Genomic DNA, 115,343 nt, shown 5'->3' on the forward strand with positions numbered 1-115,343 from the left:
AACGATACCGTCTGAACCGCAAAACTCATGGAGATCAGTAACGCTAATAAACACATCACCTTCTGCATACTACCCCCTTATAAAAGATGGTTGTTCGGTCTACAGTATCGAAATACGTATCGTCCCACGGTTTGGTCTACCGAAACCGTATACCGATGAATGAATCGCATTTCGCAACCGATAACCTTAACCATCACTTTTTCGAATATCTTGCTGCGTCGTGAACGAAATCGTATAAAAATACATTTTAAAAAGATCATTCGGGGCTAATATTAATCAAATTAGCTAATATTATTCTTAGCCCTGCAATACATTCTATCACATAATTCTATATATAGGGAAAGGGTTGTCAACCGACAAAGATGGGTAATGGGTAAATGGCTACGATGCCCGTTTCGTATAGTGGTAACTTCCTGCGGTATGAAACCGAGACCATGTTTCGACAACGTACCGCTTTTCGAAACCGAATGACGCAGACAAATAGAATATCAGAAGTTGAAAGGATATGAAGTTGAGAATTAACGACAGTAACGGGATTAGCGAAAATAACGAAACTAACGGAAATAGCGAGATTAGCGAAATTAGCGGTATTAACGCGAATAACGAAAATAACGTTTCTATTTGGTCTTTGGTTGTTAGGGTGGGGCCGGGCTGCTGTATTCTAGCATCCCAACCCCAACCCTTAGACGATTATTTGTTACTTGAGTAGCACGGTCTTCTGTACATCCTGGTAGTCATCGGTGTCGAGACGGACAAAATAAACACCAGCCGGCACCTTACGGCCCAGATCATCACAACCATCCCACTGCACCGTATAATAACCCGCCGCCTGCATACCATCGGCAAAAGTCCGCACTAAACGACCCGCCGCATCATACATCACCAGCTCAACCACCGCCTCACGCGCCAACTGATAACGAATACTCATCACCCGCAACACCGGATTCGGATAGACCGCAGCTAACGCCGTCCGTAAAGGCACACCCGCTAACTCCATACCTTCCTCAACACCCGGCATCACCGTAATCCCAAAAAAGTGCATGATCGAATCCAATAACACCGCCCGCGTCGACGGCACCGCACCATCCACTAACATCCCTAACTCAAACGACGTCCCAACCGTCCGATACGTACCCGCATCATTGGCCACCCCACAATTGTAGTTGTTGTTACCATCCCGGAAAACCAGAAAACCACTACCCGTCGGATTGATATGATCCATCCAGTTGTTCTCACCCGCATAATTGAAATTCATCCCGGCCGTAAAAGTACCCGCCTCACCAAGCACCGGCCCCATATCATCACTACCATCCGAAATCGCACTGATACCAAACAACGGACAGAAATTATAACCACCACCCAGCGGATCATAATACCAAACATCACCACCCTCAAGATACATCCGACCACCCTGAGTCTGGAGATAATTCACTAACGCGGCCGCCTCGGCACTGCCGCTGTTGATCACAAAATTGCTGGCATAAATACCAACACAAACAAAAACCGACTGGTATAAGATCAAATCCGGCGCCAACGACCCACCAATATCACCGGTATAACCCAAACCATCCAGGATCGAATACATGTTCTGACCCGGGGTCGGCGTCGGATCCGGATTCCAAATGTAGTAATGCTTCTTACCGATCACCAAACTGAACTCCAGGGTGTCAACATAAACCCCCGAAGTGATGACGACCTGAAAATCAGCCGCGGTCCCGATCGGCGTCAAACTGTCCGCCGTGATCGTATACGGATCCGCACTGTTGTTCGAAGTATCCCCCGGCGCAACATCGTCAAAGATACCGACATTGTCATTTATCGTGACAAAACCTGAGGTTGTCATTAGCAGAGAAGTAACGTTGCTGGCAGCTGCGCCACCTTCGTTCTCGATGGTCACGACAATGTCGACCGTTTCACCCGGATCCACTATCCCGTTGCCGCCATCGATGACCGTGGCACTCTGATAGGTCAAAACCGGCGCGTAGACCGTGACCGCCGGGTATGAAGTGAACATACTGTCATTGGTGTCACAGAAGTTTAGTGTGAAGTTGATCGTGTGGCCATTCGGGCAGCATGGAATAATACTGAAGTTGTAGTAAGGATTCGAGAGTATCGAATCATCCTGCGCAATATTGCCATACCAGCTCGAATCGGTTGTCAGAACAGCGCACGTATCGGAGACTTCGAGCATGCCGTAAACGCTCTGGGCAGTACCGATGCCTACATTCTTCGCCCAGATGCCTAAGTCAATCGTTTCTCCGGGATTGACAATACCGTCGCCATTTCCACCTGTCGCGTCGTCAACTATACTTCCGATATATGTCACATAAGGATAAGTACTTGATACGATCGGGACATCTGCAGCATAGCGATAATGGTTTGCCTTTGTTACCGTGACGATCATTGTATTTCCAGGATTCTGAGAAGGAATGGTGATCGCTTGTGGTGTGCCGGTTCCTTCCTCGACCGCGATGATCTCGCCGTTTACTGTCAGGGCGATTACTGAACTATCATCTGCCGTCACGGTGAAGGATGTGACACCTCCTGCCAGCGTAGGTGCATGAGCGACCGTCAGGTTTTGTGGTATTTCGGAGTAGAGGACGGAGAAGGCGTCGCCGTGGTGGTGGAAGAGATGGTAAGTGACGGTTTTAGAACTGGTGTTGTAGGGCCAGTTCGACTGCTGGAGGAAGTATTTACCCGAGGTCATGGCCATGCAAGGCAACAGGTCAGGCTGTCCGATCGGAATCTGCGGACCCATCACCGGATACGCCGGCATGAAATCAGGCCAGAGACAATCATACGAGCCCCAAACATAGGTATCATTGACAAATGAATACGAGATCTCACTCGCCGCGTTCAAACCCATCGCACCATACTGAATCCTGTGAAACTTCTCGGTGAAACACTCGCTCGACCAGATATATTTGCCGGTCAAACAGTTGCTCGAATTGACAAACGTGTACATCGTGTTGGTCAAACTGCTGAGATTGGAATTCGTATACGACGGCTCACCCCAACCGGTCTCCATACCATGATCACGATGCTGCAGCAGGAAACAACCCGAATTGATCGCATTGGTGATACCGGTCGCCGAACCATTATTCCACCAGGAAGCATCATAAGGATTGGTGTCCGGGATATAACCCAAACCAGCCGTGCCAAAATAGGCAACGATCATATAGGTGTTGGAATTCGATGACCAGGGACCACCAACCGTCGGCGTACCCAGATAGACCGCGTACTGCCGGGCCGGATCCTTGCCCTGCTCATTGATAAAATAACCACGAATGATCTCACCGCAAAGCTGGAACCAACGTTCGGTCTGCCAGCCAACCGCCATCAAGGGATTGTTGTAGAAGTTGGCCGCAGTGTAAGGTTGACGCTCGTAGCTCAAAAACTTGTTGATCATCGTGCTCAACTGCGACTCGGATTGCGCACAGATCCGGGCATGATGCATGTCCGGCATATGATCGCTGTTGACATCCGCATACATGTTGTCCGAAGCAACCCCGCTTCCGTACATTTGCGTGGTGATGCCATACAGGTCGCCGGACGAAGGATAATCAGATAAGAGCAGGAAAGCCGCCGGCGCCGGATCCCAGGTCGCATAAGCAGTGTTCAGAAAACTTTCGATCGCACTCGCCGAACTGCCACCGACCTCGGTCAAGGTAAACACCTCGCAACTGATCCCCTGCAACTTACGCCAGGCCTTGATCGTATCTGCCCAAGCCTCAAAGACCGGATCATCCGGGATAATGATCACATACTCCCAACCATCCCGGGCATTCACTCGCTCCGGCGCATAAAAATCAATCGGCGGCAATGACGCATAATTCAATAGATGACCCTGCAAGATCGGCTCCCAAAACCGACTGCGTAAACGATCCTCACCAAACCGACCATTACCACCAACAAAATCAAGGCGAAAACGCAAATCCTTGTATACCACTAACTCCTTAGTCACCGGATTGTACTGAAACGGCGTCACATTCATGATCACCACATCAACGCCACGGATCTGCATCGGCTCACTGACCAAGACCGGCGAGGCCGGGAAATAAGCATCCCGACCGTAAACCGCTAAATCCTTCTCATAACGCAACGGCTTATCATCGGTCTCCAAAGGAATATTCGGCGCCGGCAAGACCTCAACTCCATGGTAAACCTCGGTCCGATAATCCAATAACACAACCTCAGCCCGCGCACCCTGCGGGATCGCGACATAACGCGTCGCACCACCCAAACTGGGCGCCCCCGCCTGAGGAATATAAACCGAAGCCAAACCATAACTCTGCATCGGCACCCCATCAAGCTCCATATCCTCGATCAACATCTCATGAAGACTGAAAACAATCTCCAACCCAGCCCGCGTCTCAGACACCACGTTGAACTGAGGATACTCACCCCAACTACCCTCAAACGATACCGTCTGAACCGCCATAGCCATGGAGATCAATAAAACTAATGAACACATCACCTTCTGCATCTTACCTCCTTGGAAAAGATGGTAATTGGGTTGGGGTTTGGACGCTAGAAACGATATGGAGTCCAGCATCCTAACCCTGACCCTCAGACCATTAGTTGTTATTTCAAAAGAACTGTCTTCTGCACGCTCTGATAATTTTCGGCAGAGAATTTAATAAAATACACACCGGCCGGCACCTTGCGACCACGGTCATCAAAACCATGCCAGTTGACCGTGTAATAACCAGGCTCTCTGGATCCGTCGGCCAGCGTTGAAATCAAACGGCCTGCAGCATCATAAACGCGTAAACTTATATTACCCTGCGAAGCGACCTGGTAGGAAATCGACATGCTTCTCATGAACGGGTTTGGATGAAGCGTCATCATCTGTGTGCGGGTAGGTAAAATCCCTGATTTGCCGTATTCTTCGACTCCGGGTGTCGGTGCTATCGTCGTGTACAGTATCGCGAATGCGTCGGTGATCTCTACGGCCAGACTATCATAGTTGTTGTTGTAATTGTACTGAATACCTACTGTCTGCGGTTCATTTTCGATGCCTATGGTGACACTCGTAGATAGTTGCAGAGCGGTCAGGTACTGCACCAGTATTTCACCGTCTCCAGTCGGCGTCGGATTATACACAGGATCGTACAGGATTATCTCGAAGGTCTCGTGGTGGCCGAGTGTTGGGTAATGCTCGATCATGTAGAATTCGACGATGAATCTGTGGTTTGCCGCGTCGTAGTAATAATAGATGTCGCCCGGCTGTCCTGTCGTGCCCGGTTCCAGATAATCCCAGATGCCCGCGATCATTGACGGCGGACCATCGATGTTGGGAATACTGGTGTTTGAGAAATCATAGGAATCTGTCGAATCCATGGAGATCCATCCGTTTGAGCATATCGATATCCGGTTGTAGTCATTTCCGTAGAAACGGAAAGTGAAAGGAAGATCAACGACAGCAGTCTGATTGCGGATCAGATCAAGTGAGACACCGGCGTTCGCAGTCTGTGTTGAGTCGATCGCAAACCAGCTGTAGGCAGGTGATTGGGCATGCGGACCGCCTGAATAGAACGCGTAGTAATAGTTCGTGTCGGTTGGCACAGAGCGACCGACGCGTATAGAAAAATCAAAGGTATCTGCGCATACACCAGCCTGAACGGCAACCGTGAAATTAACCAGTGTACCAAACGGAATACTGCTGGCGGCATAGACCGTGAACGGATCCGAACTGTTGGATCCGGTATTGCCGATGCCAATCGTGCCAAAACTGCCGCTATTGTCGGTAATACTGATACCTGACGAACTACTGCTTAGTGTCGCAGTCACATTTTCCGCATCCGCGCCACCTTCATTCAGTACCGTCACTACAAGGTCAGCGGTTTCGCTCGGGTCGAGAATGCCGTTGTTCCATGCACCACCTACCACACTCACGGATTGGTAAGTCAACATCGGGGCGTAAACCGTGAATGAGGGGTTGTACGTCCATGTGCTGTCATTAGTATCATGTATTTCAAGGGCGCACTCTATTGTGTAGCCATTCGCGCAGTTATTCGCTATCGTGAATGAATAGTCCGGCGTTGAGCGGGCAGAATCGAATTCGGCAATCGTGCCATACCAGCTTGAATCGGCCGTTATGTTGATATACGGGTCAGAGCTGTTCAGTAAACCCTGGACTGACTGAAGGGTCTGGGGTCCCATATTCTTTAGATAAACGCCGTAGCCGATCGTCTCGCCTGGGTTTATCTGGCCATTACTTCCGGCACCAGTAAGTAGTGTGGAAGCAACAGTGGGAAATCCGTAACTTGTCGGTACAACCGGGAGGTCAGCTTCATAACGATAGTAGTTGAATTTTGTTATGGTAACCTTTACCACAGAACCCGCAGGCTGAGACGCGATGGAAATGTTGACTGGCGCGCCAGTTCCTTCGGCCACGCCAATGATCTCGCCATCCACGGTCAACGCGATTATCGCACTGTCATCAGCCGTCACCTGAAAACTCGTCGCGGATGTGAGTATTCTTGGTGCATGGCTGACCGCAAGTGAAGTTGGGATCTCGGAATAAATCACATTAAAGGCGTCTCCATTATGATGGAACAGGTGGTAAGTGATCGTCTTCACCGATGGGCTCGAGGGCCAGTTTGACTGCTGCAAGAAGTATTTGCCCGAGGTCATTGCCATGCAAGGCCTCAGATTACTATAGCCCAGCACCTCGGTTCCGTACAACGGATAAGCCGGCATGAATTGAGGCCACATTGCATCGTACGAACCCCACACATAAGTGTCATTGACAAAAGAATAGCTCACTTCGGTAGCCGCATTGAGCCCAAGCGCGCCATGCTCCATGCGATGGAATGCTTCAGCAAAGCACGGGTTCGGTATCGTATAATTACCAGTGCAGCAATTGCTCGAATTAACGAATACATACATGTCATTGGTCAGTCCGCTAAGGTGACTAACGCCGTAATCCGGTTCACCCCAACCATACTCATAGCCATGGTCGCGGTGCTGCAGCAGGAATGCACCTGAATTGATCGCTGCGTTTATGCCGGGTGCCGAGCCGCCGCTCCACCAGTTGGCATCATATGGGTTGTACGTAGCAGGCAGCCAGCCGAGGTTATAGAAATAGCTTACCACGGTTCCCGTATTGGCGGCGGTTGACCAGGGTCCACCGACAACGGGCGTACCTGAATAAATTGCATACTCGCGCACCGGGTTTTTGCCCAGTCCATTGATCATAAATCCGCGCACTACCTCGCTGCATAGTTGGAACCACCGTTCGGTTTGCCAACCACACGCCATTAAGGGCTCGTCATAGAAATTCGCCGCGGTGTAGGGGTTACGTTCGTAACTCAGGAATTTATTGATCATCGTGCTCAGATGCGTTTCGTTCTGTGCGGTGATACGTGCGTGATGCATATCTGGCAAGTGATTACCGTCGACGTCAGCATAAATGTTGTCAGAAGCGCAGGGACCGGGGTAGCCAGTATACATAGGCGCCAGTATGCCGTACGTTTCACCCGAACTGGGATAGTCAGATAGCAGTAAGAAAGCGACCGGTGCCGGGTTCCAAGTAGCGTACGCTGTGTTCAAGAAACTCTCGATCGCTGTAGTAGAACTGCCGCCTACTTCAGTAAGAGTGAATACTTCGCATGAAATGCCCTGCTGCTTGCGGAACAACTTGATAGTATCTGCCCATGCCTCAAATACCGGATCGTCCGGTACGATTATTATATATTCCCAGCCGTCGCGCGCATTGACTCGTTCTGGCGCGTAGAAATCGATCTTGGGCAGGGAACCGTAATTTATCAAGTGCCCCTGGAGGAGAGGTTCCCAGAAGCGACTGCGCAAGCGGTCATCGCCAAAGTGTCCGTTACCTCCGATGAAATCAACCTTCACTCTGATGTCTTTGTAGACTATCAATTCTTTTGTTACGGGATTATACTGGAACGGCGTAATCCCTAACGATACTACATCCACACCTCTGATCTTTTCCGGCGGCGAGAGAATCACCGGTGATTCAGGATACAGAGCATTACGGTTGTAGATCGTCGTATTCTTCTCATATCGAAGCGGTGAATCATCGTTTTCACTCGGGATGTTTGGCGCCGGTACAACATCGACATTGTGATAAACTTCGGTACGAGAGTTGATGATGGTGAATTGCGCCCTGGCACCCTGGGGAATAGCGATATAGCGTGCCGTGCCCGACAGGTTCGGGGCGCCTTCATCATTGAAAAGGAAGATGCCGGGAACACCGAAGTTTTTCATCATCACACCGTCGACCTCGATGTCTTCGATCACCAATTCACGAATACTAAATACTATTTCCATGCCAGATGGATTCTCTGAGACAACGTTGAAAAGGGGGTACTGTCCCCAGTTGTCCTCAAATGCTACTACTTCAGCCGCAGTGGCTATGCTGACCATTGCAACCATTAAGATCATAAAGCCTTTCATCAAACCTCCTTCAAACAATATAGTTATTGGGTTAAGGTTGGGATGCTGGAGAAAAATCCACATCCCAAATCCTCAGCCCATCTCTCTTTTAATAAAATACCGTATTCTGATTACATTCTGGCTGTGCAGCCCTCGCTAGAACATACCTCTTAAGTCTATTTAATCTATTATTCTACTTCCTCATTCTGATTTGTCAACACGTAAAAATATGGTTAGCGGGTTGGGGTTGAGAGGCTAGACGCTAACAACGGATATTTTGTATATAGTCCCAGCATCCCAACCCTTAGAACCATTTATTATTATCTCAAAAGCACGGCCTTCTTGACCTGGCGGGAATCAGCGGTCTCCAACCGGACAAAGTAGACACCGGCCGGCACCCGACGACCCTGCGCATCCAGACCACGCCAAACCACCGACGCGGGCTGCCCAACCACCGACAACTCGTCCGATAAATCACAAACCAACCGACCCGATATATCATAAACACTCAACCGACCACCAACCATACCCGCCGCTAACACATAATCAATCCGCAATAGACCAGTAAATGGATTCGGCACCACCTGCGCTAAGGACGTCCGCCAGACAACACCCGCCGACTTACCGTACTCCTCAACCCCTAAATAATCCGGCGGATAGGTCGTATACCGCACCGCAAACGAATCGGTCACCGCCCAAGCCCAGGCATGATACACCCCATCATAATAATACTCCAAACCAACCGTCTCAGCCGCATTCTCTAAACCAAAAGTCGCCCCAGGCTGCGCTAAACCAGTCAAATAATACACCATTACCTCACCATCACCAGTCGGCGTCGGATAATACAAAGGATCCAATAAAACCATCTGAAAGGTCTCCCGATCCCCAGTCGCCCCATAATGCGCCACATCATAAAACTCAACCATCCAACGATGATTCACATCATCATAATACTGATAAATATCACCCGCTAACGACGGATCCAAATCATCCCAAAACCCAGCCACCATCGCCCGCGGACCACCACTCGCCGGAATCCCCGTATTCGCACCAAACCGATAGGTCGAACTGCCTAACTCCAAAAACCCGTTCGAACATATCCCCACCGAACCGTAATCCGTCCCATAATACCGGAAGGTAAACGGCAATGTCACCGTCACCGTATCCGCATCCTCATTCGTAATCTCCGAAACGATCACCCCAGGCCCCGGCGGCGCTAAACCTAACCACGCAAACTCCGGCGCATACTCCTGCAAACCACCCGAATAATACGCATAATAATAACCCGTATCCGACGGCACCGGCTCACCAATCGCTAACTCAAACGGCAACGTATCCACATACAAACCCGCCACCACCACTAAATCACAATCCACCAACATCCCATACGGCGCACTCACACCCGCCGTCACCGTAAACGGATCCGAACTGTTGGCTATCGTATCACCGATTGTGATCTGACCGAAATTGCCTGAGTTATCAACTATCGTGATGTGCGAGGAATTGCTCATCAGGGTTGTACTGACATTCTGTGCAGGCGCGGCACCTCCATTGGTGAGTGTGATGACGAGATCCGCTGTTTCACCGGGTTCGAGTATACCGTTGCCATTGATGATCGTATATTCGCAAAAAGTGATACTGGGCAGAGGGTTAATGAAGACCTGAAGCGAGTAATCCCAATTGCCAGTGTTACATGCTACACTAAGATCAAAGTCCGTTTCGTATCCATTGGGTACCGAGCCCGCTGCTGACATCTTGAATGACATCTCGACGGTCTCTTGCGAAAGAACGTTTCCTATATAACAGCTGTCTTCCTGTAGAGTCACATAAGGACTGGTGTTGTTGATAAGCCCATAGGTATTCTTGGCCGTATCAACACCCATGTTGTAGATCTGAATGACCAGATCGACTTCCTCACCGCTCTCCCACAGCCCGTTTCCATTACCGCCCGGTGCAGTATCGACGATCCAGTAGTCAGGCATCGTCAAGTATGCCGTTGCCAGGGGACGGGCCATCAGTGAAAGAGCTGCCACCTGAGCTTTTACTACTTCCGTACAGAAAGCGTTGTTGTTGTAACCAGCGCCGATCGTATCACCGGGTTCGTGATAATAAGGATTTGCCAGCGGGCTGTCTTCGATGTTACATACCGCAAGATATCCGTTCTGCCAGAATGGATGGTGGTCAGAGTTTGCGGCAGAAGTGACCATTCTTTTCCTGGTGAGCAGGGTAGTATAAGAATCGGCCGCCGCAATGATGAAATCTGCAAATGGCTCGCACGGCGGGTTGGAGATTTTCGCAATAACTTCTAAACTCTCAGGTTGAGCATTAACATAGGCGATCATGTCGGCATTTAGAACGCCTAGAATACTGTCACCCTGAGAACGGGCGAGTGAAGCGTAGTAATAGCTTCCATATAAGCCAAATTCTTCACCGGAGAAAGCTATGTACCTTATGGAATATTCGAACTGATAATCGCGCATGACACGCATTGCTTCAATAACGCTGGCCGTGCCGCTCGCGTTGTCATCGGCACCTGGCGCAATGTTCGGCGAAAGGTAGGATGTCGCATCGAAATGTCCGCATATTACAGGGTAAATGCTGTCCGGGTACAATGTTCCGGTTTTTACACCGACCACGTTCGGCGCGTGTCCGGTTGTGTGGTACTGAAAGTAAACAGAATCACATCCGTAGTCGCTGAATTTGCTGGCAATGTAATCGGCAGCGGCATCGCATGAGTCATGGGTCGAGTATCTGGTGACAAAATCCTGTAAACGTTGGACGACACTGAGAACACTATCGGGATCGACCTGGTCGACGATCGTCTGCACAAGTGGGTTGTAGTAGAAACTCGTTGCCCGCTGGCCGCTCCTGACGATCGGCGTGAACATCAACCGGCTGATTTCCACTTTTTCCCTTATTAGTGCTTCCAGCATATCCGGCTTCATTTTGAGCAGATGCACCGAACCGTCGGTCATCAGAATTTCTCCATAGTCTGTTAGATCAAGGCGCTCGTCGGTTTTGTGTACAAGGTAATATCTTCCTTCCTCGGGGTCCTTTTCGATTATGGAGAATGAATATTGACGAAGTATATCGAGTTCATTATCGTCCACGATCAAGATAGCGGTATTGTCGAGTTCGGCGATCGGTCTCAGGCTATTTTCAAAAAGCGGGTCCAGTCTCTGCGCGTCCAGGTCGACCTTGACGAGATAGTCGGCTGCAAATGCTGCCGTCATGAATAGAAACCATACAATAAACAATTTTCTAATTAACATAAAAACCTCCTATGAAAGGTAGTTATTCGTTGTACGGTATCGACATGCGAAACGGAAAACGGTATCGTTCATCGAAACCGTCCTTCGACAACGAATCGCCCTTCGCAACCGACCACCGTCAACCAATATTTCATTAGTTATTGGGTTGAGATGCTGGAATCTTCAGACGAATCATGGTTAGCTTCCCTGCTTGAACCCAGAAAGTAACTTTCATTATCTCAGCAAAACAATTTTCTCATATTGTTCATGGACACCAGCGCTCAGTTTCGCGAAATAGACACCGGCCGGTAGTTCCTGACCACTGTTGTCGTATCCGTTCCAGTTGACTTCATGGATGCCAGCCTCATTGACGTCGGGCATAAGATTGCGAACAAGACGGCCGGCAGCATCGTAGATCTCAATATTGGCAATGGTTACGCCTGTGCCGTTCAGCTCTCCGGTTATCTGGAATCCGATCTTTGTCAACTGCCGGAATGGATTCGGCAGTACGTGGAAGCTTATGAATGAATGTGGTATTTCAACCAGTCGGTCGTCCGATATCCCTGTTGGATGCCCGGCATGAATTGCATCCAGGTCAAAACCTGCGTATTGTCCTCCTGTTATGTTCCCATCGTCGACGATTCGCAGATACCGCGCTTCAAACATACCTGCACTGGCGAGATCAAAACTCGCCGTGCCTGTATCTGAACCGCACGATAACCATGAACCGTTCCAATCATTACTTGCGTAAACTTGATAGCCTTCATCGGTTCCGTCATCTCCTTCGAATACGGTGAAATCGTCACCCGGTCCGTCGGTGATCAATGAATTCGGTGCCATGTCAAGAACGATATATCCCGATTGCCCCAGGGAAAACCACATGCTATCTGCGGGCCCGAGTGTATGTCGTGGTTGTGTTTTATTTCCCTGTTCGTCATGATTAGCGTAACGGTTCACGATGACTTTGAATGCATGGTGGTAAGTGGAATCGGGCAGGAGTAGGATGTCATCTATTGAAACGGTACTCTGAGGAGTCACGTTAACATCGCTAATTGTTTTCGGCGCGTAGCCGTTTGCCGAGACCCTTAATTTATATGATCCCGGCTCGACCATCTTGTGAAAATCGCCAAGCATTGGATCCGCATAAATATCGATGCGGTCTGGATCGGTGAATTCAATTCTCGCACACAGTAAAGAATCGGTGAGCGAATCTTTGACGGTGCCGGTGATTCCCCATCCAGCACACTCGCAGACCTCCATCAAAGCTTCACGGTTGGCAAAGCATATCTGGTCGATCGCCGTCGAAGACGAGGGTTCAAAGGTCTCTATGGTCCAGGCAAGGGCACCATTCGTTCCGATAGTGTAGTCCTGTAACGAGCCTGGTGTCTGATACCAGTCGTAACCGTTGATCGCCACGAGGTTTGCCGAAGTGGCGTATGTTTCGGACAACGTAATGATATGCTGGCTGTCTGCTGGGTCAGCCGGATGGTAATCCCAGGGGTAGTTGACGTACTGTGCGGACGAATGATAGTTATACTCAAGGGAAATGTTGTTCTCTTCGAGGTGCTGCATCATGACCTGGCTTTCGACCTGTGATGATGGCCCAGGGCTGCCGCCCCAGCCGTCCCAGAAATAACCGTAGTCCCGGTTCAGGTCGACGTAGTTTGCGTTACGGCGCGTATTTGCCACCTTGCCGTCCGGGTTGAGAGTCGGCAGGATCCAGATCTCGTTACTGTCGACCAAAGCGTGCACTTCGGGAAGAACTGAGTAGTTTGTGAGCAAATGCCTCAGGAAATATAGCGTTATCTCGGTTCCGATGTGCTCATCGCCGTGGATATTGCCGCCGAGTCTGATTTCTGGTTCATTCTCTTCGATCTGAGGATTGTCTGTAACCCGCATTGCCCAGATGGCCCGCCCTTGAACACTGAAACCGGCCGTGTCGAGGCGGCAGATATTTGAATATTCGCTGACGAATGAATCGAGCACCGCGTAAAGCTGTTCATATGTATGGTAAAAACCCCGCTGGAAAATGTCGTCTTTGTATGCCTGGTAATCATCGATCAGGACAACTACATCATAACCCGCGCGCCTGAGTAAGGCTATCTCACTGTCGTTTACGAGCGCCCTGGCAAAGTCATCACCGGCATCAACAATGGTCAGGCGATAATCACTCAGCGTGTAGATCATGTCGTGGGTTTGCAGCCCTATTTCAGCGAGTCTTATCGTTTCATTTCGTTCGGCGGATCCAATACTCAATAAAATCAAAGAAAATACTACTGACACGCGTAGTATGGACACAGATTTTCCTCCAACATATGGCTCTTGAATCTTGCTATTTTTATCGACATCGATACCGCTTAATGCAGTAGGATCGCCTTGCTCACTGTTTGTGCTGTAGCCCAATCCAGTTTGACAAAGTAGATACCACTTGGAACTGTTCTGCCTGAAGCATCCCGACCGTTCCAAGCAAGCGATGATGGATTTCCAGTTGCAGATAACTGGGCGGATAGGTCTCTGATCAGACGTCCTGCCGCGTCATAAATGCGCAAATGCGCAGCCTGAAGTTCTGCTTCACTGAGTGTGTAGTTGATTTGAAGCCGGTCAGTGAAGAGACTGTTCCCTAAGAATAGAGATGGAACGATTTTCTCTGGCTTTATTACTTCGTTTTGCTCGATGCCGGTCATGACTTCGGCGTAGACTAGACAGGAATAATCACCCCAGCCCCAGGTGGAGTTATAGCCGCGTACCAAGTAGTAGTATTCGCCGCTCGGGTGACCTACAAAATCATAAAGGGTGTCGGCGATATCTGACATGACAGTATCTACATCGTTGAATAGACAAGTTGGATAAATATCGTCGACATAGAAGCCAGTATTGAGCACTGCGCCATCGGTCATGGCACGGAACCTGATGTACACTGAACGTCCCACCCAGTTCTCAAGCGGGTAAGCTTTATGGATCCACCCGCCTGAATTTCCGTTAAACCTTGTGGTATCAAGATTAAACCACTCCTTTGTATTCTCGGAAACTTCTACCACGGCAACGTCATAATTCGTTTCGAGGTTATACCAGCACCAGAAGGTGACAGAATCGTCGTTGCTCACAAGAAGGGGATGGATACTCTGTACCGCATTGTTCATGTCGTTCACGCTGCCGGAAAAATAACTGTGCGTGCCTGAGTGCGCCTGGGTTGTCGACAGGGTGAATCCCTGAAGCAGCCACCGGTCTGTACCGGTCTCGAGGTCGTCTTCGATTATTGAAGGATCCGATAGTTCGAGCAACTCCCAGTACAGAGGGTTGTTGTGCTCGACGTTCCTGGGGTGCCAGGTAACTGAAAAGTCACTGGTCGTTTGACCGATCGGACAGATAGCGGGTGGCGGGACGACGCCTTCGGTCGCGATCATCAATGAGTCGGCAAATCCGGCCAGGTACTTTGCCGCTTTGAAGACCTGGCGCGAGATGAAATCAAGCTGGGTTTCATTCTGGTAGAAAGTTGTGCCGATCTCTGAACCGTAGAACAATGCTGAAAGCCCGGCCACGTAGTGATTGTAGCCATATACCCAGTCGCGCGTGTTACCGGCACTCGGATAGGGGTTATAATAGGACTGGCCGGGATCGTATGTTCCGCCATAGAGACCCTGCATCATACTCGCCATGTGATACCCTTTTTCATCGTAGAGTGTAGCATCCGGTGTGCCTTGCGGTTTGTATCCCCATGGATACATTACCTGCTCGCCATAGCTGTGTAATGAGAATCCAGTGGCGATCTTGTGTTCGCGTATGAAAGTGGTGTAAGCCCATATCTCGTCGCCGCTATAGGCAAACGCGCCGCAGAAGGTAGCATACGAGGGGTTATGCGTGAGTTGATCTTCGTCCGCCGCGCCCCAGTAACCGGCTATTTCACCGTCACACGCGCCGCCATAATTCCGGTTGGGGTCAGCGCCGATCGAACCGCCGAAAGGCTCGCGGTTCTTGCGCCATGAGAGTTGGGATGGGTAATCGTAGACATAACCGTCGACATTGATCAACGGGAAGCAGTAGATCTGTGTTCCGTTTATTATGTCAGTGATCTCGGCAACCTGTCCGTAGGAACGGATCATCGAATCGGCAAAGAAGAGCACGGCTTGAGGGGTCGCCCACTCTCGTGAATGATGGCACCCATCCAGCGTGAAACCAGGCTCGTCTTCTTCAAGTTGTGGGTTGTCCGATATTTTCACACCGTATATCCAGCGGCCTTCATAAGTCGTAAAAGGCAGTGAATCTAACATGCAAATGGATGGGTGGTCGAGGGCCATCTGCCTGAGTGAATCATTGATCTCAGCATAAGATAGGTAAGAACCTCGCACCTGGTCCTTTTCGTATTCGAGGCTGAGTACGGTGACTTCATAAGGCAGACCAGACGCAACGATTTTACTGAGCAGTGCGTGGTCGGCCACCAAATCGTACCATTCGCCATATCTACCGGCGGCGATATCCAAAGATTTTTTATCGATTCTTCCCAAATCATGCCATGAATTTGCATAGACCCGGACGATCATATCCTGGGCCATGGTAAGTGTCGACATCAAGAACATAATGGCAATGAGCCGTTTCATCAATAACCCCCTGTTTGCTTGATGTGATTGCGAACGGTATCAAGTGATGGGTCTGAATATCGGGGAATAGTCCTGGGTATTCAACTCAACTTGCATTCCGTTCCTTTATTATAATAACCAATTAAGCATTGTCAACTATTGATTTGGCCCATATTCTGCCTATAATTGTGGCGATGGAGCATCGCAATCCAGTCCCCACTGTAGATATTATCATCGAAATCACGCGTAGAATCGTTCTCATAGCGCGTAAGAATCCGCCGTACGGTTGGGCTCTGCCTGGTGGTTTCATTGATTATGGGGAATCGGCAGAGGATGCGGCGCGTCGTGAAGCCAAAGAAGAGACAGGGCTAGAACTCACGGGATTAAGACAATTTCACTGCTATTCAAACCCGAAACGTGACCCGCGGCATCATACAATATCAGTGGTCTTCGTGGCACAGGCAACCGGGCAGCCAATGGCGGGTGATGATGCGGCTCATTTGGGTTTATTCGACCAGAATACCTTGCCCGAAGAAATCGCCTTTGATCACCGCCGGATCCTGGAAGATTATTTCGAGAAGAAGTACTAGCATCATGAGATTACTACATACGGCTGACCTGCACTTGAAGAAAGGTGAGGATGAACGCTTCGACGTACTTGCGTGGTTAATTGGAAAAGCAGGCGAGATAGGGGTGGATTATTTCGTAATTGCGGGAGATCTCTTTGACTCTGACACCGATGCTACAGTGATGAGACAGAGATTGAGAGGGGTATTCGATTCGGCAAAATGCAAGTTCATTGTTATACCAGGCAACCACGATGAGCATTCATTCGGTGCGGACTTTGAATACGGCAAGAATGTTATTCAGCTGACCGACAAACCTTATCAGATCGTCGAGGCGGGTGACGTCAAGATTTGCGGCATACCCTATCAGCACAAAAGATTCAGTGAATGCATCAAAGACCTTCCGTCTGGGATTGATATCCTGATTGCACACGGTACCCTGTATGATCCATTATACATTTTCTCGTTGCTCGACGACCCCGAGACCGAATACATGCCGATGTTCCCGTCTGATCTTCGGAATATCGCACGATATGCTGCAATGGGCCACTTGCACGCAAGTTTTATCGAACTGACGTACGGGGGCACGCGTGTCATATATCCAGGTTCTCCGATCGCATTGGGTAAGAAATGCGAGGGCGAGCGTAGCTACTGTCTGGTAGAGATCGACGGCGACCGGGTCGAAATCAAAAAGTGTAGCGTGGAAAATGCACCCTACTGGGTCACCGGGGAATTCTTCGTATATCCGGAGGCAGAACAACGTATTCTGAGTGACATCGAGAAATTTCTTAATGGTATAGATGATCCAATGGTCATGCCGAATGTTGTAGCAACAGGCTATATTGCAGAGAAAGAGAAGGAATTTTTGGATGCTCTTGAATCCATACGCAAAAAGTACGAGAAGAAATTCAGGAAATTGGATTTAGCTTCACATATTCAATCGTGGGAAAAAGTGATCTCCAATCCGATCGTTCGGCGTTTTGTGGTCAAGACCGCTGACCTTGAAGATAGTATCCGTATGAAGGTGTTTGATATTTGTCTGCCGATTTTTGATAGAGTTTTGAAATGAAGATCAGGAGCATTCGCATCAGAAAATATGGGCCCATTCGGGAATTTACGATTGACCCGGGTTCTTTTGAGGTCATCTTTGGGCTAAACGAGGCGGGGAAGACGGCGCTGGTGGAGGTTCTGGCTCAGATTCTTTTCAAGAAAACAGCCGCAAATCTCAGATATGAAAAACCCGAACACACGGCTATCGAAGTAGAAGATGATGGTCATGCGTATAGTCTGCCGCAGAAGAAGGTCAATACGGAACTGCCTGCTGGTGATGTAGCGAATCTCATGTACGTGCAAGCTTCGGAATCAACTGTGTTCGGTTCGCGTGGCGAGACACAGCTCTGGGATGGAATAAAAACGATGCTCAGCAAAGTAGGCGCCGGTGTTACATTCACAAAACTTGACGAGTATATATTCGATGCCGTTGACCTTCAACCGGTAAAGGGGGAATGGAAACGTTCAAAACAGATCGCCATTGAAAACGAACTGCAGCGCAAGGAGGCGCTGGCCCTTTATATGAGAAAAATCGGTGAGGTTGGAAAGAAAGAATCCGAGTTGGCAAAATTGACCGCCAATAGTAATGTTATCAAAAGGCGAATTGAAGAGATCGATCAGTACAGGAAATATATGAGCTACTCCGAGCTGGTCAAATTGCATAATGCTTACAGGGAAACGAAGACCGTTGCTCAGGATTACGAACGCTATAAGTACGACTATCTCACAGAGTGGCAGAAACTTGATTTAGAGAGAAATGCCCGTTTAGGTGAGGGCAGAAAGGTGCAGGAGATCGAGGACGAGGTAAAACAACTCGAGCGGGATATTGTAGTTCTCCAGGGTGTCGACGAATACATCACCAAGGAAGGCCTGAAGAACTGTACCGGAAGGCGCGAGGCGCAGAGGAGTCAGCCTTCCATTGCCGTACCTTCGATCATCATGCTGCTTGCGATAGGCCTTGCGGCGCTCGGTATATTTAATCTCGTGCCGCTCGGGCCCACCTTGATCTTTCTTGCTGGAGCGGTTTCTCTATTCGCTTACGTACTTTATCGACGTCATGCAGTGCGGAGGGTCCTGGCGGACAGCCGGGAGTATTTGAAAAAAGCACAAAGCGTATTTCCTGAAATGCGTACCATAGATGAATTGCCCGATAGAATAGAAAAAAATCAGGAAGAGTTGATAACGAAGAGAACCCTGGTCGAAGAAAAAAGAAGAATAATCGAGCGCATGGCAATCGCGCGACCGGTTGATTTGATCGAAAAAGAAATATCTCTTTTGTGCACCAAGACAGGACTTGCAGAGCTGGGCGACCTCGAAGTTAAATTGACCGAGAAAAGAAAAATTGATGACGAATTGACTAGATTAGGAACGCGGCTCGCCGGGCTCCTGCAGGAAAATGATCCGAAGAAATGGGAAAGGATGATTAGTGAGCGGAAAGTCAAGCAACCCGCAGAAGAGCCCGACCTTTCAGCATATGGGGATCTCGTAGAAGAGCAGCAAATGACACAACGTCAAATTGACGGTCTGACCCGCGAAATAAGACTCTTCCGTGACGTGGAACAGGCGAGGGTCGATATAAGTGATGATCATGCTGCATTCGTTGAATTTGAGGAACTGGAGAGGAAATTAAGCGACTACGAACTGGAAAAAAAGGCGGCTTTTGCGGCACGGGAAATTCTCAGGGGTATGAGCGGAGAGCTCGATGAGTTCATACAAGACATCCTGCACGGGAAGGACAGTTTGAGTGAATACTTCCGTGCAGTGACCGACCGCTATGTGCGGGTGGTTGTCGAGAGCGAGAATTTTAAGGTAGAAGATAGATCAGGCAAAACTTATACTCTTGAGAGTCTCAGCAGTGGCACGCAGGACCAGTTGCTTATGTGTTTTCGCATGGCGGCATTGACAAAGGTATATTCAAAAGGTGCTTTTATGATTCTCGACGACGCATTCATCTTTGCAGATTGGCAGCGGAGAGAAAGGCTTGCCCGGCTGCTTAAGGATTTTGTCGAGAAGGGGAATCAAGTGATCTACCTGACCTCTGATGACCATACCCGAGACCTCTTGGCTGGATACGGGGCACGGGTAACTGTATTGAAATAAACACACAGCATAATCGCATGACATTACCTTCTAATATTTGCGAAAAGTTGCTCGTCTGGGCCGGTATCGAAGGATTGACCTATGCCACAGAGTCTCATCACAGAAAGAGATTGCGTGTAATTAGAGATCAAATGAGACGACTGTCTTCTGATTTCGCGGAAGGTAAACCTTCTGAATCGAGGTATTCTAATGCATATTTTCTGTATAACTTTCCGTTGAACATCATGAAGATGATGCATGTTATTGGAGAAATTTCTTCGCGCTACTCACACTTCTTATTGAATAGGCCAAGGTACAGCATTCTTGATATTGGCTGCGGTGAAGGCGCGGGTATGTATGGAGCATACTATGCTCTAAAAAATCTTGATGACTCGTTGAAGATTCGAATCACCGGGATCGATCGCTCTGGCATTATGCTCGAGCATGCTCGGCAGATGGCTGCGCATCTCCGAAAACACGGTGAAGGAATCATAACAACATTCTTCAACCGTGATGCGGCAGATATTCGTAGTTCTTTGCCGCGGAAGAAGTATGATGTTATCATCTGCAATAACTCCCTTGCCGAAATATTCCGGGAAGATGTGATTCCAAAGAAATACATCGGTGTACTGTTCGGTCATCTTGCCAACGAAGGTTTGCTGGTGATAATTGAACCCGCACTGAAAAAGTTTGCGCGCCGCTTGATGCAATTGCGTGATGATCTGACTGGACATAAAGCTGCACAGGTAATTCTACCCTGCCTGCACGAAGGACATTGTTCGTTATTGCAGATCGATAATCGTGATGAGTGGTGTCACCAGTCTGTAGCATGGAAGCCACCTGCTTTTCTTCGAATCATTAATGAAGGACTCAACCGTGAGATCGATATGTTGAAGTTTGCGTATGTGGTGATAGCTAAAACGAAGGCGCGAGGGGTATGGCCGGGAGGTTACCGGGTTATCAGCAAATTGCTCAAAGAAAAGGGAAAGGTGAGGTGTTTCCTTTGCACGGAACACGGGAGGGTGGAGCTGGTGCGTTTGAATAGATCAAAGAGCACCAGTAACACGATGTTTGATAAAATAAAGAAAGGTGATGTGATAAAGTTGACAGATGTGGTCGAGCGCAAACCGGATTATTGGGAGGTCAGTGCACAAACGGTTATTGAACCCAGGTAGCAAAAAGGCCCCCGGTCATTGACCAGGGGCCATGCTTTATTATTTCATTTTCGATCAAAGACCCGGGCCGCAACCCCAGCATCCTCTGAATTTGGGACGGTAGGTGAAACCGATTGAGAATTTGAATCCTTGGTGGGGTCCTTCAATACCCGGCACGCTGGCAAAGTTTACTCGGTAGCGGGCGTCGAGCATTAACCTGATGTCGTATGTCCTGAAGAAGACAATACCGCCGCCGGCATTGAGAGTTAGTCCGTACCTAGATTCCTCAGGCAAGTTTGGGTCCTCGTAGTCAACTATGATCCAACCAAAGCCTAAACCACCGCCAAAATAGGGTGAAATGTCTTTCTTGCTCACCATGTAGAGGAGTGAGACTTCGGGGAAAGAAGCTTCTCCTACGTTTCCCTCCGTATCGCCGAGATCGCCAGGAAATGCGAAATGGCCGGCAATCTCTGCAACCAGATGTGGTGTTTCATACCAGTATAGACCGCCAAAATGATACATCAAGCCAGACTCACCATAGCCGGCAAGCGGCGTAAACATACCACTGGTGAAACCTACGGTATGGAACACACGGCGCCGTAGCGGTTCCTTCTCTTCTTCCTCGGTCACTAATTCTACCTCGACGGTCTCTTCTACTTTCTTCCTTTCGGAGATTGATTTTGCCAGTCTCTTTACTACTGTATCGAGGTCCTCAGCCGACTTGGCAGCAAGACTACCGGCCCAGATGATCTGACCGGTCGCCACGTTCACAACTGAAAGTTGAACAATGTGTTTTTCTCCCAGTGTAGAAACTGAGCCGTATATCACCTGTTCAACGTTCGCTTGCATTCCTGCTTCAACCGCGCATGTGGTCTGGTAACACTCAAGTACTTCGCCAGCCGCGGCATCCATGGCATCGGGATTGAGCACGGTATGCCCGAGATTGGTGAGGTCACTGGTCAGCAGACTCGCCACGGTCTCGGTCGTTGCATAAGAAACGCCAACCGGTTTAAGATGCAGGACTCCATATTTTGCCGCGTGTGCAGCAAATGGCAGGATCAAGATCATCGTCAGTGCAAACCATTTGATTCCATTGTTCCTCATTATTCCTCCTTAGGATTTCATTATTGCTGCCGGCGGCCCGGGTTGAAAATCCTCAAAACCGCCGGCGTTTCGACAAAAGAAACTTGGTAAAAGTCTTTTTAAGACATTATTACTTACTTATATAGCAAAACATGTGCCAGCACAAATGTTTGAAATTACGTGGTTTATTCAAGGATAGCGCACTGATATAGTGCTGAGTGCACAATAATTGTGCAACGGATAACCGATTGATATCAATACGGCATGTGTCTCGTCTTCTGTACTGACTTCCAATTAACGTATCAATATGCGAATGAGCTCCCGCCGATAAATTCGCGCAGGATTGAATTGAAAGGCACATCCCGTTCTGACAGGTCATAGAACAAATTCAGAAAATCGCTCAACCTGTTCGCTTCTTCGTACTCAGCGGTGCCCTTTTTGACTCGCGTGATAATAGGCAGGCAGAATCTCTTTAACACGCATGGCTCGTATATCAATGCTGAATTGAACATCTCGTCAGCTTCTTCCTGAAGAGGATATATATTTTGTTCTTCACCCCTTCTTACACGGCTCCAGAGCTGGAGTACATTCTGAACGCGGTAGCCGCGGAAATGCGTGTCGCGCACTATTCTTCTTATCATCCGTGTGTCGGTCGTGGAGATGCGGTTATGGTCATCTATGTTGAGCTGGGTCAGGGCACTAACATAGATCTTGAACTTCAACTTGCTGGCGATCTTGTGGGTCAATGCATCATTGAGACAGTGTATGCCTTCCAGCAAGACTAGATCGTAATCTGCCCCGCGGATGACCCGTCCCTTGATACGCCTCCCCGTTACGAAATTGAACCTGGGTGTTGAGACCCCTTTGTCGCATGTTAGTTTCAGTAATTGGTCATTCAGTAGCGGGACATCTACCGCACCTATCGTTTCGAAGTCAAGTCCGCCCCATTTGTCTTTTGGGGTCTTGCTGTGAGGGTGAAAATAGTCATCCGTCGAAATCGTCAACGGCTTGACACCGTTGACGATGAGTTGTATGGCCAGACGTTTTGTGAAAGTCGTTTTTCCGGCACTGCTTGGGCCGGCGATCAGAACTACTCTGCTATTCTCTTTGACGATTCGATCGGCGATATGTGCGATCTTCTTTTCGTGCAGTGCTTCTACTACCTTGATTATTTCCGGTCCGTTACCTCTTCTTATCGTAGCATTCAAAGGTCCGAGATCTTCTATGCCGAGTATCCGCGCCCATTCCACGTACTCATTGAATATACGGGCGAGTTTCGGCTGGGGTATAAAATCAGGGAGAACGGACATGTCATACCAAGCAGGGAAGACCATGATAAATCCGGGCTTGAAATACTTCAGGTAAAAGAGGGATGCCCGGTCCGTTGAATCGAGCGGTGGGATCGCATACATGTCATAATAGTCGAGCAAAGAGAATAGGGTCACGTTCCGCTTCCGAATATTTCTGAGCAGTCTGACCTTGTCCGGCTGATTGAGATTGTTGAAGAGATAGGCCGCTTTCTTCACCGGAAAATCTGCCTGCTGTATCGGCAGGTCTTCTTTGACAAGCTGCCTCATCTGCCGTTCGATCTTTTTCACACTTTCTGCTTTGATCTTCCGGTTCAGCGTGCAGTAGAACCCTCCGCTCATCGAGTGCTCGATGCGTAATCTTGCTCTGGGAAATACACGCCTGACCGCGACGCACAGGATCAACGATAGCGATGATTGATATCTCCGCCAGAGATTCAGGCTGTGCAGGTCGTCCGAATGGGTGTTCTTCTTGGGGGCCACGCTAATTTCTAGGACCGAATATTGCAGTACCGACTCGGATCATGGTTGATCCTTCGGCGATGGCAACCTCATAATCTGCGGTCATACCCATCGAGAGGACCGGAAATGGCTGGTCAAATTCCTGGGACATTTCATCTCGCAGATCGCGCAGCATACGGAAACAGAGTCTCGATGCTTCAGGGTTTTCAATTGCCCAGCCGGGGCCAATGGTCATCAAACCCCGTACATCGATCTTCTTGCATTTCTTTACACTCTCATAGAAATCGAAGGCCTCATTTGGAGAAATCCCGAATTTCGTAGGTTCTTTGGAGGTATTAATTTCGATCAAACATTCGATCTTACTGGTCGTGCGTTTTTCGATCTCCTGGGCAAGCCGCAGGGAATCGAGGCTCTGTATCATTTTGAAGATTTTCAATGCCTCCTTCACCTTGTTCGTTTGAAGATGGCCGACCATGTGCCAATCAACCTTCTCGCCAATGACCGAATGCTTCTGACTTGCTTCCTGGACACGATTTTCCCCGAATATTTTGATGCCGCATGCGAGTGCTTCTTCGATTATCTCGGCCGGGAATGACTTGGAGACGGCAACGATGGTGATCTCGTCCGGATTCCGGCCGGAGCGGGCCGCGGCGCGATCGATCTGCATCATAAGCCTTTCAACGTTGTCTTTGATTGACATGGGCAATTATACGAAATTTGTCCGTAGTGTCAATCGTCGTTCATGCTATCACCAGTTGACTTTGTCTTTCTTTTTTGTATAATTGAACGAAAGGAGCTATATGGCAAGGAGATGCGCAATCTGCGAGAGAGGTGCACGTGTTGGTTCGAAAGTCAGCCACGCGGACAATGTGTCAAAGAGGAAGTTCCGTATCAATCTACAAAGAGTTAAAGTAAAAATGGACGGAGAGATCAAAAGGATTCTTGTTTGCACCAGATGTCTGTCTGCCGGCAAAGTAAAGAAGATCAAGTAACCAAGTGCCAAGATTTAACCCATTTGATTATTTTTTCATTTTAAGACCCCTCATTCTTATCCCGGCCTGGAATTTTCTCCTGATCGGTGCGTATTTGGCCAACCGTCAGGCCGCCTTCACGATCGATATCGTCATAGGTTTGCTCGCCTACACTTTTGTTGCGGGTGGAGGCTATATTCTGAACCAAATAATGGATATAGAAACGGATCGCATGAACAAGAAACTCTTTCTTCTCACCAGCGGCTTCGTGACCCGGCGGGCAGCCTACGCCGAGATAATCATCCTGTGGTTTTTGGCGCTCATCATGTCCTTCCGTTTCGGTTGGCTGTTTGTGGTTTTCATCATAGTCTCGATGTTGATGGGTGTTCTGTATTCGGTGCCTCCGATGAAATTGAAGGGCAAGCCGATCTTCGATACGCTGGCCAATGGTATCGGCTATGGTATGGTTAATTTTTCTATTGGCTGGTTGCTGGTGAGCACCTTTGCTCCGTTGATGTTCATTCGTTTCTTGCCATATTGTCTCAGCATCAGTGCGGTTTTTATCAATACGACCATCGTCGATGTTGAGGGTGACCGCAAGGCAGGAGAATTGACGACGGGCGTGTTCCTGGGGTCCAAGCTTTCCAGCATTTCATCGACGCTCATCATGGGCGCGGCGATCGTTCTTGCCTATGTGCAACGGGAATATATTTGCCTGATTCCGGCCGCCGTTTCCTGGCCCTTATTCGCATACGCAGCGGGCTATACGCTGCTCAGGGATGGAGTAAACAGGAAGGTGACCATCGCATCGTTCAGATTACCAGGTCTGATTTTTACGGTGATCACGGCGTTATTGTATCCCATATATTTCGTGGTTTTATTTGTAATACTTGTTTCGATGCGCATCTACTATAAAAAGCGCTTCGGCATGACGTATCCGACACTTGCCCGGGGTTGATCAAGATTGGCACATAGGTTTCATTCCATACGGGTACTTGGGTAACAAAAAAGGGATGGTTTTGCCATCCCTTTTTTGACATTTGTTCTGCTATTTAACTGCATTTTTGAGGTCGCGCCCTGCCTTGAATTTCGGCGCCCTCTTTGCTGGTACTTCGATGGTCTCGCCAGTACGAGGATTACGGGCAGTTCTTGCCTTCCTCTTCGAAACGGAGAACGTTCCAAAACCCACCAATGCTACTTTGTCACCACTTCTTAAGGCGTTGGTAGTTGCTTCGACAAAAGTATTCAAAGCAATACCGGCAGCACGTTTGGAAATCTTCGCTCTTTGTGCCATCCTCTCGATCAATTCGGCTTTCGTCATAATTGTTCACCTCCTTCCGTTCATCATTATGTATATTTTACACGTAATTCTAAGTTTGTCAAGTCCCAATTGACGTATTTCCAATGCTTGGCGAGACACTGCAACTTGCATTAAAAAGTTGACACGATGGCATTAATTATTATAATATTTTCAATGACTACGAAAATCGGTGTTCTTACCAGCGGCGGTGATGCACCCGGAATGAATGCTGGAATACGCGCTGTAGTACGAACCGCGTTACATAACGGGTTCCATGTGGTCGGTATCAGGGATGGCTATAATGGTCTGGTGAGGAATGAAATTGAAAAGTTCCATCGCGGTTCGGTAGCAAACATAATACAGCGAGGCGGAACGATATTGGGCACGGCGCGCTCCAAAGACTTTGAGACCGAAGAAGGTATGGGACAGGCAAAGAAAGTGCTGGATGAACACGGTATTAATGCACTCGTCGTGATCGGCGGAGACGGTACGATGCGCGGCGCCAAGGAATTTTCCGAGAGACATGGTGTGAACATGCTCGGGCTGCCAGGCACGATAGACAACGACCTTTACGGCACTGACTACACAATCGGTTTCGACACCGCGATCAATAACGCGCTCGAGGCAATCGACCGCATAAGGGATACCGCTGCCTCGCTTGAAAGGCTTTTCTTTGTCGAGGTGATGGGACGCCTGTCAGGGTTCATAGGACTTGCAGTCGGGTTGGCCGGAGGGGCTGAAGACGTGATGATCCCGGAGACGCCGACCGACATCAATGCTCTTGCCAACAAGATAAATGAAAGCATCAAGCGGGGCAAGAAATCAAATATAGTGATAGTTTCCGAGGGTGATGAAGCGGGCAATGCATTTGAGATCGCGGAGAAGATAAAGTGCCTGGTGCACGAGGATTACCGCGTCGCCGTGTTAGGTTACATACAGCGTGGCGGGACACCGACGGCAAATGACCGCATACTTGCCTCCAGACTCGGATTTGCTGCCGTGGAAGCAGTAAAGAAGGGAATATTCGGCTGCATGGTGGGTGAGATTAATCAGAAGATTGTCTACACGCCGTTTGCTGAGACCTACGAGAAGAGAAAGAAGATCGATCCTACCTACATAAAGATAATCGAGGTCCTGGCGACCTGATTTCCGAATATTTCCGCGCGAAGTCAATTCAAATTAAATGATGCTGGGAAAATGAATAATATCCTTCCTCGGATATTATTACGTGGTCAACAACGTTTACGCCAACGATCTCGCCGGCTCTGCATATCCTTTCCGTGATCTTCAGATCATCCTCTGATGGCTTTAATATGCCGCTCGGATGATTGTGTACCAGGAAGATCGCGCTCGCACTTTCGTTTATCGCGAATTGGAATACTTCGCGCGGATGAACGAGGCTTGCGTCAAGAATTCCCTTTGAGATCGTGTGGTCATTTGTGAATGTGTTTCGTCCATCCACCGAGGCGACCTTGAATACTTCATATTTCAATCCACCAATGAGCGGGTAATAGTACTTGTAGATATCTTCGGGATTCTTGAACCTGATCTTTGTGCTATTCTTGCTGGATAGCGAGCGCCTTCCCATCTCGAGCGCAGCCAGTATCGCAATTGCCTTTGCTCGTCCTATCCCGGGGATGTTTAGTTTCTCGATCTCACCAACTGATCTCTGGCTGAGTTTTTTCAGGCTGCCGAATCTGTTGATTATTTTCTTGGCCAGGTCTACAGCAGTAGTGTTTCTCGTTCCTTTACCGATGACAATGGCGAGCAGCTCGGTATCAGTCAGACCGTAGCATCCTCTTTCGAAAAACTTCTCTCGGGGACGGTCGCTTGCCGGCCAGTCCTTGATCTTCACCTATTTGAAGATGGCAAAACGGAGAATGAAACCCGCGAATACAATGGAAACGGTAGACATCAGCTTAATGAGTATGTTGAGGGACGGGCCGGCAGTATCTTTGAAAGGGTCGCCCACCGTGTCGCCGACAACCGAAGCCTTATGCTCTGGAGAACCTTTACCTCCCAATTCACCCTTTTCAATATATTTCTTTGCATTATCCCACGCACCGCCTGAATTTGCCATCATTAGGGCGACTGCAAAACCGGTGATGAGCGCACCAACGAGCAGTCCGATCACGCCGTTGGGACCCAGAAAGATGCCTATCACGATTGGAACCGTGACGACTAGTAATGACGGAACGATCATTTCCTTCTGAGCGGCTACTGTACATAGATGGACGGCCTGGGCATAATCCGGCCGCGCTTTCCCTTCAAGTAAGCCCTTTATCTCTTTGAACTGGCGGCGCACTTCAATTACGATCTTACTGGCCGTTTCGCCGACCGCCTTTATCGTCCGCGAGCAGAACAGAAAAGGCATCATGCCGCCGATGAAAAGGCCTATTATTACCTGAGGATTTGCCACGCGCAGGTCAAGGGCGGGGAAGATGCGTGCGATCTGGCTGCGGTATGCGGCCACGAGCGCGAGTACAGTCAGGGCGGCGGAACCAATGGCAAAACCTTTTCCGGTCGCAGCAGTCGTATTACCGATGGCATCAAGAGCATCGGTTCGTGAACGCACTTCTTCTGGCAATTCGGCCATCTGAGCATTGCCACCGGCATTATCTGCGACCGGGCCATAGGCGTCGGTGGCAAGGGTGATACCCAGGGTCGACAGCATTCCGACCGCGGCGATTGCTATGCCGAACAGGCCGTGCTCCGGATTGGTCGCACCGCCCGGCAAATAGAATGCAGCGGCTATGGCAATGGCCACCACGATGATTGGTGGTACGATCGACAGCATTCCCACACTAAGCCCTTCGAGTATTACCGTAGCCGGACCCGTCGTGGCTGCGGACGCGATGCCTCTCGTTGGTTTATAATTATCAGAAGTGAAAAACTCCGTCGAATATCCGATGAGAACTCCGCATGCAAGTCCAACGAGCACCGGCCAGTAGAAATTGAAATTTCCAGGCAGGAAATAGTATATGACGAATGCCGATATTATTGCCATCAGTATACCGGCTGCCCACACACCCTTTCTGATGGCAAAGAGCAGGGCCCGCTGGCTGGCTTCTTCTCTGGTACGGACGAGGAAAGTCCCGATCACCGAAGATAGCACTCCGGCCGCGGCAAGCACCAGTGGTATGACCACGCCACGCAGTCCCAGCCCGGCAGCAAAAGCCAGTGCCATGGCGGCGACGATAGAACCAACGTAGGATTCGTACAAATCAGCTCCCATACCCGCGACGTCTCCGACATTATCTCCGACGTTGTCGGCAATGGTCGCCGGGTTACGCGGGTCGTCTTCAGGAATATTCGCCTCGACCTTGCCAACTAAATCCGCACCGACATCGGCCGCTTTGGTGAAAATCCCGCCGCCGACACGCGCGAAAAGTGCCTGGAATGAAGCGCCCATTCCATACGCGACGATTGTCTGGGTAACCACGAGCAAACGGTTATCAAGAGGAAGTCCCCGGTATATCCAGTTCAGGAGTATAAACCAGAAACTAAGGTCAAGCAGGCTCAATCCAACGACCACAAAACCCATTACACCACCTGATGCGAAAGCAACGCGCAGCGCGCTGTTCAGGCTCGTCCGCGCCGCGTTGGCGGTTCTGGCAGATGAATTTGTCGCCTGAGTCATACCGATGAAGCCGGAAAGCGCCGAGTAGAATCCACCGGTAAGAAACATAAAGGGGACGAATGTTGGAAGCAACCTACTTAACGACAGCACGAGAAGAATTACGAACACGATCGCAAATATGATGGCAACGACTCGGTATTGTCTCTTCAGGTAGGCACGCGCACCTTCGCGCACGGCCTGTGCGATCTGCCGCATCATATCAGTGCCCTCGTCATGACGTTTCGTTGTTTTTGACAAATACAGCGCAAACAGCAGGGAAAGGAGCGACCCCATCGGCGCAAACATGACTATTGGTGACATCCTACCTCCTCAAATGGAAGATTTTTGGCTTTTCTTTTTTGTGTGCCGTTTTTGTTATGACTTCATGTAATTTACTGGCGGTCTCATCATCGATTTTACCGCCTTCGATCTTTCTGAGTGCGTTATCCATTTCTTCATAGGTAAAACCGATCTCTTTTTCATCGGTCTGTCCAGACCAGAGACCAGCGCTCGGGATTTTTTTTATGATCGATTCGGGGATATTCAATTCCCTGGCTAGTTCTCTGACTTCGCCTTTATATAGATCACCGATGGGCAGAATATCACATGCGCCGTCGCCGTATTTGGTGAAATAACCGAGCGAAATTTCGGTTTTGTTTCCGGTTCCGCAGACAAGGTAATTGTGTAGGTTCGCATGGTAATAAAGAACGATCATACGCAACCGGGCTTTCAAATTGCCGAGGGCAAGGCGGTCGCCGTCGGGCATTAACTTCAAGAGATTGCTGTAAACAGTTGTCAGATCGATATATTGGGTCTTTGTATTCAGAACATCAGCTACATCGGCGGCATCATCAAGGTCTTTGACGTCAGATTCGATCGGGAGGATAAGCCCCAGACAATTGTTCGTCGTTTTTCTGACCAGCGCGGCGCAGACCGACGAATCCAGCCCGCCGCTCAGACCAAGCACAAAGCCTTGCGTACCCGATTCCTCCAGTTGGCCTTTTAGCCAGTCAACGATTTGTTGAACAATATCCTTCCACATTTTGTCATGATTATAATAATAATACTGCAAAAATCAAGATTAATGACTCCAACCATGCTGCTCTCCATGTTGCCCATTTCGGTATTTAGCTAATTGGCTAAATACCGAAATACACCAGCCTTTCATAATATATACAAGTTTGGGTGTCTGTTTAACAACTCCGTTCTGTATCGAGAACTGATATCTGAGATTTTTTAACAGAGAGGAAATTCGATTAAATGAGAATAAGGTCATTGCGAATGCTGCAGAGTGGGGTGCGGCAATCTCTTGTGTGTGCTCTGTTGCGTCTGATGGTGGTGATTATTCCAGTTTAATAATCTTTTGGATATTATTTACTGAATCTGCCTCGAAACAGCACCAGTAAACACCGGCGGGTAACACCCTGCCCGGATTGTCTCTACCGTTCCAAAATAAACGGTGGGATCCTGCGGCATACGGCTGATCGCATAGAGTACGCACAGCCCGGCCCAGAGCGTTATAGACTACACACTTCACGTGCTGATCACGAGCGAGTTCATAGGATAATGTCGTTGTGTGGACAAATGGGTTTGGATACGGGACATTGAATACGTTACTGATCAATGGTACTACGACCGGCTTTTCCGCGCATCCTACGAAACCAATCCACGGGTCATAATCAACGTGGTCGCTCACCCTGTCACCGAGGCCGTTCGGATTATAGAGGGTATCGATATCTGATGTATCACGTGGACCGGTCGAATCGCCCCACCAATTATTTTCAGCGTAAATCCAGTAGTCGTTGTCTTCGTTGTAAATACCCCATTCAGTGTTTCCGTAAATTTCATTGAATTCCAATTGAGGATTGCCGCCAAAATAGCACCAGATTCCTCGCTCGTTGTTGGATATAATACTATTCTTAATAATGACGGTGCCAGTGCGCGAGAGTGTCTTTTCGCCATTCCCTGCGATTGATTTCTGATAGAGGTATTCTTCGGCACTGCGTGGTGATGTGACGAGAATGCCGAACCATCCGTTGCTGTCGATGTGGCAGTGTTCAATGATGCCCGACGTGTTAACGAAAGTGATTCCACGATTGGAATTTCTTATCGTGCTATGTCTGATTATCGTTGAATCGTTATAGCAATCAATGCCCCAACTCGAGTATTCGACAATGCAATGTTCCATGATGCCAGTACGTGATCCAGACATGAAGCGTATTGCGCCCCAGCTACCTGGTGCGGGGTTTGCTAGGGGCGATGTGTAGGTGATTTTCGATTGTTCGGTGCCGCAGGCGATAAGTTGTCCATGCACCAACATCGAAAAAAATATTTTGAACGTATTACCTGGATTGATTGTAAAAATGCCTGTACTATCAATGATAATATCCCCAAAGATCTCGCAGTCGACACCGCCCACTGCCGGATTCCAAACATATTCATCTTGGACAAGAACGTTGCCCTCGATATAGATGTCATGCGTGTTGTTTGCGAATTGGTTTGGCGTATGGAATATGGGCAATTTGGTCGGGTAACCGCCCATGTGTATGCCATAATCGTTATCAGTTATTGTGTTGGCGCCGAAATAAGCTTCTGATTCTAGCATATACGAATTGCCATAGCTTATACCAGCGACATTATCTGATATCTGGCAGCTGTCTACTGTAATGTTCCCGTTACAAAAGATACCGTCAATTTGATTATATCTCACAATCGAGTGCGAAATTCGCATCGGTGTCGCAGACGATGTTGTGACACCTCGACCATATTCGATGATGCAGTGATCTATCTTGGACGAATCGGTGGCCGAGCTGGAAAACCATATACCGTCCCAATCTCCCGGATTGGGGATAGGTTGGGACGAGGTGAACGTGATCATGCTATCCGCAGTACCGCAGGCGATAAGTTGTCCGTTGACGGCAATCAAAGGTCCGTGCATCTTGAAGGTGTTGCCAGCTGTGATCGTCAATTTCCCGGATGCTGCTATTGTGAGGCCTGAGTGGAGCACGCAATCTACTCCGCCCACCGCCGGATTCCAAGTCATATCCTCGGTGATGTCAAACAACGATCCCCAGATCTCTATGCCAATGCCGTTTTCACTGAAGTGATTCGATACTATGTAACATGGCATTGGACCATAATCGACATACACTCCACATGGATTGTTGCTGATGGCATTATTGCCTATCACAGGCAGAACGTTATCTACCATACCAATAGTGATTCCCGCTGCGGTATTATTCGTTATTTCGTTACTGTCTATCAACCCGCCTTTGATCTGCGATAGACCTTCGTTACAGTATCTGAGCAGCGAATTCTCAATGGCGAATACCTGTCCGCGGTCTATACCATATTGGGCATACTCGATGATACAATACTCCAGGTGACTTGAATCAACGCCCGGTGTAAAAAACCATATTCCGTACCAATCGCCAGTGCTCGGTGTCTGCTGATTTGATGTGAAAAGAATACTATCCTGTAGTGTGCCGCACGCAATAATGCGTCCGTAAATCTGAATACAGTGCCAATTCGATGCTTGTACTCTTACACCCGGCTGTATTGTCAGAGTGACTGTGTCGAGTACGAAGATGTCGTCGATCAAGTTATAAATCGTATCCGGTGGGTTACCAGTAGGCCCCCAGACTGTATTGGTGGCGATGACGCCGCCTACATTGGTGACGGCAAATACTTGTGCCGTTATGATTACATACGTACATACTATTAGCTTCACAGTTCCTTCCCTTGAGAAATATAACCAACGCGCAGTTCTTGTCAATTGAAATAAACCGGGACTTTAGCTCTGCCTCAGGGAGAACAATAGAATTGTCGTTCTGCGTTTCAGAAGCCAAGCCTTCCGCGCCCCCTTGATTTTGGACATGAATTACGGATAATCTTACAGTGAAGAATAAAGAATTGGCGCGTGTTTTTGACCGCATTGCAGATGCATTGGAATTTAGGGGTGAGATGGTTTTTCGAGTTCTTGCCTACCGCAAGGCAGCACGGGTGCTGGATGAACTCGTTGAAGATGTTGAGGTCTTGCACCGCGAAGGTAGACTCGATGAGCTTCCAGGTATCGGTGCTGGGATCGCGAAGAAAATTGTTGAGTATCTCGAGACCGGTAAAATGAAGAAATATGCCGAGGTCACCAAAGGCATTCCTGATTCTTTGCTGAACATGCTCGACATTCAAAATCTCGGGCCCAAAACCCTTGCCCTGGCGAATAAGATGCTGAAAGTGAAGACGATCGCCGACCTGAAAAAAGTGATTGCCAGCGGCAAACTCGCAGAACTTCCGCAGATGGGTGAGAAGAAGGTTGAGAATATAAGAAAGGGTATTGAACAGTATGAGAAGGGGCATGAGCGGCTCTCGATCGCAGTGGCAGAAAGAGTGGCATCCGAGGTCATCGCCTATCTGAAAGAAAATGCTACGATAAAGGATATCTCGCCGGCTGGTTCGCTGCGGCGCTGGAAAGAGACGATCGGTGATGTCGACGTGCTGGTGACCGGCAAGAATGGTGCAAAAATTGTCCGCGTGTTCACTGAATATCCAGCTACCGAGCGCGTGCTGGCAGCAGGTGATACTAAAGGTTCGATCATGGTCGAGGGCGGTGTACAGGTTGATCTCAGGATAGTCGAACCAAAGTCGTACGGTGCAGCTCTTCAATATTTCACCGGCTCCAAAGCACACAATGTCCGATGCCGCAACATCGCAAGAACCAAGGGAATGAAGTTGAGCGAATACGGATTATTCAAAGGTGAGAAAATAGTCGCGGGCAAAACCGAAGAAGAAGTTTATGAAAAACTCGGTCTTGGGTATATCCCGCCGGAATTACGCGAAGACCGGGGCGAGATCGAGGCCGCCCTTAAGAAAAAATTGCCCAGGCTAGTGGAATTGACTGATATCAAAGGCGACCTGCAGATGCACTCAGTATATTCCGACTCTTCCGCAACCATCGCTCAGCTCGCCGAGACAGCTGAACAATTGGGTTATCAATATATTCTAGTCACGGATCACTCGCGGTCGGCAAAATACGCCCATGGTCTTGAGGTCGAGCGCTTGAAGAAACAGTGGAAAGAGATCGATAGGATTAACAGGAAATCAAAAAAGGTGCACGTGCTCAAGGGTGTCGAAGTCGATATCCTGAAAGACGGAAGGCTCGATTACCCGGATAGTGTTCTCAAACATTTGGACCTCGTCGTTGCGTCGATACATCAGGGGTTCAAAAAAAACGTGACCGAAAGAATGTGCTCGGCAATGGAAAACCCGTATGTCGATATTATCGGCCATCCGACCGGAAGGCTCATTTCATCCCGCGAAGGTTATGTCGTGGATATACAGAAAGTCATTGAAAAAGCGGTCGAGACCAGCACCTGGCTGGAGTTGAATGCTTTTTGGGACCGCCTCGACTTGAGCGATGCTAATCTTAGAGTGGCCAGGGATATGGGCGTCATGATATCGATTGGTACTGACGCGCATGATACGCAGGGATTGTTGTGGATGAAGTTCGGAGTCGCGAATGCGCGCCGTGGTTGGCTTGAACCCCGGAATGTAGTCAATACCTTTACCTTGAAGAAGTTGCTAGCTTCGAGAAAACTGCACGGAAAATAACCGGCGTATTAATATTTGTAGATCTTCTTGTCTGATGTTAATTCGTAGAGATTTACCTTTGCGTAAGCAGAGTAAATGGTGTTGGGATAGTCTGAGATTATCTCGCCGAATGTTTGAATCGCCATATCCCGATAGTCCACGGTATCGGTGATCTCATAAAGCACCCGGCTCAAATATCCAATTTCTGACAGACCGAGCACGCGTTCATCCGGCGCCTGATACGCTGTACAGAAATCCTCCCACATACTCAGTTCTTGCTGGATTATTTGGACTGAATCCCGCCAGGGAAGGTGCTCGATACGGAAAATGTTGATGAGCCGGTACTGCGCCTTTGATGCGAATGGGTCATCGGGGAAATCCCTGACGATCATCCGGTAAATATCGCCATTGTAGTACTTCTGTTTGAGGCTCTCATTTTGCGCTATGCCTGGTATTGAATCATTATCATTCTTCTCAATTAGGGCTTCGAATGATTGCGCCAGACAATAAAGAGCTTCGGCCAGATAATTCGAGCCGTCAAAATAGCGGGCGAAAATATCCAAGAGGCGCGCAGCTTTTTCATATTCGCCTTCATCGAAATAGCCTCTGGCAAAAACAAATAACTCGTGTTCTCCTATCTCGCTATTCATGTCTACAAGCACATTCTTGTCTATTTCGCTGGATGTCGTGTCATACCTGACCGTATACCTTTCGTCGAGGTCGTCGAGGATGTCTACCATATCACCCGTATTCAGAATGCGCATTTTGTGGTCATTGCCATAAAACCAGACGTTATCGATGATTACAACGCCCGGATTGATCGAGATCACGAGGAAGACTAATGCTGGTATCATTATTTAAGTATACGGAATCGACTCGAATAGTCAATGGATTGTAATTCCGGTCAGCGCGAAATGAGATGGTAAGTAGTATGTAATATTAACTGCAGGATGCAGCAAAATCGACCCGGACGATGTATCATTGAATCAATTGACTTCATCATATTTTTGTGGTATCATAAAATGAGGAGGACCGAATGGCTTTCAACATCCTTGCGATCAATCCGGGCGCAGGCTCTACACGCGTGGCGCTATTCGCCGACGAAAGAGCGATCTTCGAGGAAAACCTAAGACATGACCCGGGCGAATTGCTGAGATTTCCCAAGATAATAGACCAGTACGAGTTCCGTAAGGATAAGATATTGCAGCTGCTGGAATCTGAAGAGGCGGATCTGAAATCGCTGCATGCCGTCGTTGGTCGTGGAGGTCCTTTCAAACCTTTGACCAGCGGCACGTACGTTGTGAATGAGAAACTGATCCAGGATATAAAATCGGGCAATTATCAATCCGAACATCCGTCATTACTGGGGGCGGTGATCGCAAAGGAGATAGCGGATGCGCTCAAGATCAAGGCATACTTCGTCGACCCCGTGTCGGTGGACGAATTCTGGGAACTGTCGAGATTCTCCGGTTTGAAGGAAATAAGGCGTAAGGCACTGAGTCATGCATTGAATGTTCGCATGGTAGCAAAAAAAACCGCCGTTGCGTTGAAGAAACCATACAGAGAATGTAGTTTTATTATTATCCATTTGGGAACTGGCATCACCGTGGCCGCTCACCTCAGGGGACAGCAGGTTGACTCGTCCAATGCGAACGAAGACGGACCCTTTTCACCGCAGCGAACCGGTGCTTTGCCGACAATACCTTTGGTGAAATTATGCTTGAGTTCAGGATGCCAGTACGATGATCTGAAGAAGAGGTTGAACCGTGAGGGAGGATTGTTATCTTATCTGGGCACGGATGATATACAGGAAATCGAGCAGCGGATCACTAAGGGTGATAAGGAAGCCGAATCCGTATACAATGCCATGGTCTATCAGGTAGCCAAGGAAGTTGGTGCATACGCCGTCGTGCTGAAAGGGGAAATTGATGCCATCATCATTACCGGCGGGATCGCGAACTCGGAGAAATTCGTATCGCAACTGAAGGATTGGATATCATTTCTGTGCCCGAAATTCTTCGTGTATCCGGGTGAAGGGGAGATGGAGGCATTGGCCCTCGGGGTATTAAGGGTCTTGCGAAAAGAAGAACAAGCTAACGATTACACCTGATGGGGACAGGCATACACTTTTTACATTTTTTGTATTGCAGGAAAATGCATTGCTTAATAGATACCTATTATCGTGTTCTTATCAATATAATCGGGGTGTGAAGCACAAAAAGTGTAAAAAGTGTATGCCTGTCCCCGGGTTTGTTGACATTGTTAATTCTTTATGTATAATACTGGCACATCATGAAATCACTACTGTCGGGTAATGAGGCAGTTGCCCGGGGAGCATGGGAATCAGGATGCAGAGTAGCCACCGCATATCCGGGAACACCTTCGACCGAAATAATTGAGAATATCACTAAATATAAAGAGATAAACGCCGAGTGGTCGATCAACGAAAAAGTCGCCCTTGAAATTGCGGCTGGAGCAAGTTTTGCGGGAGCGCGGGCGCTGGTGGCAATGAAACACGTGGGCCTGAATGTTGCGGCTGATCCTTTCTTCACAATGGGGTATTCAGGCGTGACCGGCGGAATCGTAGTGGTGTCGGCCGACGATCCGGGTATGTGGTCGTCACAGAATGAACAGGATAACCGTCACTACGGCCGTCATGCCAAAGTGCCTATTCTGGAGCCCTCGGATTCCAACGAAGCGAAGATTTTTACGAAACTTGGTTTTGAGATCTCCGAAAAATTCGATACTCCAGTATTGTTGCGTCTCACGACAAGAATATGCCACTCATCATGCCTGGTAGACCTCGAAAAGAGAAAGGAATCAGAAATAAAAGGGTATGTGAAAGATATCAAGAAGCGACTTGTTTTGCCGGCGCATGCGCGTGCTCTGCATTTAATGGTCGAGGAAAGGCTAAAGAAACTTGCCGCGTACAGCGAGATTTTTCCGTTCAACAAAATCGAGTGGGGAAAAATGACGCTCGGTATCATTACGTCGGGCGTCGCGTATCAGTATGCAAAAGAGGTTTTTCCTGAAGCGAGTATCTTGAAGCTGTCCTTGACCCATCCGATCCCCAAAAAGTTGATTGAAAAATTCGCGCGAAAGGTTAGAAAGGTCGTCGTTGTTGAGGAAGGTGATCCTATTCTTGAGACCGAAATCAAAGCGATGGGAAGAAAGGTTACTGGCAAGGATAAGATCCCGTTGTGCGGCGAGCTCACGCCACAGATTCTGAGAACCAGTTTTTCGAAAAAGCGAAGGAGCAGTATCAAGCGAGCGGAAATTCCTGCACGACCGCCTGTTTTATGCCCGGGCTGCCCGCATCGTGGTGTTTTCTACATTTTCAACAAGCTTAAACTTGTGGCAACAGGTGACATCGGATGCTACACGCTCGGTGCTTTGCCGCCACTGAGTGCCATGGATACTTGTGTTTGTATGGGTGCATCGGTCACCAACGCGCAGGGTATGGAGAAGGCATTAGGTGGTGAATTCAGCCGGAAGTTGGTGGCGGTGCTGGGTGATTCGACGTTCTTTCATTCCGGCATCACCGGTCTTGTGAACGCGGTATATAACAAAGGATGTCTGAATCTTGTGATACTCGATAATTTTACCACGGCGATGACTGGACATCAACCCCATCCGGGTACGGGTAGACTGGCCGGGGGCGAGCAGGGAAAACGCGTCGCGCCTGAGGATATTGCCAGGGGATGCGGCGTGGAGATGGTCAGGGTCGTAAATCCCAATGACCTGAGAGCAGCTGAATCAGCGTTGCGCGAGGCGCTCGATTACAAAGGTGTTGCCGTTCTGATCTTCAGAAGGCCCTGTGCTTTACTGGTGAAGCCAAGACTGCCCTACCGGATTGACACGGAACAATGCAATGGGTGCCGGCTCTGTCTGCGTATTGGATGTCCGGCGGTCAGTTTGACCTTTCCTGCGAAGCGTGAGAAACCTCTTGCAGTAATAGATGAGTCACTATGCGTTGGATGCGGCCTGTGCGTGCAACTTTGCCAGCGTAGTGCAATCCTCGTGACGAAAGAATCAGATGCATAGAAAAAAAATCAACGGAACCAGGAATATCGTTATATGCGGGGTAGGTGGTCAGGGTATCATTCTGGCTTCGGATGTATTATGTCACGCGGCTTTCCTGTCCGGGTATGATGTTAAGAAAAGTGAGGTACATGGTATGGCACAGCGTGGCGGGAGCGTCATTACCCATGTCCGCTTCGGTAAAGATGTGCACTCACCGCTCATTGAGCAGGGCACTTGCCATTATATGCTGGCTTTTGAGAAGCTGGAAGCGCTGCGTTATACTGACTACCTTGGCAGAGACGGTCATATCATTGTAGATGATCGGGAGATAGCGCCGATGAGCGTTCTGGTTGGCGATGCTAAATACCCGGCTGACATCGAACAAAAATTGCAGAAATTTGGCGCAGTGCATCTTATTGATGCCACGAACATTGCCATTGACTTGGGTAATCTTCGTGTTGTCAACATAATACTACTGGGCGTGCTTTCAAATTTCCTGGATCTCGAAGATAGATACTGGCAGGATGCTATAAAGCAGAATGTCAAGGAACGATTCGCAGAATTGAACGTCAATGCTTTTAACCGCGGCCGAGAGCTCACCGGTTGAACCCCAGTCCACATTTACGATACGGAGTTGAATTCCAAGAAAAATAGATGATAGTAAAGAGAATGAGCGTTGGCGACGAAGCGATTGCCAAACTTGCCATCCAGAAGTTGAAGAATGAAGCACCGATGCACTTACGGGTGCGTCTCGATACTGAATACCTGCGCGAATTCTTGTCATGCGAGAGGAATTACTTCCTGGTGACGTTGATTGGTGAACAGCCTGTGGGTTTCATTCTGGTATACCGCTTGATGAGGGTGGATAGGGACCAGGATGTGATGTTGTTCTATGAGATCGTTGTCGATGTAAAAAATAGAAATCATGGAGTTGGCAAACTTCTGATCAAAGAATTGAAGAATATCTGCCGTGAGGAAAAGATAATGAAGATGTGGGTGCTGACGAACAGATCAAATCTGGCGGCTGTGGGATTGTATAAGGAAACCGGTGGCATTGAGGATGAAAGTGGCGACGAGGTATCCTTCACCTATTTGCCTGATTACGAGTAGAAGAAATGCAGCACACTGAGATTGAATTCCTTTTACTGGATAAAAATAACGCGAGCGCGGTCAAAGAATGCGCCAAATTGATGTCTACATCCGAGCCGTGGATCACTCTAAGGCGTACCTTCGGTGATGTAATCAAAATTATCGAGGATGATACAAGCGAAGTGCATTTGATGAAGCTTCAAAACAAGATGATCGGTTTTGCGATCATAAAAATGCGCGGTGCGTTCGTCGGCTATATCCAGAGCGTTGTCATAGAACCCCGATACAGGGGAAAGGGAATAGGAGAATGGTTCATAGGGTATCTCGAGAGGCGGATTCTGTCCGAACAGCCGAACATATTCATTTGTGTATCATCATTCAATCGCGATGCAAAGAGGCTGTATGAGAGATTAGGATATGAGACGATCGGTGAACTCAAAGACTATATTGTACGTGGTTACTCTGAGATATTAATGAGAAAAACGGTTTCGCCGTTCAGTGAATTTCATCCCGGACGTAAGTGATCTCGATAGGTACTACATTCAACTACGCCATTCCCTTAAGAGACCAGTTGCCGCTGATAAAAAAGGCGGGGTTCACCCATATCTCACTGGGTGCAAAACTAGAGCATTCTAACTACCTGGAAAGCGAGGGGAAGAAAATCATCAGGACGATGGTCGAGAGCCACGGCCTTGCGGTTTGTTCGATCCATACGCCTTTTGGCAAAGACCTAGATATATCTTCACCGGATAAAGGTATTTCGGACCGTACTGTCGAGATATACCGAAGGTGTATCGAGTCCGCCCAATTCCTCTCGGCAGGCATTGTCATATTCCATCCGACGGCTTATTTGAGTTCTGATCGTATCGATAAGCGTAAAGACGTTTTGGTGGCAAACGTAGGAAAATTGCTCGATCATACCGGACAAGGATCCGTGAAATTGGCGGTCGAAAACGATAGCTACGAGCCGACGAACGATGTGTTGAGCCATTCATTGAACGAGATCGCGGATTCCAGGTATGGATTTTGTTATGATGCATCGCACGACAATCTTGTGGAACGGCCCCTGGCACTCTTGAAACACTACGGCCACCGGCTTGTGACCACACATATTTCGGATAATCGCGGAAGAAAGGATGACCACATGCTGCCCTTTGAAGGGTTCTATGACTGGGATGGATTCTGCAAGGTTTTCACGCGGGTCTGTTTTGACGGAGTCTTCTTGCTTGAGGTGGAAATGAGGGAGTCAGCCTTCGAATCGCCGGTGGAATTTATCATTGAAGCATTCAGACGGGGAGAGAAACTAAGAAAGGCTTGCGGGAAGTGAAAAAACAAGACACAAGACGCCGACAGGGTATTGCTTACACGGCTATGGCATTCTTTATATGGGGCGTGCTGCCGTTTTACTGGAAGGCGCTTGGAGAAGTTCCTGCACTTGAAATACTTGCTCACAGGATACTGTGGTCTTTTATCTTCATCGCACTTATTCTGGCATTTCAGAAGAAGATCTTTGTCAGAAAGCTCTTAAGCGATAAGAATACGCGAAGGGCACTTCTTCTCACGAGTGGTCTGATCGGTCTCAACTGGTTTACGTATGTCTACGCCGTGAATAGCGAACGTATCGTCGAAGCAAGCATGGGTTACTACATAAATCCCATTTTGAGCGTTTTTTTAGGGATCATCATTCTCAAGGAACGGTTGAATTTGCTCCAGCTCGTGGCTTTCCTATTCGCTTGCGCAGGAGTCGTCTATTTAACCTTAGACTACGGAAGATTCCCATGGATATCCGTACTACTTGCCTGTGCTTTTGCGCTTTATGGTTTGTTCAAGAAAACAACCGATGTTGATTCGATGTCCAGTTTGATGATCGAGACTATGTTGCTCGCGCCTATTGCGCTTTTTATCGTCATATACCAGACACTCACCGGCAGGGGTGCGTTGTTCAGTCTTTCCCTGTGTAGTGATCTCCTGCTCATTGGAGCAGGAGTAGTGACGACAATGCCGCTTTATTGGTTTGCTCAGGGTACGAAGCGGATTCGCCTATCGAGTGTTGGATTTCTACAGTACATTGCGCCGTCTCTCATGCTCCTGATCGGTGTTTTCGTGTATAACGAAACCTTTACCTCCGCCCACTTAATAAGCTTCGGTCTCGTCTGGTGCGGCCTCATTCTTTACACGATTTCGCTGATGCGTGGGTCCGGAGCTTGAAGCGGGTCCGTTCGAAATATGATTTCTACAAACGATTCCTGCGCGTTCACTGAAGATAATTCATTGACATCTAATGGCAATAGCAATATAATTATTCAATATTAATGGCTAATATCATCAAGTGCCGAGGTTTTGTACTCCGTACAGCGCCATTCAAGGAATCCAGCCTGATAGCGTCTGTGTTAACCAACAAATCAGGGAAGGTTAAGCTGCTGGCAAAAGGCATCCGGCGCCCTAAGAGCAAGATTTGCGGGGCGATGGAACCTTTCAGTTTTGATGAGGTTATCTTCTATAAAAGAGAATTCAAAGACATCTATACATTGAGCGATGCCGTAGTCATCGACAGTTTCCCGGAGATAAGAAGTGATCCCTTTAAAGTAAGCGGCGCAATGGTACTGTGCGAGTTCTATGATAAAACTCTTCCAATGGAGGAGACCGATACCATGGTTTTCACAGAGTTTCTTAGATTCCTCAACGGGTTGCGCAAAGCCGGTTCGCAGGCAGTGCGCGCGCTGGTCATTGCCCATCTCATTAAGGCTTTCTCCAGTTCCGGTGTGATGCCGCATCTGGATGATTGTGTTCGGTGCCACAAGCCAATTGGAAGCAGCAACGGCAAAATAGATTTCAGTGTTTCTGCGGGTGGGACCGTTTGTAGTAAACACCATGATGATACTGTGGTGCTGCTGAGTCGGCAGACCGTTGATGCACTCAAGAATACTTATCAGCGGGCGCACGTTCAAATCGATAGTAGTGCGTTGACCGAAATAGAGAATTTTGTAGCCGATTATATGTATGTCCATTTGAATAATCTGCGCCTGCATTCATTGAAGCACTTCAAGTAATGGCTGCACTTATAGCAGGTATTTTGGGGTTCAGTTTTCGAGATGATTTAGATTCTCGTACGAGGTGAAAACATGACGAATATTGTGCTCACCGGTCCACCCCGGATCGGCAAGACAACAATAGTAAAGGCGGTTATATCAGAACTAACAGATAGATGTGCGGGGTTTTATACCGAAGAAATCAAGGAGCAGGAAGAAAGAGTTGGATTCCAGCTCATGACCCTGAGTAAGAATAGTTGTACTTTGGCGCACAGAGAAATAAGAAGTCATTCGCATGTCGGGAAATATGGTGTCGACCTCGATTGCGTTGAAGATGTGGGTGTTGTGGCCATTAAAAAGGGAATAAAGACCGGTAAGATCGTAATCATAGATGAGATCGGCAAAATGGAGGTATTGTCGCGGTCTTTCAGGCTTTCAGTTCTCGATGCCTTAGATTCAAAGAGTCCGGTCTTGGCTACGATGTTGTTCAAACGGCACCCTTTTTGTGACAAAATCAGAGCGCGCAAGGATGTAGAGGTGCTCGAGGTAACCGAGGGGAACAGGGACAAGTTAGTAAAGATCATTCTGGACAAATTGTTGCAGTAAGCAGGTTGCGAAGAGACTTCCTGCTGATTTTATAAGTTATTACTCTTTTTGGGAAGGCAATTCCAGAGGACAAACTTTAAGCTTCATTAGACTGCCGCCGCGCAGTACGGTTACCACATATTCAACGCCCGGAGGATTCTCATCAAGAAAACGGTGTAGATCGTCCACGTTAGTAATCTTCTCATGCACAATATTCAGGATAATGTCATTAGGCAGTATCTTGGCGTGATCTGCCGGGCTTTCTGGTGCAACATCTACTACACGGACACCACTTTCCTGTTGCAGTCTTAGCGCTCTTATTGTCCGTCGTGTAAGTGGTGACGGTTGTGCAACGACACCAAGGTAACCACGGCTGACTTTGCCATTTGATATGAGCATTTGTACCACGCGCTTGATTATATTTATGGGTATCGCGAAACAAAGACCTTGTGCCGGGTAGATAATTGCCGTGTTCATACCGATTACTTCGCCGCGTGAGTTGACGAGTGGGCCGCCCGAGCTGCCCGGGTTTAGTGAAGCATCCGTCTGAACGATATTTTCGATTAGACGGCCGGTGGTCGAGCGTAGTGTGCGGCCAAGCGCGCTTATGACGCCGGCAGTGACCGTGCACTGAAAGCCAAAAGGATTGCCGATAGCAACGACGAGTTGACCCACTTTGAGAGTTTGGGAATTCCCCAATGACGCACAAGGAAGGCTCGAGCCTGGTATTCTCAAAACAGCAGTGTCAGTTGCCGGGTCAGTTCCTACGATCCTGGCCTGGAATTTGCTGCCATCATTCAATCTTACATCAATTACGCTTGCTTTGTGAACGACATGCTCGTTGGTCAGCACATATCCATCCGGCGTGATTATCAGTCCGGAGCCAGCACCGCTCGGCTGATTTCTTGCGTTGAACACGCTTATGTTAACTACTGCCGGGCTTATCGTTTCCGCAACACCTACCACCGTACGTGAGTAGGCGTCGAGGAGAGCGCTATCATCCTTTTTTTCATTCTTTGCGCAAGGCAGATTTTTCTCGGTCAAAGTTGACATTTTGAAGTCCGCTATTTAGATTGTGTTGATTGTCCTGATGTTTATTGCATCGAATTCTACATGATATCCTGCAACGATTGCTGGTCAGGATCGAATTGCAGGTATTTTCTGAATGATATACTGAAGAACATCGGAAGGTAACACAACAGAACTACGATAAAACTGGCTGAGATCAACAGCCTGATCGAGATGAATTCGGCCAGCACGCCACCCACGGAATAGGCGACCGGCATCAATCCGCCGGCAATGCTGCCGAGGAGCCCAAATACCTTGCCGCGTTTGTCCTGGGGTGTGGTCAATTGCAGAACCGTGCTGATGAAAGTGTTCAGGATAGCGTTGACAAAACCGGTTATAAAGACGAGCGCACCCATTACAGGAAAATACAAGGTTACGGGCAGCAAGATCATCCCCACACTCATTAGCAGGTAGCATATAGAGAATACCTTGAACCTCTGTTCGGGTTTGAAATTGACGAGTGAGGTGAATAGGAAACCTAAGAATAATCCACCCGTGAAAAATCCCATGATGATACCGTAGAACACCGGACCGAGATGCTTTTCCTGATGAAAAAGCGGCAGGATGAGCATGATACCCATGACTGCGAAGAAGTTGATGATGCCGGCGATAGCCATTAGCGTTCTCAAACCACGGAAATGCCAGACAAATTTGAGGCCGTCTTTCATGTCGGCGAAGAAATGAAGTTTTGCTTTTTCGTGGATGATCTTCGGTACCTTGATGAAGACCTCGGTTACGGCTGAGAACAGGTATGACAGCCCATTGAAGAGGAACATGAATGAAGCGCCGAGTATCTTGAAGAGAATTCCGCCGGCCGAACTGCCGATAATACCCGAAGCGGTCTGTATGATATTGAATACGGAATTCGCCTGCACCAGTTTGCTTTTATACACGATGTCAGGAATTATGCTGCCGACCGCCGGGTTGAAGAACGCACCGCAGGCGCCGATCGTCATTCCGGCTGTGAATACCATCCAGATCTCGATGAACCCGAGATACGAAGCGATGCCGATGAATACTACACAGATACCTCTTATCGCATCCATGATTACGAGCAGCCATTTGCGGTCACTGCGATCGACGACAACGCCGGCAAAAGGTGAAATAAGAACCCGCGGCAGGGAAGAGGCAGCCATTAGAGTGCCCATTAGCGCGGTGGAACCGGTGACATTGAGTATCCAGAAACCGAGGGCGATCGAATATGCTACATCACCTAAAGCAGAAACGAACTGCCCTTGCCAGAGCAGGAAAAAATTCATGTTCCAGAGTTTGGGTTTGCTTTCCTCTGGTTTAGCGGTTTCTTTTTCCTCCAATGGTTCTCCTTGTTCAGTTTGCTGAGATAAATTCAATAGGTGCAGTATAGTGAATTACCGTAGTTAGTCAATGGAATTGTCTGAAAGGAATGATTTGTTGACGGTCGTGCTGAGGCGGCAAAAGTGAACAGAATATAGCCCTTTTCCCTTTTGCGGTCTTCGGCAGGATCTACGACAGGTTGGGTTTGTTTACAATTTCACGCTTTTTTCACACTGATTTTATACTAATATGGGTGTAAAGGGTAAAAGTAAGCATAATATAGCCCTTGGCAGGGTCTCTGACACGTTGGTTGTGTTTACGATAGTCTGTTGAGATTGCTTCACCTCGACTCTGTCGAGGTTCGCAATGACCGGGGTAGCTGTCACTGCGAGCGCATGCGAAGCAGTCTCAGGTAATGCGGACAATGTCATATTGGGTCTATTTGTTTTGTTATCTTGACAAATCAATGCGCGACATTACAATATCAACAGCAGGAGGTTTTATGAAAGCCTTACTTGTATTGTGTATATGTTATGCATTCATCTTTGCTGATACCTCGGTTAATATCGATGATGCTGTTAATGATGGCGCGTCCATTTTAGGACGGCCAACAGAGATGTTCTCAGACCGGGTAATGATCGATTCTGTCGGCAATATCCGCGCGATTCTTGGCAGCCAGGGTAAGAGCATTGCAGTGTCTGGCGGCGGTGAGGCAATCGCGGTTATCTACGGTGAACCGAGCGGTGATCCGAACAACACTATGCTTGTCAAGGTCGCCTATTCATTGAACGGCGGTGTCTCATGGACTACGTATGGGCCGTTTTCGGGCGGAGGCCGAAGAATCTATAATGATGTTGCCTACACACCCAATTTTCATACTAATCCTGGCGAACTCTGGTTTGCCTTCCAATTTTGCACGCAAGGTTACATTGATGTCATGATAGAGGTCATGAAGGAGGAAAATCTCCCTGCGGCACCGTCGTTCTCGGTGCCAATAATTCCACCCAATGCGCAGGCACCGGCTACCTATCCGTGGGAGCCGAGCATCGTGGTAATGCAGGATGACCCCACGCATCTTGTGCTCACGGCCTGGAGTTACCTCGCCAACGGCAATGGCTGGGCATACTGTTGGATAAGTAATGATGGTGGTTATGGATGGAGTGATACTATACCCATGGTGCAGATCAGCGCCGATGGTTCAGCAGGCGCCCTGGCTGCAGGTACAGACGAGTACTTGTTCTACACGTACCTCGACTACTACACTTTCAGCGGAACCGATTCGACGCCCTATCCGCACTATACCGAATCGACGGACGGCGGCTATACATGGAGTGACGGAGCACCGATTACTATTTTCCCGGCCAATACCTCGTCTCAGTACTGGTGGCACGAATTCGATTGCATCGTGGTCGATAGCGAACCGTGGGTAGTTCATAATGATATAGGTGTCGGCGGCACGGGTGGACCGCATATCGCAAAAGCGACCGGTTCGCCAGGCAACTGGACATGGGATATATGGCATCAGGATACGGTCGGTTTCGACTCAACCTGGATTGGGGATACCCTTTACTATTGCGCCCCTAGTCAGTATCCTTCTTTGTCCTACGATCCGGTATTCGGCAGGGTACTGGCAAGCTGTAAATCATACATCTACGTTGGTAATACGGTCAACTGGGCGATGTACGACGGGGCGCATATTCAGGGCGTATATACCGATGATGGTGGCAGTTCCTGGCATATTACCGATGCACTGTCTACAGCGAACACGGGGGAAATCATTTGGGACGACTGGAATGCGACTGAGACTGCCGATTGGCTGGGGTACTCGGGCCCTTATCTCAAAAACTACTCCATATGGGTGCTTGAAGACCCGAATACGGAGGCTGGTGAACTTTATTTTGAGAGCTGGTCAATGCCCGCTATTGAGGAGACCGGTGATTTATCCGTCAGCATCCTTGATTTTGAGATATTCCCTTCTGTCGTCACGAACGCCGGCGTAGTAAGATTCACGATGCAAATTGCTGGGTATGTCTCAGTACGAGTATATGACGTGAGCGGTCGCACAGTCGAGGGTATTTTCGACGGGTATCTCGATAGGGGTACTCACAAAGTAGATCTGCGCACGGATTATCTGTGCAGTGGCACATACTTTACCGTGCTGCAAACCGAGTTTGGTCAGCAGGTGGAGAAGTTTGTTGTAGTAAGATAAGTTATTGCTTTAATCGAGCGCCTGTTCGATTATCCCGCCGCCGATAACCAGGTCATCCCGATAAAACACGATCGACTGCCCGGGTGTGATCGCCCACTGCGGTTTCTTGAAAATGACCCTAACGCTGTTCTTGTCCATTGGCTCGACACACGCTTCACTGAGCGGCGAGAAATAGCGAATTTTTGCAGTGACATGGAGGTCGCACTCCAGGGTGTCGAATGGTATGAAATTGAGGTCAGTCGCGATCAACTCGCATTTGAACACTTCTTTTCTATCACCGACTTGGATTGTGTTGTTCTCTGCGTCGATCCTTGTCACATAATACGGGTATTTATGGCTAATACCGAGACCGTGTCGCTGGCCTATTGTATAATGAACAATTCCTTTATGCTGACCTACTACCTTGCCTTCTTCATTGATGACCGGACCTGGTTCTTGAGGCAGCAATTTTCTCAAGAATGATGCATAATCACCTTCAGGAATAAAACATGCATCCTGACTCTTCTTACGTTTCGCTGTTGGCAGACCGTGCTTGCGCGCCATTTTGCGTACTTCTTCCTTGGTGAATTCACCGAGCGGGAGTATTGTTTTGGATAACTGTTCCTGTGAAAGCCGGTATAGAAAATAGGATTGTTCGTTCTTATCCTTACCTCTCTTCAAGAGATATCGCCCATCTTTTTTCTCGATGCGCGCATAATGACCAGTGGCGATCTTCTCGATGCTCGTTATATTTGTTTTCTTCAGCAGCAAGTCAAATTTCAGTAGTTGATTGCAGAGCACACATGGATTTGGAGTTCTCCCTCGTCCATACTCGGTGGCAAAATTATCGACGATCAGTTTATTGAATTCCTTCTCAAGATCGACACGATGGAAGGGGATTTCGAGATTCTGGGCGACGCGGGTGGCAAGGTCGATATTTTCTTGTTTGACTCCTTTAAACACCATGGTCGCTCCTTCGACATCGTATCCGGCATCCTTGAGCAGAGCAGCCGCGGTCGAAGAGTCGACCCCGCCGCTAAGTGCGACGAGTATGCGGGTTTTCCTGTTTACGGTGGTATCTATCTTCACTTGAGTTCCATATTAGCGTAAAAGACAAATGCCGTCAAGTGCATGCGTGGTTGACTTCTCCTTATTTTTCATATAATATACTCGATGAGGTTTCCCTCAGGCCGCCCGATAATCGAGAATACGAGGCTCGAATTCATCAATCTCAACAATGTCCTAACGGCATCGAAAAGAGAGAGAGCACACCGTATCATAGGATATATAGCGATATTCTACCACGATATTTCGGAATTGATCTTCTTGAATCAGGGTGAGCCATTCAATGCAGCAAGGATCGGGCCGGACACAAGGGAGATCGTGCCCATTGGCGAAATAGTGGAAAAGGCTAAGAAGGCAACTTCGGGGACCTTGAGCGAGTATGCAACCGATGAAATACTGCTCAAGTTGATCATTTCTTCGATAATGTTGAAGCCGCTTAAGAGTTCTATAGATTTGACGAGGATCCAGCCGAGGATTTTTCTCGATAAGTTGAAGAACACTAAGTTCAATGGTTTCATCTGGATGAGAGTGGGGTTGGAGGAATCATTCGCTTACTTTGAAAACGGTGTTATACCGGGTTGTTATATTGCTGGACATCAGGAGATTGCCCCGGAAGAGGAAATATATCCGATCCTCTTGAAACCCGAGACAAAGGTCGCGGTTTTCGACCGGGTCGAAAAAGCCGTTGCCGAGCAAGCCACGCCCGCACAGGTCGACATGTTCTGCAAAATCTTCACGGCGTTGTTAAAAGCCTATGCCCACCCTCTTGGTCAATCCCTCGTTCTGCGCAGCGCCCTGGCTTCGAAAAGCACTGCCCAGAAGGAATTTCCCTTCATCGAGAAATTCGATGTTGAGTCCGACCTGACTTTCCGTGGCGAGGTGGTCGTCGAACCTAAATCCTTTGCCCAGGGCATGGCTCGCATGTTCGATCTTATCTGTGAATCATTCTCAACCTTCCTTGGTAAGGAAAGTGAATTAATAGCACGGAAGATATTGACTGATTACCGATTTGCACTGAAGACCATGAGATTTTTTGATTACACAAAACTCAAGATTTGATGCCTCTTTTCATAATTACTACACCGATCGGAAACATGAAGGACATGACAGAAAGAGCGGTAGAAACACTGCGAGAGGTGGATTTGGTTGCTTGTGAGGATACCAGGCGGGCCGGTGTATTGTTGAAGAAATATTGTATCAAAAAGAAATTGATATCTTACTACGAACAGAATGAAAGAAGGAGGGTTCCCCAACTCATTGCTTTGCTCAAACGGGGTGAGAAAATAGGTTTGATCACCAATGCCGGAACGCCGCTCTTATCCGATCCAGGGTTTTTGTTGGTCAGGGAAGCTATCCGGCAGGGGATTCAAATTCATTCTATACCGGGGCCGTCGGCTATAACCGCTGCCCTTGCAGTTTCAGGACTGCCGGTAGATAGATTTATCTTTGAGGGGTTCTTATCGAAAAAAAGCGGACAGCGCAGGCGGGTTTTAGAACAGCTGAAAATGGAAAAGCGCACGATAGTTATTTTTGAGTCACCGCAGCGGCTGGACAGATTACTGAGAGAAATCCTTGAGGTTATCGGTGACCGCAGGGTTGTGCTGTGCCGTGAATTGACCAAGTATCATGAGGAAACAGTGTACGGACATGTCAGCACGGTATTCGAAAAGCTGAATTCAAGGAAAGGCGAGTTTACGATCGTCCTGGAAGGCAGCGATGACTGAGATCAAGGAAATCGGCAGAAGGTTTTTCGTCCGGCCGATAGTAGCTTTGCTAATGGCGCTCAGGATTCATCCCAACGTGATCACGATGGCCAGTTTAGTATTGGCAATAATTGCATTCTTTTTCTACAAAGGCGGAATTTTTTGGGCGGGAGCGATATTTCTCTTCTGGTGCGGAGTGTTCGACAGCTTTGACGGCGAGATTGCACGTCGAAGAAATCTGACCTCAAAGCTCGGAAGTTTTCTCGACTCCACGGTCGACCGCGTCAACGAATTCATAATCTATTTTGGCCTCTATTTATACTACCATGATAAGGCGAGTTACATACAGTTCTGGATCCTGATCGCCATTTTCGGTTCGATGATGGTCAGTTATACGCGCGCCCGTGCAGAGGGTTTGGGTATTTCGCCCCAGGTCGGTCTTTTCGAACGGTTTACGAGAATCGTTCTGCTAATTACAGGTTCGGTGCTCGGTCCGCGGTTCATGCCTTATGTCATAATCATCCTGGCGATCGGAACGATTCAAACGACAGTGCGCCGTATCTACTTTGTTAAACAAAAATCAAGCCCGGAGTGAGACAAGAGAGGATTCTGGATAGCGGCCAGGACGGCAGGGAAAGGGTTCTGCTGGTTTCGGTGGTGGACTCCAGGACCAGGCGCTGGCGTGTTGTGCAATCATTGGAGGAATTAGCCAGCCTGACGAACACGGCCGGAGGCGTGGTCATCGAAAGTCTGATGCAAGCAAGGCGCCGGTTCGATCCGGCTACCTTGCTGGGGGTCGGTAAAGCGAGAGAGCTGGCCGAAATCAGTGAAGAGCTCGCCATTGACCTGCTCATATTTGATACCGAACTCTCTGCGGCGCAGATACGGAACATCGAAGACATCGTGAATGTGCGGGTGATCGACCGTACTACGCTGATACTTGATATTTTTTCAAAACACGCGAGGACCAAGGAAGCGAAACTGCAGGTCGAACTCGCCCAATTGGAATATCGCCTGCCGAGATTGGTTGGTATGGGTGTTGAATTTTCAAGGCTCGGTGGTGGTATTGGTACGAGAGGTCCAGGCGAGAGGAAATTGGAGGTGGACCGGAGACGTATCAAGGAGCGGATCTCCACTCTGAAGAGGATGTTGAAGAAGATCGAACACTCGAAAGAAGTTCAGAGAAAACGCAGGGCCGATATTCCCAAAATTGCCGTCGTCGGCTACACCAATGCCGGCAAATCTTCGCTCGTCAACGCACTGACTCGTTCCAAACTCGTGACCTCGGAGCAATTGTTTTCCACCCTCGATTCAAATACCAAGGTGCTTTTTGTGCCGCCGAAATACAAGATGTTAATAAGTGATACGGTTGGTTTCCTGAAAGACCTGCCGCATAATCTGATTGCCTCTTTTCATGCGACTCTTGCCGAAGTGCTTGAGGCTGATATCTTAGTGCATATTGTCGATGCTACTTCCGAGGACCTTGAAGAGAAGATAGTGACCGTGTGCAATGTGCTTGAAGAGATCAATGCTGACAAGAAACCGAGAGTGCTGGTTTTTAATAAGATCGACAGGATTTTCGACGAGGAAAAGGAACGGTTCCAAAGTAGATTTCCAGAGGCGATGTTTGTTTCGGCCTTGAAGAATTCAGGTCTCGATCCGCTAAGAGAGAGATTGCGTGCGCATTTCTTCCCTCATGATTCTGTGTAGTATCTTGACCGCATGCACTATTGCGTTATAATAACAGGTGACTGACTACCTCGACGATGTTGTCGGACAGGAAACAGCAAAGACGTTCATCCGCACTGCAATAAAGAAAGATAATCTCTACAATCTCCTTTTTGTCGGCCCACGCGGTGTTGGCAAGCGGACCATGGGTTTTGCCCTGGCGAAAACCCTGAACTGTCCACCGCATTCTCAAAATTTCAATCTAATCGCTCCTATACCTTCCAGAATAAAAGAAAAGAGCGATAAGATACATGAGTATTCGCAAAAGTATCTGCCCGATAACCCTGTTGTTGCGACGGAAGACCGTGTGTCGATACTCATTGAGCAGATCAGAAATCTGGATCGACGTTTGATGCACATGCCCAGTCTGAATACAAAACGTATTGTGCTGATCCTCGAAGCCGATCAGATGACGGATGAGGCAGCAAATTGTTTCCTGAAGACGCTCGAAGAACCGCCGGTCGACACGATCTTCGTGCTCACCAGTTCGCGGCCTGAGTATGTATTGCCGACGATACGTTCCCGCTGCCGCATCGTTCCCTTCACTTACCTAGCGGTGGACCAGATAAAGAAAATCGTTTTTGACGGTGCCGATGATTTCATGCTGGGTAGTGCCGGTGAAGTACTTTCCTTCCGCGAAAGCAGCATTGTTGATGAGGCCATCGATGTTTTTAAAAAGACCCCGCTGACATTAAGGGCTGCAGCAGATCTCGCGTACAGTTATCATAGAAAAAGGGTCGTGGAACTCTACTATCCATTGCTGCTTTTATACCGTCTGGTTCTCTATAAGAAATTGAATATCGTCGGCAGCACCCGGTACGACCGCGATGTGAATGTCAAGGCGAAAAGGGTGGCGACCGACAAGGTGATACAAGCCATCAGATTATTGAACGACAACATTATCTTGATAGAGAGTAATGCGAACAAATTGCTGCAATTGTTCAATGTTTTATTGAGATTACCCTAGTTTTCGCCATGGCGAAAAAATTCATCTGTAACGGCATGCTGGGCAAATTATCAAGATTACTGAGAATAATAGGAGTCGATTCCACGTACACAAACGAAGGGATGGCGATTCTCTTGCTTGCTCGCAAGGAAAGCCGTGTCATAATCACCCGTAACACCAGATTGCGCGGCAGGAACGGTGTTTTTTTTCTGGATAAAACGGTCCCAGAAGAGCAGCTCTCTGCGGTGGTGGATGCTTACAACCTCTGGAGTGAGATCAGGCCCTTTTCGCGCTGTGTCATCTGCAATGACGAATTGATACCGATAGAAAAAGATGCGGTAAAAGGAAGGGTTCCGTTTTTCACCTATAAGCACTTCGATGAATATGCAAAATGCCCCCGATGTGAGCGGATCTACTGGAAAGGTAGCCACTATAAGAACATGTTGAAAGAGGTGGACACCGTCTTGATGAGGGATTGAGATGAAGAGGGCATGGCTCTTAAATACATTGCTGATTTTGGTTGCGTTCCTGAATTGCATGCCGTATGTTGGTAAAGACCGTGCAGGAAAGCTGGTGAGGGTAGCGGTCGAATGCGGTGTGGATGAGGTGCATGTGAGCGGTGTTTACAAAAAAAGATACTACAGTAATCATAGGATCACGCAGGCCGGGGATTTACCCATCCTTTTCGGGCCTAAGGACGGGAAGGTGTCCGTCAATGACCGCGATTACCGTGGAAGCGTGGAAGTGCGAAAGATCGACGGCAATCTGTGGGTGATAAATGTTCTTGATTTTGAGTCTTACTTGAAAGGCGTGGTGCCTTGTGAGATCGGAGGGATCTCGGAGAGGCAGCTTGAGGCCGCAAAGGCTCAGGCAGTGGCGGCGAGGACGTATGCACGGGCGCACATCGGCCAGTACTCGGAATTGGGATTTGACCTGTATGCGACAGTACAGGATCAGGTTTACAAAGGAATCTCCTGTGAAAGGGTATTGACCAGCAAAGCAGTAGAAGGTACGGCTGGAGAGGTGCTCTTTTATGGTAATCAGCCGATCGAAGCCAAATACCACTCCACATGCGGCGGCAGGACTGCGGATTTTAGCGATGCTTGGTCAGGCGCTTCACCGCCGTATTTACGTAGTGTCGTGTGTCGTTATTGCACAAAAAGCCCGCATTACGAATGGAAGAAGGTGATGGCAAAAGCAGATTTCTTCGCCCACATAAGAAATCGCTTGAGCCGGATAAACATCACTCTTGAACGGAGCGAGTTGATACATTCGTTCAGGATCACGAGAAGCAGACGTAGCCACAGGATCAAAGAGCTCTTTCTGACAACGAACAAGAATGAATACAAGATTCCGAACTATCGAATAAGGACGCTGTTCGGAGAACCTGGTGATCCTGGGGGGCTGTTGAAATCAAACTACGTCTACGTGAGAACAGAAGGTGATCGGGTGATAATCGAGGGCAGAGGTTTTGGACATGGCGTTGGTATGTGTCAATTCGGTGCTATAGAAATGGCGAACCAGGGTAAGAATTACCGGCAGATACTGTATCATTACTATCATGGTACAAGGATAAGGAAGGTTCGGTGATCGTCCGTTCGGCTGTCCAACAAAAGGTTCCTTTAATCGGATGCATAAGAGGGGTTGACAAAATAGGTTATTTCAATATAATATGACAGACTTAAGTCTAAGATATGATGTTGACTTGAAATACATGGGGGGTATAGTGAGAAGGAGCGCGCAATGATATCGCCACGCAAGGAATATGCTATAGGTCAGATACTCAAAAATGCCAATGATCTTGAGATCAAAGGTAAGGTACCTGATGCCATCAAGGAAGTAAAAAAGGCAGTTGATTTGAATCCCGAGGACGGCAACCTTTACAACCGTTTGGGCGATCTGTACATGAAATTGGATGAGAAAGAAGAATCAATTTCGAATTTCCGGAAGGGTGTCGAGGCCTTTCGAAGGGATAATTTCCTGCGAAATGCACTCGCTTTGAGTAAGAAGATATTGCGATATGAACCGGATGGCTTTGACATGTATTATACGATTGCCGATCTCCATACCGAACTCGATGAGAAGCAGGATGCTGCTCAATACATTTTCGAATACATTGACAAACAGGCTGATCAGCAGAAGAAGAAAGAGATACTTAATGCGATTGACTATCTCAAGAGCCTGGAATTAAGGGACGAGAGACTTCTTAAACGGATCACCGAATGCCAGAATTTGGTGCAAAAAGGCGAATTGGAAAAAATTCATTCGAGCGAAATCGTTGCCGAGACGGCTGTTGCGGAAAAACCCAAGCGCGTTGAATCTCCGGCTGCGGTAAAGGTCGAAGCACAGCCTCAAAAGCGGGCAGTGAATGATGAACGCATTGCAGAATTCATCAAAGAATCTAACGGGGTACAGGTACTGAGAAAAGACATTGGCCAACTCGATGCATCTGTCAGGGAGGTCGAGCAGGCAGTGGTTTCGCTCAAGGAAGCGATCCGTTTGGACGAAATTGCCGCCACGCTCAAGAATTCCCTTGGTGCTTTGTCAGGCGACCAAAAAAAGGCTCTTTCGGTTATGCAGCAGTCAATCACTGATAATCTGGATAAGATTGAGAAGTCTGTGAAAGCATTGTATCAGAGTTCGGATAAGAGCATGCAGGACCTTCATGCTAATCTGGACAGCTTGAGTAAAGCGTTGGCCAGTCTTAGTAAGAATCAGGCGAACATCGCGCAGCAACTCAACACCAATCTAGCAAATTTGAACGTCAACTTCAAGACATTGACCGATAATTCACTCGATGTGATGAAGTCGGTGCAGGAAAGTTACAAACAGGCGACCGACGATATGTGTTGCCGTTTGGATGACACAAAAGACGCCAGTGGTAAATTGGTCAAATCAACCAACGATATGAAACAGGAACTCAGTGAGACGTCGAATTCCTTGTCAAAATACATGATTGCTCAGGAGTCAAAGGAGAAAAAACGGGACCGGTACATGACCATCATTCTCGTCATCAGCGCAATAATTTGTGGGTTGTTTGTAGTCTCCCTGATTTTCAAGTAATCTCCGGTAGAGATACTGGCTAGACCTTTGCCCGCATGCTGAGATAGGCGTGTATAAAACCATCGATTTCACCATCCATGACCTTATCCGCCTGCGAAGTTTCGTAATCTGTACGATGGTCCTTGACGAGTTTGTACGGGTGGAATACGTATGAGCGTATTTGATGGCCCCAGGCGATTTTTGTTTTCTGTTTGTTCAATTTTTCGATCTTTTCATCTTCTTGCCTCTGATAATAGTCGTAAAGCCGGGACCGTAATATCTTCATGGCATTAGTTTTATTCTGAAATTGCGACCGTTCGTTTTGACATTGAACTGCAATTCCCGTTGGAATGTGGGTGATCCTGACTGCCGAAGAGACTTTATTCACATTCTGCCCGCCGTGTCCGCCGGCCCGGTATGTGTCGATCCGCAAATCGTCATCGTTGACCTCAACACTGATATCTTCTACTTCAGGGTATACGAATACTGAAGCAAAGGAAGTGTGACGCCGCGCGTTCGAGTCGAATGGCGATATGCGCACCAGCCGGTGGATGCCAACTTCTGCCTTGAGCAAACCATAGGCGTATTTACCAACTACTTCGATGGTGGCCTCTTTTATCCCGGCCACATCACCCGGCAGGAAATCAAGCATCCGGTGTGTGAAGTTCTTCATCTCAAACCAACGCGTGTACATACGGAGCAACATTTCAGCCCAGTCACATGACTCGGTCCCGCCGGCACCAGGGTGGATCGTGAGAATACAGTTTTTCGCGTCATCCTCTTTGCCCAGTAGCAGCTTCAATTCAATGTCCCTGAGTTTGCCTTCTATTTTTCTCGCCTCGGCGGTCGCTTCGGCCAGCATTTTTTCATCGATTTCCTCTAGCTCTATCAAACCAGATAGAAGTTCGATGTCCGCCCCAATTTCTGTGACTGCCTGGAGCCAGAACTGTTTATCGTTTATTTCCGACATGATTTTCTGAGCTTCGGTTTGATTTGCCCAGAATTCCGGGTTTGAGGTTTTGGTCTGTAGTTTCTTTAGTTCTTGCTCGAGTTTCTGAAGGTCAAAGATGCTCCTTCAGACCATCAAATCTCGTCTTGAGTTTTTTTATTTCATCGACGGTTACGACATTCGAATCAGACGGCTTGTTCACCAGCTACTCCTTCGATTTACTCGCTTTTGCCGGCGCTGTTTTTTTTGCAGCATATCGTCTCTTGAATTTTTCCACCCTGCCCGCAGAATCGACGATTTTCTGTCGTCCGGTGAAAAATGGGTGGCACTTTGAACAAAGATCAACGCTGATTTTTTCAACCGTCGATCTCGTTTCGACCCGATTACCACAAGCGCAGGTTACTACACAGGACATGTATTTTGGGTGAATTTTCTTTTTCATATTAAATTCTCCTTATTATTCATTACTCATGGATTCGAGGAATTCTTTGTTCGTTTTGGTCCGGGACATCTTTTCCGCAAGGAATTCCATCTGTTCTATTGTGTTCATCTCAGAAAGTAGTTTACGCATGATCCACAATCGATTGATCTCAAAGTCCGCCAGCAGCAACTCCTCTTTCCTGGTTCCTGATTTGTATAGATCGAGGGATGGAAAGATCCTTCGATCAGAAAGTCTCCGGTCGAGTATCAATTCAAGATTACCAGTGCCTTTGAATTCTTCAAAGATCACCTCATCCATTCTGGATCCAGTATCGATCAGTGCTGTTGAGACTATTGTCAGACTACCACCTTCTTCGATGTTCCTTGCCGCTCCGAAGAATTTCTTTGGTTTTTGCAGTGCGGTGGAGTCGAGACCGCCGGACAAGGTCTTACCGGAGTGAGGAACAACGGAATTGTGAGCACGGGCGAGTCGGGTCAGACTGTCGAGAAGTATGACGACGTCCTTTTTAGTCTCGACCATGCGTTTCGCCCGCTCGAGAATGATCTCGCCGACTTCGGTGTGGCGCTCCGGTGTTTCGTCAAACGTTGAGGAGACGACTTCGGCATCAACCGAGCGTTCGAAATCAGTTACCTCCTCCGGTCTTTCATCAATAAGCAGTACAATGAGATATATCTCGGGGTGGTTCGTCGTGATTGAGTTCGCGATTTTTTGCAGTAACACCGTCTTGCCAGCCCGAGGTGGTGATACTATTAATCCGCGCTGACCTTTGCCAATAGGCGTGAACAGATCAACGATACGCATCGAGCGGTCATTCTTACCCTCGATCTCCAGGTGAATGCGTTCGTTGGGGTACAGGGGAGTCAGATTGTCAAACAGTACGCGCTCGCGGAATTCGGAAAGCGGTATATTGTTTATGTGTTCAATTTTGATCATCGCGAAATAGCGTTCGCCTTCGCGCGGCGGACGGGCAAGACCCCTGATGTGATCGCCGACCTTGAGGTTGAATTTTCGTATCTGCGAGATTGACAAATATATGTCATCCTGGCTCTGCAAATAGTTGTAATTGGGCGATCGCAGGAACCCATAACCTTCGGGATGGATTTGCAGCACTCCTTCAACCGGTACGAGCTCGGACCGCTTCGTCTCCGCTTCGATAATTGCATGTATCAGATCAGGTTTTTTGAGATCTGTGAAACTGGCTAGACCCAAATCCTTTGCAATATCATGCAGTTCTGTTACCTTTCTCTTCTTTAAATCATCTATTTCCATTAATCACCTTCCATTTGTGGTCAGTTTAAGTATTGATAATTTTTGCTAAATGCAGTTTTATTTTGTTCAATGCTGACCTATGGGCAACTTAAATTGGTAGCCTACTATATGGATTCAGTACCGTTCAACTATGAGATTATACTTGTATTTTGCGTTTTGTCAATACCCTATTTTATCTTGAGCATTCGCTCGATTGAACTCAGTGCTTGCCTTCGCGTCTGCTCGTCGATCTCGATCTTGTGTTCATCACGTTCAAGTGACCACATGATCTTCTCAACCGTGGTCAGTTTCATGTTTGGACATATCGCGTTCGGACTACCCGGTATGAACTCCTTGGCAGGATTCTCCTTCTTGAGCCTATGTAACATGCCCAGTTCAGTACAGATTATGAACTGTTCTGCATCATTTTCCTGGGCATACGTGATCATCTGGGACGTTGAGCAGATAGTATCAGCTACTTCCTGTACGTCGAGGCGACATTCTGGATGGGCGACGATTCTTGCATCGGGGTATTTATCTTTCAACTTCATCAATTCTTCTCTTGAAAAGACCATGTGGGTCGGGCAATATCCTGGCCAGAGAATGAATTTCTTATTCGGTGACCTTTTCGCAATATACGAACCCAGGTACTGGTCTGGAATGAAAAGTACCTTGTTTTCACTCAGTGATTGTGCGACTTTCATTCCATTGGCTGAGGTGCAGCATATGTCACTCAATGCTTTGACATCGGCGTTTGAGTTCACATAGCACATCACCGCGGCGTTTGGATTATTTTTCTTCTCGTCCGATAACTGCCCTGGTGTTATCATATTCGCCATCGGACACCCAGCGTGCTGATCGGGCATGAGGACCGTTTTATTGGGATTGAGTATCTTGGTAATCTCAGCCATGAAATAGACCCCACAGAGGAGAATGGTATCCTGGGTAATACCTTGTGATATTCTGGCAAGCTCCAGCGAGTCGCCGACATAATCGGCAATATCCTGGATCTCAGGCAATTGGTAATTGTGCGCAAGAATGATGGCATTTTTCTCTTGCTTGAGTCTGGCGATCTGTTCGGTGATGTTACGTGTCAATTCTAATCTACTATCGCTTCTGCGGATAGAATGTAGTTGATGGGGTTTACAGCACTGTGGGACAGGCGAACTTCATAATGGAGATGAGGTCCGGTCGATCTGCCCGTGTTTCCTACATATCCAATGACGTCACCGCGTCTTACCTGCATGCCGGAATTGACTCTGACACGTTGACAATGGGCGTACATTGTCATGAATCCGTACCCGTGGTCGATTTCGACACACAAACCATAATCTTTTTTGTTACCTGCGTATCGAACGATACCGCTGGCAGGAGATACAATGGGGGTGCCAGTAGGTGCGGCAATATCCAATCCCTCGTGCATTTTCACCAGGCCGGTAAATGGATCGACCTGATAGCCGTAGCCGCGGATCATCCATCCCTGCACCGGCATGATCGATGGCGTGTGATCCCTGAGAAATGCCTTCTCACGAAGAAAGTTAACCAGCTCCACGTAGCTCGTTCTTTGGAGACGGGCTCGACCGACAAGATTATCCAGCGTTTCCGAGATGTAGGTGAGGTTTTTCTTAACATTCGCGGACAGATCTTCCTGCGCGAATTCAGGCGTAAACCCTCCCACTCCCATATCGCGCAGTTCTTCATCGATCGGCTTGAGCGGTGCATAGGTACGGAGCTTGTTGTCATAGATCTTAATGCTGTCGATCACCGTCTGCAGACCAGAGAGTTCATTCTCAATTCGTTCAATCTCTTCCTGCACGACACGATTTTCGTTCAGAACCTGTGACAACCGGTTACGGTCGACTTCCTTCTTTGCATAACTGGTCAGGCTGTAGAAGAAAGATGTGATTATCAGCACACACACGACCGTGATGACTATCAAATACCCCGTTTTGATGCGGAGATTCGTAGTTTTGCTTCCCTTTCCAGGTATTAAAATAATGTCCAAATCTTTGCTCCGGCTAATTATACCGAGTCACCATAGAAAGTCAAGCATACCGGTATCATTCCCTGTCCATCGGTATTTTGACTTTTTTATCGTGAGCGAAGCGGATTGCCGCTTCATAGCCAGCATCGAAGTGGCGCGCGATACCGATACCCGGGTCATTTGTCAGTACTCGGTTGATACGCTCGTCCATGTCAGCGGTGCCGTCGCAAACCAGCACCTGTCCTGCGTGGATCGAGTAACCGATGCCGACTCCGCCGCCGTGGTGTACCGAAACCCATGAGGCACCTGAAGCGGTATTCAGCAGACCGTTCAGAATTGGCCAGTCAGCTATAGCATCTGAACCGTCGAGCATTCCTTCGGTCTCGCGATAAGGTGACGCTACCGAACCGGTGTCCAGGTGGTCCCTGCCTATTACTATCGGGGCAGCGATCTTGCCGGTTCTTACGAGGCGGTTTATCTCCATGCCGAACCGGTCACGCTCACCATATCCGAGCCACATGATACGAGCCGGCAAACCCTGGAAAGGGATTTTCTTCTGCGCCAGTTCGATCCATCTGCGTATCGACGGGTCGCCACCGAACATCTTGAGGACGACTCCGTCCAGATTGTGTATATCGCGCTTATCGCCAGACAATGCCGCCCATCGGAAAGGACCGCGTCCATGACAGAACAGAGGTCTGATGTATTCGGGCACGAAACCCGGTATTGCGAAGGGATTTTCGACGCCGGCTTTCTTTGCCTGCCCGCGTATGTTGTTACCATAGTCGAAAGCAACCGCTCCTTTCTTCTGTATCTCGAGCATTGCCTCCATCTGTCTGGCGATCGATTCGAGCGCGCGTTTCTTGTATTCTTCAGGATCTCTTGCACGCAACGAGTTGGCGTCGTCGAGGCTCATGCCACCCGGAACATATCCGTTCAATTCATCATGTGCCGATGTCTGGTCGGTCAGGATGTCGGGTATGATATTTCTCTTCAGGAGTTCGGGTTCGATTTCAGATGTGTTACCGACCAGACCGACCGAACGCGGTTGTTTTCTCTTCACCGCTTCAAAGACAAGATCGAGGGCCTCGTCAAGATCGTCAACCATGAAATCGCAAAAACCCTGGTCAACGCGCTTCCGAATGCGTGCTGGATCAACTTCGATAGCGAGGATCACGCCCTCATTCATAGTGGCAGCCAGGGGTTGGGCGCCGCTCATTCCACCCATGCCTCCGGTTAGAATCCACTTGCCTTTCAAACTTCCACCAAAGTGTTGCCGCGCGCATGCGGCAAAGGTCTCATAAGTTCCTTGAATAATGCCTTGAGTGCCGATGTAGATCCATGAACCCGCAGTCATCTGTCCGTACATAATCAGACCGAGCGCTTCGAGTTTACGGAAATAATCCCAATTTGCCCAGTTGGGCACTAGCAGCGAGTTTGCGATCAGTACCCGGGGCGCATGTTTGAACGTACGGAAAACGCCGACTGGCTTGCCCGACTGGACCAGTAGTGTTTCATCGTTCTCGAGTTTCCTGAGTGTGTCAACGATCGCGTTGTAGCATTTCCAGTTCCGGGCGGCTCTACCGCTTCCTCCATAGACGACCAGTTCTTCTGGTTTTTCTGCGACCTCAGGATCGAGGTTGTTCTGCAGCATCCGGAGCGCAGCCTCTTGTTGCCAGCTCTTGCACGTTATTTTGGTTCCATGTGGTGCGGATACAGGTTTGTACGCGTAATCTTTGATGGTACTGGTTTTCTTCATGAGACCTCCTGGTTCATTCTATGTGAAAAAGAATGATTTGTCAAGTTGACCGCCCTCGGTGTACTTGTCTCAGCTGTTGTTGACTCACCGTGCAAAATATGTATAATAGCCAGGATGAAAAAAATTGTATTGTTGGTGTTCATGTTATTGCTGACTTGCGTTTCGAATGAATCGAAGGCAAAAAGGATACTCGACCAGGGGTTGAGCGATGCATCGCCCTTTGTACGGGTCAGTGCGGCAAAAGCGTTGATGATGCTTGGCGATGTTCGGGGTAACAGACTGCTGATGGAAATGGCCGCGCAGGATGAAACAGAGCTGCAGGTGAACGCACTGAATGCTCTATACGAGGCAGGCTATGGAGAGCTCGAGCCGGTGGTGATCGGCCTGTGCAGTAACCCAAGCGCGGCTATTCGCGAGGCGGCATACCGGATCGTGGCTTCGAGCGATGAGCAGGAGGCGCGAACGATTCTCTTGCAGGGTATATATGATGAATTTTCCCGCGTGAGAGAGGTTGCTTATTCTGGTCTGGGTAAGTTCCAGGAGATGGACGCGTTGCTCCAGGGGTTACGTGATCCCGATCCACTTGTCCGCATTAGTGTTGCCAGAACACTGGGCGAGTTAGGATCCGACGGTATGTCTGATTTCATACGAGAGGAATTGAGAAAATTCCGGCCCGATGTGTGGGGCAAAGGCGTGATTGCCATTGCTGAAGTACGTGACACGACGAACATTCAATTTTTCAAGAGGTTACTGGAGGAGGGCACGGAGGAACTAAGGATACACGCGGCCGAGGCTCTCCTTATTCTCAATGATGATGCAGGCGTCCAGACGTTGTTGCGCTCCCTGCAGTCGAAAGACCCGTTCGTTCGCATAGGTGCGGTTGAAGTACTATCACGATATGATGTGCCGGATGCTTATGATGAACTGAGGACCGCAGTCCGGGATGAATACATCAATGTTGCTGTCCGGGCTGTCGAGGCATTGGCTAAACATGACGCGGCGAATCAGAAAGAACTCTTTGCCGAGCTGATGGATGCCTCGAACGTCTTGCTCAGGGTCAGTGCAGCATTCGCATATTTGAGGAGCTAAGATGGGTTTGCGTTTGTATAATACAATGAGCGGAAAATTGGAGGAATTCAAGCCGTTGGGCGATACAGTGAAGATTTACACGTGCGGCTTGACTGTTCAGAGTGAACCTCATGTCGGGCACATACGCGCCGCGATGGTTCGTGATACATTGATGCGATGGCTCGGGTATCTTGGATATAATGTAGTGGCGCTTGAGAATTTCACTGATGTGGACGACAAGATAATCGAAAAACAGAAAGAGTTTAACAAAGACTGGCGCATGATCGCCCAGGACAATATCGATACATATCTGTGGGCATGCGACCGATTAAATATCGAGAGGGCGACCTTTTATCCAAGGGCGTCACAGCACATGGAAGAAATAATCGATCTCGTTGCTCGGTTGATTGAGAAAGGATTTGCGTACGAAAAGAAGGGTGACGTATATTTCCGTGTCCGCAAATTCCCCGACTACGGTAAATTGTCAAAAAAGAGCATTGATGATCTAGTGGCCGGGGCGCGCATTGCGCCGACCGAATCGAAGGATGACCCGTTGGATTTCGCACTGTGGAAGGCGGCAAAACCTGACGAACCCTACTGGCTCAGTCCATGGGGCAAAGGAAGGCCCGGCTGGCATATCGAATGCTCGGCGATGTCGATGCGGTATCTTGGAGAGACGTTTGACATCCACACGGGCGGCGAGGACTTGATATTTCCCCATCATGAGAATGAACTCGCTCAGTCACTGGCGGCAACGGGCAAGCCGTTTGCCCGTTTCTGGCTTCACAATGGGTGGGTTACGTTGACCGGGGAAAAAATGTCAAAATCCACCGGGCACTATTCGCCGATAAAAGAAGTGCTGAAAAAATACTCGGCTAATGTGATACGCATGTTCATGCTCAAGACCCATTATCGCAAGCAACTCGCATACGATGATGAGAGGCTCGATGAAGCCCGGGCTGCCCTGACGACGATAAAGACTTATTTGGACAACGCCGCGAACAAATACGGGGAGATCAAGACGATATCAGAGCCAATGATGCTCGATACATTTGCTGAGGCGATGAACGACGATTTGAATACTTCGAGGGCGTTGAGTGTGATATACGAATTGATAAAGAAGGGTTATGAAGCCGATGATGTCAGAATCGCAGCCAGTGTCGAATACTATTTGGCTCTACTGGGTTTCATGAAAGAGTCTTCGGTCGCAGCCGAACCGTGCGCGGATGTAATGGTGATCTTGAGCGAGGTCAAGAAACGTCTGCAGAATGAAGAAAGGGACGAGCTGCTGAACGAGATCGCAGGTGATTGCCTTGGTTTGTTGGAGAGCAAGGGTGCTGGTGGTGTACGTCCAATCGTAATAGATCTGCTCCTGGACATCAGGAACAAACTGAGAAAAGAAAAGAACTATGAGCTCGCCGATTACATAAGAGAAAGGCTGCAGGAGAATAACATCATCGTCGACGATCAGGGTGATGGCAGTACCTTCCGCTCGGGGACCGTATGATCCAGGCAACTCAGGTCAGGCGAGGGATGCTTGTTAAGATCGGCGATGACCCGCATGTCGTTTTGAGCGTTACTCACATAACTCCGGGTAACAAACGGGGTATGATAATATGCAACTTGAGAAATCTTCAAACCGGTCTATCCACCGAGACAAGGTTCAGGTCGAGCGACCGGGTCGAAGAAGCCGAGATAGAGCAGGTTGAAATGGAATATATTTATTTCTCCGACGATAAATATTTCTTCATGAATTTGGAGACCTATGAGCAACTCGCGCTTGGTGCCGAACTTCTGGGTGATGGGGTAAAATTCCTCAAACCCAACGTTCGCGTCGGTGTTGAATTCTACGAGGGAAAACCTTTTGGTGTCATTTTGCCAAAGTACGTGAACCTGAAGGTGCTGGAAACTCAAGCTAACATAAAGGACGCGACTGCCCAGGCGCAATCGAAGCCGGCGAAACTCGAAGGCGGGCACGTCTGCCAGGTTCCGTCGTTTGTTGTAGTTGGTGATCTTATTAAAGTGAACACCGAAACCGGTCAATATGTGGAACGTGTGTAGCATATGGACTATGGGATCGGCGCAATGCTTTCCACCAAGGAGGATTAGTGGCTGATGAACTGCTGGACGAAATAAAGAGAATCGCGGAGAAGATTCCCGGTTGCCGCTACACGAGTATTGTTGGGTATGATGGTATCTCCGTTGCCCAGCATGTCATACAGGCGAATTTCGACGTGAACTCATACGATGCCGAGATCTCCTCAATTATGCTCGTGGCGAAAGAGGTGAGGGAGAATCTTTCGCTCGGTGATACGCGTGAACTCATCTGGCTCACCGATGATCTATTTTTTATTATTCATCCGGTTGGTGCCGATTACTTCATCTATGCATGTCTGAAAGCCACGGGGTCCAATCCGGGTGCGGCACGTATTGCACTCAACAAAGCAAGGCAGAAGATCCATAGTCTCATCTATCAGGAAGAATAATTACCCGAGTATAACCTTCGGCACATAACAACTCATACACTGTTCCGATAAAGAAATCTTAACTGGCTTTGGATGATACGGCCGAGCCGTATCTTTTCGTTCGCCAGGATATTTTGCTATAAAAATATGGGCTTGTCATAGAGCCGGGGAGGAATAAATAAGGAATTTAGCTGTCGGTCTATTGTTGTCGGTTGTACTCGGCATTATTATTCAGGCATTGTTCGCTCTTCCGGTATTGTATTACGTCCCTTTGATGGTGATCGCTTTTGTCATGTCTGTCTGGAAATACCATTTTCTTTGCGTGGCGGTGTTTGCCCTGGCGGCCTTGAACCTGGAGTACAACCGCTCCGTGGATATAGCACTGACAGAAAGGGATATGGAATATTCTGGTGTCGTGCTCGCTGAGGAAAGTTATGAACATTATACAAGGCTCTTCATCCGCGTGGACAGGGTACTCTTTTCTTCTGATACCGTATTTTGCGCTTTTCCAGTGGAATACTACGCTCATGAACATGGTCAGTTCCTCGGCAAGCGAGTCACGGTCAAAGGTAAGGTCAGGGGAGCAAAACGCATTTACAGACCTGCTGTTTTAACCGGTGAGATCATTGAGTCAATTGGCCGTGAACATATTTTTGGAGTCGTTTTCAGCCCAATCAGGAAATATATCGACCGGCTGCTCAGTGGTTTCTTTGATCTTGAACGGTACAGCATAGCCAGTGGTTTGACATTGGGTGGTAGCGGGCGATTGAGCAGGGAATTGAAGGATGTTTTCAGCAGGGCGGGAACATTGCATATCCTTGCGGTGTCCGGTTTACATGTCGGTTTTGTGGGAGCTTTTTTTGGTGCCGTGTTGCTTTTCATACCATTAGATTACCGGGCGAAATTCATCATCGTGATATGCGCACTGTTCATGTATGCAGGTGTGACAGGATTTCGTCCCAGCGTGTGCCGAGCGACGCTCATGGCATTCCTGTTTGGCCTGGCTTTGGTGTCGCAGAGAAATGTCGACAGCATGCATATCGTCAACATAACGGCAACTGTATTCCTGCTGGTCAACCCAGTGCTGCTATTCGATGTAGGCGCTCAGCTCTCATTTGCTGCGGTCTATGGCATATTGTATTTGTATCCAATACTTGAGGATAATTTTATCAAGAAAACACACACGCGATTTCTAAAGGGTGTGCTCAGGATGATGGCAGTGTCGTTCTCCGCACAGCTTTTTGTCGGGCCTTTGCTCATCTACTATTTCAACAGGTTACCAGTCTACGCTGTCGTCGCGAATCTGCTTATCGTCCCGCTCGCATCAGCAATAATCTTCATGCTATTTCTTTGCTTCACGATCGGCTGGATATCCTTTACCTTTGCGAGGATAATCGCATTACCAGCAGGCATTCTCATTGATGTTCTGACTATACTTTCAAATTTCTTTGCAGGCCTTCGTTTCTCTGCACTGAAACTCAACATTACGCCGCTGGTGATCTTTCCACTCTACCTGCTGGCGTGGAAGAGGATCAGAAAACTTATGCTGTGGTCTGTAATGGTTCTTGTCCTTCTCCTTTCAGTTGCGTGGTCAGTTGATTGTCTGATCGTTTGTGCATCGCCGCGTGGGATTTTTATCGCGATGCCCGATGACACAAGAATCTACATTACCGACAGGGTGTCTGCTGCACAGCGTGCATTTCTGCAGAAGCATGGTGTCGATGCCGTGGATTATCTCGTTGCCGGGTCAAGGAGTCATCCAGTGAAAAGAGATTTCGTCGAGTGGCCAGAAGATCTGCATTTTCTCGGATTCGAATGCGGTGATCTGGAGATCGCCATCTACGAGCGATTGCAGATAAAATACCGTGGGTGTAAGATGGAATATTCACGGTCTTTCTTTGATGAACAACCCGATGATGGAAAAATCAGGTATATTTTGTCCAATGGGAAGGTCTGCCATGTTGTTGAGGGTTCATTGTATAATACGATCTTCGAGCAAATGATCGTTGATTTGCGTACAGCTGTCGCCCGGATCAGATTACTTTTTTGTATTTAGACACGCGGAATCGAACAGGTCAGTCGTATTGAAGAATCAGATCATCCAAGACTGCCCACTGCTTTTTCAACCGCTTCGAGTATTTCGCACGATTTGACGAGTCCTTTCATCTTGTTGTGATCGTCATACAAAGGACGGTCTTCTTCAAGGTGCTCGACGTGCTTGCGTATCGTTTTCTTTGCAGTTACGACACCTTTACCGGGTATGAAATCACGGAAATCGAGCGCCTGCGCTGCTGCCATGAATTCAATACCCAGTATCCCGTACGCATTGTCAATGATCTGAGCATTCTTGAGCGCCGTGTTCATGCCCATCGAAACGAAATCCTCCTGATCTGCTGCTGCGGGTATCGACATCGTTGCTGCCGGGGCCGAAAGTATGCGTTGTTCGACAATGAGCGTATCCGCGGTGTATTGACTCAGCATCAATCCCGAGAACATGCCGGCTCCTTTGGTCAGGAACGCGGGCAAGCCGACGCTCAGGTTCGGGTTGGTCATCCGATTCAATCGTCTCTCCGAGAGCACACACACCATGGTCACCGCCGTACCTACCATCTCCATTGGAAGTGATACCGGGGTGCCCTGAAAATTGGCGCCGGTGATCGTCAGTTTATATTCAGGAAAAAATACCGGATTATCACCGACCCCGTTGAGTTCGATCTCGACCTGTTTCTTCGCGTGAGCGACCGCATCGTGTGCCGCACCGATGACTTGAGGTGAGGATCGCATCGAATAGGCATCCTGGACCTTCATCTTGTGCTTGCCGGTAAGGAGGTCACTGCCTTCTATGCATTTCATGATTGCCCGGGCTGATCTGACAGCACCGGCAAAGCCGCGCGCTTCGTGCAACCTGCTATCATAAGGTTTCAGATTCGCAAGCAGTGCCTCGAGCGTCATGGCACAGGCGATCTCCGCTTGCTTTAACCATCGATTGATATCGAAGATCTGCAGCGCGCTGATCGCGGTGAGAAGGTTGGAACCATTTATGCAAGACAAACCATCGCGCGCCTGCAATCCAGGGATTTCTATGCCCGCTTTCTCCATTGCGACCTTTCCGGGCAGACGTTCACCCCTGTAAAACGCCTCGCCTTCTCCCATCAGAAGCAATGCGATCTGTGACATTGGGGCGAGATCACCGCATGCGCCGACCGAACCTTTCTGGCACACCACCGGCGTTACCCCTTTGTTCAGCATTTCTGCATACGTAAGGGGTATTTCAGGCCGGCATCCGGATTTACCTTTGCTCATGACGTTTATTCGACTGGCCATGGCGCCTCTGACGTGCTCGATTGGAGCCGGGTCACCGATGCCTGCAGCGTGATTGTATATCAAATACCTCTGGAATTGTTTGACCTGTTCATCGCTGAGCACAACCTCGGACAGTTCACCTATGCCAGTATTGATGCCGTACATGATCTCCTTTGCTTTGATCTTTTCTTCGATCAGGACGCGGCATTCTTTGACCTTATCGAGTGACCCGGGTGCGATTTGGACCTTTTCATTGTTCCGGGCAATATCAACAAGTTTTTCGATCGTTAAATGCTCACCATCCAACACGATTGCCATAAATTCTCCTTTTTATCTAAATAACACAGCCGGTAGAATGAATTTGATTAATTTCACAGGATGATAGATACTAACCAGAATCTACTAAAAGTCAACCGTCGCGAGATGATGCCCGGCTGCGGTTCCGGGTAATCGTTGTTTCTTTGTTCGGTGCGTGTCGCGGTGGTCTTGTGGTGCATGCTTGACGTGGATTTCTCTGACCACTATACTTTACGGTGCATTGCAGGTTATGCAAAAACGAGCGAAAAATATCCAGAACGATGCCTTATTGTTCGTGTTGTATACGCGATAGGTTTGAAGAAATAGAATTGAGTATTCTAAGAATACATGGTAACACAAGAAAACCTTATGCACTACCACGTGCGGTCCCTGATTGTGACACCGGTATCAGATGTCAGTTATGCGTTAATGAGTGTAGTATTGCAGAAGGTGAATTCGGATATTGCGGTGTGCGGCAGAACGTAGCCGGTAGGATCGTCGGTCCGGACAAGAACTGGGCGTATGCTGATTGGTATCACGATCCCCTGCCGACCAATTGCGTTGCTGATTGGGTATGTAAAGGAAGCAGAGACCATGGTTATACCAACCTGGCAGTCTTCTATGAATCGTGCACTTTCAATTGTCTTTTCTGCCAGAACTGGCATTACCGTGACCGTAAGACAAGGACCACGACCGAAGATCTGTTGCGGGCAGCTGATGCTACGACCAGCTGCGTGTGTTTTTTTGGCGGAGACCCGACGCCCTTTGCCATGCATAGTCTGGAGGCAGCAAAACAGCTTAAAGAAAGAACGAGAAAACTCCGGATTTGCTGGGAGACCAATGGTTCGATTTCTCCTGATTTGATGGAGAAATGGGTGGATTGTGCGCTCGCTACTGATGGCTGTATTAAGATCGATTTCAAGACGTTCAACGAGAATCTGAATATCGCGCTGTGCGGAGTATCGAATAAGAATACAAGGAAGAATATCGAACTGGTCGCTCGCTATATTGGGGCGAGAGAAAAACTTCCAATTCTCATTGTAAGCACACTGCTGATACCGGGCCATATCGATGAGGCCGAACTCAGTTCCATGGCGAAGTTCATCGCTTCAGTCAATAAGGACATACCATGGTCTTTTCTCGGATTCTACCCGCATTTTCGGTTTAATGATCTGCCTTGCACCTCACACAAACAGGCTGAGATGGCGCTGTCTATTGCCAGAGACTACGGGATCAATAATACGCATCTGGGCAATGTTCATCTTTTGCAGTGACATTGTGGACAAGTGATCTAGTGGTCTACATGACCATCACTGTAATCTTATGTCCGCATCACTGTCCCGCTGCGCGGGGATCCTCGAATTACTTTGAGTTAAATACAGAACGCGAAAATTCGGGATAATCGATATACGAAGTGTAAGCCTGTTCCCATTGATTGTTACGGTATTTAGAGTATACTGAATCCATAAACAAATGAAGAAGATATCAAGGAATTTTCTGGCGGTGTTCTTCAGTGATGGCATAACGCGCATCATCGGGTTTGCGGCGACTGTTTACATAGCGCGGCTGCTCGCAGTTGAAGGATTTGGTCTGATAAATTTCGGACTGGCGTTTATCAGTTACGCACTTCTATTTGCCAACCCAGGGTTGACAGTGATCGGCGCTCGCGAGGTCGCAAAGGATGCAAGTGACCGCCGTTACATCGAGGAGATTCTGGGTTTGCGTCTGTTCCTGGCTGCTGTCATTTTCATAATTTTCTTCGCAGGTACGTTTCTCATTTCTGATGAAAGCATGACCAAGCAGGTCATTCTTCTCTATTCAGTGACATTGTTCCCTTTTGCCGTGCTGTTGGAGTTCGTATTTCAAGGTAGGGAAGAGATGGCATATATTGGCGTCAGCCGTATTCTCCAGTATGCCGTATATCTGATAGGGCTCCTTATCTTTGTGAAAAGCACTCGTGATATTCTGTTCGTCCCGTTCTCATTCGTCCTCGGTTATGCAGCATCTGCATTATTTTTGTTTGTCATTTATGTCAGAAAATACCGGTCATTCAGGTTCCGTTTTTCTTTTTCGCAATGGCGCGTGATCCTGACGGCGTCAATCCCGGTTGGCCTGGCGATTATCTTTAATCAGGTAACGATAAGCCTGCCGCCGATCGTCCTCGGTCTGTTCAAGACGAATTATGATGTCGGTATTTTCAGTGCGGCATACAAAGTAGTCTTTACATTGTTGATAATTGAAAGAGTATTCTACTATGTTTTCTTCCCGGTACTTTCGAGACAGTACGCCGAGAACCCGGAAAAACTGAAGAGTAATTTCTCTTTTCTAACCAGGTTCCTCTTCGCGCTCACCATTCCACTCTCGCTGGGAGGATTAATGCTTGCGCCAGGTATTATCCATATCATCTTTGGTCAGGCATTTCATGATGCCTCGAATGTTCTGCGCGTTCTGCTCTTGTATTTCATGATCGTGCCAATTAATACGATCTACGGTTACGGGTTGATAGCAATAGATAGAGAGAAACAATTTTTCAGGATTATCACAATAACGGCCGTCATCAGCGCGGTACTAATATTTCTGCTGGGATTGAAATTCGGATTCTATGGCGCGGCACTTGCGTTGTTGATCAGCGAGTCTCTTAGCATCTTTCTAATGCACCGGGCGTTGAAGAGGGTCGTCCCGTTTGAAAGTATAAGGTACGCTCTGAAACCTCTGGGTGCATCAATAGTGATGGTCGTTGTTTTGTATCTGGTCCAACCGTGGCATTTATTTACAGCGATCATAGCCGGTATCTGTGCTTACCTTGCAGTTTTCTATCTGATCCGGGGATTCTCGGTGCAGGATTTGAAAAACATCAGGCACATGTTCCGCATCGGGTGAGCACGGTTGTTTACAGCATTTGAATGCAAGAGGGCTGCCATAGGCAGCCCTCTTGCTGAAGATCTTTGCTACCAATTCTACTGAATTGTACTGCTGACCAATTCCTTGGTGAATTCAGTTGTTACTGCTGTTGTCGGTATGCTCATGATATGTCTGACAATACCGACACCATCGGCAAACCAGTTATCCTGGGTCTGCCCGAGTGACGTGTATCTGATATCCCAACAGTCTGCATATGTGCCGGCCGGGACAGTAACGTCGTCCTGCCCGATCACTTCGGCAGTGAGCGTATCGGTCGTATCCGCATACACGGTCCACGTGTTACCGTCTACGATGGGTAAGACCAGGCTCGTATCCGGCTCAGTATCTGCGACGTCATTATATATCAGCACATGATCTCCGGTCGATTGAATATAAGTGGTATCAACAGAGTTCGTCATGGTAGTATCATCCCACAGCATGGTCGTAACCTGCTCCAGTACGTCGATGTTGCTGTTCAGGGTCGTTTCGCGCGTGATCTCGGTCGTTGATGTGCCGGTATATTGAATCGTATCACTGGTCATGATCAACCTGTATACAACGTCATAATTCCACACGTTCCCGACCGCAAGCGGGAAGTAGTGTTCGCCATTATTATCACTCTCGCCGTTGCAGCTGAATATTAATGTCACTAATGGCAGTAACCAGATCAGTTTTTTCACATTGTCTCCTTTCGTTGTAGTATGTGAATGCTAAATATACAAAGAAATATGAGATAGTCAAGAGGTATTACTCTGTGCAGAGCATTCGCATACGTGTATGAAATACAGAATATAGCATTGTCTGTGCACTTCGTTGTGCTCTTGTGTTGCCCGTTATCTTCGGTTGAAATATGTCAGTTCTTTCAAAAATTCGCTTGTTGAACTGACCGATTGATGTTCAATAAGACCGACGTCAATTGCAAACCAGCTGTGGCCCGTAGCATTCAGTCCTGTATATTCGACGTGCCAGCATTCGGTGAACGTGCCGGCGGGAAGGGTGACATCCTCTAAACCAACTGCCTCGCCGGTCATATCTCCCCACGGTTCGGTACGCACGGTCCAGGTATTTCCGAGAACCAGCGGTAATACCAGCAGTGTGTCGGGCTCTGAATCATTCAGGTCACTGTAGAACAGAACATTGCCATCCTTTTCTTGAAGATATGAGGTATCAAGCCAGGCAGTCGTCGACGTGTCATCCCAGGTGGTTGATGTGACTTGTTCATACAGCAGACCATGGGGTGAAGAGACTTCAGCAGTGATCGTGGAGGTTTGTACGCCGGTGTTTATGATCGTATCGGTCTGGGTTACAGCATATTCCCACTGAAGCCCGACCGCCAGTGGATGATAGTCATCGATATCTTCCTCGGCACCACAGCTAATGATCAAGATCGCGGCCGGTATCAACAACAGATTTTTCTTCATAATGATTCCTCCCGTTCTTTCAGAAGACCAGTATAAAACTATGTCACAAGTTGTCAACCGTGTTGACTTTGCCAAATAAATATATATAATAAAATACTGGGGTGTTTTACGGCCCTTTTTTTGAACAATTTCAGATTGTTTGACCACAAACAAATACAAGAAACAGGAGGATTTGTGAAGAAGTATCAAAATCTAGTTAACGGCAAATTGATGGATTCCAAATCAGGCCGCACATTTGAAAACCGCAATCCTGCGAACTGGGATGAAGTAGTTGGAGTATTTCCAAAATCAAATGTCGAGGACCTGAATCTGGCTATTGCCGCAGCAAAGAAGGCGTATAAGAAATGGCGCGCAGTACCATGGCCAAAACGGTCAGAGATCATGCGTCGGGCTGCCGATATCATGGTCGAAAAAAAAGAACACGTTTCACAGATCATGACGCGCGAGATGGGGAAGGTAATAAAGGAGACCAGGGGTGATATGCAGGAAGGCATCGACACGGCATTGTATGCCGGGATTGAAGGCAGGAAATACTTTGGTTATACATTACCATCGGAGTTACCTGACAAATCCTGCATGACCAGACGCGACCCAATGGGTGTTTGGGGTCTGATCACGCCCTGGAATTTTCCAATTGCCATACCGTCCTGGAAGATATTTCCCTGTTTATTGAGCGGCAACACGGCTGTCATAAAACCCGCCACCTATACTCCTGCCAGCGTCGGTGAGCTGGCGCAGATCCTGCAGGAAGCAGGGTTGCCAGATGGTGTTCTTAATGTAATATACGGCGGCGGCGGCGAGATCGGGGAGGGTTTATTGAACCACCCGGACATTGCGGGCATTTCATTCACAGGGTCATCAGATATCGGAAGCAGGATCGGTGAGGTTTGCGGCAAGACACTGAAGCGCTGTTCCCTTGAACTGGGCGGCAAGAACGGCCAGGTTGTGCTCAAGGACGCGAATCTCGAGCTCGCCCTTGATGGTGTACTCTGGGGGGCATTTGGCACCACCGGTCAGCGCTGTACCGCAACTTCAAGGCTGATAGTTGAAGAACCCGTGTACGACAAATTCGTTGAGATGCTGAAAGCCCACACCGAGAAGCTCAAGCTCGGGAACGGTTTGAACGAAGACGTCGATGTTGGACCGACCGTTAGCGAATCGCAAAGAGAATCGGTTCACGCGTACGTGGAGATCGGTAAGAAAGAGGGCGCCAAAATGATCACGGGCGGCACGTCATACACTGAAGGAGAATGCGCCAAGGGATGGTTCTACAAACCAACGATATTCATCGATGTCCTGCCAAACATGAGAATCGCGCAGGAAGAGATTTTTGGACCGGTACTTTCGGTAATCAAAGCCAGGAACTTTGAGGATGCAATCGATATACTCAACGGAACTATATACGGTCTTTCATCGAGCATCTACACCAGCGACCTGAACCTTGCACACAAAGCGATCGAACTTGCCGAAACAGGGATCGTTTACATCAATGCGCCGACGATCGGTGCAGAGTGTCATCTTCCGTTTGGTGGCATGAAGAACACGGGAAATGGTCACCGCGAGGGCGGCTGGACCGCTTACGAAATATTTACTGAAATAAAAACCGTGTATATCGACTACTCAAACAGGTTGCAGAAGGCGCAGATCGACACATGGGATTGATAAGAGCAAAGGCAAATATGGTCATGATCAATTCGAAGAAAGACGTTCGCAAGAACAGACGAATGAACGCTGCGAAAAGGAATAACACGAAAAAACCAACTATCTTAACAACTCTGCCCGGTCCAAAGGCGAAGGTGATATTGAACAAAGACCACAAGTTCGTATCGCCGTCCTACACGCGTTCTTACCCTGCGGTGGTGGAGCGCGGCAAGGGTGTATGGGTGACCGATGTCGATGGCAACGTGTTTCTGGATTTTTCTGCCGGCATTGGTGTTGTTTCAACGGGTCATTGTCATCCTGCGGTCGTCAAGGTGATAAGGGACCAGGCAGGAAAACTCCTCCACATGTCCGGAACCGATTTCTACTATCCGAATCAGGCGAACCTGGCTGAGAAACTGGCCGAGATCGTACCCGGGGCGAAGAATAAAAAAGTATTCTTCGGCAATTCGGGGGCCGAGGCAGTGGAGTGTGCCATGAAGCTCGCACGGTATCACAAGAGAAGGGCGAGATACATCGCGTTCACCGGCGCATTTCACGGCCGCACTTTTGGAGCATTGTCATTGACCGCTTCTAAGGCAACACAGCGCAGGTACTTTGCTCCGCTTCTCTCAGGTGTAAGCCACGTCTCCTATGCCTATTGCTATCGCTGTCCCTTTAATCTCCAGTACCCTTCATGTGATGTGGCTTGTGTTAAGCACATCGAGGACGTATTGTTGAAGAAGGTCGTGCCCGCCGAAGAAGTCGCCGCAGTATTTGTGGAGCCGATCCAGGGCGAAGGTGGTTACATAGTGCCGCCGCCAGGGTTCATGCCGGCGCTGCGGGCATTATGCGACAAGTATGAGATTCTGCTCGTTGACGATGAGGTACAGTCGGGAATGGGCAGGACCGGTAAGATGTTTGCGATCGAGCATTTCAATACCAAGGCGGATATTTACTGCATAGCCAAGGGTGTTGCGTCAGGTTTGCCGCTCGGTGCATGTGTTGCGCGATCAGGGATTATGGACTGGGCACCCGGTTCTCATGCTTCGACTTTTGCCGGTAACCCGGTGAGTTGCGCGGCCGCTCTCAAGACGATAGAACTGCTGGAAAATGGTTTGATCGAGAATGCAGCACGGCTCGGTGAGATCGCACTTGCGCGTCTGACCGCGCTAAAAGAACACTATGATTTCATCGGCGATGTGCGCGGCAAGGGTCTGATGATCGGTGTTGAACTGGTGGGTGATGCGATTACCAAGGAGCCGGTAAAGGATCGGCGCAATGCCGTCGTGTATGAAGCTTTCAAGAACGGGCTGTTATTGCTTGGAGCCGGTGAATCGACCGTGCGGTTCATTCCACCGCTTGTTATAAATGAAAATGAGCTGCACATGGGCCTCGAGATATTTGAGCGAGCCCTGAAAAAAGTTTTTGGATTGAGATAAAAAAAAGGGGCCGCTTTGAGCGGCCCTATTTTTTCAATTCTTTTGTTCTTTATTCCGACACCTATGGCACCATCCAGATCCCGAACCAGACTTCCGCAGTATCGGTGTTCTCGAAATACTCATCGACGGCGACGAAGCGCAGCAAGGCCCTGGCTGATTCGTTGGGACCTAGGTAATCACGCGCTGGGCCGAGTGGTACCCATATGTTTTCGAGAATGAATGTGTCGACGACAGAAGGTGAGACAATGCCTTCGATCTTACCGTAGACTGAAATGGGTGGAGTCGAATAAAACACTAAAGTGTCGTCGGCATAGTAATCGATCGTGAATTCCTTTAGATAGCTGTCTATTGAATTTTCGGCTATGAAGTAGATTTCGGCAATTGGTGCGGCAAAAAGTGAGTCACCTTGCCAGGTATACCATGCGACCGGGTTTATCCAGGTGATTTCAATGTCAGGTTTTAACTCCAGCGAATCCTTGGCGTAATCACATGCCATGAAAATCATCGCCAGCAGAATAAGTATCATCAACTTCTTCATTATTCCTCCTTTTCGATTCTGTAAATTTTATACAATATTTCAAATTTGTCAAGTATTAATTTGTTTTGATTGCTCTCGCCCAGCTGGTATTGCCACTGTTATTTTCTGCCGCGCGGATTACGCCTTGATTTTTCTATATCGGGATGGTATTTCTGCACAAAAACATCCTCAAAATCATATACATCTTTGAAATCATCGATGCTGTCCTCGGGTGTCTTGCTGAGGATGTGTTCATTAACCATGTTAATAACTATATTGCCGAAGTCGAGCGTATTTGTCACTCCCCAGTGTTCAAAAACCATCTTTGTCATGGCCCCATAGCGCTTCAGGGCAAGATTCCTGATGCCTTCGAGCAATTGCCGTCCGGTGACATGCCCGCTCAACCCGAGCTCATGGCGTGTGTGATCCAATGCCTCCAGCGCGAATAAATATGCATCGACACTATATCTTGGATCGTTCTTAGCGATTTCTTTGATGTTCTTTTCGCTGCCGTTCATATCCTATAGACGCCTATGAGTCAAACTTGGAAGATGCGCACGAATACTATGGCGCACCGGTCAGAGATCTTCTTGCCGCTTACTAATTCTGCTTGAGGCAGTCCTTGCCGTATGCGTAACCCTTCTCAAAACCCTTGAGATTCAAGGCGAGTGCCCGATCAGGTACTGAACCCGGGATCGCTTTTTTCATTGCTTCATAACTCACGACATCGGTGACTGCCGTGAAGAAACCCAGCATGACGAGGTTGGCAATGATCCTGTTGCCCAGTTCTTCGGCGAAGCGCGTGGCGGGTATTTTGAAGATCTTTATTTTTCCTCGAGGTCTTGGTGTAACGAGGTCTTCGTCAATTATCAGGGTTCCGTCTTCTTTGAGTTCTGACTCGTATTTCTCATATGCCTCACGGGACATGGAGACGAGGATATGGGGTTTTGTGATGTATGGATAGAGTATTCTATCTTCGCTGACAACGAGCTGGGAACTGCAAGCACTACCTCGTGCTTCTGGACCAAAACTCTGGGTCATTGTTGCATTCTTGTTGTCGAAGATCGAGCTTGCCCTTCCGACGATGAAACCGGAACGGATGATGCCCTGTCCGCCTAAACCAGAAAATCTAATCTCATACATTACCCGCCTCCTTGGACTCTGGTTTGGCAGTTATGCCGTACGGTACATAACGGCTGCCGAACACGGAACCGAAACGCTGGTTCATTGCGTCGATGAATGTGGGGCGCTTGCGATCGATGAATTTACCGACGACGATCGGTTTTTGGAAGTCGATGTTAAGTTCTTTTGTATCCGCATTATGTTTGGTTATGCTCTGTTCGTGGTAATATTTCATTATGTCGAGCCCGGAACCCAGCCGGTTCCAGCGTGCATACAGGGTAGAACAAGGAGCGATAACTTCAATGAAGGAGAATCCCGGTTTGTTAAAAGCATCGACAATGGAATTCGTTAGTCGCCTGATGTGCAGAGCGGTCCAGCGTGCTACATATGAAGCACCACAGGAATCCATCAGGAAAGGAAGGTTGAACGGGGGCTCGAAATTACCGTAAGGGCTTGTTGAACAGCGGGCGGTTTCAGGCGTCGTGGCCGCAACCTGGCCGCCGGTCATGCCGTAGATAAAATTGTTCACGCAGATCACGATTAAGTCCATATTGCGCCGAGCCGCATGAATCAGGTGATTACCACCGATGGCAACAAGATCACCGTCACCGGAAAAAACAACGACCTTCAGTTCCGGATTCGCAATTTTCAACCCGGTGGCAAATGGTATTGCACGGCCATGAGTCGTATGGAACGAGTCGAGTTTCACGTAACCGGCCACGCGACCGGTGCAGCCGATTCCCGATACGATCGAGATCTTGTCGAGGTCGAGTTGCGACTTCTCGAGTGCGTTGATGAATGCAGTCACTGCCGTACCGATGCCGCATGCCGGACACCAGATATGCGGGATCCGGTCCATGCGGAGCAGCTGTTCCATCGGGTGGTATTCTGTGGTCTGTTTTTTGGTATCAGATATGTCAACTGCGCTCATTGTAGCGCCTCCTTGATTTTTGCCAGTATGTCCTGGGGATCATGAACCCAACCACCACCATGTGGCGCGAGAATAGTTTTGCACTTTCCGTGCGCACAGCGCTCAACCTCGAGTGCAACCTGGCCGTAGTTCATTTCGACCGTGACCAGTGCCTTGGTTTTCGCGGCGAGCTCTTCAATTCTCTTTTCAGGAAATGGCCAAACAACGATCAATCGCATGAAGCCGACCTTGATCCCCTGCTTTCGAGCAAGAGCGATTGCGCGGTAGGCGACCCGCGAGCTTATTCCGTATGAGATAATGACGACATCGGCGCCATCCGTATTTTCCTCTTCGTAGCGGTAGATCTGGTCGGCATTCTTCTGTATCTTTTCGATGAGCCTTCTGACCAGGACTTCCTGACACTGCCAGTTCATTACCGGATACCCGCGTTCATCGTGCGTCAATCCAGTCACGTGAAAGCGATAGCCGTCACCGGCTTTAACCATGGGTGGAATCATATCGTTATCGGGTTTGAAAGGCAGGTACTTGCTTTTATCCCCCTGATAATATTTTCGTTCCACCAGTTCTATTTGCTCGGCCTTCGGGATGACGACCCTCTCGGTCATGTGGCCGACGCACTCGTCGGCCATGAGAAATGTCGGTACGCGGTATTTCTCGGCCAGGTTGAAACAATCGATCGTGAAATCAAAACACTCCTGCGGCGAATTCGGCGCAAGGGCGATTATTTCATAATCGCCATGCGAACCCCAGCGTACCTGCATCATATCTGCCTGACCGGGCAGGGTGGGCAGACCGGTTGATGGTCCGCCGCGCTGTACATTCACAAGGACACACGGTGTTTCGAGCATTGCCGCGAGGCCGATGTGCTCTTGCATCAACGAGAAACCCGGCCCCGAGGTAACGGTCATAGATTTCTTACCTGCCCAGGCCGCACCGATGATGGCAATGGAAGAAGCCAATTCGTCTTCCATCTGTATGAAAGCACCGCCGCATTCGGGAAAGCGCGCCGCGATTCTTTCGGCAACTTCGGTGGAGGGCGTGATCGGGTATCCGGCAAAGAAACGACAACCAGCGGCGATGGCCCCCTCGGCGCATGCATGATCACCATCGAGATAGTGAGCACCGGTCAAGACGCCTTTTGGATCTGCTTTCATCTTTCTCCTTCCATCATCAGGCTAGAATACATCGATCATTCTTGCCAGTGCTGCCTTACCACGGTAATCGGGTAGTAGAATGGGTGCTCTTCGCGTGGGTTTTATACCTGCTTCCTTCAGCATCTGCACGTATGATTGTAGATGACCGAGCGTCAGTTTTGCCGAGTTCTTGCGGTTCTTTACATACTCTGCGGCATTGATTCCGGCACGGCGCCCGAATACGAGGCAATCAAGCGTGGAATTGCCCATTAATCGGTTCTTGCCGTGCACGCCGCCAGAGACTTCACCGGCTACCCAGAGTCCTTCGACACTCGTCCTTCCCCAGTCATCGGTTTCTACGCCGCCATTTTGATAGTGAAGGGTCGGGAAGACAAGTACAGGATCCTTGCGCATGTCGATGTCGTAGCGCGTGAACATTCTCATCATGCCCGGGAATGCCTTTTCGGTAAAACCGGTTCCGTTCTTTAGCTCAATGAGTGGTGTATCGAGCCAGACGCCCCTGAGCCCGGTGGGTGTTGTTATTCCCTTATCACGCACATAGCATTCTCTGATGAACGAAGCCGCCTCGACGTCCCTTGGTTCCAAGGCGTAGACAAAGGCTTCGCCATCGATGTTTACTGGTTGGGCGCCGCTGCCCCGTAGCTTTTCGGTTAACAGGTGACCAACGATCTGGATGGGATATGCCGCGCCCGTGGGATGGTATTGAACGGCGTCTATGTCGCGCAACTTAGCGCCTGCACGGTAGGCCAGGACAACACCGTCGAAAGTAGCACCGTAGTGATTCGTGGTCGGAAAACCCCTGATATGCAAACGTCCGAAACCGCCGGTGGCGATGATCGTCGACTGTGCCTTTACGATCTTGTATTCTCCCGTTTCCATATTCCAGAGCACGGCACCGGTGACGCGGTTTCCGTCGGTCAGTAACTCAATAACAGGATAATGCTCGAGACAAGGTATTTCCCGGCTTCTGAATTCATCTCGTAGGACACGCAATTCTTCGAGGCCCGTATAATCGCGGCAGGAATGCATACGCTTCCTGGAGATCCCGCCGGCAAGTTTCTCTTCGAGATCGCCGTCTTCCTTGCGGTCGAATATCGCGCCTAGTTCGCAAAGCCATTTCATCACAAGCGGTGCATCCTCAACGAGTGCGCGAACGACGTCGGGTTTATTGGCAAAATGGCCCCCGCCGATCGTGTCCAGGTAGTGTTTATCCGGTGCATCATTTGCGCGGTCGGCAGCTTGTGTACCGCCTTCGGCCATTATCGAATTCGCATCACCGTGCCTGAGTTTGTTGGTGAGAAGAATGTCTCCTATCGGCAATCCCGAGTCGTTTGCCAAGAGAGCAGCTGACGTTCCGGCGAGTCCGCCTCCGACGATCAGAATCTTCGTATCATAATCAGCACGCGATAGGTCAACATCATTTTGTTCGATTAGGGGATAAGCCTCGAGCAGGTCGACAACCTCATTGGAACCACGTTCGCCTTTGTTAGGGCCAACCTTGATTTCTCTTTTGCCGCCGGTAGCGAAATCAGGATGCACCTGCAGTACCTCGTCCCTTTCCTTCATGGTCATTGCTGGCGGTGTGTAGTTGACACGTTTTTCTCTCGTCTTGCTGACCTTCTCGATCAACTTTCTCATGTATTCCGGATAACCGCCGATATATTTAATTTCTGCCATTTTTACCCCTTATTATTCTGGTTCTATATCTCGCTCAGTGTATTTCTTTCTGAGTTCATCATTAGAACATGAGATCATCGTATCGAGTGCCCTTTTGAATTGTCCTTTTCCGATTTCTTCGACCCGCTTACGCAGGTGTTCTGGTACGCCCAGTTCATTACGCCCGTACATCCTCCTGCCCAATTGGCCGACGTGATACTGTACGATCTCAGCTGGACAGCGCATCGCGCAGAGTCCACACTGTATACAGTCGAATGAATCCCTCGCCAGTGCCGGGAAGTCACCGCGCAGGGCTGCCTGTATATAGTCCATAACTTCAAGATCCTGCGGACACGCCTTGGTGCACGTGTTACAGGAAACACAGCGCGCGACTTCAGGGTAATGCTTGATAAGGACTGCGGGTCCGTATGTTTCCTTGTTGAGATCGTAGTTCGCTTTCTCGGCCGGAGTAAAAGGTATCTGGACGAGATACATGCCATCGTCGGCCCTGGTCTGACATGCCATGTCGGTCTGTAGTTTGTAATCACCCTTTTTCCTGAATACAGTAGCGCAGGCGCCACAGAAACCCTGCCGACACCCGACGCTGCGGACGAATTTGTATCCGGCATATTCCATGGCCGCGAGGATTGTGAGATCAGCCGGGACCTTATAACCACGTCCCATTATGTAAATAGTTATCCAATCTTTGATATCTTTAGCGTCAATGCCCGTTGTCGCCGATTTGTTCGCCTCGGCGATCCTGTCCATGATCGGGCTTTTTGTCTCTTCCATGATTTGTTCTCCTGTTTATTTCTTCAACAGATTCTTCTTTTTCAGCAGAGTTACTGGATCAACAAAATTTTGATCAAATCCATAGAACTTCGCATCCAGATCAAAAGCGAGTGCCATAAGTTGAGTTACATAGAAAACCGGCATCTTTTCAAAATCAGGATATTTTTCGATCACTTCCTTCTGCCGATTGTCGAGATTAAAGGCGCACAGGGGACAGGTTGTAGCGATCGCTTCGGCTCCTGCTTTCCTCGCGTGACTAAGTATATCGTGAGCCAGTTCGGCAACCATATACTTATCCTGAACGGTTTGATAACTGCCGCAACACACCTTGTTGTAGGGTGTGCGTACGATTTGAACACCTAATGCCGCGATCAAGTCATCAAGTATGGTTGGCGATTCAGGGTCGTCGATGCTTACCTCTTTTGGCCGCAGGATCATGCATCCGTAGTATGGCGCGATCTTCAATTCGCCCAGATTTTTCTTGACCGCGCGTTTTACCTTTCCGAACCCGATATCGCGCACCAATTCAAGGAAATGCAGCACTTCCACGTGTCCCTGATAATCCTCTTCACGGTACATCAGGTCATTGATTTTCTTCATGTCCTCGGGGTTCTCATGAACCCTCAGATTTGCGCGCTTCAGCGTGTTGAAGCACATCGAGCACAGGGTCACAAGACGGCGTTCATTGGTAACGATACCTTGCTTGTTCATTTCCTGGACGCGGATCAGGTTCCTGACCGAGGCAACATGATGGATCAGATCATCGGCGGAGAGTGAGAATACGGTGCCGCAGCAATTCCAGCGCGGTAATTCGACGAGTTCGATGCCAAGCGCGCGTGCCGAGGCAATGGCTGAATTCTCAAAGTTGCGTGCGGTCGTTTTGAGTGTACAACCTGGAAAGTATGGTATCTTAGATCCGTCGAGCAATAAATCCAAGTTTTTTTCAGCGTTCATCTGGCCTCCCTAACCCGTGAATTTTCTACAGGCACTCACCATTGCGATCTGAGGTAGCTGCTCCAATTCTTCCTTGGGTATGGCTTTGATGTCGATGTGATCTATAGCCTTTCTCAGAATGATCTGACGTAAAGCCTCGGCAACTTTCGAAACATCGAGACCGCGCGGACATCGCACAGTGCACGTATAACATGACGCGCATACCCATATCGTTTTCGAGTCCAATACATCCTTCATGCCCAGCTGAGAGAATTTCATCAGTTGAGAAGGCGTGACATCCATTTCGCCTACCATGGGGCAGCCACCTGAGCACGTGCCACACTGTTCGCACATCGTGACGATTTCACCGCTCAACTCGCTGATCTTGCGCATGAATTCTTCATTTTCAGAAGAGATGATCATTTTCTTAGACATCGTGTCCTCCTAAGAACTGTTATGCCCCGATTTTCAGCGGGCCAAGTGCGGCCATCTCATCAATGAATTGATTGACTACCTTCTGGAATTTGCCGCCTTCATTAGCCGATATCCACTCGAGGCGTACTCTCTTTGATTCAATGCCCAGTTCGTCCAATAGATTCTTGAGCAATGCTACTCGTCTCTGGGTTTTGTAGTTGCCATTCACGTAGTGACAGTCTCCAGGATGACATCCCGCAACGAGCACACCCCAGGCACCTTTCTTGAAAGACTCCAAGATCAGTTCGGGGTCGATTCGACTCGAGCACATCGTTCTGATGACTCTGAAATTTGGTTTGATCTGGAGTCGTGCAGTTCCGGCAGCATCGGCGCCTGCATAAGAACACCAGTTACAGCAGAATGCAATTATCTTCGGACCCGAATTGTCTTTCATGATTCCTCCTCGCCAAGTGCTGCGTTGATCATTGCTCTCAATTGCACGGTTCTGAACCAGTGCTGTTGTGAAGCTCCGGAAGGACAGGCGGCCGAACACGAGCCGCAGCCCTGACATAGTATCTCGTTGACCTTAGCGACTCGTTTATCGGCCCTCATTTCGGTTTTGATCGCATCATACGGACATACACTCACGCAGGTACCGCATCCGCAGCAGAGGTCCTCATCAACGATTGCCGTGATCGGTTCGACTTCGTACTCGCCTTTGTTCATCAAACGAATTGCTCGCGCCGCCGCGGCACTTGCCTGTGCGACCGTATCCGGGATGTCCTTTGGTCCTTGTGCACAACCACAAATAAAGACTCCATCGGTCAGGGTATCGACCGGACGGAATTTAGGATGTGCTTCCTGGATAAATCCACCCGGGCTTTTTATCAAATGTAATTGCTCGGAAACCTTTTTCGTTCCTTCGCTCGGTTGCATGCCAACCGAAAGCACCACAAGGTCGAATTCCGATTCTATGATCTGACGACTCAACGTGTCTTCGGCCTTGAGCAGAACCTTCTTGGTCATTGGATCTTCGTACAATTCGGCAACCCGTCCGCGTATGAACTTAACGCCCGTGTTGGCCGCTCTCTTGTAGTATTCTTCAAAACCTTTGCCATAGGCACGAAGGTCAGTGTAAAATACGTAGACATCTCTTTTCGGGTCCGCCCTTTTCATCAGCTGAGAGAGTTTTGCTGCATACATGCAGCAAATTCGTGAACAGTACTCATTACCGACCTGTTCGTCCCTCGAGCCAACGCACTGAATGAAGGCGATGCGTTTGCCGACATCCCTGATGGGACTTCCTTCTGCTTCATGTACTATCATTCTCTCCATATCAAGGGCGGTTATGATATTCTCGCTGGGGCCAAAATTGTAGACCTTTTTCTCACGCGCATCAAAGATGTCATAACCGGTTGCGACGATGATCGTGTCTACGGTGAAGTTCAAACGTTCTGGCTTTTCGTCATAATTTATCGCACCCGGTTCGCACACGTCATAGCATTTACTGCAAGCGAGTGGGAATAATCCCAGACAGGATTTGTCATCGAGTATGTAGGAGTGTGGTACGGCAATAGGATTGGGTATGTAAATGGCTTTTCGTGACGTGAGTCCTTCGTCGTGTTCGTTGGGTACGACTACCGGGCAAACATCTGTGCAGTCATTGCACGCAGTACACTTCTCAAGATCGACGTACCTCGGTCTTTTCAAAACCGTAACATCATAATTGCCAAGATAGCCTTTGACTTCCTGTATCTCGGCATTCGTTATGAGTTCAATATTGGTGTTTGAAGGGACGTCAGCCATTTTCGGTGATAGAATGCACGCTGCGCAGTCTTCGGTCGGAAAGGTCCGCGCGAGTTTCACCATCTTACCACCGATGGACGGTTCCTTTTCAACAAGATAGACCTTGAATCCTGAGTCACCGAGGTCGAGCGCGGCTTGAATCCCGGCGATACCTGCACCGATGACCAGCGCGCGTTTGCCAATGGGCGATGTCTTTTTTGCCAGGGGTTCGTCCAGACGTGCCTTGGCGATCGCCATGTGTACGATGTCCTTCGCTTTTTCAGTAGCCATCTTTGGTTCACTGTAGTGAGGCCACGAACACTGCTCTCGTATATTGGCCATCTCCATGACATAAGGATTCAATCCTGCCTTATCCACCGTTCCCATGAAGGTTTTCCCGTGAAATTGCGGCGAACAGGCAGCCACCACGACCTTATCCAACCCCTGCGTCTTGATGTCCTCGATAACCATGTTACGGCCAACATCTGAGCACACGTGTGCATGTTCTTTGACCATAACTACGTCACCCTGTTTCTCGGCAAAGGACATGACTTCTTTGATATCGACGACTTCTGAAATATTGCCGCCGCAACGACAGACATAAACGCCGATTTTCATCGCTTTCTCCTTTTGGATGTCAGCCTTTCAGGTAGCGCTAAATCCGCAATTTCTCCAGCGAAGTTATCAATTGCAGTCATAAAACTTCTCCTTATAACTTATTAATCAGCCCGTTAGGCCAAAAAACATATTTAGACATGTTTTATGATATCTGACGGGCTATTATTATGTAATTTCAGGTATGAATCGTAAAGGTTTATTATAGTTAAAATTGACTTTTTGTCAACGACAAATGCCCTCGGGCACGTAAGTTGCTGTAAGACCGGTTTTCTTTCAGGTGTCCAGCCATAGTTCTTTCCAGAATATCTAAGCATTAGGTCTGTTTTTATGATGTGGGTTAGGACTCCCCTGTTGTGGTTGTTCTATTGAGTGCAGGTACGGAAACGACTTAAATGGCAAAAGACCTCTATTTTTTATCGGTCATTAATGTTTCTTTATTTTCTTCCTTCAAGATAACATAAATCGCGAATTCGGGGCAAAGCATTTCACACAGGTGACATTCGACACAGGCATCACCATCTACCACGATCGGTGGATGATAGCCCTTCAGGTTGAATTCCTCGGACAGTTCCAGGACATCTCTCGGACAGTATTCGACACAGAACCCACAGCCCTTGCAGCGCTCCTTAAGGATATGGATATCACCATGGGCTACTTTTATCTTATCGCTGTCCAATGGTTTTCTCCAGTGGCTCATTATTTCTCCTTGCACTTATTATATGCAGAAAGAGTAATGTGTCAATATTGACGAATACCCATGATATGTTATAATCATCGTGATGAAGAAGCTCTTTCTGATACCGATAGTACTGGTCACGCTGCCGATAATTCTCTTCATCGCGGCTGGTACGCCGTTCGTCCTTGATTTTGTCAGGCAGAAGATCGAGGCGACCGTTGGAGATAATCTCGGGATACCAATGAGGATCGGGTCGGTGAGCGGTAACCTTTTCTTTGTTCTGCGCGCAAGAGATATTGAAGCGCAGGGATTGGGTCGAGTTGATGAGATAAGGATCGTCTATAATCCATTCGGATTGCTGTCCCGCCACGTAGACATCAGGTCTTTGCGCATAGACGGTATTGAATTGGACGTTGATCGTCTCGCCGACGTCATGTCTAACCTCCCCAGGAAGACAGACTCACTGCCGTCAAAGTCGTCTCCGCTGAGAATACAGATCGAGAAGTTCTCGATCGCCAACGGCGGGTTAAGCGTGAGCCTGGGACAAACGTCATTGAATGTGGTGCTCTCTTCGCGTGGCATGGTGCTGCACGATCGCCTGATAGTAGATAGCCTTCATATAGAGACCAAAAGATCGGTTGCCATTCTGAAAGGGGTGGTGCCGTTGGTCAAAGCCGGTGATCTTGACGTGGCCTTTGATATAGATCTGGCAGCAGAGGATCTGGGTGTGCCGGCATTGACCGGAGACTTGACGAGCACGGGCACGATTAAGGGTAAATTCTCTTCACCCATGATAGCGGCCACGACCCGGGTCGGCGCCAGGATTCTAGAGAACAATGTCATGGGCGTCATCGACGTGGCCTGGCATCTTCCTCATTTCGACAGCCTGGAGGTCAAAGGCGATTTGAGATTGAACACCGCCACCCTGCAAAAGGGGATGAGCGGATATGACACATGGGATGCTAAAGTTTTGTTGGAGCGAACACAAGTCTCTGCCGAAGTGCTGTCCCGCTATGGTAATTTGCAGGCACGTGGAATGCTGAAAGGAGAGGTATCACGACCCCAGTTCGAGGGCGCGGTTTCTGGCCGCTTCGATTATCGGGGGTTCAAGCCTTCATTCGAAGGACAGGTATACTACGGCGATGATATTTTGAAATTCACACATTTCAAACTGGCCAGCAGGAGAGTTACGATGGCTTTGGGGGCGCGCTATAATCACAGGACAAAGAGAATCACCGATACGGAACTCTCGATATACTGCAACGATTTGGGCGTGGCGAGAAGTATCATCGATGCACCAGAAGATATATCCGGAGAATTGTGGTTGGATGTTGATGTTTCAGGAACCATTGAGAATCCTGATGTGGTCGCCCGTTTGAGGCTCTCGGAATTGGTGGCTTTCGGCGAAGTGGTGACCTCGGCAAGATTGCATGCTTCGATGAAAAACAATGTTGCGCGCCTCGACTCAGGGACCATCCAGAGTGCGAGGGGTCTCATAGATCTTCAGGGTCACTATGATTTAAGGAGGGAGGACTTCGCCCTACAGTTAAACAGCGACCGGCTCGCCTTCGATGCTCCTGGAGTATTCGGGACCGATACCCTGCTGCTGGGCGGCACGGTCCGTCTGGATGTGGTGTTTTCGGGAGATATCCGGAATCCCCGTGGCCAGGGAGAGATTGCGCTCATTGAAGTCGTCTATGACACCATGCCGCTCGGCACGTATTCTCTCGAGTTCACGCTCGTTGATACCACGGTACGATTATCGCTGGCGAACGAACAAAAAAGTTTGACCCTCGCTGCCGAGGCACTCCTGAATAGTGAACTTCCATTCAACGCCAGCGCAGAAATCAGGCATTTCGTTGTAGACCGGTTTGTCTCGCCGGCTTTCGGCTACGTAACCGCCGGCATGACCGCGAGGGGATATCTTTCTGACCTTGCGCGGACCGCGATTGCGTTGCGGGTCGATACTGTTGAACTAACATTCGAAAACAATAGGTTGCACAATATTGAACCGGTGGTCGTGGATATGGAAGATGGTATGATCAAACTACATGCCTTCACACTTGGTCTTGCCGGACAGACCATCCACCTCCAAGGAATAATGCCGGTCGATTTTGAGACCGCCGCCATGGATATCTCAGGCAAATCGTCAAATATACTACTATCTGAGATCGCATATCTCTTGCCGGGGAATCCACCGATTTCTGGCGATCTGAAGTTCGACATTCGAGTACAGGGCAAGCCGCGGCAGCTGGATATCGACGGTAATCTTATTCTTGATAATGGGAATTATGCGATCAAGGATGTACTGTTCGATTCCGTATCTGGCCGGTTCCTTTTCAGAAACGGTCTGGTCACTTGTGAAACTTTTTCGGGAAAAATCAACAATGGACGTTTCGAGGTAAATGGTTTTGCAGATGTGTCACACGGTCGCCTCGACACTGCGTTGATTAAGATCGACCTCAAGCGCATCGATTTCGCTAACAAGGATTTCGGTCGTATACTTGTTGATGCAGATATGCGAGCCGATGGCCGGAGAGATTCCTTGCGGATCAACGGTGAAATAACCTTAGTAGAAGGTGTTTACGACGCTCCCATGAAACTTCAGAAAATAGTGGGTCTTCTCACTGCGGCGAACCGTCCAGTGCCGCAGCAGCCCGAAATATCGAGAAGGATCTATTGCGACATCGGTATTACAGTACCAGACAGTATTACAGTTGCTAACAACGTGGCCAATCTTTCGGCAAAGGCTGATCTTCAGTTGAAAGGGTATCTATCGAGGCTAAACGCGTACGGTACGATCACTTCGGTCGGACAGGGTACCATTCAATATCTTGGCAAGAAGTTCAACATTGTCAGCGCGGTAATACAGTTTGATGATCCATATAAGCTGGATCCTGTTATTGACCTTGTTGCGACTTCGACCATCGCGGCGGCCGATGGTGATTATGAAATATACCTTGTGCTGAACGGTACGGTCAGTACCTGGCAGCTCGAGTTGAGTTCAAGTCCCCCACTACCGCAGCAGGATATCGTGAGCCTTTTGCTTATCGGGCAGCGCCGGCCCGGCGGAGTCGGCAGCACGGTCAAGGATATCGATCTGAAAGGCAAGGCAAAGAACTACGCTCTCGATGCAGTGCGTTATGGAATTGAAAAGTCGGGCGAAAGGTTATTGGGCCTGGATAAATTTACAGTAACCGGTGAGCTGGATAATCCTTCATCTGTACGGATCGGAATTGAGAAGAGCATAACGAAAGGCTTCACGTTCCTTTACACGACGGGCATAGAATCATGGGAATTGCATCAGGTTGGCGCGAGTTACGACATTACCGATCATATCTCTGTATTCACGCTGTATGACCAGGAGAACCTCAACACCAGCGTGGATCTGGATTTTCACTTCAAGCTGAAATGATAGGTTTCATCTTTCTCCTTTTGTGCGGCGGTGAATTTCATGTGACGGCGATCGATTTCAGCGGCAATGAATATCACAATGCATCAACGATCAAGAAGATCATGCTGACCAAAACGAAAGGTTTGTTCCGCAAAGGTATTTTCAACGATGATGTATTTAGGGGGGATTTAGATGCAATCGAGAATCTTTATGTCTATGATGGATTCCTTGATATAGTTGTCGGTCACGAATTACATTATGATAGCGCCAATAATGGGATCGCTGTCTCGATAGAAATCAATGAGGGCAGGCAGAGTTTTGTGAAGAGCATAAATTTCGGCGGCAACACCGTGTTTCAAGCAGAGTCTCTGGCGAAACTGCTTGTGATTGAACGCGGTAACATTTTCGATCCACGGAAGGTCGACGTCGACAATTATATCATCAGATACTCTTATGACGATATAGGATATGCCGATGTTGAGGTTGAGTCCGACTTCCAACGCGAGGGCGATAGTATCTCCGTGCGGCATCTTATTAGTGAGGGTGCGGTACAATTCGTTGGGGACATGGAGATTGTGGGTTTGGAACGGACGCGCGAATCAGTCGTGCGCCGGGAACTCAGGATCAGTGACGGCGATTTATTCCGTTATGCAAGAATACTGGAAGGCGAACGCAGACTCTACAGGCTGGGCATATTTTCAACGATCAGAACCCAGATTGAAGCTGCAAAGACCGAAAATCACAAGGATATCCGCTTCATACTGAGTGAAAGGAAACGTATCAGCATGAACTTTCGTGTCGGTTACGGCACGAGAGATAGGATAAGATTAGGAGTTGGCGTTGCGCACAACAATATGTTCGGCAGGGCTTGGCAGGGTAGGATCGACAGCAAGTTAAGCTTCGTTGAACAAAGAGTCAGTGCGCAAGTGACATTTCCGAGATCGATTCTTCTTCCGGGTGATTTTGGCCTCGCGTTTTTCTTCAGGCGATTAGAGGAAATTGGTTATGAAACACAGTCGCTCGGCGGAAATATTTCCACGCGATTTCTGCTCGATGCAAGTGAAATATCTGCGAAGTATGAAGTCGAGCGGATTAGGACCTATTACCTCGCAGAAGACAGCGTGGAGCGCGACCTGCTCCACGGTTTTGTCGTCGGATGGCTGAGAGACAAGCGAGATAATCCATTCTATACCACAAAGGGCAGCTATCTCGGAGCAAACCTTGAGATCAATGGTGTCGTTCTGCCCTCAGACATTGATTATCTGAGACCGACAATGCAGATGCGTTTTTACCGACCCTTTATCGGGTTGATTCTTGCAGCGGCTTTCAAAGCGGGAATGGTGAAACCCGTTGCGCCAACGGTCAATGTCCCTGTTTACAAACGTTTCTATTGCGGCGGGACATCTTCGGTACGGGGCTATCCGGAGCGGGGGATCGGCCCCGTCGATGAGAATGATAATCCTTTGGGGGGTAGATTCCTCGGTGAGATTTCAGCCGAAGTACGCTTTCCTATATACAAGGTCTTGGGGGGTGTTCTGTTCGTGGACGGAGGAAATATCTGGCAGAACCAGGAGGAGATAGATACAGACCTGCGGTGGGGCGTAGGCGTCGGATTGCGACTCAAAAGTTTCCTGGGTAGTATCAGACTCGATTACGGATTCAAACTTGCCCGTGAAGAAGACGAGTCGGTGGGTGTACTACACTTCGCGATTGGCGAAGCATTCTGATGGTCTCATAAATCATCACGCAATTGCTGCAAACCGAGCAACAGATTGTTTTTTTTGTCGAACCATTTCTTGACAATTCGTGAAAAACGAATATGATAAGCTGTTCCAAAAAACGGTTGAATAACAAAATGCCAGACATTATATGCGAGATAGAGATAGTTAGGAGGCTTTATCGGAAGTTTTTCACAGACAGACCGTCAGAATACTCATCCCTTTGACCAATTCATAAAATCAGATCTGTTAGTCAATGCCTGGTGCCCGGGTTGTGGGATCGGCACCACGGTTAATGCCTTTTTCCAGGGTGTACGGAGGGCCGGGATCACTCCGCAGGACATCCTTGTGCTCAGTGGATTGGGGTGTACCGGGAAGATCATATCATCGATCAACCTGGAGGGTATCCAGACGATCGAAGTTTTGTCTGTTGAACGTGCGGCAGTCGAGAAAAAATCCTCGCCCGGGAAACAAATTGTGGTGTTTCTGAATGATGCCGACCTCATTGCACACGGGGTCGATGGATTTATTGAGACGGCGCGCGCTGCTCCCGATATCTTGGTTATTTACATCAACAGCCTGGTATATTCCATCGCCCAGTGTCTGCCTGTTTCACAGGCAGCAGGACATTCCGTTTACGAGAGTCGCGAGTTGCCGTATAATATTCCGTACCTGGCGATGTCATGTGGCGCTCACTATGTTGCGAGGTGGACGTCGCTGCATACGAGGAGGTTGACATTTTCTATCGCCGATGCTCTGAGAATCAAGAAGTTGTCGGTCATTGAGGTAATATCGCCATGTCTGATGTACTACGCAAAGCTTCACCCGGTCAATACGTCCCTTGAGCGTGCAGCACACCTGGCGAGGTCAATATTGAATCACGGTGAACTCGTGGAAAATCTCGATGTAAGACGAAGCGACGAGATCATCATGGGTATTTTCAAGAACCCGAAATAATGGAGAGTAATATCCTGGAGAGAACGCATCCGATCGATGACATACTTTGTACTGACCGCCTGCCATCGGTGTGGTGTCCCGGATGCAGTATAGGAACTGTAGTATATTCGTTTGCCGAGGCGTTGAGGGAAGCGCAGATCGATCATGAAAGCATCACACTGATCACCGGTGCGGGGTGCACGGCTTGCGTGGGTGACTATGTGAATCTTAGATCGCAGCGAAGCAAAGACCGGTATTTATTGGATAGTGCGGCGGATACTAAACTCGTCGACCCGGCTTCAAGAGTTGTTGTGTTCATGAATAATGTCGATCTCCTGATGTCCGGTGCCCGCGACCTTGCCCGTGTGACCAGGCGTTGTGTACCCATGCTCGTGATCTATATCAATAACATTTTGTATATGCTGACCAAAGATGGGGCGGTAATCAATTGTCCTTATACGCGGCCCTCCTGGGACGGGAAATTCGAATTGCCTTTCAATGTACCCGGGCTGGCTATCGAATATGGGGCACGCTATGTAGCACGCTGGACTCAGTTGCATGCGGGCTGGCTGAAGTATTCGATCTTTGAGGCATTCTCGAGGACTGGTCTGTCATTAGTTGAAATCGTGGTCCCGTGTCTTGTCTATAAAACTGATACTGGTCTTATTGGTGAAGTATCTGAGCGAGTGAGAATTTACGATACGCGTACGGATTTGCACACGGTTGACAAAATGCATGAACTCGATGTCAGAAATCCGAAGCACATCGTCATCGGCAAGTTATTTGATGGAAACGATACATGAGTAATGCGGCAAAGGCAGAGGTTTTTGTCATCAGCGAACGCTGCAAGGGCTGCGGTATTTGCATCGAGGTCTGCCAGGCTCAAGTTCTGGAAAAATCGACCGCAGCAAATAATGATGGCTACTACCTTCCCCAGATAAAAGATCCGGACGCATGCCTCGGATGCGGAATGTGTGAAATGCTCTGTCCGGACTTCGCAATATGGGTGAGGGTCGTTGAAACAGAGGAGACTTCTTCGTGAGCCACAGGGTAATGCGCAAAGAGAAATTGGGTGGTGATACTTACCGGTATGAGATTGAATCTTCACTTGCCGCCTCGCGATTCAGACCTGGTCAATTCGTCATAATACGGATCACGGAAAAGGGTGAGAGGATACCTTTAACCATAGCAGGCGTGGATCCGCAGAAAGGAACGGTAACACTGATCGTTCAGGCGCTGGGGAAGAGCACTAAAGATCTGGCCGAGACCAATGAAGGTGATGCAATAGAGGACTGTGTAGGACCTCTGGGAAATCCGAGCGAGATAGCGAAATACGGCCGGGTGGTTTGTATCGGCGGGGGCACAGGTATTGCCTGTATTTTTCCGATCATAGAAGCTCTTGCCGATGCCGGTAATGAGGTGATATCAATCATCGGGGCGCGTACGGGTTCGCTTTTGTTTCTGGAAGATGAAATCGGCTCATTGAGTAAGGAGATCTATGTTACCACAGATGATGGTTCAAGAGGACAGCGTGGCTTCGTAACCGATGCACTTTGCACTGTGCTAAAGAGATATGACAGTGGTGGCATTCAGCGGGTCATGGCGATCGGCCCGCCGCTCATGATGAAGGCGGTGGCTGATGCTACAAGACCGTATGCTGTTAAGACAGTCGTCAGTCTGAACACGATCATGGTTGATGGCACCGGGATGTGTGGTGCGTGCAGGGTCTATGTGGACGGTGAGATGAAATTCGCATGCATCGATGGCCCGGAATTCGACGCGCATAAGGTCAATTTCGAAGATTTGATAAGCAGATTGACGATGTTCGAAAAGAAAGAAAAGATCGCCTGCACGCAATGCCGGCAGGAAAGGAAGGATTGATGCTGGAGATCGGCGGCAAAAGGGTTCAAATGGCTGAACAGCCGGCGGACGAGCGGAGAAAGAATTTTCGCTCGGTACCATTGGGCTACACGGTCGAAGAAGCGATGGTCGAGGCACAACGATGCATTCAGTGCGAATACGCACCATGCGAGCGCCACTGTCCGGTGCGCATGAAACTGAAGGCGATCATCCGCAAAATTGCCACCGGGAAATTCCGTGATGCCTTTCTCATTGCCAAACAGGACAATCCGATTCCGGCCATCGCCGGATTGGTCTGTCCGCAAGAAGATCAATGTGAGGGCGTGTGTCCGCTGGCCTGCCATGGCCAGGGGATTAACATTGGGAAGCTTGAGGCGTTCATCGCACAGTGGGCAATGGACAACAATGTCAAGGAGGAATTCCATATCGCTGATAAGCCAGCCCGTGTCGCGGTAATAGGTTCAGGGCCAGCCGGGATAAGTTGCGCCGTTGACCTGCGACGCTATGGCTACGGGGTCACAGTTTTTGAAGCGCTGCACATGGCCGGGGGCGTTCTCCAGTACGGCATTCCTGCTTTCAGGCTACCCAAGGATATCGTTGACTACGAGATATCTTATCTTGAAGAGATCGGTGCCGAGGTCAGGCTCAATCATATAGTCGGGCAGAATATCACTTTCGAGGAGCTGAGGCGCGAATATGATGCTATCTTCATCGGGACTGGTGCGGGTGCGCCGCAATTTCTGGGCATCGAAGGGGAGCGTTTGAAGGGAGTCTACTCGGCAAACGAATTTCTGATCCGTGCCAATCTAATGAAAGCCTATCTCTTCCCTGAATATGATACGCCCATTATTTGCGGGGATCGCGTGGGCGTGATAGGTGCGGGCAACGTGGCAATGGATGTTGCGCGCTGCGCGGTGAGGCTCGGCGCTGGTGAGGTATTCATTTTGTATCGGCGAACCCGCAAGGAATCACCCGCAAGGGAGGAGGAGGTTCAGCACGGGCTCGAGGAAGGAATCATCTTCGTTGAACTGGTCAGCCCGGTAAGAGTGCTTGGTGGTGATGATGGCTGGGTCAAAGCGATCGAGCTACAAAGAATGCGTCTTGGTGAACCTGATAAGAGTGGGCGGCCTCGTCCAGTCAAAATAGAAGGAAGCGAATTCACCATGGACCTGGATACAGTCGTCGAGTCACTCGGAACACAGCCAAATCGGCTATTTCTCGATAAATTGCCTCAACTGGACAAAACAGAGTGGGGTACGATAAAGGTTGATGATACGCTTAGGACCAACCTTGATGGTATCTATGCAGGTGGTGATGCCATCCGTGGTAACGCGACGGTCATCCTTGCGCTTGGTGATGGAAGGAAGGCCGCGCGGTCGATTCACGAATTCATTGCGGCCAAGAACAAATAATCACACTCCAATTTCCAGAAAATGATTCATGAATTCACGTACGAATATCGTGACCGGGATGGCTAATAATACTCCCCAGATCCCAAAAGTGGCTCCCCCAATGATAAGGGCGATCATAACGACCAGCGGGTGCAGACGGGAAGCCCGACCGATGATCACCGGTCCGAGATAGAAGTTTTCCAGGACCTGCTCACCAACGTACACCGATACTATCTTTATCAGACTCAGGAGGGGATTGGCACTCGTCAGTCCTATCAACAGAGCGGGGATGAAACTCAAGATGTAGCCAATGTTGGGGATCAAGTTACAGATGCCTGCAACCAAGCCCAGGAGCAGATAGTATCTGATACCCAATAACCACAGCGCAGCGCCGACAATGAATCCGACGACCGTCATAAGAACTATTTGACCGCGGAAGAATCGCGCCAGAGAATAGTTGAGGGTTTGGATAAAACCATCGATCTGTTTGCGCTCAGGAGGAAGGAAAAGATTGCGAAACCAGGCCATGATCCTCTTCCGATCAGCAAGGAGTAAGTATGCGGAAAGTGGGATGATAACGAGATTGTATATGACGAGGATGATACTGCCGATACCTCTGCCTATCTGACTCATGGTGTTGAAAATACCACTGAGAATGCTATTCAGCTGGTTCGTTATGGTGTTAGTGAGGATGCTGGGATCGATATCCATACCGAGCTCGGTTAATTTCTCGATCCCGGTACGGAAATACTGCTGGCCCTGCTGTATCACTGCAGGTATTATCTTGATCAAGCCCTGCATTTCATGGACCAATCCCGAGACTATGAAAAAAATGACAAGAGGCAAGACCGCAATGACGGGAATCAGGCAAACCAGTATGGCAAGGATCTTCGGGATTTTTCTTTTTTCCAGCAGGTCCACTATCGGCGCCAGGATGTATGCAAGCCCGATCCCAATAATGAAGGGAACCAAGATTGTGAAATAGCTGAATAATAGGGATAGGAGCAATAAGAGTATGCTCATGATAAATATCGGTCTCACGCTGCTCTTCTTCCTCTGTGACCACAGCATTGCCATCACGACCAGGAGCAGCCAGATCGGGGAAAAAGTGTTTGAAAGTATCACGAACGTGGCGATGAATATGAAGGCGAGGTAAAGGACTACGTTATGCATTGCATGATTATACGTGACAGCGCCGCGAAATCAAGGCTTGACTTCTGGTTTTGTTTATGTAGAATAGCAAAAAGGAGACGGTATGCATCATCTGAAATACATATCCATTCCACTTTTTTTATTCATTGTCGGATGTTCTTTCGAAGACAAAACTCTTGTTACTATTGGCGAAAGTAAATATTCGGTTGCAGATTTCAATGAAAGATACCAGTTTACTGCGGCCGACGATTCTGTCAGGAGGATGAACCTGATTGATGAATATATAAACCAGATGTTGGTCGTCGAAGAGGCCAAAGAGCAGGGCTATGAGGATGACCCCGTTGTGCAGGCAGCTTTTGAGACGAACCAACGCGATGTGATCTGGCGGTCTTACTACAGTGATGTCATTCTCGGCAAACTCAAGGTTAGCGATAGCGAGGTTCGAGATACATACAACAAGATCGTCGAACAGTATCACCTGGCACAGATAGTGGTGGCTGAGGAATCCCTGGCGAATTACGTTAGCAATGAGCTCAAGAAGGGTGCGTCATTCGAGGACATGCTTGTGTTTTCACTCGATACAATGTCAGCTGATGGAGACATCGGTACTTTCTCAATCATGTCAATACCGCCTGAAATCATGACCCCGTTGAAGAAAGCAAAAGAAGGGGGAGTGACGGAGCCCATACAGTTCGGCGAGTACTACATGATCTTCAAGGTGGTTGACCATATGATTGCCGAGAGCCCCAAGTACGACGAAGTGAAGGAAAATATCAGAAATAACCTGCGGCAGGAAAAAGCACGGGCCGAAGGTGAGAAATATTTCACTAAATTAATGGAGCGGGCAAGAGTCGAGTATAACCAGGAAGGATTGGATATCCTTTTGAAGCCAGAATCACTAATTACTGAGAATGATCTCAATACGTGGGTGGTGAAAAAGTACGACACAGCCTTCGTGTATGTCCGTTCGGTCATAGATGCGGTGCGATATCTGCATGCCGGTTCGCGTGTCGATCCGAAGTATTTGATTGACCAGGAGCTGATACCTGACCTGATATATGAGGAGGCAATAAGTAAATATCATCACAAACAAAAGGCGACAAAAAGGAAGCTTGACAACACTCACTCTATGTTGGTCTATCAGAAATTCTATTCGGATAATGTGACCGGTAAAGTAACGGTTGATTCGGCAGACGTCCGGGAGTACTTCAGAGAACACCGCGATGAGTTCAAGGATATGGACACAAAGAGGGCTCACTCAATAATAACCGTGAGGCTGAGAGATGGAATTGTACAGAACTTGCGGAACGATCTCTTCAGCGGGTTGAATGAAAAATACAAGCCCGAGGTCAACGAGGCGGTGCTGGCCCGGTTGTTGAAGGAGGAAAAGTGAAGTATTTTGTTTGCCTGTTGGCGCTGATGTTTCTTTTCAGTTGTGCGCCCAAGGAAAAAAATGTCATAGTGACCGTAAATGGTTCGAAGCTCACAATGGAAGAGTTTGAGCAATACGTGCCAGATGTGGATTACCAGCAGATCGGCGAGGACCGGATCCGAGCGTTTCTCGATGACTGGGTTCAACAGGAAATTCTGTATCTCCAGGCTAAGAAACTTGGTGTCGATAAGGAAGACTCGGTCAGATTCGTTCTCGATCAGTACACGAAAAATTTCCTGGCCATGGAATTGGTACGCCGCGAGTTTGGCGCGACGACCGTTACTGAAAAAGAAATAAGGGACTACTTTGAACAGCACAAGGATGAATTCCTGTATGCCGTCAAATTGGGTCAAATAGTTCTACCGACAAGGGAACTCGCATTGCGGACTTCTGAGGAGATAAAAGCAGGTGCTGATTTCTTCAAACTTGCACGCGAGCGATCCCTGACCCGCTACCAGGATCCTGAAAACCCTCGGATTATCACGGAATTCCTGCCGCGCGGGGTGATTGCCGATTTTGCGATCGAGGAAATGATATTCGGAATGAAAACGGGTGAAATATCAGAGGCAATACCCTACGTGCAGGGGACGTATTTGATTGTGGAATTGATCGATAAGAGAAAGATCAAAGCACAGGCCGAATTGACCGATGAGGTGAAGGGGCAGATATATAATTACCTGTTAGCCAGCAAATATCAGGGGTTCCTCACTGAATATGTAGATAGTCTCAGGGAGACCTACAAGATCACCACTGACCTTACACCGCTGAAAAAATGATGAAACGAAACCCTGGTAGAATCCGCGCTGGATAGCCGAAAATGTTCCTGATATTATTCTTAAGCGCAGCTCTCGCTGATCAGATCGCTGCTTTCGTGGCCGATGACGTAATCTTGTGGAGCGAGGTTCAGGAGAATGTTAGCATATTGAATAATGACCCGGTCGCGCGGAGAATGTTCACCACGGAAGAGGAGATCGACGAGTACGTTGTGGATCAGCTCATCGCCAACAAACTGTTGTTGATCGAGGCTGAGCGCGAGTCTGTTTTTGTTGAAGATGACGCCGTTGCACCTCTGGTGACCCAGAACATCGAGAAACTAAAGAGCAACTTCCCCTCGGAGGCGAATTTCTTCGCATACCTGGAAGAGCAGGGAATTAACATCGAGGAATTGAAGGAATACTACCACGATAATATAAAATCTCAGATGATAATGGAAAGATTGATCGCAAAAAAATTCGCCTCGAAAATAATGATCTCACCGATCGCGGTCAAGAAATTCTACGAAGAGAACAAAGACTCTATTGCCACTGTTCCCGGAAGGGTCAAGCTTTCGCATATCCTCCTGCCGGTCCTGCCGAGTCAGGGAGAGATGGTGAGGGGTTTTGAGCGGGCGACCGATGTCTACAAACTGCTCCTTGCCGGCGGGGATTTTGCCGTTCTTGCCGGGGAGTTCTCTGAAGATGAGAGTTCGAGGAGAAAAGGTGGAATGCTTGGCAGGATAAGGAGGGGCGAGACAATTGAGGATTTCGAGGCAATTGTTTTTGACCTGAAGCCCGGTACTGTTTCACAGCCGTTCGCCACAAGGTTGGGGTATCATATTGTCGAGGTCATGAACAAAAGCGCTGACTGGGTTTTGCTCAGACAGATACTCATCAAGGTTGGTGTCGACCGGCAGGATACGCTGCGGACGAAGGAGGTTGCCAACCGGCTAAAGGGCTTGATCGAACAAGGGGCTGATTTTGACAGCCTGGCCAAGGAATATTCGAGAGATCCCAACATTGATCTTGGTGAATTTTTCATAGAGCGTTTAACACCGCCGTTCGATACAGTAGTTGCCGATATGGCACAGGGAGAAATCAGCGAGCCTATCCTGACGCCGTACGGATATCACCTTCTGTACGTCAAAGAAAAAGTCGCAGAACGCACCATGAGTTTTGATGAGATGCGGGATCAGATAATGCAGTACCTTTATCAACAGGAAGTGCAGGAAAAATACGACGAGCTGATCGCAGACCTCAGGGCGAGGATTTACGTTAAGAAGTTCTACCCAAGCCCCGGGTAAACGTCGTTAGTGTAAATAATCACATCACATAATCAGATACACGCACTTTTATAGAATCTTCAATTTCAGCGGTATGTTCAACAAATATCCATTTCGGTGTTTTGATTTAGCGAGGGGAATGAGTAAAAAAATCATTTTTTGTTGTCCTGTGGATGGATAAACAAGTTGACAGCCATGTACCCATGGGTAGAATTGTGACGTGAAGAAACTTGCAGAATACATAAGAAGGGACGCCCACATTCAGAATATCGCCGGTCTGAGAGGTGAGCGGGACCTCTACATCGTCGGCGGAACGATCCGGGATATTCTATTGGACGTGCAGCCGAAGGATTACGACTTCTCGGTCGAAGGTTCGGGTATAGAATTTGCCCGGCATGTCGCACGGAGAATAGATGGTGCACTTGTGGTCCTTGATGAAAAAGCAGATGAGGCCCGTGTGGTGATAGATAATATTATCTATGATTTCATCGGTTTAGACCAGGGCGGTGTTGTTCCCGATCTTTTGAGGCGTGACTTCACGATAAACGCAATGGCCGTGAATGTAGAGACGCTTGATCTTATTGATCCGTGTCACGGGTCGCGTGATTTGAAGAAGAGAGTTATCCGACCCGCCTCTGCTGATGCACTGATCGCTGATCCCCTGCGGATATTGAGAGGATTCAGATTCGCCCTCCAACTTAATTTCAACTTGCACAGGGATTTCAACAAGTTCGCCAAGAATATCTCTCTACAAGAAGTCGCTGCCGAGCGTGTTGGCGAAGAGCTATTGCGCATAATGTCGGCGCCAAACTCCTTTGAAATAATATTGAAGATCAACCAGCTGGGAATATTCAAACAAGTATTTCAGGAAGCGCAGAAACTGATCGAAGATTTTGACCTCTGGAATCATTCGCTCAATACCTACGGAGCGGCAGAGAATCTGATCGAGCACGGGTTCTTTACGAAGCTCGAACCCGAATACACCAGTTACTTTGCGGAGACCAACCGGGTTGCACTCTGTAAACTCGCGGGGCTATTTCATGATGTTGCCAAGCCGGATACGTTCCTTATAAAGGAAGGTGAGATCCATTTCTACGGCCATGATTCAATAGGTGCAAAGATGATCGAAAAGATTGCGCACCGCCGCCTAAGGTTTTCCCGGCACGATACCGACGTTCTGAAGAAATTGGTCAAAGAACACATGAGGCTGCATCTTCTGGCGACCAACCCGGACCTCACCGATCGTGCTATTCGCCGCTTCTTCCGTCACCTTGGTGTTGATTGGTTCGGGGCGATGATCATTGCCTGGGCCGATGGTTATGCAACCGGCGGCAGGACAGGTCATCTGGAGAGGGCATTTCTAAGGATGGTTGAATTATATCGTGCCGACAGCGCAAAACCAAAGGTCGAAAGACTCGTCAACGGCTACGACCTCATCGCCCTGGGTATGAAACCTGGTCCCAGTTTCAAGTTGATATTACAAGAACTGCTCGACATGCAGTTGGAGGGTAGCATTGAAGAGAAGGCTGAAGCCCTCGAACAGGCAAAAAAGATCGCAAAGAAGATCGATGCAATGTAGAAAGAACGCTTCTCAGGTTGAAACATTTGACAGCAGGTTACGAATGAGTATAATATCCTTGTATGAAGTCAACGACGATAATCGGGGTACGGCACAAGGGCAGTGTTGTCATTGGATGTGACGGGCAGGTGACAACGGGCGAGACCGTCGTGAAACGGACGGCGCGCAAAATACGGAAGATCTACAACGATCGGATTCTAACGGGATTTGCCGGGTCAACGGCTGATGCCCTGACGCTGTTTGAACGATTCGAGTCGAAATTGGAGGAATTCAGGGGAAATCTGCCGCGAAGTGTTGTCGAGCTCGCCAAGGATTGGCGGCAGGATAAAGTACTGCGCAGGTTGGAAGCCTTGCTCGCGATTCTCGACACAGAGCATGCTTATGTCGTATCTGGCTCCGGAGATGTGATCGAACCCGATGATGGGATCGTGGCGATAGGTTCTGGAGGGCCCTACGCGCTCGCTGCCTGCCGTGGCTTGATCAATCATTCGAACCTGTCAACGCGAGAAATAGTCGAGCAGTCCATAAAGATAGCAGCGAGCATTTGTATATACACAAATACTGAAATATACACTGAAGAGCTATAAGTTACTTTCTCCTTCAATGATTTGAGCCGGCCTTGGAATGACGTGCCTGCGCGTGGATTATGTGTGGTCGATGTTTTGCCTTGAGATGACAATTTTCAGCTTGCGCAGCGCGTTCTCTTTGATCTGACGTACGCGTTCACGCGTGATATTCATGATCCTGCTTATCTCCTCGAGTGTGTGCGGTTCATATTCACCCAAACCGAAATTTCTTTCCAGTACCTCCCGCTCCCGCGGCCCGATTTTGCTCAACGCCTGCTGTAATTTCTCCTTTTCTGCTTTCTTCTGGAATATCACATCTGGGGGCGGTGAAATGAGATTGTCTGATCCTTGGATATCGAGACGAACGGATTCGATGTAAGGATTTTCTGAATCCTCAAACGCTTCGTCGAGAGAATAGGCTGGGATGAGTTCGGACAGGGCGAGGGCGACTGCGCTGGAGTCGACCTTGAGTACGCGGGCCAGTTCTTCGGGCGTTGGTTCCCTTCCATGCTTTTGAATGAATTTCTTTGTTTCGGTCTGTGTTCGGCGGGCAAGAAAGCTCTTACGGACAATGCCTCTTTGTGCACTGATCGCCTCGTAAATAGACCGTTTTATCCACCATACAGAATAGGTGTTGAAACGATAGCCTTTTCGTTCGTCAAATTTATCGGCTGCATGGATGAGTCCTTCGTTTCCGGCGTTGATCAATTCGGAAAGACCCAACCGTTCGTCTTGAAATCTCTTGGCAATGAATACGACAATTCTGAGATTTGCACAAATGAGCTTTTTCTTGGCTTCGGTGTCGTTGTGTTCTCTCGCCCGCTTTGCCAGAGCGAATTCTTCCTCTTTAGTTAGTATTTTGTACTGGCTTATTTCCTCAAAATACTGTTTTAATCCGCGGTCGCTTACAACCCTGAACATGAGATTATCCGGTTGCTGGGTCGCCTGGTGCACTCATATGATTTCCGATGCTGCTATGGAGTCATTGCAATATAGAGCTTGCGTTCTCCACGCTGGACGTGGAAAATAACAGGTTTCCCTTGCTTCAGTCCCTTGACCGCAGCACGATATTTGGCAATGTTCGAGATCTCATTTCCCCCGATACCAAGGATCAGATCACCAACCTGGAAACCTGCTTGGTCAGCCGGAGTCCCGGATTTGATGCTGATAACGACAACACCACCCGTCGATTTGGGTTCAAAACGTTCGGCACGCGGATCTGAGATATCGATGACCTGCAGTCCCAATTCATATTCTTCATCCGGTACCTCGGCCGCAGCGGCGACAGTTTCCGGCATCTCGTCGATCTTGACCGTCAGTTCCTTTGATTTCCCGGCTCTGAATATTTTGACCTTGACTGACTTGCCGATGGCCGTTGATGCGACCATGATTTTGAATGAGGCCAGGTCATTGACGTTCTTACCATCGAATTCCGTTACCACATCGCCTGCCTTAACGCCAGCGCGGCTTGCAGGTGTGTTATCAACAACTTCGCTGATCAGGACTCCCTCGAGCGTTGGCAGGTCCATTGCGTCCTTTAGGTCTTCGGTTATTTCCTGCAGGTAGACTCCCAGATATCCTCGCGTTACCTTACCTTTGGTCCTCAGTTCTTCGATCACTGACCTTGCGAGGTGTGCGGGTATTGCGAACCCGATGCCAACATTACCGCCACTCGGTGAAGTGATCGCGGTGCTAATACCGATGACCTTACCTTGAATATTTACCAGCGGCCCGCCGGAGTTCCCGGGATTTATGGCAGCATCGGTTTGCAGGAAACTCTGGAAATCCGGTCCTTCAGGCAGAACTATGCCAGCCCGTCCTTTGGCTGAGATAACACCGACGGTGACCGTTCCTTCGAGATGGAATGGATTTCCGAAGGCGATCGCCCAGTCTCCGACTTTTACTTTTTCTGAATCACCGAACTCAAGATATGGTAGTTTGTCGCCATTATCGATCTTGAGCAGGGCAATGTCGGTTCGGGAGTCAGTGCCTACGATTTTCACCTCATCGCCCCGGAACTCTTGTTTGTTCGTGAGCTTGACGACGATGTCGGAAGCACCCCTGATGACATGGTAATTCGTAACGAGATATCCGTCCTCGGAAATGAAAAAACCGGAACCGAGTGTCTGTGTCTTCTGTTCTGACCTGGGGGTGCCTCTGAAAAAGTCCTTGAAGAGGTCATCCAATGGACCTTCGAACCGCCATTCGAACCCAGGAAAAGTGCTTGTGACTGTTCGTTCTGCGGAGATATTGGCTACAGCAGGGGAGACCTCTTCAGCCACAATGGCAAAAGGGCTTTCTCCTCCTCTACTCACCAGTGCCATCGCCGGGTTTTGCTCAGGACTTGCTTCACCGCGGTTGGCGAAACTTGGTATGCTTGCGGTTATTATCATTCCGAAGAGAAATGCAAAAATAGCCGCAGCGCCGGCTATGATCCCGGCGTTACGAAGTGATATATTTGTGTGCATTCTGCCTCCTTACATCTAAATGGATTGTTTCCGCGCCAAGTACGTTTACCGGCTGCCGCATAAGGATGGTTACTTCTTTTTCGGCAGGCCTTTACCTATTTTCTCATACTCTGAATTTTTCTTCTCCAGATTCCGAGCGATCGTCCTGATCTTGCGCACGGCGCTCTTCACTTTTTTTGTTTTCTGCCAGTCGCCCGTCTTTTTTACGTAGACCGCATCATAGATCTCACCGCCCAGTTCAGTGAAGGCATCTCTGAGTTTGCGGTTCAGTTCAAATATCTCAAGCTTCAGGGTTCCTTTTTGAGTCAAATCACCCGCTTCCTTTCCGACCACCTTGGAGGCGTCGTCCAGCCATTTCACGAGATCATCCCATATGTTTGCCATTATTCCTCCTTAGTTGTTAGACAAAACGAGGGTTGTTTGGGTTTACCACGCAAATCTCCTTTCTGAAGAGTATGTGACTCTACAGAGAGTGTACGCCCAGATCAGGTTTCGCGGATTTCCTTTTCTTTGTCTCTCTGAACTTCATCGACTTTCTGGATATATTGATCGGTGGCATGTTGCACATCTTCTTGAGCTTTGAATGAAGCGTCTTCCGAGATTTTCTTGTCCTTCTCGAGCTTTTTGATCTCATTGTTTGATTCGCGCCGGATGTTTCGGATCGCTACTTTTGTCTCTTCGGCCATTCTCAAAGTGAGTTTGATGAGTTCCTCGCGTCGCTCGGTGGTCAAAGGAGGCACGGCAAGCCGTATTACATTGCCATCGTTGTTCGGCGTCAGGCCGACCGAAGACTTGAATATCGCTTTCTCAATACTTGCCAGGGCAGATTTATCCCATGGTTGGATTATGATCAGCCGCGGCTCGGGTATGCTTATCGTTGCCACTTGGTTGAGCGGCAACTGGCTTTCGTAGTATTCTACCTTGATACCCTCTAATAAAGCAGGCGACGCACGCCCGGTTCTTAACTTGGCGAGTTCCTGGGCAAATAGAGAAAGTGATTTCTTCATTTTTTCATCAGTGCTCTTCTTGATTTCCTCAACCATTTCATCCTCCACTAATGATTGTTCCGATCTTTCTGCCGGATAATACACCCCGCAGGTCGTGTTCAAAGAAATTGTAGACGTAGATCGGAATGCCGGCATCCCGGCATGTGTTAAATGCAGCGAGATCCATGACCCTTAAATGTTTCTTGATCACTTGTTCATAGCTTATTCCTTTATAGAAAGTAGCGTTCTTGTTTAGGACGGGATCGGCTGAATATACGCCGGCTACTTTCGTGCCTTTGATCAGCACATCGGCGTGGAATTCAGCTGCTCTGAGTGCGGCCGCTGTGTCAGTGGTGAAAAGCGGATTGCCAGTCCCACCAACGAATATCACAATGCCACCCGAATCAAAGAATTCCAGATCCGTGAATTTGTTGAACTTTTCCGCAATGCCTTCCACTGCAAGACCACTACTCAGTTTTACTCTTTGTCCCTTCCTTTCGAGCAACGAGTGAAGCACGATACCGTTGATCACAGTGCCGACCATTCCGCAGAGGTCTGCATCGATCTTGTCGAGCCAGTCGGCATCGCGTCCCCGTATGATGTTACCCCCACCGACGACGACACCAATTTTTGTGCCCATGTTCTTGGCCTGGAGGATTTGTTCTACGACATAATTTATAGCTGTCTCGTTGAAAGTTTTATCATCATTGCCAAAAAATTCTCCAGATAACTTGAGGATGATTCTGTGGTATTTGGTACGGTGGGGCTTTTTTTTCATTCACCGAGGCGAAAACGTACGAAACGCCTCACGACGATGTTTTCACCGAATTTTGCTATCTGTTCTTTCAAATAATCGTCGACCGTTTTTTCGGGTATCTTTACAAATGGTTGTTCAAGCAGGCATACATCTGAGTAGAATTTCTCGAGTTTACCGGCCACTATCTTTTCGACAATTTCCGGTTTTTTCTTCATGTCCTGCACCATGCTTCGGTAAATTTCTTTCTCCCGTTCGATCACCTCGGGGGATAGCTCTTCGCGCGTTACCACCATCGGTTCGCTTGCCGCAATCTGCAGGGCGATATCGCGGACAAACCTGCGGAACTCGGTGTTCCGCGCGACAAAATCTGTTTCACAGTTGACTTCCACTAAAACGCCCAGACGGTCACCGGGGTGTATGTATGCATCTACGATGCCCTCTTTGGTTATTCGGCCTACTTTCTTGGCGGCGAGGGCCAGTCCTTTCTTTCTTAGTGTCTCGACCGCTTTGTCGAGATCACCACCCGCTTCGTCGAGAGCTTTCTGGCAATCGACGATGCCGGCCCCGGTTCTTTCTCTAAGCTCTCTCAGTTTCTCCCGATCCATATGCTTCCTTCTCTTCTGCCTCGAATCCTTTTCTTCCTTCAATGACCGCGTTGGCAATGATCTGGGTGACGAGTGAGATCGATCTGATAGAATCGTCGTTAGCTGGTATTGGATAGCTTATCTCGGTTGGGTCGACATTCGTGTCGACGATCGCCGCAACCGGGATATTGACCCTGAGTGCTTCACGAAGTGCGGTTTCATCTTTCTTTATGTCCACGATGAAGACCATCCCCGGCAGGCGGTCCATTTCTTTTATGCCTTCGAAGTTTTTGTGCAGTTTCTGATATTCCCTTTCGGCTCGGGATAATTCTTTTTTCGATACCATTGTCCAGCGACCATCTTCTTTCATCCGTTCGAATTCACGGAGTCTTGAGATACGTTGACTCAGGACCTCGAAATTCGTAAGCAGTCCTCCTAACCATCTTTCGGTAACATAGAATATCTGTGCCTTAATTGCCTCTTCTTTGATTATGTCTTTGGCCTGCTTCTTGGTGCCGACGAAGAGAATGCCCTTGCCCTCTTCAGCAACGCGAACGGTTGCCTCATATGCGTGCTTCAAGCCTTCCTGCGTATGCCGTAGGTCGATAATGTGTATGCCATTTCTCTTGCCGAAAATGTATTTCCCCATCTTTGGATTCCAACGCTTGGTGCGGTGTCCGAAGTGACATCCTGAGCTAACGAGTCGCTCGAAAGTTATCTGTTCCAAAGTGCCTCCTTATCGCTTCGAGAACTGGAATCTCTTGCGGCGTTTGGCCAAGCCATACTTGCACCGTTCTTTCTTTCTCGGATCTCTCTTCAGCAGTCCAGCACTTTTCAGAGTGGGTCTCAGTTCCGGATTGAATTTGACGAGCGCTCGGGCGATACCGTGACACATGGCTCCTGCCTGACCTGCTATTCCACCACCCGATATTCTTGCTTTGATATCAACTGAACCTTTTACGCCGGCAGTGGTCAGCGGAAGATTGACCAGGTCGACGAGGTCCTGGCGGCCAAAATACTGCAGGGGATCGCGGTTATTGACCCTGACGACCCCGCTGCCCGAAGACAGTATGATCTTTGCCGTAGCTGTTTTCCTCGATCCGGTTAGTATTTCCGGCATATATATCTCCTCCTTACAGTTCGATTAATCTAGGCGACTGTGCAGTATGGGGATGTTTAGAATCCGTATATATCTTAAGTCGCCTCAACCGCCGCGCTCTCAATTTATTCTTGGGCAACATGCCGCTGATTGCGTGGTAGAAAACACGTTCTGGATGCTTTTTCAGCATTAATTCTAAATGTATCTTCTTCAAACCGCCCGGGTGGAAAGAGTGAGAATAATATATCTTGTCCTTCATTTTGTTCCCGGTGACTCGGAATTTGTCGGCATTTATGACTACAACAAAATCCCCGCAGTCCACGTGCGGAGAGTATTGTGGTTTGTTCTTACCGATAAGAACACGGGCAATTTTCGAAGCCAACCGCCCCAAGATCTTACCCGTGGCGTCGACTATGTACCAATTGCGCTTGATCTCAGATTTCTTTAGGACTTTTGTCTTCATTAGCCACTATTATATATAATTTCTCGGCAATGTCAATACCAAGACGATCCTATGGCAGATAGGATCAAGTTCTACCCCGGAGTGGATCCAGCTAAATAACGGCAAAGCGCATCAGCGAATCAGAATAATAATGTTGCTTGTTGCATGTTGTAGCGGCCAGTATTGTACATGGGTTTGGTTATAGGTCCGTCCAAAATCAAACCACAACCAAACTGGCAGCTAAACCCTACAACATACAGCAATGAGTATTATCATGGTAGCGCATTCGTTTAGGATTTAGGGTTCAGTGTTTAGGATTTTGGTTTTGTTTAGCTTAGTGTGCTTCGTCCCAGTCTGGACCGATGCCGATCGAGGTGACGATCGGGACATTTGTTTCAATAGCACTCTCCATGCAATGTTTGATGATCTCTTTGGCTTCGTCGATCCTGTCATTTTCTATCTCGAATAACAACTCATCATGGATCGACAAGAGAAGACCACGATTGAATTTGCCTCCGGTCAGTCTGTTTTCAACATCGATCATCGCGATCTTCACAAGGTCTGCGGCACTGCCCTGGATCGGCGTGTTAATGGCGGCCCGTTTTGAAAATTCGCGCAGGTTATAGTTCCGCGAGTGCAGGTCGGCCAGTGGCCTTCGGCGTTTGAAAATGGTTTCTGCGTATCCTTTTTCCTCTGCCGACCGCACTGCTTGTTCGCGCCAGGCCGCTACACCGGGGTACAAATCATAATAGGATTGGATGAATTGTGCTGCCTCTTCGTGGGCAATATCAAATCGCTGGGCGAGGCCGTAATCACTCATGCCGTAGATAAGCCCGTAATTAACCACTTTGGCCATTCTGCGTTGTTTGTCGTCGACCTTTTCTTCGGGAATACCGAAGACTACGCTTGCCGTGTGCCGGTGTATATCATCGCCCTTCATGAATGCCTGGATGAGGTTTTTGTCATCTGCGATATGGGCAAGCAATCTCAGTTCGATCTGAGAGTAATCGGCCGAAATTAGCGTGTAGCCTTCGCTTGCGACAAAGCCCTTTCTTATTTTCCTGCCAAGGTCGCTCCGTATGGGTATGTTTTGAATGTTCGGATTCGAAGAAGACAGACGGCCGGTCGCCGTTCCGGTCTGGTTGAAAGTCGTGTGGATACGGCCTTCCTGGCTCAACATGATCAATGGCTCGAGGTATGTCGATTTCATTTTGGCAAGTTCGCGGAACCTGAGCAGTTCTCTGGGCACTGCATGGCTGAGGCTGAGTTGAGTCAGCACTTCAAAATCGGTTGAATAGTGTTTCTTGCCGCGTTTCGTCGGCTTGAGTTTCAGCTCTTCGAAGAGCACTCCAGCGAGTTGTTTAGGTGAATTGATGTTGAACGAATGGCCGACGATTTCATAGATACTTTTTTCGGCTTCGCGCAGATGCTGTTCGACTTCTACATTGAGTTCTTCCAGGTATATTACGTCAAGGCCGATACCGCGTTTTTCCATCTTCGTCAATACGTGTATGAGCGGTTCTTCGATATTGTTGTAGAGATCGAACATGTCCTTTTCCTGCAATTTGTCCTTGAGAACAGGATACAGTTGATGGCTCAGAAGGGCGATAGTTTCCGGAGCGTCTCCCGGGCATGATTTCAGGTTTTGAAGGCAGATATCGTCAAATGAGTATGAACGGCGATTGGGATCGAGCAGCCAGGAAACGACCTGGAGATCGAAGAGGGGTGGTTTTATGGTCGTGGCGTGTGCAAGAGTCTTCAGGTCATAGCCGACCGTGATGATTCCTTCCCGGGCCAGGATTTCAGCGATTTGATCATGCCCGCTGCGGTACACATTGTCTTCGTCGGTGCTGAGAAATACCTCGTTATCACCCAGCGCAATACCGATCATTTTAACATCCATTGCCACATCTTTGCCATTCAATTCCTGCACCTCGATACCGGCGTGGATGCCCCTTGAGAGTTCTTTGATGTATGCATGGAATTCGAGATCGACGAGGATCGGCATGACCTTGTCCATATCGGGTTCTTTAGTGCGCAAGTTATCAAGGGAAAAGTCCAGTGGCACGTCGGTCTTCAGTTCGATCAATTCATGCGATAGTTCTGCTTTTTCCTTGTGCTGGGTAAGGCGAGGGTCTTTTTCGAGAGCTTCGTTGAAATCGGCATATTTCTTTATTATTTCCTGGGCGCGCTTGGGCCCGATGCCCGGCACTCCGGGAACATTGTCTATTGTATCGCCGGTGAGTGCAAGATACATGGGGATTTGCTCGGGAGCGATTCCGTATTTTTCAGAGACCTTGTCGCGGTCGATTATTTCATCTCGGTAGGCATCATAGACAAAGACATTATCACCGACGAGCTGGAGCAGGTCTTTGTCCGATGTCGCGATGTAGACCTCGCCTTGCTCTTTTAGCTTGACCGCAAGGGTCGCCAGGATATCGTCGGCTTCATAGCCTTCGACCTCGAATTGAGGTATGCCCATGCATTCGGACAGCTCCTTTACCTTCTCGATCTGGAATGGAATGTCAGGCGGCGGGGGAGGCCGGGTCGCCTTATAATCTTCGAATATCTCATCGCGGAACGTGACCCCCGGCGCATCAAAGGCAAGAACAAGATATTCGGTCGGCAGTCTTTTCTTTATCTTTTCAAGGGTGTTAACGAAGCCGAATATGCCGGAAGTGTTCTGGCCGCGGGAATTCTTCAGCGGGTTCTTTATGAATGCGAAATAAGAGCGGAAGATGATCGAATACGCATCGATGATGACGAATTTCTTTATCATGGCCAATTATACGCAATAATAAGGCATAAGCAAGTCTACACTGGGGACAGGCATAAACTTTTAAACTTCTTACTGCTTTTTCTTTTGAAATATCATCGTATCTGTAGATGCTATTGTTGCATGTGCTGCACACGCGGCAAAAGTTTAAAAGTTTATGCCTGTCCCCATGATTTGTGTATTGACAGCGTACTGATTATGCGTAGTATTGAACAGTGGTTCACCAGAAAAAGGTCCACGCGATCATTAACCCGCACGCCGGCTACGGCAAAGCCGGCAAGAGATGGCCCCAAATATTAGAATGTCTAGAGTCTTCAGGGTTCGATGTCACCTGGCGGTTGACCGAGAGAAGGTGGCATGCTTATGACATTGCGCTGGAGTATGCGCGGGAAGGAGCAAGGCTCATAATCAGTGTCGGAGGTGAGGGTGTGATGAATGAGATCGTGAACGGCTTGTTCGCCTATAAGAAGACATCCGGTACTATGCCCACACTCGCCATGATCCCGGCAGGAACCGGAACCGATCTATCAAGGACCCTGCATATTTCCAAAGATTATCGCCAGGCGGTTGAGGTGATCAAAACCGGGCGCGAGATGTTAATGGACGCGGGTAGGATGGTCTTCCAGCGTGACGGCAGGACCTGGGCGCGCTATTTCATCAATGCAGCAGATACTGGATTGGGCGGAGCCGTGGCAAGACTCAGTAACAGCCTTCCAAAAGTCCTGGGTGGATTCTTGACCTTCTTGCTCGCCAGTCTCGCTGCGTTACTCAGTTTCAAGCGGATGACATTGAAGATTTGGGTTGATGGCAAGCTGGTTGGCAGCGGGCTCATGACCATCGTTGGCGCGCTCAACGGGCAGTATTTCGGCGGCGGTATGCATGCCGCGCCAATGGCCGTGGTCGATGATGGAATAATGGAATTTCTGTACGTTAAGGATACCGGGTTTTTCAAATTCGTCAGCAAGGTCCTGGCGAAGGTGTACACAGGAGAACACCTGGCATACCACAAGGTTCATCTTTGTAAAGGCCGGCAATTGAAGGTGCAGAGCGAGAAGGTATTCCTTGCTGAAGTTGACGGCGAGGTCGAAAGGGCAAGTACGATCTGCCTTGATGTTTTGCCCAAGTCGGTCGGTATGTTGGTGGTTAAGTAGTTAGACCTTGTAAAGATCGTTGGTTGTGATGTAGTTATACACTTCTGGTTTTAACATGTATCTTACTGAAAGCCCCTTTCTGATTCTTGTGCGGATCATCGTTGATGAAATGTCGATCATTGGTGCGGTGCTGACCATGATCCGGTCGAAGAATCTTGCCTCTTTTGACACATCATAATTCGGTCGCCGCATAACAACTACACGGCACTCGCGGAAGAGTTCTTCTGGATCTTTCCAGGTTTCGATCTCATGCCACTGGTCACTGCCGATCATCAAATATAGTTCATCATCTTTTTCTATGTGCAGTCTCCTGATCACTTCGATGGTGTAGGTTT

At 48.6% G+C, this 115,343-nt stretch carries 98 protein-coding genes (1 of these 98 running past the window's edge); 48 read left to right on the top strand and 50 right to left on the bottom strand.

What is annotated here, in order from left to right; genetic code table 11:
* Window positions 1-697 precede the first annotated feature (697 nt).
* The 5 genes from OEV79_03795 to OEV79_03815 form a co-directional block, all read right to left on the bottom strand.
* Complete coding sequence (locus tag OEV79_03795) at window positions 698-4,486, bottom strand: C25 family cysteine peptidase (GenBank protein MDH4210547.1); 3,789 nt, start codon at window positions 4,484-4,486, stop codon at window positions 698-700.
* 98 nt (window positions 4,487-4,584) lie between these two features.
* The gene (locus tag OEV79_03800; protein MDH4210548.1) at window positions 4,585-8,424 is read right to left on the bottom strand and encodes a C25 family cysteine peptidase; all 3,840 of its coding nucleotides are present in this window, start codon (window positions 8,422-8,424) and stop codon (window positions 4,585-4,587) included.
* A 299-nt stretch (window positions 8,425-8,723) separates the two neighbouring features.
* A complete protein-coding gene (locus OEV79_03805; GenBank protein ID MDH4210549.1) occupies window positions 8,724-11,675 on the bottom strand; it encodes a M28 family peptidase in 2,952 nt (983 codons plus the stop codon).
* A gap of 213 nt (window positions 11,676-11,888) precedes the next feature.
* The gene (locus OEV79_03810) at window positions 11,889-13,952 is read right to left on the bottom strand and encodes a M14 family zinc carboxypeptidase (GenBank protein MDH4210550.1); all 2,064 of its coding nucleotides are present in this window, start codon (window positions 13,950-13,952) and stop codon (window positions 11,889-11,891) included.
* Window positions 13,953-14,011: 59 nt separating this feature from the next.
* On the bottom strand, window positions 14,012-16,249 hold the full coding sequence (locus tag OEV79_03815) for a M14 family zinc carboxypeptidase (protein MDH4210551.1): 2,238 nt from the start codon (window positions 16,247-16,249) through the stop codon (window positions 14,012-14,014).
* 173 nt (window positions 16,250-16,422) lie between these two features.
* Here OEV79_03815 and OEV79_03820 point away from each other — a divergent pair, with 173 nt between their 5' ends.
* From OEV79_03820 to OEV79_03835, 4 genes are read left to right on the top strand one after another with little or no spacing between them, the layout of a single operon-like run.
* Window positions 16,423-16,818: an NUDIX hydrolase gene (locus tag OEV79_03820; GenBank protein MDH4210552.1), complete on the top strand. Its 396-nt coding sequence runs from the start codon at window positions 16,423-16,425 to the stop codon at window positions 16,816-16,818.
* A 4-nt stretch (window positions 16,819-16,822) separates the two neighbouring features.
* A complete protein-coding gene (locus OEV79_03825; protein ID MDH4210553.1) occupies window positions 16,823-17,863 on the top strand; it encodes a DNA repair exonuclease in 1,041 nt (346 codons plus the stop codon).
* Window positions 17,860-19,944 (top strand): AAA family ATPase, encoded by a 2,085-nt coding sequence (locus OEV79_03830; protein ID MDH4210554.1) that lies wholly within the window; start codon window positions 17,860-17,862, stop codon window positions 19,942-19,944. The genes OEV79_03825 and OEV79_03830 overlap by 4 nt, the downstream gene beginning before the upstream one ends.
* Before the next feature lie 17 nt (window positions 19,945-19,961).
* Window positions 19,962-21,098: a methyltransferase domain-containing protein gene (locus tag OEV79_03835; GenBank protein MDH4210555.1), complete on the top strand. Its 1,137-nt coding sequence runs from the start codon at window positions 19,962-19,964 to the stop codon at window positions 21,096-21,098.
* Between the two features lie 54 nt (window positions 21,099-21,152).
* Here OEV79_03835 and OEV79_03840 read toward each other — a convergent pair whose 3' ends face one another.
* The 3 genes from OEV79_03840 to OEV79_03850 form a co-directional block, all read right to left on the bottom strand.
* A complete protein-coding gene (locus OEV79_03840) occupies window positions 21,153-22,181 on the bottom strand; it encodes a hypothetical protein (GenBank protein ID MDH4210556.1) in 1,029 nt (342 codons plus the stop codon).
* 281 nt (window positions 22,182-22,462) lie between these two features.
* On the bottom strand, window positions 22,463-23,950 hold the full coding sequence (locus tag OEV79_03845) for a nucleoside kinase (protein ID MDH4210557.1): 1,488 nt from the start codon (window positions 23,948-23,950) through the stop codon (window positions 22,463-22,465).
* A gap of 1 nt (window position 23,951) precedes the next feature.
* Window positions 23,952-24,629 (bottom strand): YggS family pyridoxal phosphate-dependent enzyme, encoded by a 678-nt coding sequence (locus OEV79_03850; GenBank protein ID MDH4210558.1) that lies wholly within the window; start codon window positions 24,627-24,629, stop codon window positions 23,952-23,954.
* Window positions 24,630-24,729: 100 nt separating this feature from the next.
* Here OEV79_03850 and rpmB point away from each other — a divergent pair, with 100 nt between their 5' ends.
* Together rpmB and OEV79_03860 are read left to right on the top strand one after the other, a co-directional pair.
* Window positions 24,730-24,921, top strand: coding sequence for a 50S ribosomal protein L28 (gene rpmB / locus OEV79_03855; protein MDH4210559.1), 192 nt, complete (start codon window positions 24,730-24,732; stop codon window positions 24,919-24,921).
* Between the two features lie 4 nt (window positions 24,922-24,925).
* Window positions 24,926-25,858, top strand: a complete 933-nt coding sequence (locus OEV79_03860; protein MDH4210560.1) for a UbiA family prenyltransferase — start codon at window positions 24,926-24,928, stop codon at window positions 25,856-25,858.
* Window positions 25,859-25,948: 90 nt separating this feature from the next.
* Here OEV79_03860 and OEV79_03865 read toward each other — a convergent pair whose 3' ends face one another.
* Window positions 25,949-26,221, bottom strand: coding sequence for an HU family DNA-binding protein (locus OEV79_03865; protein ID MDH4210561.1), 273 nt, complete (start codon window positions 26,219-26,221; stop codon window positions 25,949-25,951).
* Between the two features lie 153 nt (window positions 26,222-26,374).
* Between OEV79_03865 and pfkA the strand changes: the two genes are divergently transcribed.
* The gene (pfkA, locus tag OEV79_03870) at window positions 26,375-27,346 is read left to right on the top strand and encodes a 6-phosphofructokinase (GenBank protein MDH4210562.1); all 972 of its coding nucleotides are present in this window, start codon (window positions 26,375-26,377) and stop codon (window positions 27,344-27,346) included.
* Between the two features lie 28 nt (window positions 27,347-27,374).
* Here pfkA and radC read toward each other — a convergent pair whose 3' ends face one another.
* From radC to OEV79_03890, 4 genes are all read right to left on the bottom strand, one after another.
* Entirely contained in the window at window positions 27,375-28,055 is a 681-nt protein-coding gene (radC, locus tag OEV79_03875) for a DNA repair protein RadC (protein MDH4210563.1), read from the bottom strand.
* The gene (locus OEV79_03880; protein ID MDH4210564.1) at window positions 28,056-30,140 is read right to left on the bottom strand and encodes a sodium-translocating pyrophosphatase; all 2,085 of its coding nucleotides are present in this window, start codon (window positions 30,138-30,140) and stop codon (window positions 28,056-28,058) included.
* 1 nt (window position 30,141) lies between these two features.
* Window positions 30,142-30,861 carry an NAD+ synthase gene (locus tag OEV79_03885; GenBank protein MDH4210565.1) on the bottom strand — a complete coding sequence of 240 codons (720 nt, stop codon included), beginning with the start codon at window positions 30,859-30,861 and terminating at the stop codon, window positions 30,142-30,144.
* Between the two features lie 300 nt (window positions 30,862-31,161).
* The gene (locus OEV79_03890; protein ID MDH4210566.1) at window positions 31,162-33,549 is read right to left on the bottom strand and encodes a right-handed parallel beta-helix repeat-containing protein; all 2,388 of its coding nucleotides are present in this window, start codon (window positions 33,547-33,549) and stop codon (window positions 31,162-31,164) included.
* 167 nt (window positions 33,550-33,716) lie between these two features.
* Between OEV79_03890 and polX the strand changes: the two genes are divergently transcribed.
* Window positions 33,717-35,426, top strand: a complete 1,710-nt coding sequence (gene polX / locus OEV79_03895) for a DNA polymerase/3'-5' exonuclease PolX (GenBank protein MDH4210567.1) — start codon at window positions 33,717-33,719, stop codon at window positions 35,424-35,426.
* A gap of 8 nt (window positions 35,427-35,434) precedes the next feature.
* Here the strand turns inward: polX and OEV79_03900 are convergent, their stop codons facing one another.
* A complete protein-coding gene (locus OEV79_03900; protein ID MDH4210568.1) occupies window positions 35,435-36,259 on the bottom strand; it encodes a hypothetical protein in 825 nt (274 codons plus the stop codon).
* Window positions 36,260-36,441: 182 nt separating this feature from the next.
* On the opposite strand from OEV79_03900, the gene buk reads away from it, so the two are divergent.
* The 9 genes from buk (at window position 36,442) to OEV79_03945 (ending at window position 44,152) form a co-directional block, all read left to right on the top strand.
* A complete protein-coding gene (gene buk, locus OEV79_03905) occupies window positions 36,442-37,515 on the top strand; it encodes a butyrate kinase (GenBank protein MDH4210569.1) in 1,074 nt (357 codons plus the stop codon).
* Between the two features lie 182 nt (window positions 37,516-37,697).
* Window positions 37,698-39,449 carry an indolepyruvate ferredoxin oxidoreductase subunit alpha gene (gene iorA, locus OEV79_03910; GenBank protein ID MDH4210570.1) on the top strand — a complete coding sequence of 584 codons (1,752 nt, stop codon included), beginning with the start codon at window positions 37,698-37,700 and terminating at the stop codon, window positions 39,447-39,449.
* The gene (locus tag OEV79_03915) at window positions 39,442-40,035 is read left to right on the top strand and encodes an indolepyruvate oxidoreductase subunit beta (GenBank protein MDH4210571.1); all 594 of its coding nucleotides are present in this window, start codon (window positions 39,442-39,444) and stop codon (window positions 40,033-40,035) included. The genes iorA and OEV79_03915 overlap by 8 nt, the downstream gene beginning before the upstream one ends.
* A 47-nt stretch (window positions 40,036-40,082) precedes the next feature.
* Window positions 40,083-40,538 carry a GNAT family N-acetyltransferase gene (locus OEV79_03920; protein MDH4210572.1) on the top strand — a complete coding sequence of 152 codons (456 nt, stop codon included), beginning with the start codon at window positions 40,083-40,085 and terminating at the stop codon, window positions 40,536-40,538.
* Window positions 40,539-40,543: 5 nt separating this feature from the next.
* Complete coding sequence (locus OEV79_03925; GenBank protein MDH4210573.1) at window positions 40,544-41,041, top strand: GNAT family N-acetyltransferase; 498 nt, start codon at window positions 40,544-40,546, stop codon at window positions 41,039-41,041.
* The gene (locus OEV79_03930) at window positions 41,038-41,844 is read left to right on the top strand and encodes a sugar phosphate isomerase/epimerase (GenBank protein MDH4210574.1); all 807 of its coding nucleotides are present in this window, start codon (window positions 41,038-41,040) and stop codon (window positions 41,842-41,844) included. Before OEV79_03925 ends, OEV79_03930 begins: the two co-directional genes overlap by 4 nt.
* A complete protein-coding gene (rarD, locus tag OEV79_03935) occupies window positions 41,841-42,725 on the top strand; it encodes an EamA family transporter RarD (protein MDH4210575.1) in 885 nt (294 codons plus the stop codon). The genes OEV79_03930 and rarD overlap by 4 nt, the downstream gene beginning before the upstream one ends.
* Before the next feature lie 104 nt (window positions 42,726-42,829).
* Window positions 42,830-43,567: a DNA repair protein RecO gene (gene recO, locus OEV79_03940; GenBank protein ID MDH4210576.1), complete on the top strand. Its 738-nt coding sequence runs from the start codon at window positions 42,830-42,832 to the stop codon at window positions 43,565-43,567.
* 72 nt (window positions 43,568-43,639) lie between these two features.
* Window positions 43,640-44,152, top strand: a complete 513-nt coding sequence (locus OEV79_03945; protein MDH4210577.1) for an NTPase — start codon at window positions 43,640-43,642, stop codon at window positions 44,150-44,152.
* A 39-nt stretch (window positions 44,153-44,191) separates the two neighbouring features.
* Here OEV79_03945 and OEV79_03950 read toward each other — a convergent pair whose 3' ends face one another.
* A complete protein-coding gene (locus tag OEV79_03950; protein ID MDH4210578.1) occupies window positions 44,192-45,184 on the bottom strand; it encodes a trypsin-like peptidase domain-containing protein in 993 nt (330 codons plus the stop codon).
* A gap of 56 nt (window positions 45,185-45,240) precedes the next feature.
* Entirely contained in the window at window positions 45,241-46,512 is a 1,272-nt protein-coding gene (locus OEV79_03955) for an MFS transporter (protein ID MDH4210579.1), read from the bottom strand.
* A 482-nt stretch (window positions 46,513-46,994) separates the two neighbouring features.
* On the opposite strand from OEV79_03955, the gene OEV79_03960 reads away from it, so the two are divergent.
* Complete coding sequence (locus tag OEV79_03960) at window positions 46,995-48,701, top strand: T9SS type A sorting domain-containing protein (GenBank protein MDH4210580.1); 1,707 nt, start codon at window positions 46,995-46,997, stop codon at window positions 48,699-48,701.
* Between the two features lie 9 nt (window positions 48,702-48,710).
* Here OEV79_03960 and mnmA read toward each other — a convergent pair whose 3' ends face one another.
* Window positions 48,711-49,769 (bottom strand): tRNA 2-thiouridine(34) synthase MnmA, encoded by a 1,059-nt coding sequence (gene mnmA / locus OEV79_03965; protein ID MDH4210581.1) that lies wholly within the window; start codon window positions 49,767-49,769, stop codon window positions 48,711-48,713.
* An 84-nt stretch (window positions 49,770-49,853) separates the two neighbouring features.
* Between mnmA and OEV79_03970 the strand changes: the two genes are divergently transcribed.
* The 8 genes from OEV79_03970 to OEV79_04005 all read left to right on the top strand — a co-directional run bounded on the left by OEV79_03970 (window position 49,854) and on the right by OEV79_04005 (window position 57,185).
* Window positions 49,854-50,804, top strand: coding sequence for a hypothetical protein (locus tag OEV79_03970; GenBank protein ID MDH4210582.1), 951 nt, complete (start codon window positions 49,854-49,856; stop codon window positions 50,802-50,804).
* Window positions 50,801-51,469: a 16S rRNA (cytidine(1402)-2'-O)-methyltransferase gene (rsmI, locus tag OEV79_03975; GenBank protein ID MDH4210583.1), complete on the top strand. Its 669-nt coding sequence runs from the start codon at window positions 50,801-50,803 to the stop codon at window positions 51,467-51,469. Before OEV79_03970 ends, rsmI begins: the two co-directional genes overlap by 4 nt.
* Window positions 51,462-52,043: a CDP-alcohol phosphatidyltransferase family protein gene (locus OEV79_03980; GenBank protein ID MDH4210584.1), complete on the top strand. Its 582-nt coding sequence runs from the start codon at window positions 51,462-51,464 to the stop codon at window positions 52,041-52,043. The genes rsmI and OEV79_03980 overlap by 8 nt, the downstream gene beginning before the upstream one ends.
* Complete coding sequence (gene hflX, locus OEV79_03985) at window positions 52,040-53,158, top strand: GTPase HflX (GenBank protein ID MDH4210585.1); 1,119 nt, start codon at window positions 52,040-52,042, stop codon at window positions 53,156-53,158. The genes OEV79_03980 and hflX overlap by 4 nt, the downstream gene beginning before the upstream one ends.
* Before the next feature lie 37 nt (window positions 53,159-53,195).
* Window positions 53,196-54,143, top strand: coding sequence for an AAA family ATPase (locus tag OEV79_03990; protein ID MDH4210586.1), 948 nt, complete (start codon window positions 53,196-53,198; stop codon window positions 54,141-54,143).
* 8 nt (window positions 54,144-54,151) lie between these two features.
* The gene (locus OEV79_03995) at window positions 54,152-54,601 is read left to right on the top strand and encodes a Mut7-C RNAse domain-containing protein (protein ID MDH4210587.1); all 450 of its coding nucleotides are present in this window, start codon (window positions 54,152-54,154) and stop codon (window positions 54,599-54,601) included.
* Window position 54,602: 1 nt separating this feature from the next.
* Window positions 54,603-55,712 (top strand): SpoIID/LytB domain-containing protein, encoded by a 1,110-nt coding sequence (locus OEV79_04000; protein MDH4210588.1) that lies wholly within the window; start codon window positions 54,603-54,605, stop codon window positions 55,710-55,712.
* 153 nt (window positions 55,713-55,865) lie between these two features.
* Complete coding sequence (locus OEV79_04005; GenBank protein MDH4210589.1) at window positions 55,866-57,185, top strand: hypothetical protein; 1,320 nt, start codon at window positions 55,866-55,868, stop codon at window positions 57,183-57,185.
* 19 nt (window positions 57,186-57,204) lie between these two features.
* Here the strand turns inward: OEV79_04005 and prfB are convergent.
* The 6 genes from prfB to hutU all read right to left on the bottom strand — a co-directional run bounded on the left by prfB (window position 57,205) and on the right by hutU (window position 63,546).
* A protein-coding gene (gene prfB, locus OEV79_04010) for a peptide chain release factor 2 (GenBank protein ID MDH4210590.1) occupies window positions 57,205-58,315 on the bottom strand; the annotation gives its coding sequence in 2 pieces (ribosomal slippage) (window positions 57,205-58,236 and window positions 58,238-58,315; 1,110 coding nt in all).
* A 3-nt stretch (window positions 58,316-58,318) separates the two neighbouring features.
* Window positions 58,319-58,555: a 50S ribosomal protein L31 gene (rpmE, locus tag OEV79_04015; GenBank protein ID MDH4210591.1), complete on the bottom strand. Its 237-nt coding sequence runs from the start codon at window positions 58,553-58,555 to the stop codon at window positions 58,319-58,321.
* A 15-nt stretch (window positions 58,556-58,570) separates the two neighbouring features.
* Entirely contained in the window at window positions 58,571-59,824 is a 1,254-nt protein-coding gene (rho, locus tag OEV79_04020; GenBank protein MDH4210592.1) for a transcription termination factor Rho, read from the bottom strand.
* A 167-nt stretch (window positions 59,825-59,991) separates the two neighbouring features.
* Complete coding sequence (gene nadA / locus OEV79_04025) at window positions 59,992-60,900, bottom strand: quinolinate synthase NadA (GenBank protein ID MDH4210593.1); 909 nt, start codon at window positions 60,898-60,900, stop codon at window positions 59,992-59,994.
* Window positions 60,901-60,902: 2 nt separating this feature from the next.
* Window positions 60,903-61,808 (bottom strand): M23 family metallopeptidase, encoded by a 906-nt coding sequence (locus OEV79_04030; protein ID MDH4210594.1) that lies wholly within the window; start codon window positions 61,806-61,808, stop codon window positions 60,903-60,905.
* A 55-nt stretch (window positions 61,809-61,863) separates the two neighbouring features.
* Window positions 61,864-63,546 (bottom strand): urocanate hydratase, encoded by a 1,683-nt coding sequence (gene hutU / locus OEV79_04035; protein MDH4210595.1) that lies wholly within the window; start codon window positions 63,544-63,546, stop codon window positions 61,864-61,866.
* Between the two features lie 114 nt (window positions 63,547-63,660).
* Here hutU and OEV79_04040 point away from each other — a divergent pair, with 114 nt between their 5' ends.
* The 5 genes from OEV79_04040 to OEV79_04060 all read left to right on the top strand — a co-directional run bounded on the left by OEV79_04040 (window position 63,661) and on the right by OEV79_04060 (window position 69,135).
* A complete protein-coding gene (locus OEV79_04040) occupies window positions 63,661-64,635 on the top strand; it encodes a HEAT repeat domain-containing protein (protein ID MDH4210596.1) in 975 nt (324 codons plus the stop codon).
* Window position 64,636: 1 nt separating this feature from the next.
* Complete coding sequence (cysS, locus tag OEV79_04045) at window positions 64,637-66,121, top strand: cysteine--tRNA ligase (protein ID MDH4210597.1); 1,485 nt, start codon at window positions 64,637-64,639, stop codon at window positions 66,119-66,121.
* Entirely contained in the window at window positions 66,118-66,675 is a 558-nt protein-coding gene (gene efp, locus OEV79_04050) for an elongation factor P (protein ID MDH4210598.1), read from the top strand. The genes cysS and efp overlap by 4 nt, the downstream gene beginning before the upstream one ends.
* A gap of 47 nt (window positions 66,676-66,722) precedes the next feature.
* Window positions 66,723-67,100 carry a hypothetical protein gene (locus OEV79_04055; GenBank protein ID MDH4210599.1) on the top strand — a complete coding sequence of 126 codons (378 nt, stop codon included), beginning with the start codon at window positions 66,723-66,725 and terminating at the stop codon, window positions 67,098-67,100.
* A 253-nt stretch (window positions 67,101-67,353) separates the two neighbouring features.
* Window positions 67,354-69,135 carry a ComEC/Rec2 family competence protein gene (locus OEV79_04060; protein ID MDH4210600.1) on the top strand — a complete coding sequence of 594 codons (1,782 nt, stop codon included), beginning with the start codon at window positions 67,354-67,356 and terminating at the stop codon, window positions 69,133-69,135.
* 41 nt (window positions 69,136-69,176) lie between these two features.
* On the opposite strand, the gene OEV79_04065 is transcribed toward OEV79_04060, so the two are convergent.
* The gene (locus tag OEV79_04065) at window positions 69,177-70,700 is read right to left on the bottom strand and encodes an aromatic amino acid ammonia-lyase (GenBank protein ID MDH4210601.1); all 1,524 of its coding nucleotides are present in this window, start codon (window positions 70,698-70,700) and stop codon (window positions 69,177-69,179) included.
* Window positions 70,701-71,008: 308 nt separating this feature from the next.
* Between OEV79_04065 and OEV79_04070 the strand changes: the two genes are divergently transcribed.
* Together OEV79_04070 and OEV79_04075 are read left to right on the top strand one after the other, a co-directional pair.
* Window positions 71,009-71,953: a radical SAM protein gene (locus tag OEV79_04070; protein ID MDH4210602.1), complete on the top strand. Its 945-nt coding sequence runs from the start codon at window positions 71,009-71,011 to the stop codon at window positions 71,951-71,953.
* A 199-nt stretch (window positions 71,954-72,152) separates the two neighbouring features.
* Complete coding sequence (locus tag OEV79_04075) at window positions 72,153-73,559, top strand: flippase (GenBank protein MDH4210603.1); 1,407 nt, start codon at window positions 72,153-72,155, stop codon at window positions 73,557-73,559.
* 77 nt (window positions 73,560-73,636) lie between these two features.
* On the opposite strand, the gene OEV79_04080 is transcribed toward OEV79_04075, so the two are convergent.
* Together OEV79_04080 and OEV79_04085 are read right to left on the bottom strand one after the other, a co-directional pair.
* On the bottom strand, window positions 73,637-74,260 hold the full coding sequence (locus OEV79_04080) for a hypothetical protein (protein MDH4210604.1): 624 nt from the start codon (window positions 74,258-74,260) through the stop codon (window positions 73,637-73,639).
* Window positions 74,261-74,413: 153 nt separating this feature from the next.
* A complete protein-coding gene (locus OEV79_04085; GenBank protein MDH4210605.1) occupies window positions 74,414-75,001 on the bottom strand; it encodes a hypothetical protein in 588 nt (195 codons plus the stop codon).
* A gap of 210 nt (window positions 75,002-75,211) precedes the next feature.
* Here OEV79_04085 and OEV79_04090 point away from each other — a divergent pair, with 210 nt between their 5' ends.
* Complete coding sequence (locus OEV79_04090; protein MDH4210606.1) at window positions 75,212-76,663, top strand: aldehyde dehydrogenase family protein; 1,452 nt, start codon at window positions 75,212-75,214, stop codon at window positions 76,661-76,663.
* A gap of 62 nt (window positions 76,664-76,725) precedes the next feature.
* The gene (locus tag OEV79_04095) at window positions 76,726-78,081 is read left to right on the top strand and encodes an acetyl ornithine aminotransferase family protein (protein MDH4210607.1); all 1,356 of its coding nucleotides are present in this window, start codon (window positions 76,726-76,728) and stop codon (window positions 78,079-78,081) included.
* A gap of 61 nt (window positions 78,082-78,142) precedes the next feature.
* Here the strand turns inward: OEV79_04095 and OEV79_04100 are convergent, their stop codons facing one another.
* The 12 genes from OEV79_04100 to OEV79_04155 form a co-directional block, all read right to left on the bottom strand.
* Entirely contained in the window at window positions 78,143-78,619 is a 477-nt protein-coding gene (locus OEV79_04100) for a hypothetical protein (protein MDH4210608.1), read from the bottom strand.
* A 98-nt stretch (window positions 78,620-78,717) separates the two neighbouring features.
* Window positions 78,718-79,116 carry a hypothetical protein gene (locus OEV79_04105; GenBank protein MDH4210609.1) on the bottom strand — a complete coding sequence of 133 codons (399 nt, stop codon included), beginning with the start codon at window positions 79,114-79,116 and terminating at the stop codon, window positions 78,718-78,720.
* Between the two features lie 82 nt (window positions 79,117-79,198).
* Complete coding sequence (locus tag OEV79_04110) at window positions 79,199-79,741, bottom strand: 2-oxoacid:acceptor oxidoreductase family protein (protein ID MDH4210610.1); 543 nt, start codon at window positions 79,739-79,741, stop codon at window positions 79,199-79,201.
* Entirely contained in the window at window positions 79,734-80,651 is a 918-nt protein-coding gene (locus tag OEV79_04115; protein ID MDH4210611.1) for a thiamine pyrophosphate-dependent enzyme, read from the bottom strand. Before OEV79_04115 ends, OEV79_04110 begins: the two co-directional genes overlap by 8 nt.
* Complete coding sequence (locus OEV79_04120; GenBank protein ID MDH4210612.1) at window positions 80,648-81,805, bottom strand: 2-oxoacid:acceptor oxidoreductase subunit alpha; 1,158 nt, start codon at window positions 81,803-81,805, stop codon at window positions 80,648-80,650. The genes OEV79_04115 and OEV79_04120 overlap by 4 nt, the downstream gene beginning before the upstream one ends.
* A 21-nt stretch (window positions 81,806-81,826) precedes the next feature.
* Window positions 81,827-83,482: an FAD-binding protein gene (locus tag OEV79_04125; GenBank protein MDH4210613.1), complete on the bottom strand. Its 1,656-nt coding sequence runs from the start codon at window positions 83,480-83,482 to the stop codon at window positions 81,827-81,829.
* 12 nt (window positions 83,483-83,494) lie between these two features.
* Entirely contained in the window at window positions 83,495-84,253 is a 759-nt protein-coding gene (locus tag OEV79_04130) for a 4Fe-4S dicluster domain-containing protein (GenBank protein ID MDH4210614.1), read from the bottom strand.
* Window positions 84,254-84,268: 15 nt separating this feature from the next.
* Window positions 84,269-85,207: a CoB--CoM heterodisulfide reductase iron-sulfur subunit B family protein gene (locus OEV79_04135; GenBank protein ID MDH4210615.1), complete on the bottom strand. Its 939-nt coding sequence runs from the start codon at window positions 85,205-85,207 to the stop codon at window positions 84,269-84,271.
* A 9-nt stretch (window positions 85,208-85,216) separates the two neighbouring features.
* A complete protein-coding gene (locus OEV79_04140; GenBank protein ID MDH4210616.1) occupies window positions 85,217-85,621 on the bottom strand; it encodes a 4Fe-4S dicluster domain-containing protein in 405 nt (134 codons plus the stop codon).
* A gap of 19 nt (window positions 85,622-85,640) precedes the next feature.
* Window positions 85,641-86,054, bottom strand: a complete 414-nt coding sequence (locus OEV79_04145) for a hydrogenase iron-sulfur subunit (protein ID MDH4210617.1) — start codon at window positions 86,052-86,054, stop codon at window positions 85,641-85,643.
* Window positions 86,051-88,003, bottom strand: coding sequence for a CoB--CoM heterodisulfide reductase iron-sulfur subunit A family protein (locus tag OEV79_04150; GenBank protein MDH4210618.1), 1,953 nt, complete (start codon window positions 88,001-88,003; stop codon window positions 86,051-86,053). The genes OEV79_04145 and OEV79_04150 overlap by 4 nt, the downstream gene beginning before the upstream one ends.
* Before the next feature lie 406 nt (window positions 88,004-88,409).
* Complete coding sequence (locus OEV79_04155; GenBank protein MDH4210619.1) at window positions 88,410-88,700, bottom strand: 4Fe-4S binding protein; 291 nt, start codon at window positions 88,698-88,700, stop codon at window positions 88,410-88,412.
* Between the two features lie 82 nt (window positions 88,701-88,782).
* Here OEV79_04155 and OEV79_04160 point away from each other — a divergent pair, with 82 nt between their 5' ends.
* The 7 genes from OEV79_04160 (at window position 88,783) to gltA (ending at window position 97,999) form a co-directional block, all read left to right on the top strand.
* Window positions 88,783-92,094: a translocation/assembly module TamB domain-containing protein gene (locus tag OEV79_04160; protein MDH4210620.1), complete on the top strand. Its 3,312-nt coding sequence runs from the start codon at window positions 88,783-88,785 to the stop codon at window positions 92,092-92,094.
* Window positions 92,091-93,800 (top strand): outer membrane protein assembly factor BamA, encoded by a 1,710-nt coding sequence (gene bamA, locus OEV79_04165; GenBank protein MDH4210621.1) that lies wholly within the window; start codon window positions 92,091-92,093, stop codon window positions 93,798-93,800. Before OEV79_04160 ends, bamA begins: the two co-directional genes overlap by 4 nt.
* A gap of 339 nt (window positions 93,801-94,139) precedes the next feature.
* The gene (locus OEV79_04170; GenBank protein ID MDH4210622.1) at window positions 94,140-94,748 is read left to right on the top strand and encodes a thiamine pyrophosphate-dependent enzyme; all 609 of its coding nucleotides are present in this window, start codon (window positions 94,140-94,142) and stop codon (window positions 94,746-94,748) included.
* Window positions 94,748-95,530, top strand: coding sequence for a thiamine pyrophosphate-dependent enzyme (locus tag OEV79_04175; GenBank protein MDH4210623.1), 783 nt, complete (start codon window positions 94,748-94,750; stop codon window positions 95,528-95,530). The genes OEV79_04170 and OEV79_04175 overlap by 1 nt, the downstream gene beginning before the upstream one ends.
* Complete coding sequence (locus OEV79_04180; GenBank protein MDH4210624.1) at window positions 95,527-95,769, top strand: 4Fe-4S binding protein; 243 nt, start codon at window positions 95,527-95,529, stop codon at window positions 95,767-95,769. Before OEV79_04175 ends, OEV79_04180 begins: the two co-directional genes overlap by 4 nt.
* A gap of 11 nt (window positions 95,770-95,780) precedes the next feature.
* The gene (locus OEV79_04185; GenBank protein ID MDH4210625.1) at window positions 95,781-96,608 is read left to right on the top strand and encodes a sulfide/dihydroorotate dehydrogenase-like FAD/NAD-binding protein; all 828 of its coding nucleotides are present in this window, start codon (window positions 95,781-95,783) and stop codon (window positions 96,606-96,608) included.
* A complete protein-coding gene (gene gltA / locus OEV79_04190; protein MDH4210626.1) occupies window positions 96,608-97,999 on the top strand; it encodes an NADPH-dependent glutamate synthase in 1,392 nt (463 codons plus the stop codon). Before OEV79_04185 ends, gltA begins: the two co-directional genes overlap by 1 nt.
* Here gltA and OEV79_04195 read toward each other — a convergent pair whose 3' ends face one another.
* On the bottom strand, window positions 98,000-99,151 hold the full coding sequence (locus OEV79_04195) for an AI-2E family transporter (GenBank protein ID MDH4210627.1): 1,152 nt from the start codon (window positions 99,149-99,151) through the stop codon (window positions 98,000-98,002).
* Window positions 99,152-99,233: 82 nt separating this feature from the next.
* Between OEV79_04195 and OEV79_04200 the strand changes: the two genes are divergently transcribed.
* From OEV79_04200 to hslV, 5 genes are all read left to right on the top strand, one after another.
* Window positions 99,234-100,523 carry a peptidyl-prolyl cis-trans isomerase gene (locus tag OEV79_04200; protein ID MDH4210628.1) on the top strand — a complete coding sequence of 430 codons (1,290 nt, stop codon included), beginning with the start codon at window positions 99,234-99,236 and terminating at the stop codon, window positions 100,521-100,523.
* A complete protein-coding gene (locus tag OEV79_04205) occupies window positions 100,520-101,338 on the top strand; it encodes a peptidyl-prolyl cis-trans isomerase (protein ID MDH4210629.1) in 819 nt (272 codons plus the stop codon). The genes OEV79_04200 and OEV79_04205 overlap by 4 nt, the downstream gene beginning before the upstream one ends.
* Before the next feature lie 41 nt (window positions 101,339-101,379).
* Window positions 101,380-102,621, top strand: a complete 1,242-nt coding sequence (locus OEV79_04210) for a peptidylprolyl isomerase (GenBank protein ID MDH4210630.1) — start codon at window positions 101,380-101,382, stop codon at window positions 102,619-102,621.
* Between the two features lie 199 nt (window positions 102,622-102,820).
* Entirely contained in the window at window positions 102,821-104,179 is a 1,359-nt protein-coding gene (locus OEV79_04215; GenBank protein ID MDH4210631.1) for an HD domain-containing protein, read from the top strand.
* A gap of 62 nt (window positions 104,180-104,241) precedes the next feature.
* Window positions 104,242-104,766, top strand: coding sequence for an ATP-dependent protease subunit HslV (hslV, locus tag OEV79_04220; GenBank protein MDH4210632.1), 525 nt, complete (start codon window positions 104,242-104,244; stop codon window positions 104,764-104,766).
* Between the two features lie 57 nt (window positions 104,767-104,823).
* Here the strand turns inward: hslV and OEV79_04225 are convergent, their stop codons facing one another.
* The 10 genes from OEV79_04225 to polA all read right to left on the bottom strand — a co-directional run bounded on the left by OEV79_04225 (window position 104,824) and on the right by polA (window position 113,860).
* Window positions 104,824-105,699: an RNA polymerase sigma factor RpoD/SigA gene (locus OEV79_04225; GenBank protein MDH4210633.1), complete on the bottom strand. Its 876-nt coding sequence runs from the start codon at window positions 105,697-105,699 to the stop codon at window positions 104,824-104,826.
* Between the two features lie 20 nt (window positions 105,700-105,719).
* Complete coding sequence (locus tag OEV79_04230) at window positions 105,720-107,213, bottom strand: Do family serine endopeptidase (GenBank protein MDH4210634.1); 1,494 nt, start codon at window positions 107,211-107,213, stop codon at window positions 105,720-105,722.
* A gap of 69 nt (window positions 107,214-107,282) precedes the next feature.
* Window positions 107,283-107,597: a hypothetical protein gene (locus OEV79_04235; GenBank protein MDH4210635.1), complete on the bottom strand. Its 315-nt coding sequence runs from the start codon at window positions 107,595-107,597 to the stop codon at window positions 107,283-107,285.
* Window positions 107,598-107,698: 101 nt separating this feature from the next.
* Entirely contained in the window at window positions 107,699-108,256 is a 558-nt protein-coding gene (gene frr, locus OEV79_04240; GenBank protein ID MDH4210636.1) for a ribosome recycling factor, read from the bottom strand.
* Between the two features lies 1 nt (window position 108,257).
* Window positions 108,258-108,977, bottom strand: a complete 720-nt coding sequence (locus OEV79_04245; GenBank protein ID MDH4210637.1) for a UMP kinase — start codon at window positions 108,975-108,977, stop codon at window positions 108,258-108,260.
* Complete coding sequence (tsf, locus tag OEV79_04250; GenBank protein ID MDH4210638.1) at window positions 108,974-109,561, bottom strand: translation elongation factor Ts; 588 nt, start codon at window positions 109,559-109,561, stop codon at window positions 108,974-108,976. The genes OEV79_04245 and tsf overlap by 4 nt, the downstream gene beginning before the upstream one ends.
* Entirely contained in the window at window positions 109,533-110,267 is a 735-nt protein-coding gene (gene rpsB, locus OEV79_04255) for a 30S ribosomal protein S2 (protein MDH4210639.1), read from the bottom strand. The genes tsf and rpsB overlap by 29 nt, the downstream gene beginning before the upstream one ends.
* 9 nt (window positions 110,268-110,276) lie before the next feature.
* Complete coding sequence (rpsI, locus tag OEV79_04260; protein MDH4210640.1) at window positions 110,277-110,660, bottom strand: 30S ribosomal protein S9; 384 nt, start codon at window positions 110,658-110,660, stop codon at window positions 110,277-110,279.
* A 13-nt stretch (window positions 110,661-110,673) separates the two neighbouring features.
* Window positions 110,674-111,102, bottom strand: a complete 429-nt coding sequence (gene rplM, locus OEV79_04265; GenBank protein ID MDH4210641.1) for a 50S ribosomal protein L13 — start codon at window positions 111,100-111,102, stop codon at window positions 110,674-110,676.
* Window positions 111,103-111,415: 313 nt separating this feature from the next.
* Window positions 111,416-113,860: a DNA polymerase I gene (gene polA, locus OEV79_04270; protein ID MDH4210642.1), complete on the bottom strand. Its 2,445-nt coding sequence runs from the start codon at window positions 113,858-113,860 to the stop codon at window positions 111,416-111,418.
* A 212-nt stretch (window positions 113,861-114,072) separates the two neighbouring features.
* On the opposite strand from polA, the gene OEV79_04275 reads away from it, so the two are divergent.
* Window positions 114,073-115,008 carry a diacylglycerol kinase family lipid kinase gene (locus tag OEV79_04275; protein ID MDH4210643.1) on the top strand — a complete coding sequence of 312 codons (936 nt, stop codon included), beginning with the start codon at window positions 114,073-114,075 and terminating at the stop codon, window positions 115,006-115,008.
* Here the strand turns inward: OEV79_04275 and nadD are convergent, their stop codons facing one another.
* Window positions 115,009-115,343: the 3' portion of a nicotinate-nucleotide adenylyltransferase gene (gene nadD, locus OEV79_04280; GenBank protein MDH4210644.1), read on the bottom strand. 235 nt of this gene lie beyond the right edge of the window; only the last 335 of its 570 coding nucleotides appear in the window; the start codon falls outside the window, past its right edge; the stop codon is at window positions 115,009-115,011.

This window comes from candidate division WOR-3 bacterium (assembly GCA_029858255.1).
In the GTDB taxonomy this organism is placed as follows: Bacteria; Hydrothermota; Tepidihabitantia; order SM23-42; family SM23-42; genus SM23-42.

Coding starts and splice junctions, on each gene's coding strand:
- OEV79_04125 (MDH4210613.1), bottom strand. CDS start 83,482: ATGGCAGAAATTAAATATATCGGCGGTTATCCGGAATACATGAGAAAG.
- OEV79_04115 (MDH4210611.1), bottom strand. CDS start 80,651: ATGAGCGCAGTTGACATATCTGATACCAAAAAACAGACCACAGAATAC.
- OEV79_03840 (MDH4210556.1), bottom strand. CDS start 22,181: ATGAGGAACAATGGAATCAAATGGTTTGCACTGACGATGATCTTGATC.
- OEV79_03995 (MDH4210587.1), top strand. CDS start 54,152: ATGGCGAAAAAATTCATCTGTAACGGCATGCTGGGCAAATTATCAAGA.
- bamA (MDH4210621.1), top strand. CDS start 92,091: ATGATAGGTTTCATCTTTCTCCTTTTGTGCGGCGGTGAATTTCATGTG.
- rpsI (MDH4210640.1), bottom strand. CDS start 110,660: ATGCCGGAAATACTAACCGGATCGAGGAAAACAGCTACGGCAAAGATC.
- OEV79_04000 (MDH4210588.1), top strand. CDS start 54,603: ATGAAGAGGGCATGGCTCTTAAATACATTGCTGATTTTGGTTGCGTTC.
- OEV79_04195 (MDH4210627.1), bottom strand. CDS start 99,151: ATGCATAACGTAGTCCTTTACCTCGCCTTCATATTCATCGCCACGTTC.
- OEV79_04245 (MDH4210637.1), bottom strand. CDS start 108,977: ATGAAAAAAAAGCCCCACCGTACCAAATACCACAGAATCATCCTCAAG.
- OEV79_03900 (MDH4210568.1), bottom strand. CDS start 36,259: ATGATACCAGCATTAGTCTTCCTCGTGATCTCGATCAATCCGGGCGTT.
- iorA (MDH4210570.1), top strand. CDS start 37,698: ATGAAATCACTACTGTCGGGTAATGAGGCAGTTGCCCGGGGAGCATGG.
- OEV79_03880 (MDH4210564.1), bottom strand. CDS start 30,140: ATGTCACCAATAGTCATGTTTGCGCCGATGGGGTCGCTCCTTTCCCTG.
- OEV79_04230 (MDH4210634.1), bottom strand. CDS start 107,213: ATGCACACAAATATATCACTTCGTAACGCCGGGATCATAGCCGGCGCT.
- OEV79_04140 (MDH4210616.1), bottom strand. CDS start 85,621: ATGTCTAAGAAAATGATCATCTCTTCTGAAAATGAAGAATTCATGCGC.
- tsf (MDH4210638.1), bottom strand. CDS start 109,561: ATGGATCGGGAGAAACTGAGAGAGCTTAGAGAAAGAACCGGGGCCGGC.
- OEV79_03885 (MDH4210565.1), bottom strand. CDS start 30,861: ATGTGGAAGGATATTGTTCAACAAATCGTTGACTGGCTAAAAGGCCAA.
- hslV (MDH4210632.1), top strand. CDS start 104,242: ATGAAGTCAACGACGATAATCGGGGTACGGCACAAGGGCAGTGTTGTC.
- OEV79_04065 (MDH4210601.1), bottom strand. CDS start 70,700: ATGGCAATCGTGTTGGATGGTGAGCATTTAACGATCGAAAAACTTGTT.
- OEV79_03815 (MDH4210551.1), bottom strand. CDS start 16,249: ATGAAACGGCTCATTGCCATTATGTTCTTGATGTCGACACTTACCATG.
- rho (MDH4210592.1), bottom strand. CDS start 59,824: ATGGAAATAGATGATTTAAAGAAGAGAAAGGTAACAGAACTGCATGAT.
- OEV79_03835 (MDH4210555.1), top strand. CDS start 19,962: ATGACATTACCTTCTAATATTTGCGAAAAGTTGCTCGTCTGGGCCGGT.
- polA (MDH4210642.1), bottom strand. CDS start 113,860: ATGATAAAGAAATTCGTCATCATCGATGCGTATTCGATCATCTTCCGC.
- OEV79_03920 (MDH4210572.1), top strand. CDS start 40,083: ATGATAGTAAAGAGAATGAGCGTTGGCGACGAAGCGATTGCCAAACTT.
- OEV79_03915 (MDH4210571.1), top strand. CDS start 39,442: ATGCATAGAAAAAAAATCAACGGAACCAGGAATATCGTTATATGCGGG.
- OEV79_04005 (MDH4210589.1), top strand. CDS start 55,866: ATGATATCGCCACGCAAGGAATATGCTATAGGTCAGATACTCAAAAAT.
- OEV79_03850 (MDH4210558.1), bottom strand. CDS start 24,629: ATGTCAATCAAAGACAACGTTGAAAGGCTTATGATGCAGATCGATCGC.
- OEV79_03970 (MDH4210582.1), top strand. CDS start 49,854: ATGAGGTTTCCCTCAGGCCGCCCGATAATCGAGAATACGAGGCTCGAA.
- OEV79_04075 (MDH4210603.1), top strand. CDS start 72,153: ATGAAGAAGATATCAAGGAATTTTCTGGCGGTGTTCTTCAGTGATGGC.
- OEV79_04180 (MDH4210624.1), top strand. CDS start 95,527: ATGAGTAATGCGGCAAAGGCAGAGGTTTTTGTCATCAGCGAACGCTGC.
- OEV79_03805 (MDH4210549.1), bottom strand. CDS start 11,675: ATGTTAATTAGAAAATTGTTTATTGTATGGTTTCTATTCATGACGGCA.
- OEV79_03925 (MDH4210573.1), top strand. CDS start 40,544: ATGCAGCACACTGAGATTGAATTCCTTTTACTGGATAAAAATAACGCG.
- OEV79_04130 (MDH4210614.1), bottom strand. CDS start 84,253: ATGGAAGAGACAAAAAGCCCGATCATGGACAGGATCGCCGAGGCGAAC.
- OEV79_04235 (MDH4210635.1), bottom strand. CDS start 107,597: ATGGCAAACATATGGGATGATCTCGTGAAATGGCTGGACGACGCCTCC.
- OEV79_04090 (MDH4210606.1), top strand. CDS start 75,212: ATGGATTCCAAATCAGGCCGCACATTTGAAAACCGCAATCCTGCGAAC.
- OEV79_04095 (MDH4210607.1), top strand. CDS start 76,726: ATGAACGCTGCGAAAAGGAATAACACGAAAAAACCAACTATCTTAACA.
- OEV79_04100 (MDH4210608.1), bottom strand. CDS start 78,619: ATGAAGAAGTTGATGATACTTATTCTGCTGGCGATGATTTTCATGGCA.
- rpmB (MDH4210559.1), top strand. CDS start 24,730: ATGGCAAGGAGATGCGCAATCTGCGAGAGAGGTGCACGTGTTGGTTCG.
- OEV79_03825 (MDH4210553.1), top strand. CDS start 16,823: ATGAGATTACTACATACGGCTGACCTGCACTTGAAGAAAGGTGAGGAT.
- OEV79_03820 (MDH4210552.1), top strand. CDS start 16,423: ATGGAGCATCGCAATCCAGTCCCCACTGTAGATATTATCATCGAAATC.
- OEV79_03830 (MDH4210554.1), top strand. CDS start 17,860: ATGAAGATCAGGAGCATTCGCATCAGAAAATATGGGCCCATTCGGGAA.
- OEV79_04160 (MDH4210620.1), top strand. CDS start 88,783: ATGAAGAAGCTCTTTCTGATACCGATAGTACTGGTCACGCTGCCGATA.
- OEV79_04060 (MDH4210600.1), top strand. CDS start 67,354: ATGGTGATCGCTTTTGTCATGTCTGTCTGGAAATACCATTTTCTTTGC.
- OEV79_03800 (MDH4210548.1), bottom strand. CDS start 8,424: ATGAAAGGCTTTATGATCTTAATGGTTGCAATGGTCAGCATAGCCACT.
- rplM (MDH4210641.1), bottom strand. CDS start 111,102: ATGAAGACAAAAGTCCTAAAGAAATCTGAGATCAAGCGCAATTGGTAC.
- OEV79_03960 (MDH4210580.1), top strand. CDS start 46,995: ATGAAAGCCTTACTTGTATTGTGTATATGTTATGCATTCATCTTTGCT.
- frr (MDH4210636.1), bottom strand. CDS start 108,256: ATGGTTGAGGAAATCAAGAAGAGCACTGATGAAAAAATGAAGAAATCA.
- pfkA (MDH4210562.1), top strand. CDS start 26,375: ATGACTACGAAAATCGGTGTTCTTACCAGCGGCGGTGATGCACCCGGA.
- efp (MDH4210598.1), top strand. CDS start 66,118: ATGATCCAGGCAACTCAGGTCAGGCGAGGGATGCTTGTTAAGATCGGC.
- cysS (MDH4210597.1), top strand. CDS start 64,637: ATGGGTTTGCGTTTGTATAATACAATGAGCGGAAAATTGGAGGAATTC.
- buk (MDH4210569.1), top strand. CDS start 36,442: ATGGCTTTCAACATCCTTGCGATCAATCCGGGCGCAGGCTCTACACGC.
- OEV79_04105 (MDH4210609.1), bottom strand. CDS start 79,116: ATGAACGGCAGCGAAAAGAACATCAAAGAAATCGCTAAGAACGATCCA.
- OEV79_04185 (MDH4210625.1), top strand. CDS start 95,781: ATGCGCAAAGAGAAATTGGGTGGTGATACTTACCGGTATGAGATTGAA.
- OEV79_04150 (MDH4210618.1), bottom strand. CDS start 88,003: ATGAAAATCGGCGTTTATGTCTGTCGTTGCGGCGGCAATATTTCAGAA.
- rpmE (MDH4210591.1), bottom strand. CDS start 58,555: ATGAAAAAGAAAATTCACCCAAAATACATGTCCTGTGTAGTAACCTGC.
- hutU (MDH4210595.1), bottom strand. CDS start 63,546: ATGAAGAAAACCAGTACCATCAAAGATTACGCGTACAAACCTGTATCC.
- OEV79_03980 (MDH4210584.1), top strand. CDS start 51,462: ATGACTGAGATCAAGGAAATCGGCAGAAGGTTTTTCGTCCGGCCGATA.
- OEV79_03795 (MDH4210547.1), bottom strand. CDS start 4,486: ATGCAGAAGGTGATGTGTTCATTAGTTTTATTGATCTCCATGGCTATG.
- recO (MDH4210576.1), top strand. CDS start 42,830: ATGGCTAATATCATCAAGTGCCGAGGTTTTGTACTCCGTACAGCGCCA.
- OEV79_04110 (MDH4210610.1), bottom strand. CDS start 79,741: ATGTATGAGATTAGATTTTCTGGTTTAGGCGGACAGGGCATCATCCGT.
- OEV79_04175 (MDH4210623.1), top strand. CDS start 94,748: ATGGAGAGTAATATCCTGGAGAGAACGCATCCGATCGATGACATACTT.
- OEV79_03865 (MDH4210561.1), bottom strand. CDS start 26,221: ATGACGAAAGCCGAATTGATCGAGAGGATGGCACAAAGAGCGAAGATT.
- OEV79_04145 (MDH4210617.1), bottom strand. CDS start 86,054: ATGAAAGACAATTCGGGTCCGAAGATAATTGCATTCTGCTGTAACTGG.
- gltA (MDH4210626.1), top strand. CDS start 96,608: ATGCTGGAGATCGGCGGCAAAAGGGTTCAAATGGCTGAACAGCCGGCG.
- OEV79_04085 (MDH4210605.1), bottom strand. CDS start 75,001: ATGAAGAAAAATCTGTTGTTGATACCGGCCGCGATCTTGATCATTAGC.
- OEV79_04135 (MDH4210615.1), bottom strand. CDS start 85,207: ATGAACGCTGAAAAAAACTTGGATTTATTGCTCGACGGATCTAAGATA.
- OEV79_04040 (MDH4210596.1), top strand. CDS start 63,661: ATGAAAAAAATTGTATTGTTGGTGTTCATGTTATTGCTGACTTGCGTT.
- OEV79_04120 (MDH4210612.1), bottom strand. CDS start 81,805: ATGAAAGCAGATCCAAAAGGCGTCTTGACCGGTGCTCACTATCTCGAT.
- OEV79_04200 (MDH4210628.1), top strand. CDS start 99,234: ATGCATCATCTGAAATACATATCCATTCCACTTTTTTTATTCATTGTC.
- OEV79_03950 (MDH4210578.1), bottom strand. CDS start 45,184: ATGTCAACTTTGACCGAGAAAAATCTGCCTTGCGCAAAGAATGAAAAA.
- OEV79_04155 (MDH4210619.1), bottom strand. CDS start 88,700: ATGAGCCACTGGAGAAAACCATTGGACAGCGATAAGATAAAAGTAGCC.
- OEV79_04210 (MDH4210630.1), top strand. CDS start 101,380: ATGTTCCTGATATTATTCTTAAGCGCAGCTCTCGCTGATCAGATCGCT.
- OEV79_03945 (MDH4210577.1), top strand. CDS start 43,640: ATGACGAATATTGTGCTCACCGGTCCACCCCGGATCGGCAAGACAACA.